The organism is Paludisphaera soli (assembly GCF_011064595.1).
GTDB classification, from domain to species: domain Bacteria; phylum Planctomycetota; class Planctomycetia; order Isosphaerales; family Isosphaeraceae; genus Paludisphaera; species Paludisphaera soli.
Genome location: NZ_JAALJI010000007.1, coordinates 1 through 115,343, shown reverse-complemented (window position 1 = coordinate 115,343; position 115,343 = coordinate 1). Strand labels below are relative to the sequence as shown.

The window sequence follows — 115,343 nt, the reverse complement described above, 5'->3', positions numbered from 1 at the left end:
GAAGACCGGCTTCGGGCCCTTGGCCTTGGACTCGATCAGGCGGACGAGTTCGTCCTGGCTGGTGACGCCGACGTTGAAGTCGCCGTCGGTCGCCAGGATCACGCGGTTGACGCCCTCGTTGATGAAATTCGACGCCGCCAGGTCGTAGGCGAGCTGAATGCCCGCCCCGCCGTTGGTCGAGCCGCCGGCGCGAAGCTCCTCGATCCGCGCCAGGATCTCGGCCTTGTTCAGACACGAGGTCGACGGCAGGACCAGGCCCGAAGACCCGGCGTAGACCACGATCGCCACCCGGTCGTTCTCGCCGAGCTCCTCCACCAGCTTCTGGAGCCCCCACTGCACCAGCGGCAGCTTGTTGGGCTGGTCCATCGAGCCGGAGACGTCGACCAGGAAGACGAGGTTGCTGGGCTTGCGGGCCTCCTGGACGATCGGCTTGCCGACGATCCCGATCCGGGCCAGCCGGTTGCCGGCGTTCCAGGGGCAGCGGGCCACTTCCACGCGGATCGCGAACGGGTCGGGGCTCGTCGCCGGCGGCGGCGGGTCCTGATACGGGAAGTAGTTGAGCATCTCCTCGATCCGGACCTCGTCCGGGGCCGGCAGCCGATTCTGCTGCATCAAGGAGCGCCGGACGATCGAGTAGGAAGCCGTGTCGACGTCGATCGAGAAGGTCGACACCGCCTCCTGGCCGACGAGGACGAACGGATTCTCCGCGACCGCCGCGACGGGCTCGGCGGCGGGCGGCTGTCGCTGCAGAACCTCGGCCTCCTCGGCCAGCCTCGCCTCGACCTGCTGGAGGGCGGGGACGGCGTCCTTCCGCTTGCCGGGCGACTGATCGAACTCGGCCTCCTTCAGCTCGACCGCGAAATTCGTCGGGGCCGGTGAAGCCGCGACGGTGTGTCCGGCCGGCTCGCTCGGCTCGCCGCCCCGGGCCAGCTCCAGGCCCAGCGCCTCCTGCTTGGCCAGCTTCTCGGCGGCCCCGAATCGGCTTTCGATCACGGGCCGATCGCTCAGGTCGGCAGTTATGGTCGGTTCTCCCCGGGCTGGCTGGCTCGGCTGGGCTTGGCCCCGTTGCTGATCGCCAACCTGGCCCTGCTGCCCCTGTCCCAGCATCATCTCACGACGGACGCCCTCGACCTGGATCGGCTGATTTTGCCGGGCGAGGCTTCCCGCCATGCCGCCCTGGAAATTCACAGCCGCGCCCGCCGACGTCGTCGGGGCTGACTGCGGGCCGTTCGCCGCAAGTCCCGGAGGGGCGGCCGCGGGAGCGGGCCCGTCCGAGAACGAGTCGAAATCACGGATGGTCGACGGGGCCTCCCGCCTGGCCACCGCCGCCAGGTCCGCAAGCTCGCGACCGGCCGAGCGAGGCGCGGCGTCCCTCTTGAGCCCACGTCCCCGGCCGTAGAAGGTCTCCGCGGGCTTCGCCGCCGGGGGGGCGGGCGACGCCGCGGCCAAGGAATCGAGCGGCATGGGCTCGGCGGCCGGCGGGGGCGGGATGAGCGATTCCTGGTGTGCGTAACGGCCCGACGCGGGCGCGGAGGCGTCGATCTCGCTCACGACCTTCGCCCGTTCGGCGGCCTCGCGACGCGACTGGACGGCCGGCAGGAGCGCCAGGGCGGTCCCGATCATCATCGTCGCGGCGATCGACGAGAGGATCGTCGGCGACCGCCACCAGGGCCGGGGCGTCGGGGAGGTCTCGGTCCCCACGAGCCGGGGCGAGGCCGGCTCGGCGGTGGGGTCGACGGTCGGGGCGAGGGCCGCGGTCTCGCGGGCCTGCTCCTCATGGAGTCGTTCGGTGAGCCAGCTCGCGGTGAGACGGATCTCGTCGACCTGCTTGCGGGCCTCGGGATGTTCGGCGAGCAGGCGCTCGATGTCTTGATTTTCGGCCCCGTCCAGCTCGCCGAGGGCGAAGGCGGTCAGCCGGGGGTCGTCGATGTCGAAGCTCATCTTCGGTTTCTCCTTTCCAAGCTCGCGGGTTCAGGCGCCGGCCTCGGCGGGCTGGCCGTCGAACAGGCGGCTCCGGAGGGTCTTGATCCCGGCGTGGATCAGGTAGCCGACGTTGGAGACGCTGTGGCCGCTGATCCGGCTGATCTCCTGGTAAGAGAAACCGTTCTGGAACTTGAGGCGGATGACCTCGCGCTGGTTGGGCGGCAGGGTGTCCAGCAATTCGAGCGCCCGGGTCCCCAGGTCGCGGCGTTCGGCGACGTCCTGCGGGCCCGGCGCGGGGCTGAGGCAGCGTTGGACTTGGTCGTCTTGCAATCGGGTCATGCGATGCTCCTTCCGCAGGACGTCCAGGGCGCGGTTCCGACAGACCGTGAACAGCCACTCGGCCAGATGGCCGTCGACGTCGGCGCGGTCCTGGGCGCAGAGGCGCAGGAAGACGTCCTGCACCACGTCGCGGGCCGCCTCGGCGTCGTTCAGGAGCCGACGCGCGTAGAGCGACAGGGGCCCCTCATAGCGGGAGACCGCGTCGCGCACCCACGCGTCGCCGTCGAGGTCGCGTTCACCTGCCATCGGCGTGCTCGATAAGGGACGTGTTCGCGTACATCCAGGACAACGGCCCGCGGCGGCGTCCCTTAGTCCTCGCCGCGGATTTTCCGCCGATCGCCCCCCGTCGCCCCACGCAAAGGGCGACGCCCCCAGGGGATCGATCGCGACGGCGGCCCCCGTCGCGACACTGGAAACTCGTAGGGCGGGCGCGTATCCTGGCGTTCCGACCGGAGCGGCTTCGAGTCTGTCGCCCGCCCCCGACCCCGTCAAGCGTCGGCACTTCGTGAGAGGCCCCGGATGCCCAGAGCCCGTCGACTCCCCGTCCGACTCGTCGCCCACGCCTCCCTGCTGCTCCTCGCGGCCGCCGGCCCCCATCGACTCCTCGGCGACGAGCCGACGCCGATCGGATTCGCCCCCGCCTCGCTGGCAGCCCACCGCGCGGCGGAGGCGAAGGCGATGGCCGTCCCCACGCCCAATCAGGCCCGCGCGTGGCTGCGCACGCTGACCGCCGAACCGCACCCGGCCGGCACCCCCGCCGACGAACGGACCGCCAAGTTCGTCCGCGACCGGCTCCAGGAATGGGGATGGGACGCCCAGATCGTCCCCTACGAGGTCCTCCTCAACCAGCCCTCCGCGCCGCCGACCCTGGCCCTGGACCGCCCCGAGCCGCTCGACCTGGACATCGAGGAAAAGCCGGTCGCCGACGACAAGGACTCGGCGAACTCCACGGCCTTCCCCGCCTTCCACGGCTACGGCGTCTCGGGCACGGCGTCCGGCCAGGTCGTCTACGCCAACTACGCCCGGCCCGAGGACTTCAAGGCGCTGGAGGGCCTGGGGATCGACGTCCGCGACAAGATCGTCCTCTGCCGCTACGGCGGCCTCTTCCGAGGCCTGAAGGTCCTCAACGCCCAGAGCCGGGGCGCGAAGGGGATCCTGATCTATTCCGACCCGGCCGACGACGGCTACGCCAAGGGGGACGTCTATCCCGACGGCCCCTACCGCCCCGAATCGGCCGTCCAGCGCGGCAGCGTGCAGTTCCTCTCCCTCGGCCCCGGCGACCCGTCCACGCCTCGCGGGCCTTCGATCGCCGGCGCCGAACGCCTGCCGATCGACGCCCGCTTCGGCTTCCCGCTCCAGATCGAGGATCAGGTCAAGCAATGGGAGGCGAAGACCGGACTCAAGCGGGCCGAGTACTTCGCCACGATCCCCTCGCTTCCGATCGGCTACGGCGCCGCGAACGAGATCCTGACGCGGCTGGCCGGCCCGGGCGCCCCCGCCGGCTGGCAGGGGGGGCTCCCCGTCTCGTACCACGTCGGGCCGGGGCCGACCGAGGCGACGATGACGGTCTCGACCGACTACAAGGTCCGCACGATCTGGAACGTCATCGCCCGGCTCCCCGGCGTGGTCGAGCCCGAGCGTTGGGTCATGCTGGGCAACCATCGCGACGCCTGGGTGTACGGGGCCGTCGATCCCGGCAGCGGCACCGCCGCGACCCTGGAGGTCTGCCGCGCCCTGGGGAAGGCCGTGAAAGACGGCTGGAAGCCCCGGCGGACACTCCTCTACGCGAGTTGGGACGCCGAGGAATACGGCCTCGTCGGTTCGACCGAGTGGGCCGAGCAGTTCGCCGGCGACGTCGACCGCAAGGCGGCCCTGATGCTCAACGTCGACTCCGCCGTCAGCGGCCCCGACCTGGACATGGGGGGCGTCCCCTCGCTCCGGGACCTCGTATTGGGCTCGGCGGCCGCCGTGACCGACCCGCGCTCCGGCCGCCCGCTCCGCGACATCTGGCTCGATTCCAAACGAGCCGGATGGGTCGCGACAAGCCCGCTGGTCCTGGCCGACCCGTTCTGGGCCCGCGACGGCAAGCCCTCCGCCGCGCGAGGCTTCATCCCCCAGATGGCACCGCTCGGCTCGGGCTCGGACTACACGGCGTTCCTGGACCACCTGGGCGTGCCGGCCGTCGACGTCGGCTTCGGGGGCCGTTACGGCGTCTACCACTCGATCTACGACGACTTCACCTGGATGGAGAAGTACGGCGACCCCGAGTTCCTCACCCACGCCACCGCCGCCAGGCTGTACGTCGCGATCCTGATGCGCGCCGCCGGGGCCGACGTCCTCCCCTTCCGCTTCACCCCCTACGCCGACGGCCTCCGCTCCTACGTCGACGACATCCGGCTGCTCCGCGCCCGACAGGTCCGCAAGGCCCCCGCGCCGGCGGCCGACGAGGGCTTCGAAGGCCTCGCCGCGCTGGCGGATTCGGTGCTCGCCTTCGAGGCCGAGGCGAAGCGGCTGGACGACGCGCTGGACGCCCTGGCCAGGCAGGACGGCGCGCGGCCCGAGAAGTTGGAGGCGCTCAACGAGGCGCTGACGCGGATCGAGCGCGCGTTCCTGATGACCGACGGACTCGCCGGCCGGCCCTGGTTCAAGCACGCCGTCTACGCCCCCGGCCTGACCACCGGCTACGCCTCGTGGCCCCTCCCCGCCGTCCGCGAGGCGATCGAGACCGGAAAGCCCGACCTCCTCAAGACGGCCGTCCCCGCCACCATCGAGGCCGTCTCCCGCGCCACCGCCGCCCTCCGCCAGGCCGCCGACATCGCCGCGCGGCCCTGAGCTTCAGGAGGCGGAGCCGACACCGACGCGAGCCAGTCTACGGTTTCCACCGTTGACAACTACGGCGAAAACCGTAGACTGGCTCGCGTCGGACGATTCGAAGCATCGCCACCCATCATGAAGGAAAGGAGTCCGCACCCATGGCGCGTCCCCGCGCGGAGCAGCCGACGCCCGGCGAGCTGGAGTTGCTCAAGGTGCTCTGGGACCTGGGCCGGCCGGCGACGGTCCGCGAGGTCCTGGAGGCGGCCAACTCCCAGCAGGAGAAGCCCCGAGCCTATACGTCGGTCATGAGCCTCCTGAACGTTATGACGGACAAGGGCCTGTTGAAACGATCGCCGCACGGGCGGGCGTTCGCCTACGAGCCCGAATCGCCCCGCGAGCAGACCTTGCGCTCGCTCCTGGGCGAGACCTTGCAACGCGCCTACGACGGCTCGGCGTTCCTGCTCGTCTCCCACTTGCTCGACCAGTCGTCCCCCTCGGTCGGCGAACTGGACGCGATCCGCGACCTCCTCGACCGTTACGAATCCCGCCCCCCCGCGCAGGATCCGAAAGGAGGCGAGGCATGCCCCCCGAAGCGTTCGAGGCGGCCCAAAGGCTGATCGGGGCCGCCCTGCTCCACAGCGTCTGGATCGGCCTCGCAGCCGCGTCCGTCGCGGCCCTGCTGTCGAGTCGTCTCGGGTCGCACCGCGCCCGCCACGTCCTCTTCCTCGCGAGCCTGGGCGTCGTGGCCATCGGCTCGCCGGCCGCGGCGATCGCGCAAATCATGCTGCGATCTCGATATGAAGTCCCGGCGATCCAGACGGCATCCGTCCGGCTGGCCATCGATCGGGACCACGAATCCTCGATGGCCCCGCCCTCACCCGCGATCGAAGCCCCCAGGTCCGATGCGACGGCCGGCTGGTCCGATCGGTTCCGAATCGCCCTCGATCGGGCGGCGACCGGAATCCAGGCCGCGTCCCCCTACGCGACCGCCCTCTGGGCGGCCGGCGTGGTCGCGGCGGGGGCGGCCTTGTCGATCGGAGCGCTCCGCCTGCGGCGGTTGCTCCAGGAGTCGAGGGGGGAGGCGCGACTCGACGGACGCGCACGCGCTCTCGCCCGGCGTCTCCGGCTGCGTCGCACGCCATCGGTGCGAGTCCATCCCAGGATGCCCGCCCCCTGCCTCGCGGGCGTCCTTCGGCCTGCGATCCTGATTCCCGATGCTTGGCTGAAAACCGCGACGACGCCGGAGATCGACGCCGTCCTCGCCCACGAACTGGCCCATGCGCGGCGGCTCGACCACGTCGCGAACCTGATGCAGCGGATGATCGAAGCCTGCTTCTTCTTCCATCCCTGCGTCCACTGGCTCTCCCGCTCCGCCCGTCGCGAGGCCGAGCCCTGCGCCGACGCCCTGGCTGCCCGCCTCACGGGCGACCCCCTGGCCCTGGCGAGGGCTCTGGAATCCGTGGCCCTCTTCCGTCCGACTTCTCGGCGGTCCCTCCGTCTGGGCCTGAACCTCCCCGTCGGCGGCGATCGCACCACCCTGCTTTCCCGTATTCAGGAGCTGCTCGGCATGAAGCCCAACCGCCCCCGCCTCTCGGCCTGGCCCTTCGCCGGCCTTCCCGCCGCGCTAATCCTCGCGGCCGTCGCGGCCTCCATCGGTTTCGCCCAGGAGCCGAAGCCGCCGGCGCCGGTCGACCCGCCCCGACCCGCGGCCCCGAAGCTCGACATCCCCGTGGAAGAGCTCCGCCGCCTCATGCGGGCCGATCCCGAGACGCTTTCCCGCGAGAACCTGCTAAAGCGGCTCCGGAACTCAGGGCGTGGCGGAACCGGGCTCAAGGATCTCTCACGCGAGGAGCTGATCAAGCAAGCCAAGGCCAAGATGATCTCGTACGAGGTCGTTTTCCTGGAGGTCGACGCCGACGCCTGGGAGCGCCTTGGCGAGGGTCGGCTTGATCAGGTCCCCCAGACCGAACGCGACGGAGCCTGGCTCGTGAAGGAAGCCGACCTGGCCGCGATCCTGGATGGTGTGGCGACGCAGGATCCGACGCGGACGCTTCGCGCCCCCAAGGTCACGTGCTTAGAAGAGTCGAAGGCGCACGTGAGCTCGGGCCGCAGGACGCCGCCGATCGCCGGATCGAGGGCCCCCGCTCTGGACCTGCTCAGCGCGTCTCGAGTCATAGTCGACTTCCACGAGGCCTTCGGCCCTAAGCAAGCCGACGGCGGCTTCCGCGGAGTACTGAACGGGACCACGGAGCTGGGGGTGAAAGGGCAACGGACGTCGAATGGACAACTCCTCGACGTCAGCGTAGTCAGTCGCCTGGGGACCGGCGTCGAGCCGAAGGAACCCATTGCCGGGGGCGAGCAACGACATGAGCCTTCCCTCTCGCGCGGGACGGTCGAGGTATCCCAGGAATTGAAGTGCCAGATCCCCGATGGATCCGGACTGGTCATCGACAGCGGTGTCTGCCTCGTACTGGGGAACAAGTCGGTTACGAACTCGACGCGAACCGTCCGCAACCTCGTCGCCGTCATGCCTCGGCATGTCCTCGAAGAAGCCGAAGAGATGGCCGCGACCGAGCGGCCCGAGCCCCGCCCCACTGTCGAGGCGAAGTCGAAGTAGCCGCAGGCTGCCCCCTCGATCGACCCCCGGCCTATCGCGTCGCCGGTCCTTTATGGTTGAATACGTCCTCCTCTCGACGGACGACGACGCGATGGCCGGGTAATCGAGCCGAGGGATATTGAATGGAAACCGTAACGACGACGCCCCCGCCCCCGGTGGTCCTCCCCCGGGTGCTGGGGCCGGTCGCCGCGCTCTGCGTCGTGGTGGGGTCGGTGATCGGGTCGGGGATCTTCCTGGTGCCGGCTCGGGTGGCGCATGAGCTGCCGTTCCTGAGCGGGATCCTCGGGGTCTGGATCGTGGCGGGGATCTTCACCACGGCCGGGGCCCTCACGCTGGCGGAGTTGGGGGCGATGATGCCCCAGGCCGGCGGGCCCTACGTCTATCTTCGCGAGGCCTACGGCCGGCTGCCGGCGTTCCTGTTCGGATGGTCGGAGCTGACGGTCTCGCGGGCGGGGTCGATGGCGACGCTCGCCGCGGCCTTCTCTCGCTACTTCGCGCAGATCTTCCCCGCACCCGAGGCGATCGGCGGGCCGACCTGGCAGGCGATCGCCGCGGTGTCGGCCATCGCGATCGTCACGGCGATCAACATGCTGGGCACGCGCGGCGGCGGCGGGTTGCAGGTCGTCGGGACCGGGCTCAAGGTGGGCGGCGTGCTCGCCCTGATCGCCCTGCCGTTCGCGGTCGGCGGCGGGAGCGCGGCGAACCTCGCGCCCTGGCTGCCGGAGCGGGCCGATTCAAGCCTCTTCTCGGGCGTGATGATCGCGATGGTCGGCGTCCTCTGGGCCTACGACGGCTGGATGAACGTCACCCCGCTCGCGGAGGAGATCCGCGACCCCGGCCGGAACATCCCCCGCGCCATGGTGCTCGGCATGTCGACGCTGGTCGCGATCTACATGGCGATGACCCTGGCCTACCACTATGTCCTGCCGATGGGGGAGGTCGCCGCCGCCAACGATCCGAACGGCATCGAGAACGCCGTGGCCGCCGTCTACTGCAAGTCCCTGCTGGGGCTCAACGGCGTGCTGGCGATCTCGGCCCTGGTGATGTGCTCGACGTTCATCTCGCTCAACGGCAACGCCCTGACCGGCCCCCGATCCTACTTCGCGATGGGACGCGACGGCATGCTGCCGGCGTGGTTCGACCGCGTCCACCCCCGGTTCCAGACGCCGGCCAACGCCATCTTCTCGCAGGCCGTGTGGGCGATCGGGCTGACGGTGCTGGGGACGGTCCTGATCCTGGTCCCCCCGCCGAAGTCGCAGACCTGGCTGCCGGACTTCGTCACCGCCGCCTGGACGACGCTCAACAAGAAGCACCTGTACGACATCCTTCTCGATTACGTCATCTTCGGCGCGACCGTCTTCTACATGCTGGCGATCACCAGCGTCTTCGTGCTGCGGCGGACCCGCCCGGAACTCCACCGGCCGTACAGGACCTGGGGCTACCCGATCACTCCCCTGGTGTTCGTGGCCGCCTCTCTGCTCCTGCTCGGCTCGATGCTCGCGAACGCCGAGACCCGGATGCAGGCCATCGGCGGCGGCGTCCTGATCCTGCTGGGCGTCCCGGCGTACTACCTCCTCCGCCGCAACCCGACCCCGGCCGAATCAGCCGACTGACGGTCGCTCCATCGCCCGGACGGCCTCCTCGATCGGCGCCCGGTCGAGCGACGGCAGGAGCGCTGCGAGCCGACTCGTGTCCATCGAGACGTCGGCCGGTCGCGGCTCGGCGAACACGGCGTCGGCCCGGCTGTTGGAGCGGACGAGCGACTCGTCCAGGCCCAGGCCCCTCGCGACACGCTTCATCATCTCGAATCGGCTGACGCGCTCCCGCCCCCCCAGATGCACGACGCCCCGGAAGTCCGAGACGACGAGCGCGACGATGGCCTTGGCGGCCGTCGCGTAGTCGAGGGGGGTGCGGAACTCGTCGTCGAAGAACGTCTGCACGGACCCCGCTCGCAAGTTCGCCACGGCCTTGTCGTAGAAGGTCTCGCGTCCGCAGCGGGTCGGGCCGTACATCAAGGCGACCCGAACGACGGCCGCGTCGGCGGCCTGCAGGGCCTCCAGCTCGGCCGCGCGCTTGGTCGCGCCGTAGGCCAGGATCGGGCGGGGCTCGTCGGCTTCCGACGCCCAGGGCTTCCCGCCGTCGAAGACCATGTCGGTCGAGGTGAAGACCAGCCGACGGCCCTTCGCTCGGCACCAGGCGGCGATCGACGACACGGCCTCGACGTTGATCCGACGCGCCCGTTCGGGTTCTCGGCGGCAGGTCTCGGCGTCGCTGATCGCGGCCAGGTGGAGCACGGCGTCGGCGTCGGCCCGGTCCAGCTCCCGGGCGATCGCGGCGGGATCCTCCAGGTCCACATCCCCGGCCCCGCCCCAGGCGACGACCTCCGATCCCGTCCGGGCCAGCGGCTCCCGCACGTAGGCGCCGAGCCTTCCCGTCGCGCCCGTCAACACGATCTGCATGATCGTCGCATCCTCCGAATGCCGGCCCCTTCCCGCGCGAAGCGTCGCAAGACAGGCTCAAGATCCTGCCGATCCTAGGCGACGGAGACCCTTCCGAACAGAGACGAGAAGAAGCGAATCCGCGCGAATCTCCCCTCCCCCGGGCCGACGCGCGACATGGGAGCGGCCGAGATGGACATCCGCAACGTAGCCCTGGACGACCTGATCCTGGACCCCAACCTCAACCTGCGCGACCGCCTCGACGACTTCACCGTCGAGCGCTACGCCGAGGCCTGGGACCGCCTGCCGCCGATCACCGTCTACGACGTCGACGAGCGCTGGCTGCTCGCCGACGGCTTCCACCGCCACGCCGCGGCGATCATGCTCGGCAAGCGGACCATACCCGCCGAGATCCGCCCGGGGTCGTTCAACGACGCGCTCGACTACGTCTCCAGCGTCAACCTGTTCCACGGCCTGCCGCTGTCTCGTACCGAACGTCGACGCGCGGTCGAGGTGAAGCTGAAGCTCCATCACGACTGGTCCGACCGCCGCACGGCCGAGGAGCTGGGCGTGTCCCGCGAGCTGGTCGCCAAGATCCGCAAGCAGCTCATAGACGGCCACCAGATCCCCAACAATCCGGGCCGGGTCGGGGCCGACGGCAAGCTCTACACCACGGCGGGGCTCCCCAAGGATCCGAACGAGAACCGACCCCGCGACAACGAGGGCGGCGGGGCCTCCCCCGAGGCGGCCGAGCGCGGCCGGCGGAACATGTCGGCCGCTACGGCCCCCTGGGACGACGCGGCCCCGGTCAAGGCCGGCGGCGCGCCCGCCGCGATCGCCGAGGAGGTCCACTTCGCCGGCGGCGTCGACCCCCGGATCATCGCGATGTCGGCCCCGATCGAGGTCGAGGCCCCGTCGATCAACGAGCTGCTCGAAGTCATGGCCAGGCAGATCGTCGACGTCGTCGGCTGGACCCAGGCCGAGGGCTTCGTCGACAACTACCGCGGCGCAAGCCCCAACGCACGCGGCGTCTTCCACGCCGCCGTCATCAAGCTCGCCGCCCGCGCCGATCAGCTTCGACGCGCCTGAGCGGGCCTCAGACGAACTCGCAGAGGACGCGATCGGCCAGAAATCGGCCCTCCCGGGTCAGCCGGATCCGTCGGCCGTCGTCCTCCAGCAGCCCCTCTCCGACGAATCGGCCGATGACCGGGCCGAACATCGCGTCGAGGTCGAAGCCCGTCCGCAGCCGGAAGTCGGCGCGGTCGAGGCCGACCTGCGTGCGGCGGAGCATGAGCATGGCCGTCTCGCGGGCCCGCTCCTCGGGTTCGAGATGCTCGCGAGGGCCGATCGCCGGCTCGTCGGCCTCGATCCGCCTGAGATACCCCTGCATGTCGCGGGTGTTCACGGTCCGCTCGCCGTCGACGTACTCGGCCGCTCCCAGGCCGAGGCCCCAGTAGGCGTCGTTCGCCCAGTAGACGAGGTTATGCCGCGACTCGTGGCCGGGCCGCGCGTAGTTGGAGATCTCGTACAGTTCGAGCCCCCGCGACGCCAGGCGATCCATCACCAGCTCGTACATCTCGCGCTCGACCTCCTCCACCACCGGTGCGACCTCCCCCTTCTGGAGCTGCTTCCAGAGGGCGGTCCCCTTCTCGTAGACGAGGCCGTAGCAGGAGAGGTGCGACGGCCCGAGCGCGAGCGTCGCCTCCAGGTCGGCCCGCCAGTCTTCGAGGGTGGAGCCGGGGACGCCGAAGATCAGGTCGAGCGACCATCGGGGGAAGCGATTCCGGACGATCTCGACCGCGCGGCCGACTTCCTCGGGCGCGTGGTTGCGCTCCAGCGCGGCCAGCAGCCGAGGCTGGAACGACTGGGCCCCGAGGCTGACGCGGTTCACGCCGGCCGAGGCCAGGACGTCGGCCTTGTCGGCGTCGAGCGTGCCGGGGTTGGCCTCGACGGTCCACTCGCCCCCCTCGGCCAGGGGGAGCCAGCGGCGGATCATGGTCGCCAGGCGTTCGAGCTGTCGGACATCGAGGCGAGTGGGGGTGCCGCCGCCGATGAAGATCGTGTCGACCTCGCGAGGCTCGACGAGCTTCCGGGCGGTCTCGCGCTCCAGGGCGTCGAGGTAGCGATCGGCCAGATGGTCCGCGCCGGCGAGCGACGCAAAGTCGCAGTAGCCGCACTTGTGCGCGCAGAAGGGGATGTGGACGTAGGCCGCCCGGGGACGGAGCCAGGGGGGCTCGTCGACGCGGGATCGGACGTCGCGAAGGTTGATATTCTCCACGGGTCCGCTCAGGGGATCGCTTCTAAGAAGCGGACCTCGGGGACCTCGGCCTTGACGGCCTTCTCCACGAGCATGGTGGTCGTGTGGACGGTCGAGACGCAGCCCTGGCACGCGCCAAGGAGCCGGATCTGGACGATGTCGTCGTCGTCGATACCGACGATCTCGACGTCGCCGCCGTCGGCCATCAGGTCGGGGCGGACTCGGTCTTCGACGACCTGACGGATGCGTTCGAGCCGTTCTTGGCGGACGTCGGGCGACGTCGTCCGCGACGGGACGGGTGGGTTCATCGACGGAACTCGCGCGGGACGAGGCGACGGAGGCCCGCGCCGGCTCGGCGCGATCCCCACTCGGAATCCTCCCCCGTCGCGTTCCGCCGTGACCCGAGGAGATCAGGATGGCCGGCCGCGACGGGGGAACACGCTGGAAGTGTATGTCCCGGATCGGTCGGCGGCGAGCCCTTGACGCTCAATAATCTCCGCCGTAGCCGCCGCCACCGCCCCCATAGCCGCCTCCCCCACCGCCGTAGCCGCCCCCGCCGCCGCGGTAGCCGCCGCCACCGCCGCCGCCTCCCCCTCCGCCCGGGGTGCGGGGGCGGGCTTCGTTGACGGTCAGGCGGCGGCCGTCATGGTCCTGGCCGTCCAGGCTCTCGATCGCGGCCGTCGCCTCGTCGTCGTTGGGCATCTCCACGAAGCCGAACCCGCGACTCCGGCCGGTCTCGCGATCGCTGAGCACCTGGGCCGAGGAAACCGCCCCGAACTGTTCGAACAGCTCCTGGAGGTGTTCGGACGTGGTCGTGTATTTCAGATTACCGACGTAAAGCCTTTTCGCCATCGCAATCGCCCGCTACAGGCTCTCCACCGATCGACCGAAACGTGCCAGTCGTCGCGACCCCGGGGCGTCCATCGCGAAGGAGGAGGCCGCCGGGCCGTCGCCACTCCAGTCTCGACGGCTGGCCTGTCGGCCGACCCCGGACCCGCGCCGCCTGCCCTGGAGCGTCTGGCAATGTATCCGGCCGGTTCAAACGGTTCAACAAAAAAAGAGTTCAAGAAGAGCCCGGGCCCCGGGAGCCCTGGGAACGGCGAATCTTCGCGCTTGCAAGTCTGCCCGTGGTGACGGACATTGAACCGCTCACGCTCGATCCCCACCCGATTTGAGGCGGACGGCTCATGCGACATCCCGCGACGAAGAACCTCCCCCGGCGTGCGGCGCTGGCGGGCCTGGCGATCCTGGCCGGCTGCTCCGCGGCCTTCGGCGGCGACCGACGGCTGACCCTCAAGCCCGAGGCCGGCCTCCCCCCCGAGACCCCCCTGGCGGTCCCCGCCCCCGACGACCTGGCGACGGGCCTCTACGAACTGAAGCCGTCGACGGGCGCGGCCATCCCCGGCGTCGTCACGGCCGAAGGGGGCAGGAAGACGCTCGTCTTGATCGCCCCCGGCGTCGAAGGGCCGCTCTCCTTCCTCGCGTCGAAAGCGACGGATTCCGCCCCGGCCGGCGCGGGCGTCCTGTTCAAGGCCGAAGGGCCGAACCTCAAGATCGAGGTCGACGGTGAGCTGCTCGGCGTCCATCGCGTCGACCGCGAGACCAAGCCGATCCTCTACCCGCTCCTCGGACCCGGCGGCGTGCCCATGACCCGCGCCTATCCGATGGAGACCGTCGCGGGCGAGACCGAGGACCACCCCCACCACGAGTCCTTCTGGTTCACCCACGGCATCGTGAACGGGGTCGACTTCTGGGCCCTCAAGAAGGCCTCGATCCGAGAAACGGCCCGCGAGGTCCTGGCGCAGGGGCCCGTGATGGGGCGGCTCAAGACCCGCGACGACTGGCTCGACCCCAAGGGGGCCAAGATCTGCGAGGACGAGCGTGTGCTGACCGTCTACGAGACCAAGGCGATCCGCATCCTCGACTTCGACCTGACCCTCAAGGCCACCGAAGGGCCAGTCGTGCTGGGCGAGACGAAGGAGGGGACTTTCGGCGTGCGCGTGGCCTCGTCGATGGACGTCGACAAGAAAAAAGGGGGCAAGATCCGCAACGCCGAAGGGATCGAAGATGGCGCGGCCTGGGGCAAGCCCTCGGCCTGGGTCGACTACTCGGGTCCGGTCGGGGGCGAGACCGTCGGCCTGGCGATCCTGAATCATCCCGGCAGTTTCCGGTACCCGACGACCTGGCACGTCCGCACTTACGGACTGTTCGCGGCGAACCCATTCGGCGGGCATGAATTCGGCGTTCCGGGTTACGGCGAGCATACCCTCGCGAAGGGCGAGTCGCTCCGCTTCGCCTACCGGGTGATCCTCCACGCGGGCGACGCCGATTCGGCCGACCTCCCGCGCCGCTTCGCCGTCTACGCCGAGCCGCCGGCGGCCTCCTGGGGCGAGGTCGACTGACCGTCCCGCCCCGGCCCCAAGCGTTCCAGCCGCCTCGTGGCGGTGATCACCCCCCGCAGAGGGACGTCATGAGGCTCGACCGGCAGGTCGTCGCGGATCTGTCGGTCGAACGCCAGGGCCCAGACCTCGACGTCCTCCCGGAGCTTCGGCAGGAGCCGGTCGTAATGCCCCGCTCCTCGGCCGACGCGGTTCCCGGAGGCGTCGAAGGCGACCCCCGGCGCGAGCGCCCAGTCGATCGCTCGCGGATCGACGATCGGGGCGTCCCAGTGCGGCTCGGGAATGTCCAGCATCCCGGGCCGCAGGTCGCTCGCGAGGTCCCGGATCTCGTGGAGCACCAGCCCGGCCCGACGATCCACGCGCGGGCAGGCCACGCGCTTGCCCATCGCCAGGGCGTCTTCCAGGAGCGGGGTCGTGTCGATCTCCTCGGGGAAGGCCCGGGTGTAGAGCAGCACCGTGCCGGCCGCGCGGTAGCCCGGCAGGTCGCGGAGCCGCGCGATCATCTGTGCCTCCTGCTCCCGGCGCGAGGCCGGGTCGAGGCTTAGGATCGAGGCGATCGTCTCGATCCGCAGGAGCTTCTTGGCGGGCGTCGTGGGCATGTCGATAAGGGGCCGGGACGAAAGAAGCCCGTGGCTCCCCATCGAGACGGGGGGACACGGGCCATACAACCTCCACCGCAATGCCGTTGGGGCGCTTTTGAGAACCCGCAGTTCAGGTGGGAGCCGCAGGCCTACGAGAAGACGAGCTTCAGGAGACCGATTTGGGATCCCTACGGGTTAAACGTTGGTTCGCCAAAAGGACCGCCCCGTGTCGAACATGGCAGAGGCTCGTCCGGCCGAAACCAGACGACCTCATGATAGCCGAGGCCCCCCGGAAATCAAGCAAATCCCGGCGGTGAGGCCTCCGCCCTACGACCCCCCGGATCAGCCCGGGCCGCGATGCTCGGAGGGCTCCCCGGCGCGGAGCTGGGCGATCTCGTCGCGGAGCCGGGCGGCCTCCTCGTAGCTCTCGCGGGAGACAGCGTCCCGGAGCTGGTCCTCCAGGCGTTCGAGCGGGTCGACGGGCCGCTCGCGGTGCAGGTCGGCCCGCCAGCGGAGGAGGAAGTTCAGCTCGGAGCATTCGGCCTCGCGCTCGCCCTGGCGGTATTCCACGAGGAACTCGCGGATCCTCCGGATGCCCTCGTCGACGCGGTCGAGGGCCGCCTTGGCATCGTCCCGGCCGATCTCCTTCAGCGCCAGCGCCCGGGTGAGCATCATCGTGACGTAGGGGCGGTACTGGTCGAACTCGATCTTGTCGCGATTGCGGGCGGCGTGCCGCGAGACGAAGGCGAAGAGGCGGAGGTTCCGCTCGGTGTCGCGGGCCACCATGTCGTAGAGCTGGAGGTGGAAGGCCGAGAGGTAGCGGTGGTAATACTGCAGCCCCTCGCGCATCAGGGCCGCGCATTCGGAAGCGTCGAGCGTGAAGTCCTCGCCCGACTCGACGGCCCGCCTCCGGCGCTCCTCGTGGAAGTCCAGGAGCGACTCGGCGTCGTGGGGGCGGCGTCCGTCGGGCCGGCCTTCGCACTCCATCTGGAGCACGCCCAGGTCGACGCGCATCTGGATTCGGTCGCGGCCGTCGTCGCCGGCGATCAGACGGACCTGGAGGTCGTCGGGCTGGAAGTCCCAGCCGGACAGCACTGCGCTGATGTCGAGACTCAAGAATCCTCCCCCCGCCCCGGACCCGGGCCTTCGGGCGTCGGCCTCGCGGCTCGCCTCCGCCGTCACTTTACTGCCGCCGCCGCCCGGCGGCAACCTCCGCGCAAGCGACCGCCCGAGGGGGTCGGCTGCGGGAGTCGACGCCCTCGGGCGGTCGCGGATGCGGCCGGGCCGCCCCGGAGCGGGGCGGCGCGACGATCACAACTCGTTGCTGTCGTGGATCATCGGCTCGAGTTCCTTGGTGTTCCGCTCGACGGCCAGGACGATCGTCCGCTCCTCGACGCCGTCGCCGCTGGACGCCACGGCCGGGATGATCTGGCGGGAGTCCGGCAGGCTGAAGCGGACCGTGAAGGTGCCGTCGGGCCGGAGCTGCACCGGCTCGCCCTGGAGCGTGACCTGGGCGTTGGGCTCGGTCGTCCCGTAGACGATCAGCTCGGCGTCGATCTCGAAGTGGAAGTTGCGGCCCAGGCCGGGGAGCGCCCCGAGCGACAGGTTCTGCATCGACACGCTGGAGAGCGGGCGGCGGAGCCGCTCGTCGAACAGGTCGTTGAGGTCGATCGAGGCCGGCTTGTTGGCGTTGATCGTCGAGGGGTTCTGGACCCGCTCGAACTGCTGCTGGACGTTGGCCCAGTTCTCCTCCAGGGCGTCCGTCACCCCGGCCTTCGGGGTGGTCACGTTGTTCGACCGCGCCAGGACGTAGAACTTGCCCCTACGGGAGAGGTAGCCGACGTCGATCCGATAGGTCCGGGGCGGCTTGGCGACGTCGATGTACCAGTTGTTCACCCCGCCGTGGATCGGGATGTCCCGGATCGGCCGCTCGGCGGCGTTGGTCGTGTCCTCGCTGGTGACGTCCATCAGGCGGAGGATGGGCCTGGCGCTGTGCCATTCCTGGCCGAGGGCGGCCTGGGCGCGGGCGAGGGTCGTCCGGCTCAACTCCCAGTGGGCGTGGAGCCAGTACGGGTCGCGGGCCAGGACGATGATCCGGTCCTTCTGCGAGGCGTGGTCCAGCGTGTGCGGGGCGGGGGCGGCGAGGGGGGCCGCGGGGGTCGCCAGCGGGCGTCGGGCGGCGGCGTCCGTCGGGGACGGGGACGAGGCGGGGGCGGGGCGCTTGACGTTCTTGAGGGCCCGGGGGGCGGGACGCTCCTTCTTGGCCCGCGGCGGCGTCGCCGGCCGGGTCGAGGAGAGGGCCCGGATCAACTGGTCCTTCCGCATCGCGTGCCATCCCGCGATGCCCCGCTCCTTGGCCATTTGGGAGAGATGCTTCTTGTTACAATCCTTCAGCGCGTCGACGGTCATGCGGAGCCACTCCAACACCGCAGTCGCGCCTCGGGGCCCGGCCGCGATGGATGACGGGTTGCGTGATTCTTCCGTGAGTGGACCGATCCGGAAAACTCCCTGTGTCCCGGACGAGGCTAGTCGACTGCAAGGCGGAACCGGCCGGGACGAGCATGGGCGGGAGGGGGCGAAGGGCAAAAAAAAACGGCCGTCGACCCGCCAGGGTCGAGACCGTTGTCCTCACCGAGAGCCGCCCCGTCCGATCCTCTGCCACGTCATCGCTGGACCCTCATCGGTATCCCGGGGATGGAGGGCGACGGGCGTCGCTCCGGCCATATCACTGCTCGCCGACATCGGGGATACCACATTGACACAAACCCTGTCAATTCCGATTTCGGCCCCGCGAACCGCCGCGACCGATCGGCGGATGAGGAACCCCTCGCGGTCTCATATTCTCATGGGTTCCGGCCGCCGCCGCGGCCGGGGCCCGGGGGACTTTGTGAAAAATTTCGCGAACCGGGTTCCTGGGCTGTTGACAGGGGGCCATTGAGACGGCTTAATGGTACGGGCGTGCGACGACCCGTCTCGAACGACCTCGGTCCATCCCCGCTTTCGCCCCTCCGGCCCCTTCGCGGACCGAGGTTCGGGGTGCGGACGTGGCCCGTCATCCGACGCCCGGCGTCGACGAGCTGGAGGGGGACCTTGGGCCGCGACCGGGATTCGCGATCGGGGACCTCCGCCGGCTTCGAATGGGGGTCGCGCGTCACCACGATCGGCCTGGAGTTCGCCCTCCCCGCCGTCCTCGGCCACGGCCTCGACCGCTGGCTGGAGACCGGGCCCTGGCTCGCCGCCGGGGGGGCCGTCCTCGGCTTCGCGATCGGCATGACTCACATCCTCCGGCTGCCCGGCGACATCGCTCGGGCCGAGGAGAGACGCCGCCCCCCGCGATCGGGCGGCGACCCGGATCGAGCCAACGGATAAGCCCCCGGTCGACGTCCCCCGACCGATCGTCCGCGGGCCGGACAAATAAGAAGAAGAGCGAAATCCCCCGACATGGCTGCACACGACCCCCTCGCCCACGTCGTCGACCATCCGACGCTGGAATTCCCCTGGTGGACGCCCCCCTCCTACCAGCTGGAGGTCCACCTGCCCGCCCCCCTGGGGTTCCAGATCACCCGGTTCATGGTGATGGAGCTGATCGCGGCGATCCTGGCCGTGTTGGTGCTGGTCCCGGTGGCCCGGCACGTCCGCCGGCAGCCGGTCAGCCGCGGGGGGTTCTTCAACGCATTCGAAGCGTTGCTCTTGTACATCCGGGACGACGTGGCGCGGCCGGCGATCGGCGGCCACGGGGCCGACCGGTTCCTGCCGTACCTGTGGACGGCGTTCTTCTTCGTCCTCTTCAACAACCTGCTGGGGATGATCCCGGGGTTCGCCTCGGCGACCGGGAACATCAACGTCACGGCGGTGCTGGCGGTCATGACCCTGGCGACGGTGGTCGCCGCGGGCGTCCGCGAGATGGGGGTGGCGGGCTACCTGACCGGCCTGGTCCCCCACATCGACGTCCCCAAGCCGCTCAACTACTTCCTCTGGCCCCTGATGTTCGCGATCGAGCTGGTGGGCCTCCTGATCAAGCACATCGTGCTGGCCGTGCGACTGTTCGCCAACATGTTCGCGGGCCACGTGGTGCTGGCGGTGATCCTGGGGTTCATCCTGATGGCGCACGGGTGGCTCTTCTACTTCGTCATGCCGGCCAGCATCCTGGGCGTGGTCGCCCTGAGCCTGCTGGAGCTGTTCGTGGCGTTCCTCCAGGCCTACATCTTCACGTTCCTCTCGGCGCTCTTCATCGGCTCGGCGGTGCACCCGCACTGACCGGAGGCCGGCGAAGGGTCCGCTCCGCGGCGCGTCGCGGCCGCCCGGCGAACGACCCGAGTTCGAACCGTCCGCGTGGCACGATCACGATGATGAAACACCGGCGAGGGGGAGGCGTGAGACGCCGGCCCTCGCCGGGGCGGGGCTTCGACAAGCCTCGCCGCACGCCCCTGCTCGTCGCAGTCGTCACCATTTAAGTTTCCCGAGGGTCCGATGAAACTGATCAAGACCGGTCTGTTCGCTTTCGCCATGCTGCTCATGAGCCAGGGGGCCTCGTTCGCCCAGGACGCCGTCGCGGTCCCGGTCGGCGGCGCCGCCGTCGTCGCCCCGGTCAGCCTCAACCCGATCGGCGCCGGCCTGATCATCATCGGCGCCGGCCTGGGCATCGGCCTGCTGGCCCGCGGTGCGGTCGAGAGCATGGCCCGCCAGCCCGAGATCGCCGGCAACATCCAGACGGCCATGATCATCGCCGCGGCCCTCATCGAAGGCGTCACGTTCTTCGCGCTGCTGCTCCAGCTGATCGTCTGATCGTCCCCGAACCGAACCGGCCGGGGGACGCCGGCGCGAGCCGTCGCGCCCCCCCGGCCCGGCGAGGCCCCCCGGCCCCGCCCTCCCGACGCCCTCACGATCCCGCCCCGCAAACGCGAGAACCATTCCCATGCTCCGCATCTCCAAGTCCGTCCTGGGGTCCGGACTCGTCGCGCTGGCCTCGGCCCTGTTCGCCCCGACCGCCGCCCCCGCGTTCGAGGAGCCGCCGGCCGCCCATGCGACGGCCCCCGCGGCGGCCTCGGCCGCGCCGCACGGCCCGGAGGCGGGCCCGGCGGACGCCCACGGCGAGCACGGCGGCAAGTCGAACCCGATGGAGATCCAGCCCGGCCTGGCCATCTGGACGCTGGTCGTCTTCCTCACCCTGCTGGCCGTCCTCGGCAAGTTCGCCTGGGGCCCGCTGGTCCAGGCCCTGCACCGCCGCGAAGAGCACCTCGAGCACTGCCTGCTCCAGTCGGAGAAGGCCCGCAACGACTCCGAGCTGCTCCTGGCCGAGCACCGAAAGCTGATGGCCGAGACCGACGACAAGGTCCGCGAACTCCTGTACAAGGCCCAGCGCGACGCCCAGACCCGGGCCGCCGAGCTGCTCCGCGTCGCCCAGGCCGACGCCGACGCCGCCCGCGACCGCGCCCAGCGCGACATCGCCACCGCCCGCGACCAGGCCCTGACCGAGATCTGGGCCCGGACCGCCGACGTGGCCGTGACGGTCGCCGGCCGCGTCCTGTCCAAGAACCTGGGCGAGGACGACCGTCGCCGCCTGCTCGACGAGGCCATCCGCGAGCTGCCCGAGGGCGCGAACGCCGGAGGCGCCCCGGCATGACCACCGACCAGGCCCCCAAGAGCGCCAGGAAGTCGACCGCCCGCCCCCTGGACAAAGGCGACGCCGAGGCCGCCCGCGCCTACGCCGGCGCCCTGATCGGCGCGGCCGGCACGTCCGGCGACGTCGACGCCGCCCTGGCCGACCTGGCGGCGATCCGGGACGAGGTGCTCGGCCCCAACCCCCGGTTCGCCGCGATCCTGGCCTCGTCGCAGGTCCCGCCCGCCGAGAAGGACCGGATCCTCCGGGACCTGCTCGAAGGCCGGGTCGCCGAGGTCGTGCTCAACTTCCTCCGCGTCCTCAACCGGCACGGCCGGCTCGGGCTGATCGCGGAAATCGCCGACGAGGTCCGCCGCCAGTGGGACCTCAAGAGCGGCCGGGTCGCCGTCCGCGTGCGGACCGCCGCCCCGCTCGACGAGGGGCAGCTGGAGGCCGTCCGGAAGAAGGTGGCCCGCCTCACGCCGGGGACCCCCGTCCTCCAGGTCGAGATCGACCCCGAACTCATCGGCGGCCTCGTCGTCCAGATCGGCGACGTGGTCCTCGACGCCTCGGTGCGCAACCGTCTTGAACAGATACGCCAGCGGCTGATCGAAGGAAAGACGCATGAAATTCAGAAGCGAAGAGATCAGTTCAGTCATTCAGCGTGAAGTCGAGCAGTTCGCGCCCGAGGTCACCCGCTCCGAGGTCGGCACGGTGCTCGAGGTCGGCGACGGCATCGCCCGGGTGCACGGCCTCTCGGGCGTCATGGCCGGCGAGATGGTCGCGTTCAAGAACGGCGCCAAGGGGATCGCGCTCAACCTGGAAGAGGCGTCGGTGGGCGTCATCGTCCTCGGCGAGTACACCCAGATCGAGGAGGGGGACGAGGTCGTCGCGACCGGCCAGCTCCTCCGCGTGCCGGTGGGCGACGCCCTGATCGGCCGCGTGGTGAACCCGCTCGGCGAGCCGCTCGACAACGCGGGCCCGATCGTCACCAGCCTGAGCCGCGCCATCGAGTCTCCGGCCGCCGGCATCGCCGAGCGTCAGCCGGTCGACGAGCCGCTTCAGACCGGCATCAAGGCCATCGACGCCATGATCCCGATCGGCCGCGGCCAGCGCCAGCTGATCATCGGCGACCGCAAGACGGGCAAGACGGCCATCGCGATCGACGCGATCCTCAACCAGAAGGGGACCGGCGTCATCTGCGTGTACGTGGCGATCGCGCAGAAGGAGTCGACGACGGCCGGCCTGGTCGACATCCTCCGCCGCCACGGCGCGATGGACTACACGATCGTCGTGGCGTCGGGCGCCAGCGACCCGGCCCCGCTCCAGTACATCGCCCCGTACGCCGGCTGCGCCATGGCCGAGTACTTCATGTACGAGCAGGGCAAGCCGACCCTCTGCATCTACGACGACCTCTCGAAGCAGGCCGTGGCCTACCGCGAGGTCTCGCTGCTGCTCCGCCGCCCGGCGGGCCGCGAGGCCTACCCGGGCGACATCTTCTACGCCCACTCCCGCCTCCTGGAGCGTTCGGCCAAGCTGGCGAACCGCTACGTCATCGTCCCCGAGTCCACCAAGCCGGAGTCGGTGGGCGAAGAGTCGGGCGTCAACAAGAAAGTCTACGTCGGCGTCCCCGGCGCCGAGGAGGCGGCCCACGACCTCAAGGCCAACTACCCGCAGGGGCACAAGGTCGTCAAGACCCCGACCTCGGGGGGCTCGATGACGGCCCTGCCGATCATCGAGACGCTGGAAGGCGAGGTGTCGGCGTACATCCCGACGAACGTGATCTCGATCACGGACGGCCAGATCTACCTCCAGCCCGACCTCTTCTTCGCGGGCGTGCGGCCGGCCATCGACGTCGGCATCAGCGTCTCGCGGGTGGGCGGCAAGGCCCAGATCGGGGCCATCCGCAAGGTGGCCGGCGGCCTCCGGCTCGACCTGGCGGCCTTCCGCGAGCTGGAGGCGTTCGCCCAGCTCGGCACCGACCTGGACAAGGCGACCCAGGCCCAGCTCGACCGCGGCTACCGCATGGTCGAGCTGCTGAAGCAGCCCCAGTACCGGCCGCTCTCGGCGATCGACCAGGCGATGAGCATCTACGCCGGCTCGGCCGGGGCGCTGGACGACATCCCGGTCCGCGAGGTCCAGCGGTTCGAGCGCGAGTTCCTGGAGTTCGTCCACGCCTCGCGTCCCAAGCTGGTCGAGGACCTGACCCGCGAGCAGAAGCTGACCGACGCGATCCTGGCCGACCTCAAGGCGGCCCTCAAGGACTTCAAGGCCGGCTTCCGGCACGCCGGCCAGGCCGCCGCGCCGGCCGTCGCCGCGGCCAAGTCCTGACCGAGACGTCCCGAGCGATCGAGCCCTTGAACGGGCGAACCCCCGACGCCGCCCGCCGCGGCGTCGGGGGCGTCCCGAGCGAATCCCGAGAGACCCAAGATGGCCAAGGCCCGCGCGATCATCAAACGCCGCAAGGCGGTCGACAACATTCGGAAGATCACCCGGACGATGGAGCTGATCGCCACGGCCCGGTTCCGCAAGGCGATGGACCGCGCGGTCGAGGCCGAGGCGTACACCAAGAAGATCGCCGAGATGGCCGCCGACCTCGGCGAATCGTCGCCGTCCACCCCCCACCCCCTGTTCGAGAAGCGGGAGCCGGTCAAGAACTCGCTGCTGCTGGTCCTCTCCAGCAACCGCGGGCTGGCCGGCGGCTACAACGGCAACGTCCTGCGGGCCGCGATGCGGGACTACCAGGACCTGCAGGCCGAAGGCTCGACGGTCGACGTCGAGATCTCCGGCAAGCGCGGCCAGAACTTCTGGAAGTACCGCAAGCTGCCGATCAGCGTCGGCTACCTCCAGTTCGAGGACAAGCCGGCGTTCGCCGAGGTCGAGAAGCTGGCCGAGCGCTACCTGGCGATGTTCCTGGAAGGGAAGATCGACCGGATGGACGTCGCCTACACCCGGTTCGTCAACACCTCGCGGCAGGAGGCCGTGGTGCGGACCCTGCTGCCGATCCAGGTCGACGCGGCCGACGCCGACGCGAAGCCGGCGGACGCCGCCCCGGCGGCCGGCGGCCCGGCCCGCCAGCGGACGCCCTACGAGTTCCTGCCGGACGCCGAGGGGATCCTCCAGGAGATGGTCCCCGTCTCGTTCAAGGTCCGGCTGTTCAAGTGCTTCCTCGACGCGGCCGTCAGCGAGCAGATCGCCCGGATGGTGGCCATGAAGGGCGCCTCGCAGAACGCCGACGAGCTCTCGAAGACCCTGACCCGGCAGTACAACCGGGCCCGCCAGTCGCAGATCACCGGCGACCTGGCCGACATCGTCGGGGCCGCGACCGCCCTGAAATGACCCCGAAACACGCAGAAGATCCACGCCTCCCCGGCGCATGAAGACGAGGAATCCCGCAAGATGGCGACTGCTACGAGGACCGGACGAATCGCCCAGGTGATCGGCTCGACCTTCGACGCCGAGTTCGACGAGGGCGACCTGCCGAACATCTACAACGCCCTGACGGTCGACTCGGACCAGAAGGGGGCCCCGATCCACCTCACCGGCGAGGTGCAGCAGCACCTCGGCGGCAACCGGGTCCGCTGCGTGGCCCTGGGCTCGACCGACGGCCTGGTCCGCGGCATGACCGTCGTCGACACCGGCTCGCCGGTGAGCGTGCCGGTCGGCAAGGAGGCCCTGGGCCGGGTCTTCAACCTGCTGGGCCAGCCGATCGACGGCCGCGGCCCGGTGCACTCGACCGAGAGCTGGCCGATCCACCGCGACCCCCCCTCGTTCGACGACCTCTCGCCCAAGACCGAGCTGTTCGAGACCGGCATCAAGGTCATCGACCTGCTGACGCCGTTCGTCCGCGGCGGCAAGATCGGCCTCTTCGGCGGCGCCGGCCTGGGCAAGACGGTCATCCTCCAGGAGATGATCTCGCGCATCGCGTCGGTCCACAGCGGCTACTCCGTGTTCGCCGGCGTCGGCGAGCGGACCCGCGAGGGGAACGACCTCTGGCTGGAAATGCAGGAGACCAAGGTCGGCAGCACCGGCAAGTCGGTCATCGACTCGACGGTCATGTGCTTCGGCCAGATGAACGAGCCCCCGGGCGCCCGCCTCCGCGTCGCCCTGACGGCCCTCACGATGGCCGAGTGGTTCCGCGACGCCACCGGGGCCGACACCCTGCTGTTCATCGACAACATCTTCCGGTTCAGCCAGGCCGGCTCCGAGGTCTCCGCGCTCCTCGGCCGGATGCCGTCGAACGTGGGCTACCAGCCGACCCTCGCCACCGAGATGGGCGCCCTCCAGGAGCGCATCACCTCCACCAAGAAGGGCGCCATCACGTCGGTGCAGGCCGTCTACGTCCCGGCCGACGACATGACCGACCCGGCCCCGGCGACCACCTTCGGCTTCCTCGACGCCTTCATCGTGCTCTCGCGGTCGATCTCCGAGAAGGGGATCTACCCGGCCATCGACCCGCTCGGCTCCAACTCCCGCATCCTCGACCCGCAGTACGTCGGCCAGGAGCACTACGACGTCTCGCAGCGGGTCCTGAAGATCCTCCAGCGGTACAAGGAGCTTCGCGACATCATCGCCATCCTCGGCGTCGACGAGCTGTCCGAGGACGACAAGCTGATCGTCCACCGCGCCCGCCGGATCGAGCGGTTCCTCTCGCAGCCGTTCTTCGTGGCCGAGGTCTTCCTCAACAAGCCGGGCGAGTACACCAAGCTGCCGGACACGATCCGCTCCTTCAAGGAGATCTGCGACGGCAAGTGGGACCACCTGCCGGAGTCGGCGTTCATGTACGTCGGGTCCATCGAGCAGGCCGAGGAACAGGCCAAGAAGATGGGCGCGATCTGACCGACCCGGACGACACCGAGCCCATCCCGACAGGGGAGCCTGCGAATCATCATGGCCAGCCAGACCGAAACCGCCGTCGCGGACGGGCCGGGACTCACCTCCCGGCCCCTCCAGTGCCAGGTGGTCACCCCCGAGAAGACCGTCTTCGCCAAGACCGTGGACTTCGTCGCCCTGCCGCTGTTCGACGGCGAGCTGGGCGTCCTCCCCGGCCGCGCCCCCCTGCTGGGCCGGCTGGGATACGGCGAGTTGAGAATCAAGGTCGGCGGCGCGTCGGAGTCGTACTTCGTCGACGGCGGCTTCGCCCAGGTCCGCGACAACGTCGTCACCGTCCTGACCAACCGGGCCCTGCCCGCCGCCAAGATCGAGACCAACGGCACCGCCGAACGGCTCGACGAGATCCTCAAGCGCCCCGCCGTCACCGACGCCGAGATCGCCGAGAAGGCCAAGGCCGTCGCCCAGCTCCGCGCCATGCTCCACATCAGCAACAAGCGCTGACGCCCCTCCCGACAACCCCCCCTCCTCCCACCAAATCGGGGCCGGACGAACGCCTGGTCGGTTCGTCCGGCCTCGATTTTGCCTTTCTACCTTCCTTGCCCATCCCGTCCTCAACTCCCCGACCGGGCGTCCTGACGGACGCGAGGGCCCGCCCAGGAGACAGCTCCGTGAACGAGCACTTGAACGAGAACGACAACGGCGACGAACTGGAACCGGACCACGTGCACGACGACGCCTGCGGCTGCGGCCACGATCACGACGACGACGACATGGTCGAGATCGTCTACATGGCCAGGGAAGACGTCCTCGAGAAGCTGGGCATCTCCCCGGACGAGTTCGCCGAGGCCCTCGACCAGGCGATCGACGGCCTGGAAGCCCTCGCCATGCGGGACGACGTGACCGACGAGGAAATCCCCGCCATGGAGGACCTCGCGCTCCAGATCAAGGGCCAGGAGTACCGCCTCGGCGACCTCGCCGAGATCTCCTTCGAGGGCGACCTCGACGAGGAGATGGACGACCTAGAAGACGAGGAGATCGAGGAGGAAGAGGAAGTCGAGGGCGGGCAGGCCTGACCTGAGCCCCCTCGGGATTGGGTTCGTCCGCGCCGGGCGAACCCAATCCGATCGTTTCGCAACTCCTGCTCTGCAAGATCGTTAACGCCAAATCCCGGCACCGGGAATTGGCTTCGTTCGGCGCGCTTCGCGTCGTCGGTCCCACGCCGATCAGCGCCCGCCGCCGTGTTTCCCCGGGACGAGCCCCCTTCGTAACGGTCCGCTCCTGGTGCGCCGTCATGCGAACGCCCTCGGCCCTGGGCGCATCCGACACCTTCCAGGAGCGGAGACCGGGTGGCCACGGACTCGAAGGGCCTCGTGGATCGGCGTCGGGCCGATCCTGAGGCTTCGCCGCGATCTCGAGCTGGCCCATCGAGACGCTGGCATCGCCCAGGTCGTCCCAGGGTTTGGGTTCGATCGCGCCGCCCCGAAAACGAACCCATCGGATGCAAACCTTTTCGCCACATCCACTTCATCCATCCCAGGGTCACCGGAAATTGGCTTCGTTCGGCGCGATTCGCGGGAATTCGCGGTCGCGATCCACGCGTCGAGTTCGTGGTCCGGACCGTTCGCCGCCGTCGCCGGCCCGACTCGGGGCGCAGCGGCCCTTCCTGATAGTGGCCCACGATCGCCGGTTGAAGCGGAGGGATCTCGCCCTTCGAGAAATTTCCGGACGATGAACCGAGCGGGGGCCTTCTGCGACTCCTTGATCGAGGTTGTTCAAGGGGGGCGAGGCATGGATCACGACTCGGACGAGATCGATCGGGAACTTCTGGTGATCCGCTGCCGTCGCGGGGAGCGGGCCGCGTTCGAGGAGCTGATCCGGGCCTGGGAGCGCAGGCTCTTCGTGTTCATCCGGAAGCTCGTGTCGGACGAGGAGGAGGCCTGGCAGATCCTCCAGGAGGTCTGGCTGCAGGTCCTTCGCGGGATCGCGGGCCTCCGCGACCCTCGCCGGCTGCCGGTCTGGCTTTATCAGGTCGCTCGGAACACGGTGATGTCGCACTACCGCCGGGAATACGCCCGGGCCGGGCGGCTCGACGTCGACGTGCCGGGCGAGCCGGACTCGGGGGGCGGGTTCGACGACGCCGAGCTGGTCCATCACGGCCTGACAAGGCTGGCCCTGCCCGATCGCGAGGTCCTGACCCTGTACTTCCTGAACGACCTCAGCATCGCCGAGACGGCCGAGGTGCTCGGGATCCCCCCGGGCACGGTCAAGTCCCGGCTGTATCGGGCCAAGCGGGCGCTTCGCGACGCGATCGGCCCCGAAGGAGGTTCGCATGACTGAGCGGAAGACCGAGCGGCCCGAAGGGTTTGTGGACCTCGAATTGCGGGATCCCGAGCTGCGCCAGCGTTTCGATTCCCTCCTCGGCGCCCAGCTGGGGGCGACCTGGCCGTTGGGGAGGACCGCCCGATACGTGCTGATCGCGACGGCGGGGCTGGCGGGGTTCGTCGTGGCGGGTTCGCTGGCCCTGACGGAGCCGGCGACCACGCCGACGGCGGTCCGGGGCCTGCTGGGTATGTTCGCGCTGTTCGGGCTGGGCTGGGCGGCCTTCGCCGTCTGGGCGCTGGCCCGACGTCGGGGGGGGTTCTCGACCGAGCGTCTGGTCGCCTCGCGGATCGCGATGGGGTTCACGCTCGCGGCGCTGCTCGGGCTGGGCCTGGCGGCGACGACCCTGGGCAAGGGGGCGGAGTCGGGCCCGATGCTCGCCGCGGCGCTCGGGTTCCTCATCCTGGCGGCGGTCGGATCGACGCACGCCCGGATCGAGGAGGCGGAGCTGGCGATCCGGGAGCAACTCCTCCGGCTGGAATCCCGTATAATCAAGGCGGAGGGGGCGGGACGTGCCCAGGCCCCCGGCCCAGGTTCCTGAAGACGGCGGCGGGCCCGCCCGAATGCGGCCCCCGGTCGCGAAGGATGACGACCCGAATGAACCGACTTCGCGAACGACTCTCGGGCCTGGCGGACGCCCGTCGACACGTCCACCTGACCCGACGGGTCGCCGGCGACTGGGACGTCACGGGGCTCGTCCTGGCCGTGGGCCGTCGCCTCGTCCTGCTCCACCAGACGCGGGACTTCCAGCTCGACGGGTACGTCCTGCTGCCCCTCCGCGACATCGCCCGGGTCCGCTGCACGGCCGTCGACCGCTTCGCCGAGAAGGTGCTGGCCGGCGAAGGCCTGATGGAGAACGTCGGCGCGGACTGGGACGTCCCGCTCGACGACCCCTCGCGGGCCCTGGCCGCCCTGAAGCGCCGTGGGGACTACATCGTGATCGAGTGCGAGAGCCGGTTCGCCCCCGAGGACGACGACTTCCTGATCGGCCCGGTCGTGGGCCTGACCGACCACGAAGTCGCCATGCGGATCTTCGCCCCCGACGGCCGCTGGGAGCGCGACCGCTCCTACGTCATGCTGGACACGATCACCCAGATCCAGTTCGACACGCCGTACATCAACGCCTTCCGCAAGTACCTGGCCTCGCCGCCGCTGCCGCGTCAGCGCGACTAGGTCACCCGCCGGGCCGGCCGAAGAAGCCGGGGCGCGACGCCAGCCGCCGCTCCTCCCAGCCCTCGCCGGTCCAGGCGTGGTGGATCACGTCCACGTCGGGGCCGTCCAGGAGGATCTCCAGGTAGCCGGGTGGATTCTTCCCGGTCGCGTCGTGCATCAACGGGGCGCCGGCGTTCAGACAGAGTTCCTCGGGGACGGCGGGCGGAGTGAACGCCCAGGCGTGGTGGACGTGGCCGCAGCAGTAGAGGTGCGGGCCGAGCGTCGCCAGCCAGTCGGCGAGCCGGGGGGCTTCGTCCAGGCGCTTCCAGAAGAGGTCGTCGCGGAGGCCGGACGGGGCGTCGGTCGGGTAGTGGCAGGCGACGATCAGACGGTCGATCGACCCGCGATGCTCCTCCCACAAGACGCGGGCGGCGTCGAGCTGCGCCTCGGGCAGATAGCCTCGCGCGTGGAGCGCGGCGCGGGTGGGGTCGAGCCCGAGGATCGCCGTGCGGTCGGCGATGAAGCGGATCCAGGGGAACTCGGGCGCGCCCATGTAGCGGCCGAACGCGCGCTCGAAGTGTTTCTCGCGGAAGGCGATCCGGGTGTAGCGGTCGTGATTGCCGGGGAGGACCGTCGCGCGTTCGGGGTCGCGCAGCAAGGGCGCGAGGGCGTCGTGGGCCTGGCGGAACTCGGCGGTCAGGGCGGTGGTCGTCAGGTCGCCGGTGATGAGGACGTGGTCGGGTTCGGCCGCCTCGATCCGCTCGACGACGTGCGCCAGCCGCTCCAGCCGGAAACGACGCGCCCGGCCCGCCAGCAGCGAGGCCATGCCGACGGCCCGCTTGTTCAGCAGCCGCAGGGGGTTGAACTCGTGCTTCCAGACGTGCACGTCGGAGACGTGGATCAGGCGGAGGGGGGGCAAGGCGGTGGGGCCTCGAAGCGGGGCGACGGTTGCTCAAAGGGCCTCGGGCGTCAACCGTCCCAGCCGACCCAGCCGACGAGGACATCGTACGCCGTGTGGGCGCCGACCGCGATGCCGAACCCTCGGAGGATGAAGACCCAGGCGAAGAAGACGCCGGCCATCCACCGGAAGATGAAGGCGAACCAGGTGAAGGCCTCGCCCGGGTTGCCCGCGTGGTGGGCCAGCGAGAACAGCAGCGCCGAGCCCGTCACCGCCAGGGCGCTGGAGAGGACCTGGGGGGTCTGGAGCATCCGCAGGGCATAGAAGAGGACGGGGACGAGCAGGAGCCGGAAGAGGGCCTCCTCGTAGACCCCGGCGCCCAGATAGCCGATCAGTTGCACGGCGGTCCCGTCGGGCGGCCCCGGGACCTGGAGGAGCAAGGAGGATGGCGGCGGGGTGCGTTCCATCAGGTCGAAGCCCAGGTCCACCAGGCGGCTGACCCCCACCAGGGCGACCGCCAGGACGAGGCTCTCGACGACCATTCCGGCGACCACCATCGGCGAGAACTTCCAGCCCTTGGGCTGGCAGGCCTGCCAGGCGAGGAGGACCAGGAAGAGCGAGAGCGGCAGCAGCCAGTGGTCGGTGAGTCCGGCCGCCGCCAGGCTCTGGCGGATCCAGGCGTCGGCCCCGGTGCGGAGCGAAGTGGCCGACGCACCGCCGAGCCAGACCACGCCGAACTCATACGCGAGCACGACGGGGGCGACCAAAACGAGCGAGGGGAGCGGCTTGCGGGTGGCGGCCCAGTAACCCGGGGTATCCTCGACGGGCTCGACGAAGACGAGTCGGCGCATCTTCCGGCCGCGGTCGACCCGGGGCCTCGGCTCGGCGTCCGCGAAGTCTTTGATGGACTTCATAGGCGTCCCCCCTCGTTCAACGCCCGGCCCGGCCGGCCGCATTCGGTCGGGGCGCGAGAGCCTGCTTTCGTGCGGAACAGTCGTAGCATTCGAACTCGTCGAACCCGACGAAATCGGCGTCCGACTTGTTGGCGTCGGGGCGGGCCGCTACGATGACTTTACCATACGGACGAGGCGTCAGCCCGACGGCTCAGGGGGCCGGCCCGAAAACCTCCGCTTCCCGAACCCCGCCCCCCGCTCGAAGCTCGACCGCGACGCGAACGGCCGCCGACGACGGGACGCCCCGTCCGTCGAGCGTGCGTCGGACGCCCGACGCGGCCCGCGAGGCCGCGACGCAGCGGCCCCGGATCGCCCGTCGCGTAGGTAACCAGGGAGAAGACGGCGTGATCGTGCGACGGTGCATCCGGCTCGGCCTCGGACTTTCGATTCTGCTGACGACGGCGGCCGGGTGCTCGGACGCGGATCTCACCGGCCCGATCGTCTACGAGGAGCAGCCGGCGATGTCCCGCGAGGTCGAGGGCAAGGCCCACCTCGCCGGCAAGCCGAGGATCCAGGAGAAGGCCCGCAAGACCCTCGCGCGGCTGTACGGCCCCTCGCCGAAGGAGATCCACGTCCCCGAGGGGGCGCCGCTTTCCAAGGACGAGCAAGGCCGCCTCGGCGTCCTGCTGGCGAACCACGTCCAGACGGCCCAGGGGCCCGAGAAGCTGCCGCACGCCGGCGGCTACGGCCTCTACCGTCGCCATTGCCTGCACTGCCACGGCGTCTCCGGCGCGGGCGACGGGCCGACGGCCCCATTCCTCTTCCCCCTCCCCCGCGACTTCCGCCGCGGCCTGTTCAAGTTCACCTCCACCCCCAACGGCGCGCGTCCGGAGCGCGACGACCTGCGGCGGACGATCCGCGACGGCCTCCACGGCACGTCGATGCCGGCGTTCGAGGCGCTCCTCACGAAGAAGGAGATCGAGCAGGTCGTCGATTACGTGACCTTCCTGAGCCTCCGGGGCGAGACCGAGCTGGCCCTGATCGAGGAAGGCTTCATCGCCGACGACGAGGACGAGGACGCCCTGGAGGACGACATCGTCGACGAGTTGGTGCAGTCGGTCTTCGGCAAGTGGGAGGACGCGGCCGACACCGTCGTCGACCCGCCCGTGCCGCGCACGCCGCCGTCGCCCGAGAGCGTGGCCCGGGGGCGGGAGCTGTTCCTGGGCCGGACCAAGGAGAAGCTGGAGTGCGCCGGCTGCCACGGGGCCAAGGGCCTGGGCGACGGCCCGAGCTTCGTCGACGTGGACGTGTTCAATCGGGTCGTCTTCGGCGGCGACCCGAGCAAGATGCCCGAGCGGGTGGCGAAGCTCGACGAGAAGGCCCGGGAGCTGTGGAAGCAGAAGCTCGACGAGTGGGGCAACCCGCTCCGCCCGGCGAACCTGTCGCGGGCGGTGTACAAGGGGGGCCGGCGGCCGATCGACCTGTACTGGCGGATCGCCAAGGGGATCACCGGGGCCCAGATGCCCGCCCACTACCCGGGGATCGACCACGCCCAGATCTGGGACCTCGTGAACTTCGTGCTCGCCCTGCCGTATCAGCCCGAGCTGCTGGACGACGCGCCGGCCCCCGCCGCCGCCGAGGGGGTGGCCGCCGACGCCCCGGCGGTCCGGCGATGATGAGTTGACCCGACCCCGGCGTCCCAGCCCGACGCCCCGTCTCGATTGACGTTCGAGTCTCCGGCCCGCCCGCGCCCGCCTCGCGACCCGCGGCGGCCGGGGACGCCCGACCGTGGGAGCCCCCTTTTTTGCGATACTGGAGCCTGATCTTCGCGCTCGCGGCCGTCTTCAGCGTCGGCGCGTTCGCCTACGCGCCGTTCTCGGCCGACTGGTGGCTCCCGAACCCCGCCGGGGAGCCCTACCACTCGGTCTCGACGTTCGGCCGCGAGATCGACGCGCTGTTCCTCATCATCCTGGTCCTCACCGGCGCGGTGTTCATCGGGACCCAGGCGGCCCTGGTCTGGGCCCAGTTCCGCTACGCCGACCGGATCGGCGAGGACGGCCTGCCGGTCCGCCCGGCGCAGTACTTCCACGGCAGCCAGCGGCTGGAGGTGATCTGGACCGTCATCCCGGCCGGGATCCTCGTCTTCCTGGCCCTCTACCAGATGGACACCTGGGCGAAGATCAAGTTCCGGTCGGCCTCGCCGAGGACCCCGGTCCTGGCCGAGGTGACCGGCCGGCAGTTCCAGTGGGCGATGAAGTACCCCGGGCCCGACGGCCGGCTGGGGACGCCCGACGACCTCTTCACGGTGAACGACCTCCACCTGGTCAAGGACCAGACGGCGCTCATCCACCTGAAGTCGGCCGACGTGATCCATTCGTTCTTCCTCCCCCAGATGCGGATCAAGCAGGACGCCGTCCCCGGCATGGCGATCCCCGTCTGGTTCGACTGCGACCGCGCGGGGCGGTTCGAGCTGGCCTGCGCCGAGCTCTGCGGCTGGGGCCATTACAAGATGCGGGGCGACGTGGTGGTGCACGAGACCGAGGCCGAGTTCCAGGCCTGGCAGGCGGCCAAGCTCGCCGAGCAGGGCCGGAGCCAGATCGCCGGGGCGGACGAACCGGAAGGGGACGACCGATGAGCGCGGGTCCGAACGCGACCGAGCCGAATCCGCACGACCACATCCCCGCGGCGGCCTCCAACTTCCTGACGCGGTACGTCTTCTCGACCGACCACAAGGTCATCGGCGTGCAATTCCTGTTCTCCAGCCTGTTCTTCTTCGCCGTCGGCGGCCTGATGGCGATGGTGATCCGCTGGCAGCTCGCCTGGCCGTGGAAGCCGGTGCCCATCCTCTCGCAGTGGCTCTGGTCGAGCCCCGGCCTCGGCGGCCAGATGCCGCCGGAGTTCTACAACAAGCTGTTCACGATGCACGCGACGATCATGATCTTCTTCGTGATCATCCCGCTGTTGACCGGCGCGTTCGGCAACTTCCTGATCCCGCTGATGATCGGCGCGCGGGACATGGCGTTCCCGAAGCTGAACATGTTCTCGTACTGGATTATGTGGCCCGGCTTCGTCCTGATCACGCTCTCGTTCTTCGTCGAAGGCGGCGCGGCCGAGGCCGGATGGACGAGCTACCCGCCGCTGGCGACCGCCGCGCGATCGACGCCGGGGTCGCTCAACGGCCAGACCTACTGGCTGCTGGCGTTGCTCTGCGCCGGGATCTCGTCGCTGACCGGCTCGATCAACTACATCACGACGATCGTGATGCTGCGGTCGCCGGGGATGAAGATGTTCCGGATGCCGATGACGGTCTGGGCCCTGTTCATCACGGCCCTGCTCCAGGCGTTCGCGCTGCCGGTGCTGACCTCGGCGCTCCTGATGCAGACGCTCGACCGGCTGGCGGGGACGAACTTCTTCACGCCGGTCGGCGGGGCGGTCGCCAACGCGCCCGCGGCGGTGGGCGGCGGGGCGCCCTTGCTCTGGCAGCACCTGTTCTGGTTTTACTCGCACCCGGCGGTCTACATCATGATCCTGCCGGGGATGGGGATCGCCTCGGACGTGATCTCGACCTTCTCGCGCAAGCCGCTGTTCGGCTACAAGCCGATGGTGATCGCGATGGGGGCGATCGCCGGCCTGGGCTTCATCGTCTGGGGCCACCACATGTTCCAGTCGGGCATGAACCCGGCGCTGGGCGCCACGTTCATGCTGTCGACGATGATGATCGCGCTGCCGTCGGCCATCAAGGTCTTCAACTGGATCGGCACGATGTGGGGGGGGCGGATCCAGTACACGTCGGCGATGCTCAACGCGATGGCGTTCGTCTCGATGTTCATCATCGGCGGGCTGTCGGGGATCTTCATGGCGGCGACGCCGGTGGACATCCACATCCACGACACGTATTTCATCGTCGGCCACATCCACTACGTCCTGTTCGGCGGCAGCACGTTCGCGGTCTTCGCGGGGATCTACTACTGGTTCCCCAAGCTCTTCGGCCGGATGATGAGCGAGCGGTTGGGGCTGATCCACTTCTTCCTGACGTTCCTGTTCTTCAACGGCACCTTCTTCTTCATGCACATCGTCGGCTGGCACGGCCACATGCGGCGGATCGCGGACCCGACGGTTTACGAGTTCTTGAGGACGCCGGGCGTGGTCGGGATGAACCAGTTCATGACGATCTGCGCCTTCGGCCTGGGGGCGTCGCAGCTGATCTTCGCCTGGAACTTCTTCTACAGCCTCGTCGCGGGCCCGGTCGCCGGGCCGAACCCGTGGAAGGCGAATTCGCTGGAATGGGCCACCGCGTCGCCGCCCCCCTACTATAATTTCGAGACGCTGCCGCGGGTGTATCACCCCCCCTACGAGTTCAGCGTGCCGGGGGGCGAGGACGACTTCCTCCCCCAGACCACCCCCCTGCCCGACAACATCACCCTGGACCCGGTCATGGCGTGACGCGCGTCGCGTCCGCCTTCGCCCCGTTCCGTCCGGCCCGCTCCTCTTCCGGGAGTCCCAACCGGGGCGACGCCCGAGGTCGCCCCGACTCGATGCCATGACGAACACCAGCCCGAATCCGGAATCCGCCCGCTCGCCGAGCTACCGCCCCGCCCCGCACTGGGCGGCCGTGCTGGCGGCGGTCTTCACGCTGCCGCTCTTGTACGTGGGCGGCACGGTGACCACCTACCGCGTCGGCATGGCCGTCCCCGATTGGCCGCAGACGTTCGGCGTGAACATGTTCCTCTACAACTTCTGGAACGCCCCGTTCGGCGTCCAGGTCGAGCATACCCACCGGCTCTACGGGGCCGCGGTGGGCCTGGCGACGCTCCTGCTGTGCGCCTGGCTCTTCGCCCGCGAGAGGCGGGGATGGGTCAAAGCTCTCGCCGCGACCGCGCTGGCGATCGTGATCGTCCAGGGGCTCCTGGGCGGGTTCCGCGTCACGCAGAATTCGACCTCGCTGGCCGCGCTGCACGGCTGCCTGGGCCAGGTCTTCTTCGCCCTGACCGTCGCCCTGGCGACCATGACCGGCCGCGACTGGCTGAGCGACGCCGAGCCGACCCCGGACGCGAAGGGGGTGCGGCGGCTCTCGCTGATCGTCCTGGCCCTGATCGTCGCCCAGATCGCCCTCGGCGCGTGGGTGCGGCACTTCAGCGGCCTGGCCGCGGCCGTCTTCCACGGGGTCGTCGGCACGGCGATCCTGGGGGTGGCGGCGCACCTGTTCGTGAACGTGAAGCGCCACGAGCCGCCGAAGCCCTCGCTGCGGTCGGCGACGCGGACGGTCGAGGTCCTGGCGGGGCTGCAGATCCTGCTGGGCTTCGCCTCGTTCTACGCCCTCTGGCCGTTCGACGGCATGCCGCGCGTGGTGGCCTTCTACTCGGCCGTCGTCCGGACCGTCCACCAGACCAACGGCGCGGTGCTGCTGGCCGCGTCGGTCGTCGCGGCCCTGCGGGCGTTCCGCCACCTCGGCCCGTCGCCGGCCCCGTCGCCGAGCCTTGCCGCATCCCCGTCTTCGTCCCCGTCCGTCCCGGTCGATCTGGAGGTCGTCGCTTGAAATCCGCCTCGCTGGGCGAGTCCGCCCTCGCCGCCCCCGCCGACGTCGTCGCCCTGGACGAGGTCGGCGGCAAGACGTCGGCGTACATCTCCCTGACCAAGCCGCGCATCGTGCTGATGGTGCTGATCACGGTGGGCGTGGGCTTCCTGCTCGGCGCCCGCGGCAGCGCGCATCCGGCGACGCTGGCGGCGGCCCTGATCGGCTCGGCGATGGTGGCCGGCGGGGCGAGCGCCCTGAACATGTACCTGGAGCGCGACCGCGACGCCCTCATGAGGCGGACGAAGCGGAGGGCGCTGCCGACCGGCCGCCTCACGCCGATGGAGGCGGCGGGCTTCGGCGTGGCCCTCGGGCTGGGCGGGACGCTCGTCCTGCTGCTCGGCGCGGGCTCGACCGCCGCCGGCGTGGCCCTGGCGACGTTCCTGCTCTACGTCTTCGTCTACACGCCGATGAAGCCGCTGACGACCCTGAACACGGCCGTCGGCGCCGTCCCCGGCGCCCTGCCGCCGGTGATCGGCTGGACGGCGGCGACCGGCACGCTGAGCGTCGAGGCCTGGACCCTCTTCCTCATCGTCTTCCTCTGGCAGTTCCCGCACTTCCTGGCGATCGCCTGGATCCACCGCGACGACTACGCCCGGGGCGGCATGAAGATGCTCCCCGAGGTCGACCCGGACGGCTCCATGACCGGCCGCCAGGCCGCCCTGCACGCCCTGGCGCTGGTGCCGGCCGGGCTGCTGCCGACCGTCGTCGGCCTGGCCGGGCCGTGGTACTTCGTCGCCGCGCTGGGGCTCGGCCTGTTTTACCTGGCCGCGGCCGTCCGGTTCTGGGCCGACGTCAACGACGCGACCGCCCGCCGGCTGCTCCGGACGTCCATCCTCTACCTGCCGGCCGTCCTGCTGCTGCTCGTGCTCAACCCCCTGCCCGCCTGACCGCGACCCGAGGTTCCCTCCACGATGGCCCCAGCGGACGCCCCGACGCACCCCGCCGCCCCGACCCACCCCGGGGATCGAGCCCACGGACACCCCGCCGCCGACGCGTCCCCCGCGCCGGCGACGCCGGGCAAGGTCGCCATGTGGCTCTTCCTGGCGACCGAGATCATGTTCTTCACGGGCCTGATCGGCTCGTACATCGTCTGCCGGGGGGGGAGCCCGCCCACGGCGTACAGCAACCTCTACCCGCCGACCACCCCGCTGGACCGCCTGGGCGACTCCAAGGGGGTGGTCCTCGGCGCCCCGGGGGCCGACCCCGCGAGGGCCGCCGAGGCCATCGCCGCGGCCACCGGCAAGGGGGAGGCCGCGATCGCCCGGGTCCTCGCCGCCGCCCCCCACGGCGTCGTCAACGGGCTGACGGAGGAGGGCGCGACGAAGCTCGCCGAGGGGCTCAATCGACTGGGGGCGAAGGCCGAGGTCGTCTCGCTCAAGACGTCGAGCTGGCCGAGGCCCTACGACCCGGCGACCAACCCGCTGAGCATCGACCTGACGACGGTGAACACGTTCATCCTCATCTGCTCGTCGGCCACGATGGTCCTGGCGGTCTCGGCCATCCAGCGCGGGCGGAAGGCCAAATGCTCGCTCTATCTGCTCGCCACGGTTGTGCTCGGGGGCGTCTTCCTCGGCGTGCAGGTGTTCGAGTACCACGAGCTGCTGGAGGGGCGGATCTACCCGCCGGGGATCAGCCCGACCGGGCACTTCCGGCCCGGCGTGAGCCTGTTCGCCTCCTGCTTCTTCACCGTGACGGGCTTCCACGGCCTGCACGTCGCGGCCGGGGTCGTCACGCTCCTCCTGGTCTTCCTGGCGTCGCTCACCGGGCGGTTCTCGTCGCGGAACTTCGCGGCCGTCGAGTACGCCGGCCTGTACTGGCACTTCGTCGACGTCGTCTGGATCCTGCTGTTCACGATCGTGTATCTCGTCTGAACCACCCGAGCCGCGCCGAACGAAGCCGGAGCCGAAGGGGACCGAACCATGACCGAAACCGCCGAGCCGACCCTGCCGGTCGCCCCTCCGACCCCGGCGATGGCCGAGGCCGCCGCCCAGGCCGAGGCCCACGCCCCCTACCTGAAGGTGCTGTTCGGGCTGATGGTGCTGACGATCCTGGAGTACGGCTACGCCCGCTTCTTCAAGGACGCGACCGGCCCGCTGGTCTTCGGGCTCGTCCTGATGGCGGCGGTCAAGGCGTCGCTGGTGGGCTGGTACTTCATGCACCTGAAGTTCGAGCGCCTCTGGGTGTTCCTGGTGCTGCTGCCGGCCTGCCTGCTGGCCCTGATCCTGACCGCGCTGCTGTTCCCGGACTTCGTGATGCGGCAGGAGCCGCTCGACGAGCCCGTCCGCCAGGCCCCTCGGGCACCCGCGCCGGCGACGGCCTGAGCCGTCCCGAGAGCCTTCGACCCCGACCTCGACATCAACCCCGGAGGATGCGGGACGTCCCGCCCTCCGCCCCCCTCGATCCTCGACGATCGCCCCGCGTCGCGGGCCTCCCCGCGGCCGACGGGCGCCAGGTGGTGCATCGTGGAATCGGCCTATCGACGCGGCGTTACGATCGTCGGCCTCGCATTCGTCCTGTCCGGGGCCCTCTGCTTCGCCCTCGTCCGCGCCGGCGACGGGCCCCGGCCGGCGGGCCAGGACCTGGGCGACGCGGCCACTCGGCTCGGCTCGTTCCGGCTCGTCGAGCGTTCGGGACGGGCCGTGACCGAGGCGGACTTCGCCGACAAGGTCGGCGTGGCCTCGTTCATCTTCACCCGCTGCAAGCTCTCGTGCCCGCGCATCACCAGCATAATGAAGAGCCTGCAGGAGCAGCTGGCGGGCGACGACGTGCAGCTCGTCAGCCTGTCGGTCGACCCCGAGTACGACACGCCCGAAGTCCTGGGCGAATACGCCCGGCGTTTCGAGGCCGATCCCGAACGCTGGTGGTTCCTGACCGGCGATCGCGACCCGATCCTGAAGATGATCAACGAGAAGTTCCTGCTCACCGCCAAGGTCAACGACGCGCCGGCACCCGACGGCAGCGACGAGGCCGTCATCCACAGCGACCGCCTGGCTCTCATCGACCGGGGCCGGGTCGTCGGCCTGTTCGACACCCACGACCCCCAGGCGCTGGACGACCTGGTGGCGAAGGCCCGCCGGCTGGCCTCGCCGCGGTGGGTGCGGACGCTCCCCGCGGTCAACGCGACGCTCAACGGCCTCTGCACGATCCTGCTGCTCGTCGGCTGGCTGGCCATCGTCCGAGCCCCCGACGCGGCCCTCGCGGCGAGCGAGGCCTCGGCCGACGGGTCGACGGCGGGCTCGCGCCTGGGGGCGTTGCTCCGCAGCCCGGCCACGCGCGGCCACCTGCTGGCGATGGGCCTGGCGCTGCTGACGTCGGCCGTCTTCCTGGGCTGCTACCTGCTCTACCACTTCTTCGCCGGCAGCGTGAAGTTCCCCGGCCACGGCTGGATCCGCTGGCTCTACCTGACGATCCTGACCTCGCACACGATCCTGGCGACCCTTTTCGTCGTCCCCCTCGTGCTGCTCACCGTCCTCCGCGCCCTCAAGGGGGAGTACGCCCGCCACGTCCGGATCGCTCGCGTGGCCTTCCCGATCTGGCTGTACGTCTCGATCACCGGCGTCGTGATCTACCTGATGCTGTATCAGCTCCCGCTGGCGAGCCCCGGCTCGGCGGTCGGCGTCTAATCGCGGCTCACGCGTATCGGGCTCGCCGAATCCGCCGGGAGCCCTTTAAATCCATCCACCCATCCACGCGCAACTGGGATCACTGATGATTTCCGGAAACACGGGCGGACGGAACCGACCCTTTTGACGCCGTTTTCGTAACATGGTCCTAAGTTCTTGGGCCGTCCCGCGTCGTTCCGGCGAGTGTTGGCCGCGTCGAGCGGCCTGGCGGCCCGACCTCCTCCACTGAATCGACCTCCATGCGTCTCCCCCTTGGCCTGCAAGGACGTTCGAGACGGGCTGCCGGGCGCAGGGCGGGGACGCCCCGGCTGGAGTGCGTCGAGCGCCGGATCCTGCCGGCGACGTTCCTGGTGGAGACGACGGCCGACGACGGGCCGGGCTCGCTGCGGTGGGCGCTCTCGCAGGCGGACGCCGACGAGGACGCGGGGCCCAGCCTGATCCGTTTCGCCATCCCCGGCGAAGGTTTGCGGACGATCCGGCTGGAGTCGCCGCTGGCCCCGATCACCCGCCCGGTGCTCATCGAGGGGCGGTCGCAGCCCGGGTACCAGGGCTCCCCCTTGATTCGCCTGGACGGCTCGCACGCGGGGGCGGGGGCGGGCCCGGTGGACGGCCTGGTCGTGGCGGGGGGCCGCAGCGTGGTCGCGGGGCTTGTGATCACCGGCTTCTCGGGGGCCGGGATCGTGCTGACGGGGGGCGGCGGGGACTTCGTGGAGTCGAGCTACGTGGGGCTCGTCCCCGGCGAGGCGACGGCGTCGGGCAACGGCGTGGGGGTGCTGGTGGTCGGCTCGTCGTTCCACACGATCGGCGGGCCGGGCGCGCAGGGGAACGTGATCTCGGGCAATCGCGGGGCCGGCGTCCGGGTGCAGGCGGTCGAGGCGGGGGACGCGGCGAACGTGTCGATACTCGGCAACCGGATCGGGACCGACGGCCTGGGCGGCTCGGCGATCGGCAACGGGTCGGACGGCGTGACGTTCGTCGGGGCGACGGCCGGGCGGATCGCCGGGAACCTGATCTCGGGCAACCTCGGCAACGGCGTCGCGCTGACGGGCCGGTCGAACGGGACCTTCGTCCTCGGCAACGTCTTGGGCCTGACCGCCGACGCGACGGCCGTGCTCGGGAACTTCCGCGACGGCGTCCTGGTCGACGATTCGGGCGACGTCCGGATCGGCGGGCTGACGCCGGGCGAGGGGAACCAGATCGGCGGCAACCGCGGCAGCGGCGTGAACGCCCGGAACGACGCCGGCGGGTTGAAGATCCAGGGCAACCTGATCGGCTCGGACGCGACGGGGACGCGGCGACTCGGCAACCTGCAGGACGGCGTCACGCTGCGTTCGAGCGGCGCGACGGTCGGCGGGGCCGACTCCGGCGCGGGGAATTTGATCGCCTACAACGGCGGGGGGACGACCGGCGCGGGGGTGCAGCTCGTCGGGCTGGCCCGCCACAACGCGATCCTGTCGAACCGGATCTTCGGCAACTCCGGCCTGGGGATCAACCTGGGGAACGGGCCGACCCCCAACCATACCCCGGGCGAGTCCGCCGGCCCGAACGACTGGATCAACTACCCGCTGCTGACCTCGGCCTCCACCGACGGCGTGCGCACCGGGGGCGCGGGCATCCTGATCGGCGAGGCGTCCAAGTCCTACACGATCCAGTTCTTCTGGAGTCGGGAGGTCGACCGCTCGGGCTTCGGCGAGGGCGAACGCCTGCTGGGCTCGATCGCGGCGACCGCCGACGCGAGCGGGCGGGCGAGCTTCACGGCCCCGTTCGTCGGCTCGGCGGAGGGGGGCTTCCTCTCGGCGACGGCCACCGACGCGGCGGGGAACACGTCGGAGTTCTCGCAGTCGATCCTGGTCCGGCCCCAGACGGACCTGAGCGTCGCGATGGTCGCCTCGCCGAGCCACGCCCCGCAAGGCTCGCCCGTGACCTTCACGGCCACGGTGACGAACCGGGGCCACCTCGTCGCCAACGGCGTGAACCTGACGGCCCGGTTCCCCGCGTCGTCCATGATCCTGTCGGCCCAGTCGAGCCAGGGGGTCGTCCTGACGGGCTCGGCATCCGGCCCGGACTCGAACGTCGGGCTGTCGATCGGGTCGCTGGCCCCCGGCGCCACGGCCGTGCTGACCGTCGTCGTGCAGGCCCCGCCCTCGTTCGCCGGCGACCTGACGGGCACGGCGACGGCGACGATGAGCGAGGCCGACTCCCGCCCCGGCGACGAATCGGCGTCCGCCTCCGCCCGCCTGACCGTCGTCGCCGACCTGGCGCTCGCCCTGACCGCGGGCCCGACCTCGGCGTCGCGGGGCGATTCGATGACCTACGTCCTGACCGCCTCGAACGCCGGGCCGGGGACGGCCGCGGATGCGGTCCTGACCCTGCCGATCGGCGATGGGGCGACGTTCCTGGGGGCTTCCGGGTCGCAGGGGACGGGGAGCTTCGCGGCCGGCCGGCTGGTGGTGAGCCTGGGTGCGCTCGCCCCCGGCGGCGTCGCGACGATCTCGGTCGAGCTGCGGGCCGACGCCCAGGGCCTCTACACGACGACGGCCTCGCTCGCGAGCTCCGCGTTCGATCCCGACCTCGGCGACCTGTCGGCGACACTCTCGACCCTCGTCGCCGGCCGGGCCGACCTGAAGCTCGCGATGCAGGCCCCGGCCGCCGCGGCCGACGGCGCGGAGGCGACCTACGTCGTGATGGTGACGAACTCCGGCCCGGACGACGCCCGCAACGTGGTCGTCCTGGACCTGATCCCCTCGCAGTCGACGCTGGTCTCGGCCGCGATCGACGGCGGCTCGGCGTCGTTCGCGAACGGCGTGGTCACCGGCCGGCTCGACCGGCTGGCGAGCGGCGCGACGGCCGCGCTCCGGATCGTCGTCCGGCCCTCGGCGGCTCTGGGGAGCGTCCTGACGAACGCGGCCCGGGTCTCCAGCGACGATTTCGACGCCGACCTGCGCGACAACTCCGCCTGGCGCGAGACCGTCGTCCGCCCGGCGAGCGACCTCGGCGTGACGATCGAGCCGCCCTCGGCCGCGATCCTCCGGGGGCGGTCCGCGAGCTTCCGGGTCCGCGTCGCCAACGCCGGGCCGACGGCCGAGCCGAACGCCCTGCTGACCGTGGCCCCGCCCGCCGGCGCGACCGCCTCGGCCGCCCCGGGCTGGCGAGGCCCCGCGCCGACCACAGCCGACGGCCTGCTGACGTTTCGACTCGGGTCGCTAGCCGTCGGCGCGTCGGTCGAGGTCGAAATCGTCCTGACGCCGGGCGCGTCGCTCGTCGGCCCGATCGAACTCGCCGCGACCGTCCGGGGCGACAACGCGGATCCCGGCCCGTCGGACGACGCGGCGGTCGCGATCGCCACCGTCGAACCCGCAGCCGACCTGGCGGTCTACGTCGCCCCGCCGCGCTTCGCGTACGAGCGGACCGCGTTTTCGTACACGCTCACGGCGGCCAACCTCTCCCCCTGGGCGACCGGCGGGGTCCGGCTCGCGGCTCCGCTCCCCGCCGGGGTCGAGTTCGTCTCGGCCGTCGCGAGCCGGGGGCCGACCCCGGTCCTCGGCGCGGGGGGCGTCGTCGCCTTTTTCGGCGAACTCGCCGGATCCTCGACCGCCACGATGACGATCACGGTGCGGCCGACCACGACGGCCGGGGCCGTCCTGCTGCTCTCGGGGGCGGCGACGAGCGACCTCCCCGACCCGCGCACCGGCAACGACGTCGGCCGCTACGCGGTGACCGTCGCGCCGGCCGTCGACCTCTCGTTGCGGCTCCGCCCCTTGCAACCGGCCGTCGAGCTGGGAGGCGAAGTGACCTGGGTCGCCGAGGTCTGGAACGCCAGCCTGACCACGGCCACCGGCGTCGTGCTGGACATCCCCTACCCCGCCGGCGGAACCTATGTCGGTGCGGCGACCACTCAGGGGAGCATCCAGGCGTCCGCCGATCGCATCGCGGTCGCGTTGGGTACGCTCGCGCCGAGGGGCTCGGCGACTTTCGCGTTCGTGCTCCGTCCCCGGACCTTCGGCGACGCGACGCTGACCGCCATCGTCGCCGCCGACCAGTTCGACTCCAACCCCGACGACGCCCGGGCGACCGCCCGCGTCACGATCGTCGAGCCCCCCGGGACGTTCCGGTTCGCCTCGGCCGAGGTCGTGGCGGCCGAGGATGCGGGGGTCGCCCACGTCGCCGTCGAGCGGGTGGGCGGGGCGCGGGGGACCGTGACCGTCGCCTACCGTACGACCTCGGGCGACGCCAGCCCGGGGATCGACTACCGGCCGGTCTCTGGCGTGCTCACCTTCCAGCCGGGCCAGACGATCGCCTCCATCCCGGTCCCGGTCCTCCCCTACGCCCACAACCGGGGGGACAAGTCCGTCGGGATCGTCCTCGAGTCTCCGACGGCCGGGGCGACGCTGGCGGGCCCGACGTCGGCCCGGATCGTGATCCGCGACCTCGATTCCGACCTCACGCCCCCGAGCGTCGACCGGATCCGGCTCCTGGGCGATCCCTCGTCGATCGTCGGCCTGGCGATCGCCTTCAACGAGCCCCTGAAGCCCGAGGCGGCGCTCGACGGCGCGGCCTACACCCTGTACGACCTCGGCCCCGGCGGCGTCTTCGGCGACGGCGACGACGCCCCGATCGCCTACAAGGCCCCCGGCTACGACCCGGCCACGCGGAACGTCTACTTCACCCCGACCGTCCCGCTGGCCCCGGGCCGGCATTACGCGATCGTCGTCCGGGGCGCGGGGCGATCGGCGGTGACCGACGCGGCCGGAAACGCCCTGGGCGGGGGCGTCGACTTCGTGGGCCTCTTCGCGCGGGGGGCCACGCTCAAGTACACGGATTCGAACGGCGACGCGGTATCGCTCCAGGCGCAGAACGGCGGCTATCTGGACCTGGTCCGCTCGGCGGCCGGCGAGGCCAAGCTGCTCACGCTCCAGGGTGCCGTGCGAGGCCGGACGACGCTCTCGGGGACCGTCACGAAGCCGAGGGTCGGCGGCGACGGCGTCACGGCCATCGACGCCATCGAGGGCCTGGGCTCGTTCGGGGACGTCCGCGTCAGCATGAAAAGCCCGCCGTTCCTCACCCGCGGACTGCCGGTGGCCGTCCCTCGCAACGTCCGCCCGACCCTCGCGCCCCAGTTCCGCCGCCGATGACGAAGGTTCGGGAGGAGGCCTTGCCGCGACGGCCAAACGCCCTTTACCTTGACAGGGATCGGATCGCGTCGGCCGTCCGAACCTTCCCGCTCGAACGAGGAGCCCGCCCCTTGCGATGCCTGCGACGAGCCTTCGGAATCGGGACGATGGCGATCGTGGTCCTGGCCTCGGCCCCTGCCGCGTCGCGGGCCTGCCCGAACTGCAAGGAAGCGTTGTCCGCCCAGCCTGGCGAGGCGACGAGGATGGCCGACGGGTTCAACTGGAGCATCCTGGTGATGCTCGGCGTCCCCGCCGGCCTGCTGAGCGTCGGCGGCCTCGCCGTGCGACGGGCCGTCCGCAGCGGCGTCCTGCCCGAGTTCTGACGTCCGCCCTCGATCAGGCCGAGGCTGGTCGCAGCCGCCCCGCCGGCGTGTTCGCAGCCAGGTCGTCCACCATCTCGTGCACGGCCTCTTCGATCGCGCGACGCCAGTCGACCCCGGCGTCGCCCCGATGGGCGACCTTGTTGTAGGCGAACGTGATCCCCCGCGAATTGTTCACGAGCGCCCCCTGGCCGTCGGGCGCGAACCCCGCCGCGATGTCCTTCGCCGTCCCCCCCTGGGCGCCGTAGCCCGGGACCAGGAACAGCACGCCCGGCAGCTCCTCGCGAAGCTGGGCCAACTCGTTCGGATACGTCGCCCCGACGACCGCGCCGACGAGGTTGTACCCCTCCTCGCCCTGCTTCCCCTTCCCCCAGGTCTGCAGCCGACGCGCGACGTGGCGATAGATCGGCAGGCCGTCGCACACCAGGTCCTGGAATTCCCGGGCCGACGCGTTGCTCGTCCGCACCAGGACGAACACCCCCTTGTGCTCGCGGGCGGCGATCTTCACGAACGGGTCGATCCCATCGCTTCCCAGGTACGGGTTGATCGTCATCGCATCGACGTCCCAGGAGGGCTCGAAGGCCCCCCCGACCGGCGTCTTGCCCAGGTACGCGCGAGCGTAGGCCTCGGCGGTGGAGCCGATGTCGTTCCGCTTGCCGTCGAAGATCACCAGCACGTCGCGCTTCCGGGCGTGCTCGATGGTCGCATGCAGCGCGGCCACCCCTTCGGGGCCGTAGGCCTCATAGAAGGCCGACTGGAACTTCACCAGCGGCACGAGCGGAGCGACGACCTCCAGCACCTCGCAGCCGAACTCCCGAAGCGCATCCGCCACGCCGGCCCGCGTCCCGGGAAACCGCTCCAGGAAGCCCGGCGGCAGTTCCTCCGGCCTGGGATCGATCCCCACGATCACCGGATTGCCCTTACGCCTCACGGCTTGCACCACTCGATCGGCGAATTCCACGCTTCGTCCCCCCCTCCGCGATTGACAGCAGCTCCCGATACCCTACAATAAAACCCGTCGAGCGAAAACAGGCCGCGGGCGACCAAAGCCGTTTTCCCACACGACGATCGGGGCGTAGCGCAGCTTGGCTAGCGCGCTAGCTTGGGGTGCTAGAGGTCAGGGGTTCAAATCCCCTCGCCCCGACTCTGACGAAAATGAAGACCCGGTTTGGACTTACAACGAGTAGTCCAAGCCGGGTCTTCTCGTTTTCAGGAAGGAAGCTGCTATGTATTTGCGCGCCTCCTGCGCGCAAGGTCCGCTTGCGTCCCACTTGCGACGAGTCGTCGTCCAGGAGGATTCCGGGCCGGCCCGGGCTGGTCGCTACCGGACTCGTGGTAGGTTCGACCGCGACGAGGCGACGTTGACCGAGCGGCTAGGGATCCCGGGTTGGAACCCGGACTACGGGGGTTCGATCCCCCCACGTCGCGCTCGACTCCCCCTTCGGGAGGCGGCTCAGGAACCGGAGGAACCCGACGATGTCTTCAATCCGCTGACCCAGCCCAAGAAGTCCGTATCTCTATGTCCTCGTCTCCGAGGACCTAACCCCCGGCCCAACAAGCGGTCCACGCGGGCCTCAAGGCCGCCCGGTCCGGGCTCGTCCCGGCCGACGGCGAGCACCCCACCTGGTGCTCCTGACGACGCCCGACGCGGCGTCCCTGACCAGCCCTTCGCCCCGGCCCCGCCGGCGGCGGGGGCCTGCTCGCGCGGCTTTCGTCGCTCTACGGCGAGCACGTCGAGCCCCGGCTCCAGCACGGGGCTGAGTAGGCCGACGCAAACCCAGCTAGGCCATGGGTGGGGCGGCTCTCGGCCGCCTCGGGGCCTACGGGCTCTGGAAGGCGACCCGACCCCGGGGAAGACGAGGAGGAGGGGGTCGACTCGTCCGGGCGGCGACTCAGGCGACCCCCACGCTCAGGACGTCGTTCCGCGAGCTCGCATGATCTCGCCACTTCTTCGCCTGCGACGACACCCGCGACGTCACGGGGGATTTCGCCGCGGACGTCCATCCTTGCCCGGCGCCCAGGATGGGCGGCGGGTCGAGGCGACGATCCTGGAGATCCAGGACGGCGCGGAAAGCCGTCGGCGAGGATCTCTCGAGCGGTTTCGCGACGTCCTCCACGTCCGCCTGTGCCGCGACGGCCTGATCTCCGACGATGTGAAGTCGCGGCTCGCAGCCCTGGATGCGGAGGGCGGCCCGCCGGGGGGCGAGCCTCCGCCCGGGGTCATGTCCCAAGCCTCGCCGGACGTCCCGACCCGCCACTGGCTCGCGGACCATGAGGTCCAGGTCGACGAGGAACCGAGGCTACGAGGCGAGCGGAGGCGTCGAGCACAGCCCGAGTTGGAACGCCGCTCGAGGGCTCTGCATCCTCGCCGGGTCCATGGACCGGGGCCGCGCCGCCGCCCTGGACGCCGTCGAGGCGTTGGCGATGGAGGTCTTCGGGCGGGCGGGCGGGCGAGGGAGCATCCTCGGACGACGTCCGGAAGGCTTGCCTGGACCTGGGTTTCGCGATCGACCGCGGCCGGGGGCGGATCTATGAGAACGCCGTCGCCTCGGCGGTCCTGGCCGACCTGGCCCGGTACATCGAACCGGCCGAGCCCCTGATCCGCGACGCCTGCCATCGGGCCGTGACGAGCATACCCGATCTCCCCTCCCCCGAGGCGGATCGCGTACGGTTTCGCGCCCTCGAGGTGCTGACCGCCGTGGCCGAGGAGGCCCGAGTCGGGTCCGCCTGCTCTCCGAACCCTCGTCGGGCGGCGCGGCCCCGACGTCCGACGACATCGAGCGGGCCGGGGCGCACGGCCGGGCCGCCTTCTGGATCGCGTTCCACCTGCATTGCGAGCTGAAGAAGGACGGCGAACCCGGGCGACGTCCGCCCGAAACGCCCGCTTCCTCCCCGAGGGGGCGAGGCTGCTCGACGCCCTGCAGGAGACGCCTTGCTCCGGCGTGGTCCACTACCTTTTTTCAAAGCCTGGAACACGTGCTCGCCGCCGACCCTCGAGGCGTGTTCCTCCGCATCGCCCGGGCGGTCGAGGCCGGCGGGCATGAATTCGAGTCGATGGGTCCGCGTTCGAGATGCGGCTCGTGCCTCGCCGATCATCGGGACGTCCTGCGCGAGAATCCTGCCTGAATGCAAGCCCTCGTTCGGGTCCTCGACGCCTTCGTCCGCGCGAGGTGGCCGTCGCCCTTCGAGATCGCCTTCCTCTAGGACGTCGTCCGATGAAAGACGACGGCGTTTGCCGTCTGCGGGCTCAGGCTCGATAATCGCATCCTGCCTCGCGACGCCCCTCGAGCGTCGCGCGGCTTGAACGGCCCGCGACCTGCATCGCGATCTCCCGATGGGGGCGAAGACGCATGGGACGCCTCGATCGGACCGCGCTGGGGCTCGAGGACGGCGTCCTCCTGGAAACCGCCGGGTACGGCGGGAGGATCGCGATATGCGTCCTGCTGGAGCGGCAGGGTAAGTCCGAATACTGCGACCGGGTCGTCGCGAGGGTGCGCGACGAACGGGTCGCGACGGACGGGGTCTGGTGGGCGCCGGCGACGGCCGTGCGGACGAGGCGACGCTCGGCCGCCGGCCGGATCGGGCGGTTCTTCGCGAAGCTCGCGGGGGGGGCCTTCGGATGCGTCCTGGATCATGCCGGACGGGGAGGCCGCCGAACGCTGCGGGGGCAGGCGGTCGCTGCCCCCGGATTCGCTCCCCGCCCCAAGGTTCAGCTGGTACGTTGGTCGCGTCGGCCTTCATCAAGCGCGGCACATCCACGGTTGCCGCCGGTGCTGGAGCGATCTCTTCCGCGGAAGCCGCCTCGACCTCCTCGGAGGTAGGAGCGGCACCGGGGTCACGTACTCGCCGGCGGCCCCCGAAGGCCGAGAGATCAGGGCAAAGGATTGATCGAACCGTTCGAGAAATCCCGGACCGCGCGGGCCGCCGCATCCTGGGCGTCGCTTTCGGCCTCTCGGCGAAGTGCCGCCGCCGATCGCCTCAGCCTCGCGCCGGCGTCGCCCCCCCTCCCCCGGGGGCCGAGCAGGAATCTCTCCGAGGCCTCCGTCTCGGCCTCGGCCATCGCCTCGATCCGAGCCTTCCCCCAGCCCAAGCCGAGGTCGGCCGACTTCTGGTACCAGGCTCGTGCTTCCGCCATGTCGCGGCTCCCGCCGAGGCCACGTTCGTGGTACATGCCGAGCCAATAAGCCCCGTACGGATCGTCTCGTCGGGCGGCCTTCGTGAGCCATTCCTCGGCCTTGGAGGGATCGCGGTCGACCCCCGAGCCGTCGATGTAGGCGTGGCCCAGGTGCGCCATGGCGAACGGATTCCCCTCCTCGGCGGCCTTGCGGATCAGGCCGATCCCCTTCTCCGGGTCGCGCGGCACCCCGAATCCTGCCAGGTGGCAGATACCCAGGCGGGCCGACGACTCGACGTCCCCGGCGTCGGCCGCCTTGCGATACCAGGCGACCGCTCGCGGGAGGTCCATCGACACGCCGACGCCGTCCTCGTAGCAGGCGCCCAGGTGCCGCATGGCGAAGGGAGCCCCCGCTTCTGCGGCCACCTTCAACAGATCGACGCCTCTGCCGGCGTTCCGCTCCATACCGATCCCGAGGAGGTGGCACCAGCCGAGGTTCGCGGTCCCCAGTTCGCAGCCGAGGTCGTGGGACCTGGCCAGCCACATCTGGGCCGTCGGGTCGTCCTGCGTCACGCCTCGACCGTAGTTGTAGCAGACGAAGAGTTCATTCATCGCTCGGGAGTCGCCGCGCGCCGACGCGTCGCGGAGCAGCTCGAAAGCCCGCACGTCGGATTTCGCCACGCCAGAGCCCTCCTGGAAGCACCAGGCCAGGCGGATCATCGCCAGGGCGTGCCCGCGTCGAGACGCTTCGTCGAACCACTTCGCCGCCTCTTCCGGGGCCTCGTCGACGGCCGCCCCGAGCAGCAGGCATTGGCCGTAGAGGAACTGGGCGTCCGGATCGCCTTGCGCCGCGGCCTCGCGCCAAGCCTTGATGTGGCGAGGAGCCAGCTCGCGGCTGAGCCGGCTCGTCCCGAGCCCCTTGCGTTGGATCGAGCTGAATCGTCGGATGACCGGGTCCAGGTCGGCCGCCTCCTCCGCGGCCGACGCTCGCGTGAAGGGCGCGGAGGCCGCAATCAATCCCGAAGCGAAGATGACGACCAAACTCGCCGCTCGACTGCAGATCAATGGAAGACTCCTGGACGAACTCGTCCGACGGGATCCGACGGGCCATGGTGGAGGAGTCGCGCGATCCGCCGAAACGGGGGGTGTCGCACGACCTCGAGGAACTCGCGTCCTCGAGAGTCGAATCACCGAGTGGTCCCGCCCGCGACAAGAAATCCCGCCGACTTCCGCGTCCAGCCGTTCGTCGGCCTCTGGATGCGCCGTGATCACGGCGAGGCCGTCTGCCAGTGCGACGCAGTAACCCGCCCACGGAAGTGGACCGGCTAAGCGAGAGTTTTCCGAGGGCATGCCAGCTCGCGGGGTCCGAACGTCCCGCTGGTCGGACCGACATGCCGTCGCCGTTTCGCGGTCCGGTGACCATGCTTCCCATCGTCGACATGGGACACGGCGAGTCGTCGGCCTCGACTATTTGGGGCGGTCGCGGGAGGCACGAGTCCAGCACTCCCATGCTCACGGCGACGCATGCCATGCATGTTTGGCGACACCCGAGAGGGCCGCCCCCACTAGCCGCGTCCCTTGCGGGGAAAAAGCAAGCGTGGTGATCGGATCCCCCTTGGTCCTTCGGAGGGCGAGCACCTCCATGCCCGTCTGCAAGTCCCAGAGTCTGACATCGCCCCCGGAGCCGGCGGTGGCGACCCGCTGGGCGTCGGGCGCGAAAGCGACCGCGCCGACTCCGCCCGTATGGGCCGGCAGCGAGAGGATCTGCCGTTCCGTGCCCACCTCGCGGACGATCAAGGTCCCGTCGCGGTGCCCCAACGCGATCAACTCGCCGTCATTGGAGACGGCGTAGCTGTTCACCGCCTTCGGGTGGAGCCGCCGATCGGCCGCTTCCAGGTTGCCAAAGCGATAGATGAGCCGGCCTTCCGCGGAGAGGTCGAACAACCTCAACTCGAACGGGGAGTGCCACTCGCCGCCCTCGAGGTAAATCGAGCGACTGCCCAAAGACAGGAGGAGACGACTGCCGCCGCGGAGAAGGCGGACCCGGGGATTGAGACTCCTGCCCACCGCGAACCGGCCGCGCCGCGGGGGGGCCGCCGATTCCGGCCCCCACACTGCCCACTGCACAACTTCACCCGCACTTCCCGGGTTCCCGAGCTCCGCCTTGTCCTGTTCGTCCTGGAGGTCCGTCTGCCCCGGCAGCGTGTCTTTGGGGGCCACACCCTCCCGAAGCTGGGGCCCCGTGGGCATGTCCGCATACCCGCCGTGCACGACGCCGTTAATGAATCCGACCTGCTCGTCCTTCGTCGCCTTGGGAGGCGCGTCGACGTGCCTGTACTCCTCGAACTGGTCCTCCGGACCAGCCGCGAAATCCGCGGGATCGGCGGGATTGACGACCGCGGCCGATGCGAAAAGCGAGCCGTCCGGCAGCGCGTCGAGCCACATCACCGGGCCGTCGTGAATCCTGCGGGGGACCGGCTCGCGGCCGTCCTTGCGAATGGAGACGCCCCCGTCCATCTTGCCCAGGAGCACGAGCCCGGGTCGGGGAACCAGCCAACCGGACACCCCCTCCTCGTCTTCGAAGCGGATGGATTGCTCGACGCCGTCGTCCAAGCCGTACCTTCGCAGGAGGAATCCGCGGGGGGCGGACTCCCTTTCCAGCCAGGAGCGTCCATCGGGGCTGAAGGCGGATTGGTCCGCGTTCCTCGCCATCAGGTTATTACCGCTCGGCATCTGAACCTCGACGCTCGACGGCTCCCCTCGCCCATCGATGCGGAAGAGCTGCATCGTCTCCCCACAGATCGCGAGCCACCGCCCGTCGGGGCTGAACCTCATCGGCCCCCGGAATCCGTCGAGGTTTTCGGGCCATGTGTCGGCCCGAGGGGGCGTTTCGCCCACGGGCGAGTCGGATAGTCGCCAAAGGGTCTGGATCACCCGGCCACTCGGCAGTTCCCTCACCGTGACCGAACAGGGGCCGTCGGGCATGGCGTAGCGCGAGCCGTCGGGTGAGAACACGATCCCCCTGTAGTCCCCTCGGAAAGCGGACCGATCCGGCGCGTGGCTCAGACGGACACTGGAAGAATCAAGATCCCAGAATCGGACCTCCGCTTCGCTCCATTGAGCCAGCAGGTCGGACCGTGGACCGAATCGCCACAAGTACCCGGGGCCTTTCAACACCGCGAGCTCGCGCCCCGTCGCCAACTCGGTCACGTCTACGCCATTCGCGGCCCGGGGGAGGAGGAGAAGCCGATCGTCCGGGCTGAGCAGCCCCTGGTTCAGCCGCTCGGGCTGCGGGGCGGGCCGGCCGGTGGTCGCATCGAAGATGCCCAGCCGTCCCGCCCCGTTCGCTTGGGCATCGCCCCGCCGGGCGTCCTCGATCGGCCCGTCGCCATCCCCGAATTCGAGGGCGGAGGGAGGCCGGCACAGGACCAGCGAGCCGTCCCTTGAGAAGCGTAGGGGGGCGTTGGCGTCCGGGGGGATTGTACGGGGAGGCTCCCCCGTGCTTCCGGGCCTCTTGGGCCACCGGAGAGGCAGCGACCAGACGGCTTCGGGTTGGTCGATCCGCCAGACCCGGAGGTTCGTCGCCTCGTGCTCGTCCAGCGTCACCGTCGCGTGCTGACTAAGGTCCGGGGACAGGGCGAGGTCCAGGATCGGCCCGACGCCGACGGGCCGGCCCCTCCACTCCTCCGACGAGAAGAGGATCCGGCCGGACGCGAGGTCGAGCACCCATGCCCATCGATGCATCTCGTCCAGGACGCCGACTCGCGAGCCGTCCGCCGAGAACACCAGCCGATCCGGCTTCCCCCGCGCCTTGACCTGAGGCAGCAGGGAGCCGGACACCAGGTCCCAGACGTACAGCACGCCCGCCTCGTCGGCCGCGGCGATCCGCCGGCCCTGCCCGTCGATCGCGAGGGCCGCGAGCGGCGATCCCAAGGAGAGGCGGTGGATCTCGCTCCCGTCGGCCGAACGGCGAACAGCTATGGAGTTCGCGCCGGCCGGGACCACGTACCGGTCGCCTCGCCCGATGAACTCGAAGTACGGCGCGGCGGCTGGATCGGTCGTCACCACGAGCCCGGGAGACGAACGGCAGAGCAGGTCCAGATGCCGCCATTCCCACCCCCTGAATTCGGCCGAGACCTGTCCGAGCCGCCGCCGAGCGGCTCGGAGGTCGCCGGCCTCCCAGCTCTCGTGCGCCTGCCGGATCCGGCCCAGCTCGAACATGCGACGTGAGCGACGCGCCTGCTCCCGGGCGACCGCATCGGCGGCGACGGAACGGATCGCCAGGAGCGCGGAGGCGGCCAGCGGGTTGCGTCGGGTCCACATCCAGGCCCGCCGCGCCGGGCCGGCTCGGCGGGCGAGGACCGGGCGGCCGTCGAGGAATCGACGCAGGTCGTCGGCGAGCGCCTCGGCCGATGGGTAGCGTCGCGGCGGCTCCTTCTCCAGGCACTTCAGGCAGATCGTCTCCAGGTCGCGCGGCACGCCGGACTGGAGCCGCGAGGGGGGGACGGGCTCGCGGTCGCAGATCATCCGCAGCGTCCCGCCGACCGTCGCGGCCTGGAACGGGGGCCGGCCGGCGAGCATCTCGTAGAGGATGGCGCCCAGGGCGTACACGTCCGCCCCGGGCCCGACCTGCCCGTTGCGGCCGCCGGCCTGCTCGGGGGACATGTAGCAGGGCGTGCCCAGCATCGCCCCATCGCCGGTCCGGCCCGACTCTCCGCCCAGACGCTTGGCCAGGCCGAAGTCGGCGACCTTGGGCTCCCCCTCGGGCGTCATCAGGACGTTGGCCGGCTTGAGGTCCCGATGCACGACGCCGGCCCGGTGCGCCGCGGCCACCGCGCGGGAGATCGCCAACGCCAGCCCGGCCGCCTCGGCCGCGGGGATGGGAGCCCCCCCGAGGTGCTCCTTGAGGTCGCCGCCGCCGACGTACTCCAGCGCGATGTAGGGCAGGCCGTCAGCCTCGCCGATCTCGAAGACCTGGACGATCCCCGGGTTTCCGATCCGGGCCACGGCCAGGGCCTCGGCGCGGAAGCGGTCGAGCTCGCCGGGGCCGGCGTGGGGGCCGGCCAGGACCATCTTGAGGGCCACGATGCGGTCCAGGTCGACCTGTCGCGCCTCGTAGACGACCCCCATGGCCCCCCGGCCCAGCTCGGAGAGGACCTCGTATCCGGGCACCTCCGGGAGACGAGGGGTGGCGCCACGCAGGATGGTGCCGACCGGCAAGCCCAGCGGGCCGTATCGGGCCTCGTATTCCGCGGCATCGACCGGGCGGCCCGCGTCCCGGCGGAGCCGGACCTCGGTCTCCAGGATCGCGGCCAGGCGATCCGGGGCGTCGGCCAGCGCGGGGAAGCGGGCGAGGTAGCCGTCCAGGCCGGCGTCCAGACCGGCGGCCAGCCGCAGTTCCAGCTCGCTGTGCACCAACTCCAGCAGCAGGGCCAGCCGGTCGGAGCCTTCGACGCTCCCGAGATAGTCTTCGATGCGGGGGTCGCGGGCGGCTCGATGCTCCCTCTCGAACGCGTAGACGGTCGCGCCGATGGCGTCGTTCCGCGTCGTCCACGACCCCGTCGCCTCGCCACTGGACATGGCTCGTCCTCGAATGAATTCGCTCGGCTGGTTGCGTCTCCCGGACCCGACCCGGCAGCTCGCCCCATCCCTCCAGAGGTCCTATCACCGTCCTCCCTCGATCTACGCCAAGTCGAAGAAAGACTCCGCGCCGATCCCGGCCCGAACGGCGGAAGAGGAGCCAGGACCGGCCCCGATGGGTCGAGGGGGGCCGGCCGCGTTCCCGTCCATCTCCCCTGGCGCGGTCGGCCCCCCTCGACCCATCGGACGCGACGCGGGAGGCGGACCCCTCGAATCGGTCGGGAGTCCATCCTCAGGCGAGGCGAGGCGAGGCGAGGCGGGCGATCATCGGGAAGGTTCCCGAGCAACCTGGCTGGCCCCCATTCGGAGCTCGCGGGCCCTGCCGGGGTCGCGCGGGACCCCAGCACCTTCATCGTAGCAGTCGGCCAGGTTCTCCATGGCCATCGTTTCGCCCAGGTCGGCGGCCTTTTGGAACCAGCGCACCGCTTCTTCCCGGTCCCGCTCGACGCCGCGACCGTCGAAGTAATGTGAGCCGACATTGTTCATCGCCTCCTTCAAGCCGAGTTCGGCCGCCTTGAGGAACCACGAGAAGGCCTCCTCGAAGTCGACCGTACCGCCGTGCCCCTCCTCATGGTAGATGCCGATCGTCATGCAAGCCTTGTCGTGCCGCGCCTCGGCCGCACGGGTGAGCCAGAGGAGGCCCTCCGGAGCCGACTTGGGGGTGCCCAGCCCGAATACCAAGGCGGTCCCGAGCCAGTACATGGCGTCGGCGTCCCCCGCCTTCGCAGCCTTGCGGTACCAGCGCACCGCCTCGGGCTCGTCCTTGTCGACGCCGGAGCCCAGCCTGAGCAGGTCGCCGAGATAGGTCATGGCCCTCACGTCGCCCCCTTCGGCCGCTTTGCCCATCCACTCCGCGGCCCGGGCCGCATCGGCCCCTACCCCGATCCCCTTGGAGTATGCCGAGGCCAGTTCGCGCATGCCCGGGAGGCTCCCGGCCTCGGCCGCCCGGCTGAGCCAGCGGAACGCCGCCGCCGGGTCGCTCCCGGCCCCGTAGCCGTCGCGGAGGCAGGCCCCGAGCAGGGCCATCGCATCAGGGTGCCCGGCCTCGGCCGCCCGCCGCGCCCATGCGACCCCCTCGGCCTCTTCCTTCAAGACGCCGTCGCCGAAAAGCAAGGCGATGGCCATCTGATGCGCGCAGTCGCGGTCTCCGGCCTCCCAGCCGCGGCGCAACCAGCGGGCCGCGGCCTCGGAATCGCGAGGCATGCCCCGCCCGCGGCGGCACGCGCCCGACAAGCTGAGCATCGCCCCGGTGTGGCCCGCCTCGGCCGCCTCGCGGAACTTCGAGGCCGCGGCCGAGGGGTCCTCGGCGACGCCGAAGCCCTCGTCCAGGCACTTGCCGTACAGGAAGAGGCCGTTGATGAGCCCGGCCTCGGCGGCCCGCCGGAAAGCGTCCGCCGCAGCTCGCGGGTCCTTCTCCACGCCCCGTCCCTGAGCCAGCAACGAGCCCAACTCCGCCAGGGCGGCGATCGAGCCGAGGTCGGCCGCCTTTCGGAACAGCGCGACCGCGCGCCCGGGATCGGACCGGAGGCCGACTCCCTCGTTGTAAAATCGTCAGAGCAGTACGACGGCCGGGGCGAAGTCGCGCCCCGCAGCCTTCCGGCACCACGACACGGCCTCCACCGGGTCGGCCTCCACGCCGGCCCCGTCGTAATAGCAGTACGCGAGCAGGAACGCACCCGCGTCGTCACCCGCCTCGGCCGCCTTGCGGTACCACGCCGCGGCGGACGCGTCATCCTTCGTCACGCCCGCCCCGAGTTCCAGGCAGCGCCCGTAGAGGCCCTGGGCGGCCGGATCGCCCGCCTCGGCGGCCCGCTTCCATTCGGCGGCGCGGGCGGGGCCCATCCGCTTGATATAGTCGCCCGAGCCGTTGCCTCGCTGGATCGCGGCGACCAGCCCCCGGTGATCGTCCGCGACCTGGTCCATCCCGGACGCCTCGGCCGCCCCAAAGGCGATCAGGCCCAGGGCGACGTTCAGGACTTGCAAGGCGTTCGCATGTCTCGTCTTCATGGTGGGTCCTTTCGAGTTCGATTCGTGGACGTTCGACCTTGCAAGGCGGGCCGACCCACGCGGCCGGCCCACCGCCTTCTTCATTCCGATTCCGCCCTACGAATCCAGGTCGCGGCCATGTCGAGGTCGACGTGGGTGCCGATCCCGAGGTGATGGCAGTCGCTCAGATTCCGCATGGCCCGTCGGTCGTCGGCCTCGGCCGCCCGGCTCAGCCATTTGAAGGCCAGGCCGTGGTCATCGGCCGTGCCGATGCCCTTCCGGTAATACACCCCTAGGCTGTTCATCCCGTCCGGAGATCCGGCATCGGCCGCCCGCTTCGTCCAGCGGTAGGCCAGGCGCTCGTCCCGGGCCACCCCCGCGCCGTTCAGGTAGCAGCCGCCGAGGTTGTTCATGCCGGTGGGGTTGCCGAGTTCGACGGCCTGAAGGTACAGCTCGAATGCCTTCCGCTCGTCTCGCGGCACGCCCCGGCCCACCGCGTGACAGTTCCCGAGGTTGACCATGGCGCCGCTGTATCCGAGCGCGACCGCCTTGCGGTACCATGACACGGCCTCGTCGTGGTCGACCTGGACGTGGCGCCCTTCCTCGTACATCAACCCGCGGGTCTTCATCGCCACGGCGTTCCCCGCCTCGGACGCCCTCCTGTACCACTCCACGGCCTTGGCCGGCTCGGCGGGCACCGCCTCCCCCGCGCCGAGAAGGTAGAGGTCGCCCAGCATGCTCATCGCCAGCGAGCTGCCCGACTCGATCGCCCTGGTGTACCACGCGAGGCCCCCCGGCACGTCAGGGGCGCCCCCCGTCGCGTCGCCGGTGAAGTGTAGGATCCCGTAGGTCACCATCCCCGAGGGACACCCGAGCTCCGCGGCTCGCTTGATCCACGAACGGCCCTTCTCGGGATCCTTCTCGATCCCTTTGCCCTGGCCGTACGCCGCGGCCAGGTAGAACATGGCTTCCGGCAGCCCCGCCTCGGCCGCCTTCCGGAGGCGTTCCGCCCCCGCGGGGGGATCGGGCTCGACCCCGAGCCCCTCATGAAGGCAGCGGCCGAGCAGGAACGACGCGGTCGGGTCGTCCCGCTCGGCCGCCGACCTCCAGGCGGGCAGCCTCGTCGCGGCCAGCTTCCTCAGGAACTCGTCGTTCGAGGCGGCCCACATCTCCGTGTGCTTGTCCAGCTCGGACAGGTCGGCCGCGAGCCGGGCTCGTTCGGCCTCGTCTCCTCGCCCGACGACGGCCCGCGGGGCGGGCTCCTGCACGAGGGCGCCTGCCCCCGTCAGGCCCCCGTCGAGCAGCGCCACGACCGCCGCCATGATTCGGATTCTGCGTCGCATGGTTCGCTCCAATCGGGACTGAAAGGTCGTCCGATGGAGCAATCACCGAGAGGGGCCGGGACGCGACAAGAAATCCGGGTTCTCGACCCGTCGCGATCGATCAGCGCGGGCCCAACGTCTCGTCGGCGACCCGCTTCATCTCGAGCAGGTCCGCGTCCCCGGGCCTGGACCGGAGGAGGGCCTCGGCGTGGAGCCGCGCCGCGAACAGGTCCTTGCCGCCCGCGGCGCGTCCAAGCTCCTGCAAGTGCCAGGACTCCACGTGATCAGGGTCGACGCGGAACTCGGCCGGGAAGCGAGCCTTGAGTTCGTCCCACTCCCGGACGAGTTCATCGGGGCCGAGCCGCACCTGGCTCGCCCCCCCCTCGCCGACGCGAAACCCGGCCAGAACGGCGACCAGCCGTCGCAGCTCCGGAGCGGGGAGCGACTCGGGCACCAGGAGGTCCACGACCGACACCCCGACGGGGCTGGCCCCGGACGACGGGGCGGATTCGCCGCCGGTGACGTACAACACCTCGCCGTTCGGGTGATAGGAGACGTCTCGGGCGGGCCGGGGCCCCCAGAGCGGGGGACTCACCAGGTTGCCGTCGGCGACTTCGTACTCGAGGATCTTGCCGTCCCGGCCGGCCGTGGCGAGCCTCCGGCCGTCCGGAGAAAGGGCGGGCGGATAGGCGGCGCGGCCGATGGCGAGGGGAGGGCCGATCGGACGCCCCGTGCCGGCGTCGAGGACGTGCGCGAGGAGATCCAGGGTCGCCACCACCGCTCGGGAGCCGTCCCGGCTGAACGCCCCCGAGACGACCAGCTGCGGGGTGCTCCAGAACCCGTCGTCCCCGGAAATCGCGGCCCCGCTCGCCACGTCCCAGAGGCGAACCGCGGCGTCCCCCGCGGTGAGGGCGCGGCCCCCGTCGGGGCTCAGGGCGGCCGCCGTCACCCCCCCCGGGTGGTTGCAGGAAGTCGACCACGTCGCCGCCCCGTCCCAGGTGCGGATCGCTCCGTCGCCGCAGACGGCGACCACGACGCCCCCGGCTCGCACGGCGAGCGCTTCCACCGCCGAGGGGAGCGCCGGGGCCTCGGAAACCGGACGGCAGGACGGCACCTCCCACAGCCGGACGCCCGTCCCGCGAACTCCGGCGGCGAGCCGGCCGTCCGGGGCGAAGGCGGCGAGCGGGGGGCCGGCCCCGCTCCCCAGCTCGATCGGCGGCGAGACGGGCTCGCCCGCCTCGCCGTCCCAGAGGGTGGCCATGCTGGCGGACTTGCCGTCCGGGCCCTCGCGCCTGGTGTTGGTCGTCATCCAGTATCGCCCGCCGGGGTCGACGACGAACTGGTCGGCGAAGAACAGCCTGTTGGGCACGCGACGGTCCCGGGTCGGGGGGGCGACGAAGTCCCAGACGCGCACCAGGCCGTTGTTGTGGGTGACCGCCAGCCGCCCCATGTCCGGGCTGAAGTGCCACCCGGACACGTCGGACAGGATGGGCATGCGACTCTCGCCGGTCTGGCCGTCCCACACGACCAGCCTCAAGGATTCGATGGTGGTCGCCACGGTCCGCCCGTCGGGGGCGAACGACGAGGCGAGGACCCGTCCCGGGAACGTCCTCCCGCCGAGCTTCCGCCCAGTTCGGAGGTCCCAGACGCCGGCTTCCCTGTCCGAGGTCAGCAGCAGCCATCGCCCGTCGGGGCTGACCGCCTGGGGATCGGCCCGGCTCGGGGCCTCCTCCAGGGGAGGGCCGCCGGGCTTGCCGGCCGCGAGGTCCCAGGCCCTGAACTCGTCGGAGACGCCGGGGAACGGAGCCAGGATCGCCGTGTAGGCGTCCTCGCCGTCGACGTCGACGGCGACGGCCCTCAGGGTCGGCCAGACGCCCAGCCCCTCGACGGCCCGGTCGGTCATGGGCCGGCCGGTCTCGGCGTCCCAGACCTGCGCCTGCTTGTTCCCGGCGATCCCCTGACGATGAATTTCCCGTCGGGGGTGAAGCCGCCGCCGACCCGCGAGCCGTGCTCCAGCGGCGGGTACCTCAGGCGGCCGGTGCCCGCGTCGCTCACGCGGACGAGGCGGTCGATCCCGGCCGAGACGAGCCAACGGCCGTCGGGGGAGAAGCCCAGGGTCCCGACCGGGCCGGCGTGCGCCGGGGGCCGGCAGACGACCTTTCCGGTCTCGGCGTCCCAGACGGTAACCTCGCCGCCGAGGGCGGCGGTGGCGATCCGCCGTCCGTCGGGGCTGCACGCGTCCCTGGTGAGGCCGGGACGGCCGATCGTCGGCCCGACGGGGAGGCCGGCGGTCGCGTCCCGGAACCGCAGCTCGCCCGCCCCAATTGACCTGGTCAACAGCCGGTTCCCTCCCGGAAGGAACCCGGCCGACACGCCCTCGACGTCCGCAGGGAAGGGGAAGAACAGGAGGGCGGGCCGGACGTGGGTGGCCCACCGGGCCATCGCCATCCGGCGTCGGGCCGTGTCCTCGTCGTCCGACCGGCCGAGCGACTCGGCGAACCAGACCAGGGCGGAGAATCCGTCCCCCTCGTCGGCCTCACGGGCCCCGCGCGCGGTGGCGAGCGAGTTGGAGTACCGCCGGGCCTCGGATTCTTTCGTCTCGGCGACGGCCTTCTGGGCGTCCGCCTCGACCAGGGCGGCGGCGCGTGCCCGATCGGTCTGGCTGAGTTGGGCCACCGTCGTCGCCAGGCTCCGGTTCGCTCGCGCCAGGTCGGCGGCCTGGGCGGCCGTCCGGAGATAGAGAGAGATGCTGACCGTCGTGCCGGCGACGAGCGTCATGACCGTCGCCCCGGCCAGGCCGGCGACGACGGGTTTGCGCCCGGCCCACTTCCAGGCCCGCTCGGCCGCGCCTACCCGCCTGGCCCGGATCGGCCGGCCGTCGAGCCAGCGAAGCAGGTCGTCGGCCAGGTCGGCGGCCGAGGGATAGCGACGACGGGGCTCCTTCTCCAGGCACCTCAGGCAGATCGTCTCCAGGTCGCGCGGGCAGTCGGCCCGGAGGGCGCGCAGGGGCGCGACCGGCTGGCTGCGGACCCGTTCGAGGGTCGCCAGGACGGAGCCGCGGGGAAAGGGAGGCCGGCCGGTCAGGCAGGCGTAGAGCACGGCCCCGAGCCCGTAGACGTCGACGGCCGGCGTGGGCTTCTCGCCCGTCAGCGCCGCCTGCTCGGGGCTCATGTACTCGGGCGTCCCCACCACGGTGCCCATGTGGGTCCGGCCGTCGGTCAGGTCGACGGGGCGCGCCAGGCCGAAGTCGGCCACCTTCGGCTCCCCCGAGGGGGCGATCAAGAGGTTGTCCGGCTTCAGGTCACGGTGAACGATGCCGCGGCCGTGGACCGCGTGGACGGCGCGGGCGGCCAGCTCGACGAGGGCCGCGGCCCGGCGTGGCTCCAGCACGCCCCGCTCGATCAGGACCTTCTGGAGGCTGGGGCCGTCGACCAACTCCATGGCGATGTAGAGGTCGCCGTCGGCCTCGCCGGCCTCGTAGACCTGAACGACGTTCGGGTGGTTCAACGCGGCCACGGCCTCCGCCTCGCGGCGGAACCGGGCGCGGTAGTCGTCGCCGACGCTCTCCACCGCGAGCCGATCGCCGCGGATGACCTTCAGGGCGACCTCGCGGCCGAGGGCCACCTGCCTCGCGCGGTAGACGACCCCCATCCCGCCCCGCGCGATCTCGTCGCGGATCGCGAAGCCGGGCACCGACGGCGGGGCGGCCCCAGCACGCCGCGAGATCGCGCGTACCGGCAGCCCGAGCGGCCCGTATCTCGCGTCGTATGCGGGCAGGTCGATCAAGTCTCCGGCACGGGCCCGAAGCCTCAGCTCGGTCTCCAGCAGCGGCTCGAGCGCCGCCGGGCTCGCGGCCAGGACGGGGAAGCGGTCGAGATGCTCCGCCAAGCGAGCCGGCTCGCCGGCGGCCAGGCGGAGTTCCAGATCGCTGTGGACCAGCTCCAAGAGCAGCCGCGTCCGCGGCTCTCCTTCGCCGACGAGGTAATCCTCGATCCGCGGCGCCGAGGAGCCGCGGAAGGCGAGTTCGAAGGCGTACACGACGTCGTCTCGCCCGGCCTCGCCCCCCGAGGGGGGGGCGTCGGCCCCGTCGCCGACCACCAATCGGCACCTCCTCCCCGGCACCGCCGGCCCGCGGCCGGGGCTCACTCGGCCCCGACCAGCGCCTCCAGCCGCCCGCGGAACCGCTCCAGCGTGCGCTGCACGGTCCGGGTGGAGAGGCCCACCCGCCGCGCGACCGTCTCGGCGTCCGCGCCGCCGAGGAACGCGTCGATCATCGCCCTCTGGTCCGGGTCGCACCCCGAGAGGGCCTTCTCGAGCAGCTCGTCCATCGCCGCCTCGTCCTCCGGGCCGGGCCCGCGGTCGGCGGCCTGCCAGTCCTCGAAGGCGACGTCGCGCGAGGCGTCGCGGCGGAGGCGGCGCTGGTCGCGGTTGCGGTTCAAGCACTTTCGGAAGGCGATGTGGGACAGCAGGCCGTAGACCATGCCCCAGTCGCGCAGCTGATATTCACCGCGGCCGCGCCGCTTGAAGAACGACTCGAAGGCCGATTGCGCCACGCTCTCCGGGTCCACCTTCGCCCCGAGGCGTCGATCCAGCTTGCGCGCCGCCAGGGCGACCAGCCGGTCCACGAACCGCTCGTAGATGGCGCGTGCCGCGTCCTGGTCGCCCGCGTCCAGGGCGTCCAGGACGATCTGAAAGGAGGGGTCGGGGTCGGACATGCGAGGGCGATAAGTCCGGGGTGCGTCGGGCGTCAGGTCGGATGTTATCATCGTCGGCGTCCCAGGTTCAATCGAAATCGTCGCAGGGCTCCGGCCGTGGGCCGGAGGGGAGCGAATCGGGCCGGCGGGCCCGACCGATCCGTCCAGCCAGGCCCGGCTTGATCCGCCGGACGGCGGCCTCGGGATGGCCCGGCGGCCGGCACCCGCCGGGGTGCGACGGACGTCGGGATCGATCGGGGAGGGTGGGATCGCGGCCCGGGGATCAGGGGGACGCGGGCCGCCCCTCGTCCTGCGCCGCGCCGTCGCGGCGGGGCGAATCGCCGGCGCCCTCGAGCCGGCGGATGGCCTGGATCGCCGATCGCGCCTCCGGGCCCCCCGGGGCCGCGAGCGTCGAGGCCTTGCGGTATTCGGCGAGCGCGTCGCCGGGCCGGCCCTGGGCCTCGTGCAAAGCGCCGAGCCTCGCGTGCGCCGTGAGGGCCAGCTGGCGGGGGAGGTTCCCCGCGATGGCCGTTTGGTAGTGCGAGACGGCCTCGGCATCCCGCCCTATTCGGGCCTGGAGGGCTTCGGCGAGGTGATAGTGGATGATCCCCGGGGCCCCCTCCGCCGCTACGGCGTCTTCGAGGAGCTTGGTCCCCTCATCGGGCCTGCCGGCGGCCGAGAAGACTTGGCCGACGATGCTGTACGACATCCTCGGGTCCACCTTGAGGCGTATCGATTCCTTCAGGCTCGCCACCATCTCATCGATCCTCGGCCGTGAGATGGGAGGCTGCGCCAGGATCGCCGTGGCCAACCCGCAGTGGGCGGTCGCGTTGGCGGGATCCAGCCGGAGGATCTCCCGGAACTGTTCCTCGGCAAGATCGGGCTTCACCTGGCCCATGAGATTGGCCGCCAGATGGGACCGCAGCTCGACGTCGTTGGGCGTCCGGGCGACCCCCTCGCGGAGTAGGCGTTACGCCTCGACGGGCTTCCCCGCCAGGAACAAGTCATGCGCCCGGACGAGGCTCGCCTGCTTGCCCGCGCCGGGGCCCGGAGCGGCTCCAGGGACCGCAGGCGGGGGGCCGCGGCCGGGGACGGTCCCTTCTCCCGGCAAGGTTGCTTGGCCTCGTAGTGTTCGAGGCACTCCCGGAGGTGGAGGGCGTACGCCAGGGCGTCCGGCGCGCCGGCCAGGGCCCGCTTCTGATATTCCACGGCGTGCGCGAAGTCGCCGCACTCCGCATAAGCAGCCGCCAGGACCATGAGGTTCCCAGGATCCTCCGGCTTTCCGAGCTGACGGACTCGAAGGGCGTCTCGATAGGCGAGCGGGCCGTTTCGGACGCGAGGATCGGGGCAGGTCGAGCGGAGCCGGGAACGTGTCCAAGACGCGGGCTCATTATCGGGGTCGAGTTCGATCGCCCGGTCCAGGTCGGCCAGGGCCAGTTCGTGGCGACCCAGGAGGTTTCGGATGATCGCCCGGAGTTGGTAGGCCAAGGACCGGGAGGGATCGAGTCGGACGGCTTCGTCGGCGTCGTCGAGGGCGGCCGTCAGGTTCCCCGTCAGCGAGAGGATTTCCGCACGTTCCATAAGTGCGGGCACCAGGCTCGGCACTAACTGAAGCGAGCGGTTCAGGTCGGCGATCGCCAGGTCGTAGCGATCCTGTCGTCGCCTCGACTTCGCTCGGCGGACGAAGGCCTCTCCATTCGACGGATCGAGCTCGATGACCCGGCTCAAGTCGGCGACGGCTAGGTCTTGCAAGCCCTGGCTCGACCTGACGTCTCCCCGGACCAGGTAGGGCGGCCACCAGGCCGGGGCGAGCCCGATGGCTCGATCCAGAAGAGCCAGTGCGTGATCGTTGCGGCCCTGATTCGACCAGGCGATCGCATCCTGATAAGCCTGCTCTGCGGTCTGCCCCTCCACGCGAGCCGCCAGCAGCAGGATGAGCGCCCCGATGAACGGAGCCGCTCGACGGCGGCGGGCCTCCACGTCCGGCCCCGCATCTCGGACCGGATGCGACCGGGGATGATCCGGCGACGACTTCGAAGTCTCGGGGAGTCGAGTCGGAGTTCGAGCTTTCATGAGGAGCGTCTCCAGACTTTTCGGGCCGATGAAACGGAAACCGAGCAAACACGGCCGAATGCCTGCATGTGTGGATCCCAGCGTCATTCCTGATTTCATCCCATTTTGCGGGCTTGGCCGCTTCCCCGGGCCAGTTCGATGTCGGCCGTTCGCCAGGTGACGGGGAACCCTCCCTGAGCTCAATCACCGCCTGCCGGTCCGGGCGACACGGATTATCGAGACGATCTCGAAGACGCCCACGTTGGATCCAGGATGATTGATCGAACTGGGCGGCCCTCCTTCCTACTTCAACCGCCGGCGCGTGACGGGCTCGAAGACGAAGGACGGCGGGACCGTGCTGCGAGCCAGAACCTCGGCCGGCCGAGCGCCGCGGTTCGAGTTCGGTCCGCCTCGGCGAGCCGACGCGGTCGGGTCGTCCCGCTCCGACGCCCGCCGGGCGGTCTCCGGAGTCGCCGCTCACCCGACCGACCTCAGCCCTGGGCCCTTGGCGACTTCGGACCAGGCGGAAATCCCGGGCCCCGTGTCGTCGTCGGCGCCGTTCGGTGATCTCCCCTGTGGCCGGCTCACCCGCCTTGCCACACGCTTCACGCCCGATGCATGAGCCGGCGTCCCTCGTCGCGGCAAGGCTGGGCGAGAAAGCTCGATCGGCCCGGCCCGCTGCGGAGCCCACTTGAGACCCGAAACCACGCGAGCAGAGAACGACACAATGCCAAGATCTCCTCGTCGCACCCGGCCCTTCTTCGAATCCCTCGAAGGTCGGCAGCTCATGACGACCGGCGTCGCGTCAACGCCCACGCCGGCCCCCGCGGCCGTGGCGACCGGCCGGCAGGCCGCCAACGTCGACCCCGACGACCCGGACGACACCATCCGCGAGCGCGTCACGGACTTCGGCCTCATCACCGCCGGGCGGACGCCGACCGCCGTGACCGACGCCTTGGGGCTCCTCGACGCCCCGAGAGCCGGCATGTCCCGGGGCGAGTTCATCCGCCTGAACGCCCAGGACGTCGACCTGTATCGGTTCCAGGTCGAGGACGGCGCCAGGCTCCGCTTCCGCGTCGAGACCTGGGCAACTTCGACCCCGTTCCCCAAGCAGAAGCCGATCAAGGGCTCGGCCTCCGTGGCCTTGAAGCTCTTCGACGCCGACGGCGTGCAAATGCCGGCCATGAACCTGACCGGCCCCGCGCAGGTCTCCACCCCGCTCTCCGGCTCCCAGAAAGCAGGACGCGCGACCTGGCAGTTGGACTACACCTTCTTCAAGGCCGGCACCTACTACCTCGGCATCTCGCATTCGAGCAGCCGGAAGTACGATCCTGCGGGGGGCGGCGGCGACAACCCGTCCCGATCCCACGCCTCGTTCGGGCCTTATAAGCTCGACGTGGACTACCTCGAGACCGACCTCCCCGACCTGTCCGCCCGCGAGCTGTGGTGGGACGGGGACGTGCTCCGCCTCCGCTACGACGTGACGCAGGAGGCGGTGCCGTCTCGTCTCTGGCCGGGCGAATGGCGCCACGGCGTCGCCCTGAGATGGCTGGGCGCCGACGGCCGGGACCTCGGCACCGCCGCGGCCGACGGCCTGGAGAGCTACAACTCCCGATCGGCCATCCCGAGTTCGACGCGTCAATTCAACCTCCACTTAACCCCCCGCGAACTCGGCGAGCCCCCGGCCGGGGCCACGCACCTCGCGATGATCCTCAACTCGGACGGCTCGGTGCCGGAGACGGACTCGGGGAACAATACGAAGGTGGTGTCGCTGGATCCGTCGCGGCGGCTGGTGGACATCCGCGTCGTCCGCGCCGACGCGATCGACGATGACAGCCTCGTGCTGCACTACGAGGTGTCGGGCGATCGGCTGAGGTCCGGCCCACTCGTCGGCCTCTATCGCGGCGCCGGCCCCTCCTTCGACGGGGACGCCGAGCTGATCGCGACGATCCCCCTGCCCTCCCGCGACCGCGACGGCGAGGAGACGGGCGTCGTGGGGTCGCATGCGGTCGACGTCGTCTTCCCGGCGCGCTTCGGCGGGACGGTCGCCCGTCCCTACCTGTTCGTCGTGATCGACCCGTCCGAGGAGCCCCCGACCCCCGCGACCTCTTTGTCCGTCGGGTCGGAGATCGAAACCGACGAGTCGAACAACGCGACGCGGCTCGGGGTAGTCACGCTCGACCAGCTCCGCCAGGTCATGGCGTCCGCCTCCGACGCGACCCTGCGCAAATATCTGGAGCCGCTCAATCGCACCCTCGGCGAGTTCGGCATCGTCACCCACAAGCGGCAGGCCGCCTTCCTGGCCCAGGTCCGGCTGGAGACCAAGAGCCTGGAGGCGATGACTGAGGATCTCGACTACAAGGCGAAGCGCCTCACGGAGGTCTGGCCGAAGCGTTTCCCGACGCTCGCGTCGACTCAGGGCTTCGCCCACAACCCCCCCGCGCTGGCCGAGGAGGTCTACGGGGGTCGATACGGCAACGACGCTGCCGGCGACGGATGGAGATATATCGGCCGAGGATTCATCCACCTCACCTTCAAGAGCAACTACCGAGCGGCCTCGATCGGCCTCTACGAGGACGAGCGGCTGGTCTGGGACCCCTGGAAGGTCGCCCGGGACCCGATCGCCGCGGCTCGCGTAGGGGGCTGGTTCTGGGACCATCACGGCCTGAACGCGCACGCCGACCGCTACTCCGAATCCCAGAAGTCGGGAGCGGGGACGGCGAGATCGGTCAGCGACGGCATCTCCAAGGTGGTGAACACGTATGACAAGGATTCGTTCGACGTCCGGCTCGGGTACTTCGAGAAGGCTCTGGACGTCCTCCGTCCCGCCGATCCGGGGCCGACCGCTCGGACCGTCCCGGGGGTGCCGGCGGGGGCCGGCGAGGCACCGCCCCTCGTCCCCGTGACCTCGGGGCCTGCCCCGTCGGCGGCATCGGTCGCCCTAGCCGATCGCCAGCCTCGGGCCCTGGAGGTGGCCGTGACCGGCGAGCAGGGCGTCACGACGGTGCGCGTCGACGCGGCCCGTGGGGGCTCAGGACCGCTCCCGGACGACTCGTCCACGGACTCGGCTCGGACCCGAACGACGCCCACCTCGCCCTTCCTGGCCGCCCCCTCGGCTCCCACGCGCCTGCGAGCGGACGACGTCCGCACGACGATGGTCGACCTCATATGGGACGACCGGTCGGGCGACGTGACGGGCTTCCGCGTCGCGGTGCGCCGCGACGGCGAGGACTGGCGCCACGTCGGGACGACCGTCGCCGGCGACGCCGACTTCCGCGTCGCGGGCCTGGAGCCCGGCACCCGCTACTGGTTCAAGGTCCGAGCCGCCAACGGCGAGGCCTATTCGGACTACACGAACGAGATCATGGTCGTGACCGACCTCGAACCGCCCGTGGGGCCGACGCCCCATCCGGGCCCGGCCGAGGCGTCGACCCCGCGACCGGAGCCGTCCTCGGCGCAGGCCCCTCTGACGGAGCCGGTACGCCACGCGGGACCGATTGCGGCGCCGGCTGGCCTCCGCGCGGACACCATCTGGGCGACGAAGGTCGACCTGAAGTGGGACCACGACTCGACGGGCGGGAGCGGCTACCGAGTCGAGATCAGCCTGGACGGGGTGCACTTCGCCGAATCTCGGTCCGGCCAGGCGGACAAGGCGAGCTTCCGCTGGACCGAACTGAAGCCGCGTACCCGCTACTGGTTCCGGGTCGCCGCCCTCGATGCGAAAGGAGCCTCCCGGTATTCGACTGTGATCGAGGTCCGGACCCGTTCCTAGTGGTGCGATCGCCACGACTGAAGCCCGGCCCGCTCGCGCCGCCTCGGCTGAATCAGGCGTAACCGCCCGAGGCGTCGAGCATACGTCCGATGGTGAATCGCTGCAGCGTCGCTCCATCCGGCGATCCTCCGCTCCGATCTCGTCGACACGAAGCCTGATGTCGATGTAAAGAACTCTTGAAAAATCATTAGGAGGTGATCAGCTTACCGGCGCGACTCGACATCCTGCTTGGCCTGATTTCGCTTCTCGGTCATGCCCCATCGGGGTCTATCACCGCTCCCGGCCAGCTCAGGGGGGCCGAAAACCGCTCCCTCGAACTGAGAACGCCGGGACGGTCTGAGGCCATGGCCAACGGGATCGCAGTCCTCGCCAGCGACCGCGGCACCCTGCCGGAGACGCTCGACGACGGCGGGTTCCTCCCCACGCCCCCCGAGGGCTTCACGGGCGGCCTCGCGACGCCGGCCGACCGCGAGGTCGCCCCCTGGGTGGCGACGATCGAACGGCTCTGGGACGACCCCGCGTGGGAGGCCCGCCATCGCGAACTCGTCCTGATGGAGGCCGGTCGGTGGGCCCCGGACGCGGTCGCTGGGCGGTACCAGTACTTCTTCGGATCGATCGCGCGTCCGGACTGACCTCTGGCGGCCGGGCCGCTCGACGGGCCGAGGGCCACCGCGAGAGGGCTCGCCCGGGTCCGTTCCGCCCGACCCTCCGATCAGGAGCCCGGAGTCGAGGGCCTACGCTCGACGTCGCGGGTGAAAGTCGTCGAAACCGATTCCGGGCTGCGGCCTTACGGCACCGCAAGAGCTCCTTTCGATCCGGCCCGCGAAGCCTGCACCCGACGTCGCCGAGCGTGCGTTGGGCTCGTATCCGGACGATCCGACAGATCGTCCCGCGCCTGAGATCGGGGAGGTCGGTCGAGAGGCCGGGGAGCCCTTCCCGCCCCGAACGTCCGAGTCGCTCCTCCCTTCCCATCTCCGCTTAATCCGCGGCGGAACCGCGTCATCAAGGATCGGGAGCGTTAGCCCCTCGACTCGCTTCGCGAGGACCCTCGCGATCCGAACGCCGCGACGTCGGGGCGGGCGTGACGCGCAGGCAGCCCCGCCTCCGCTCGATGCGCCCTTCGCGTGAATCTCGTGAGACCGGGACGGGCACCGTGCATCGAGGCTCCGCCTTCCTCTTACCCCGTCGAAATCGCCGAGAAACCGGGCGTCCCCCGCCGCCGCGGCTGCGTCTCGGATCGCGGAACGAGCGGGCCGAACCCTCGTCGCGGCCTTCCTCGACGCCTGGGGACCGTGCGTCCGGGGGCCGCACGGCACGTCGTGCGGCCCCAAGCCCGGCGCGCGGACGCCGCCGTCGTCTCGGGCGGTCGGAGCCGGTCGGACTTCGCCACGCCCCCTGCCCGCGGGCCGGCCGGCGAGCTTGCCGCCGCCCGGTCGGCCCCTCCCCCTCCCCCCTGTCGCCAGTGTCGCCCGGCGTGGCCCCGCGACGTCCGCATCCCCGAGCCGCTCGGGCCAGGCATCGCCGGCCGGCCCCTCGGCCTCGGAGAGTCTGCGCGCGTCACCGACCGACCCGCACGAGCCCGGATGCTCGCCGGGCCGCCGGCCCGCGACCGACCCGGGCCGCCCTCCAGGAGCCGCCCCATGTCGAATCGCCTCGAAATCCTCGCGTCCGCCCCCGCCACCCGCTGCTCTGCCGGGGGAATGCGAAGCTGGGGCGGGAGCTGATCTGGACCTTCTCGACCCCCGCGGTCGCCTCCTGCCCCGGGTCCACCCCGGCGTGCCGGGCGTCCTGCTACGCGCGCTCGGGACGCTTCGCCTTCCCGTCCGTGAAGTCTCGCCACGCCCGGAACGTGGCCCGGGCCGAGGGCCCCGGCTTCGTCGCCGACCTGGCCGGCCAGGTCCGTCGCGACTTCATCCGAGTCGTCCGCGTGCACGGCTCGGGCGACTTCCACTCCGCGGGCTACGTCGGCCTCTGGGCCGAGGCCGCCCGGCTCTGCCGCTCGACCATTTTCTTCGCCTACACGCGGTCCTGGAGGGTGCCCGAGATCTGAAGGGCGTTGGCGGACTTCGCCGGCCTGCCCAATGTGCAGCTGTGGTATTCCGGCGACCGCGACTCCGGGCCTCCGCCCTGCGACCCGGGCGTCCGGACGGCCTGGATGATCGGGCCGGGCGAGCCGCCCGGCTCGGTGCCGGCGTCGGCCGACCTGGCCTTCCGCGTCCGCCGGTCGGGGCCGCTCAAGCGGGCCAACGGCGTGCTCGTCTGCCCGTACGAGCAGGCCGTCCCGAGGTCCTGCCAGCCGATCACCTGCGAGCGCGGCCGCATCTGCTTCGACAGGCCGTCGCGCCCGCCGGCCCGGCCCTGACCCGGCGGGGCCGTCCGTCCTCGACCCGCTGGGCGTCGGCCCACGGCGGCCGGATCCATCCCAGCCCGACCGTCCCCTCGAGTTCGACCGCCGGACGTCGACGACGCCGACCATCGAGCTGGGGGGACGGCGGGCTCGAGGGCCCTGCCCTAGGGTCGGTTCTTTTTAGCTCCCGCGAGCTGAAGGGCGGATCCCTCTCGACCACGTCGGAAGCCCTGATCGATCTCGCGAGCCGGCCTCGCCCACGCCGGGGCCGTCCGGGCGGAGCATTCGAACGATTCGCCCGTCGATCCTCCGATCTCGGCGACGCCGGACGTCGTTCGTCGAGCCGCCGTCGCCGGCCCCGCACGTCGTCGCCGACGAGTCCCGGGGGGCGGGGATCGGGGGGCCGCAGCCGCCGGGCGGGGTGCGGATCCATCGCGTCCCCCCCGCGAATGCGGATGACGACCTCGCTGGGATTTGTTGCAAAAGCGCGGTCGGCCCGGTCCGCCGGAGGTGGACCTCGGCGGCCGTGCTCGTAGTCGGGCGATGGGAGGGGCCGCATGGGTCATGCCGTCGCGCCGCCGCGATCGTGAATCGCCGGCCGGCGCTCCCCGACCGTCCCGCATGCCGAGGTTGCGCCCCGGTCTCGGGACGGCGACCCGGCGACCGCGCGCCGGGGCGTGGCCGCGGCCGGCGGCCCGGCACGGATTCGGCGCCCGCCGTCGACGAGCGCCCTCGACGCCTCAAGGGGGCGTCGGAGGGGCCGAGACGATCGTCAGGTCCTCCCCACGCTCCTCCGCGTCTTCGCCTCCGGGCCCCTGACGAGGGGAGGCGACCGATGATCGATCGGCCTGCTCGCCGACGCTCGGCCTCGAGCACGGCCTCCGCTGCAGGCGACTCCATGCCGACGTCGAATTCGACGCGATCCGGGCGTCTTCGTCCGGGGGCCGCCTCGGGCGGGAAGGCCGCTCGCCGGCGTCGCGGGGACTGTGCGTGGGGGGGCGGGCCGGGGAGGCGACGAGTCCCGGTCGCCGCGTCCGCCGCGTCGCACGCCTCCAGCCGGCCCGCCCCCGCGAGGTGCGTAAGCCGAGCTCCTCTCGGCATCGCCCCCATGCGGGCCGGACGACGTCCTCGCGGAGCCGCGCCGGCCCGGCCGAGCCCCGGGCTCGCCTCGTTCCGGGGCCGGTCGCAGGGCCGCCGTCGCCGCCTCGCCGCGCGCCCTACTCCGGGGCGTCTTCCCGGACTCCGCGAGGGAGGCCGCGGTCGAGGTCGAGCCGAACCCGACCGGGCCGCTCGGAGGTCGTCGAGCGCCTCGCGACGTCCTCGAAGGATCCCGCCATATCGCCAGGGCGGGTGTGGCCGGGGGGCTCCCGCACCTTGGGCTCCCCCCGGCGGCCCTCGCGACCGGACCGGGTGATCACCATCGATCATCCGGGCCGCCCTCGGTGGACTTCGACGGCCGGGGCCCGCCCTGCAAGGAGACGCGGCGAGGCGGCGTCGGACGTCCGCGCGTAATCGCAGGGCGGCCCGATCGAGATGAATCCCGAGATTCAGATCGGGGGCCCACGGGCGTCACGCCCGCGACGAGTCGCGGTCCGAGCCGTGGGGGGGCGAGCGGCCGTCCATCGCAACCTCCATCGGATCGACGCGGGAGGCCGCCGAGGTCGAAGCGGACGAGGGCGAGGATCGGCTCGCGGTCGCCGACCCGCATCGGCGTGGTGGTCGATCGGCCCGGGGCCGGGACACGAGTCGGCTCGGGACCGGACTCAAGGAGGCGGACGCGACGAGACGAGCCGGGGTGGGCTCGGCGGTCTGCAGGAGACGGCCGGGGATCTGGAAGGGGCCCGCCCGCATCTCGGACGCGGGGCGGCGGGAGCCGTCGGCCGGGACGCCGCGCGTCCGGAGTCCGACCGCCGCCGAGCCCGAACCCGCGCCGACTTCCCGGCGGCCGGCGCGCGGGCCTCGCCGGCCGCCCCCAGGCCCGACGCGGCGACGACCCGGGCGGGGAGGTCGGCGGGGTAGGCGACGCCCGGCGAGCCCGGCTCGGGGGCGGGCGGTGGGGGCGGCGGCTCCGGCGGGCCTCCCGGCGGGTTCACGCGGGGGTCGGGCCCGATCGGGGAGCCCGAGTCGCGCCGCCCGAGGACCTGCTCGACCGCCTCAGTGAGGGCTTCCAGGGCGGACACGCGGTCCGAGCCCACGGACAAGCAAACGTCCGCCGGAGAGCCGCCGAGCTTCCGGTTCCTCGCGGAGAACTTGACGAGGCCCGCCGCCATGCAGGACGGGGAGATCGCGACGTCCTCGGCCGCGCCCGACTCCTCGAACTCCAGGGCGAGGGCGAAAAGGTCCTCCAGGCCCAGGGGCTCGCCCATGGCCCGCGGCGGCGGGACGGCCCGGCCGGGTCGGCGGGGGTTGCGGTGGTAGGCCACGGTCGGTCGACCGCTGCGTCCCGGGGACGTGGGGGCCGCCATGATCCACCGCCGCTCGCACGCCTCCTCGAGGGCCCGCTCGACCGACTCGGGGGTCGCCAGGCCGGACCACTTCCTGCGTGCGAGGTCCCGGGCCTTGAAGGGGGACGGCAGCTCGTCGATCCGGCCGGCCAGGACGGCCCCGGGGGAGAAGGCGGAGCGGGCCTTGCAGCCGTAGACGCGGCGGGCGTGGGCCTCGAGGTGCCCGCACCAGCCGATCGCGGCCCGGACCGCCTCGGCGGAGACCGGGGCGAGCGTCGACTTCGCGTCCCATGAGCAGAGCTGATGGAGCAGGCCCAACGCCGGCGCCAGCTTCTTGTATTTCGCGAGGTGCGACGCCATGGCCGCGTCGCCCGTCCAGTCGGCGAGTCGGGCCGAGAGGGCGTCAAACCAGCCGTCGAAGATCGGCTGGGCCTCGGCGGAGAGGCGGAGGAACGGGGGGTCGTCCGGCCTGGAGGGGTCGACCTCGGCGCCGCGGGCGGCGAAGTCGGCCTCGGCTAGGCGGCGGAAGACGTCGTCGACGGCGAGCTTGAGGGCCCGGTCGGGACGACGGTCGACCGGCCGATAAGGCGCGGGGTCGGGCCAGGCCGCGAGGGAGAAGCGGGCGATCAGCCCGTCGCCCCGGCCCCCCGTCGAGGCCTCGGCGACCAGGCGGGCGATCGCGTCCGGCTGGGTCGTCCCGAAGAGGGCGATCGTCGGGTTGCGGAAGGCCACGGTCCCCCGCCCGATCCGGTCGACCGTCGCGAGCCCGGAGCCGTTCCAGGCGGAGAGGAAGAACCCGCGGTCGCCCTCCCGCCCCTTGCGGTCGAGGCCCTGCGCCCACCCCGAGATCTCGTCGCGGAGGCAGGTCAGGCCCCGGGGGTTGTCCCTGAGCAGCTCGCCCAGCTTCTCGACTGTCGCGTCCACCACGACGAAACGGCGGGCCCTGGGCGTCGGCCGGGCCCCGAGGGCAGCGATCCGCTCGGCGATGGTCCTCCGCTCCTCGGCGGCGGCCGCCCCCTTCCTCGCGAGCCGGGCCAGCTCCTTGCGGAGCCAGCCCAGCTCGGCCTCGGCCGCGAGGGCCTCCGCGGCGTCCCGGGAGCAGGCCGCCTCGTGGGCCTCCCCCGCCTCGGACTCGAGCCTGCGGAGGGCGGCCGTCCCCTCGTCCGCCAGCGGGGACTTCATCGTGCCGGGGGCCCCGACGATGCCCCCCTAGAGGTTCGCGGTCGGCGTGAAGTCGTCGAAGCGCCTCGGCCGGACGGCCAGCCCGCGCCCGATCACCCCGCTGAGCGCGACCAACATCGGGACGGCCACGTACTCGGCCGGCGCCGAGGCCCGGTCGGCCACGTCCCGGACGCGAGACCTCAGGGGCTCGGGGAGCAGGCGGTAGTCGAACGACGGCACGGCCTCGAGGCCGGCGTCGAACCCGATCGGGTCGGGCCAGTTCGCGGGGTCGCTCGGGTCTCGGGCGTCGGACCGGGGGGCCGACGCGGGATCGGAGGGGGGCGGGGCGGGCGGGGACGTCGAAGGGTCGGCGTGGCTCGGCGCCGTCGGCGCGGGGTCCTGGGGGGCGGAAACGGATGGGCCGCTCGGGGCGGCGACGATAGACTCGGTCACGGCGACTCTCTCCCTCTTCCCATCGGGGCTCCATCCCTATCGGGGTCCAACTGTTCACGGCCCCCGCACGGCGATTCGCGTCGTCGCCGTCTCCATCGGGGGACGCCCAGGCTATCCCGGGCTCCCGATCCGGACGGAGGCCGACCGCGCCGCATTCTTCGGCGACCGCGACGGCGACGCGAGCCGGTCGATGCCGGACGGGGCCCTGCACGCTTCCGAGGGGGCGTACCGGAGGAGGCCCAACGAGGATCACGTCCGCGCCCCGCCGTCCGGGATGCGTCGTCGAGGACCGTCGGCCGGAAGGAGGCCGAGGCCGCGGGCGGCCCGAGAGTCCGCGTCGGAAGGACCCGAGCAGGGGCCGACGGGTTTCGTCAGTTCCGGCAGCGACGTCAGTGAGGTGCTAAGGCGGGATCGAAGAGCGCCGAGGGGGGCTTGCAGGATCGAGATCGACGGGGGGATCCGTTCGCCGTGCAACCGTACTCCCCCTCCCCCTCCCGGGCGTTCGGAAGCCGGGGTAATCACTCTTAAAGTGAGTATACTGTACATATATATAGTATTCTCGTACTCCAAGACGTCCATCCGAGGGACGGTAGCCCGAGAGAGGGCGGCCGCCTCGTGATCCCTTCGACGACGGGTCGATCCTTACCTTCCCACTGACGTCGCTGCCGGAACTGACGAAACCCGGCGGCCGACCGGAACTCACTTCCCCTTCGCGGGGCGGACGGTTCCCGGCGGGGCGGCCTCGACCGGCGACCTCCGAGGGCCGACCTCATCACGGCCGACGAAACAAGCCGCCCCCCCTCCCGGGAAGGCGGGATCCAGGCCCGGGAGGAGGTCCGCGCCGAGGGGTGGAGCCGTCTTCGGACGCGGCGGGCCCGAATCGCCAGGAGCGGGGCTTCAACCCTGGGCGGAGTACGGCGCGCCGTGGAGGCCAGGATCCCCGTTCGTGCTCCCGGGTCGGGAATGCCCCCGGGGGCGGCGCGCCCGCGCACGACGGGCGATACAGACGACGGCACCCCCCCTCCGGAGCGGTCGGCGTCGCTTTCCTCGATGCGCAGGACTGCGAGGAAGGGTCGCCCGATCTCCGGTTGCACGGGGACGCAGGACCATCGGCGGCCGACCGTTGGAGCCGGCTCGGCGCGGATGGGCCGTCGATCGAGTGCGGGCGCTCGCGGGACGGCCTCCGCGGGAACCCGTCGATGGCGGGGGCGGGCGTATTCCTCGAAGCCTTCCGAGTCGAGGCTTCGCCGCTCGCGTCGTCCGCCTCGGGCCCTCGCCGACCGTGCGCCGGAACCGCCCCGGGCGGCGGACGCCGCGAATGAGGACGAGCCGGCCGCCGCGATCGGCCCTCGCCTCGCGACGGAGAACCACCGTCCCGGCGCGACGGGGCGTCGTGGAAACACTCCGTTCTCCCGTCCGACCGGCCTCCGCCGAGGGTGGCGTCGTTTGATCCACGGAGATGCGGCCGACCCGCATGTCGGCTGGGGGCCGCCCCTCGGGACGTCGCCCGGGGCCCCGACGTGGACGGCCGCAACGTCCCGCTCCCGCCCGGGCACCGGATGGCCACCCCAGCGTCGTGAATCTCGGGATTCAATCGAGACGGTCGGCCCGACCTCCCGGGACCGTCGGCCGCGCGGCCGACGGTCGGGAGCAAGTGCGGTGATTCGGCGAGGCCGTCCCGGCGGTCCGCAGTACCATCGATCTTGTCTTCGGCGTCCCCCCGCGGCCCCGCCGGGCATCGGCCCGGCGGGGCTTTCTCATCCGCCCCGCACCGTTCGCACGGAAGACGGACCCGCCCCGCATCGGGGGGAGCCGCCGGCCCATCTAGCAGGGCGTCGTCCCATCCCCCTCGAGGGCGACGTTTCGGGCCCACCCGCAGCCCGCCCCGACCCATCGGAGTCCTGCCTCCTGCATCAGCGAGGTTGCGATCCTCCCGTCCCGTCCAGGCCGGAAGCCGGTCGGACGCCCCGAGGGGTGGTATGCGTGGGGGCTGGGCGGCGGGACGATCGGCCGGCCGCGCCTGGCTGGGCTGATCCAGTGGACGAGGGCTGGTTCGGGATCCTCAGGCCGGAGGGCCTCGGCAGTCGGTGCCGCACTCTCAGAGGCCCGCCGCGCGGCGGGACGACCGGGGCCGAGTGGCCCCGAACGGGCGGCGTCGGCGGGCCCAAAGGGCGAGGGGCTCGAATCCTCGACGGGCGGGGCGACCCGTCTCGGGGCGGGCCCCGCCCGAGCCCGGCCCGATCACGGGTGGGTCTGATTCACCGCAGCGCCCATTGAGCCTCATTCGGTGAATCAAGACGACATCCCCTTATTATGAAGGGACTTGCGCCGTTTCACTCGCCCGGATCGATTCGGTGAATCGGCGGGTTTCGGTGAACCGACCAGCAGCGGAGGCCGGCCCATCGCCGGGGGGGGCAGGGCCAAGCTCCGGGGGGCCGACCCACCCCCCCGAGGGGTGGATTCACCGAATGGCCCGTATGCACGGAACTCGCAATCCCTCCGTGAATGACACTTAACCATCATCTATACAAGGAGATCCGAAACACATTCACGAAATGGAGGCGTGTCGGAGGTTGCGGTGAATCGGCCCTCCGAGAGTGGGTCGGCCACGTCCTGATCGCCCGCGTCGGCGGGCCCCTTCCCTCCCACGGGCCCGCACGCCGGTTGGAGCGGATCCGCCGGGCCCTCCCCGGGCCGGTACGTCCGGGCTGGGACGCTGGGTGCCGGAGCGGCAGTCGGGGCGGGACGGCACCGCCCTTTCGCGAACACGTCTCGACCGGGCATGGACCGGGAGGGGAGCCGACCCGATCCCAGAGTCGTCGCCCGCTCAGGCCGAGACGAGGGCCCATCCCCGCCATGCCGATCCCGCGAGATGGGACGGGAGCGGTCGCGACCCGGCTTCCCGATCGCCCCGCATCGAGTTCTCCCCCCGCCGGCCGGCGCGTTATGAGTCTCTGCGCCCGAGGAACAAAGCGGCCGACGGTGCCCGCCGCGGGGCGGACGGCTTCATCGAGCTGCGAGCGCCGGATCGCATCGAGGGTCGCCCGACCAGCCGAATGGACGTGGCCGCGGGCATCGGCGGCCGAGCTGCCGGGCAGGCTCGATGAGGAGGAGCCGTCTTCCCGGGACTGTCACCCGCAGGACGGCCGTCTCGCGGGCCGGTCGAAGGAGGGGCCGTGCGGAGTCTTCAAGCCCTCCAAGTCGCGGCTTCGTCGCCCGCCCCTCGCCCCCGACACCCGACCCCGGAGACCGCCGTGGCAGCGGCTCGGCCCACCGATGTTGGTCGATGCCTGCTCCGCGGAGGATCCGGCCCGCCGCGCGGGTCTCGCCCGCCGCAGTCCTCGGCCCTGGGGTGAATCGCGGGATTCAACTCGGGCCGCGAGAGGGCCCCATTACTGAACCGCCGCCGGGATGGCATGTGCGACGGCCGGAAGCCTCCGGGACCCGGCCATGGCCGCCCGCCGTCCCTCGGGATCACGGACGCCGGGCGGGGCAGAGACGATGGGCCTCCGCCGTCGTCGCATCCTCGCCCGGGAAGTCGGGGGTCGGACGCGGGCGGCGGCCCAGATGGGTCGCGGGAGTCCCGGAGGCCTCGAGCCCCGGCGGATCCCCGGCCTTCGATTGATCGACCCCGGGACGTCGCGTCGCACCCGCATGCGGCGACTGCCGGCCTCGAACACCGCCCGGATCGGCTTCTCGCCGAACGGCGGCGTATCGTCGGATTGCGGAACCCGGGTCGGCATCCGTCTCGAAGGGGGAGGGCCGGCGTCACTACATCCGCGTCGTCGCGGTGCGAGCGATTCTCTTTCCACCCGTACGATCGGACCATGGCGGGGTCACTACCGCACCGCCCTCACGGGTCTCGAGAGGACCAGGTCCCTGCTCCCGCTTTCTGACTCCAACCGGCAAGGTCCACCAGGATGTACATCGTCTGGCGTAATCGGCCCGTGCGAAGCGACGCCCGGGCCGCGTTCCTCAAAGAGCCCGAATGGATGCACGGCATGGATATGGAAGAGCCCTGGAGGCCGCTGTCCTGCGAGCATCGCGGCCCGGATCGGATCGCCCTCACGCCGCTGGTCGTGCATTCGAAGCGGACGGACGGCGGGCCGCGGCAGGAGGTCGCGGCGCGGCTGCCGACCATCCGATCCTGCTGCGTCGCCGACCGCTTCGCGCGGGCCGCCTGGTGGTACGAGGTCGACCGGACCTTCGGCTCCTGGCGTGAGGGGGGCTACGGCCGGCCGCGGGACCACGTGCGGCGGTTCGAGGGCGAGCTGCGAAAGGCGCTCCTGGCGGGCGTCCCGGCGGCGACCAGGGCCGGCGTCCGCGACTTCGCGGCGTATCGGCTGCTCAAGGAACGGGAGCACGAGGAACGCGAGCGTGCGGCGGCTGCGGCCTGGGCCGCCGCGGAAGCGACCCGGCTCGCCGAAGAGATACGGCGTGAGGAAGAACGATTCCAGGCCGAGCAGGAGCGGCTCAACGCCGAGTTTTGGCGGCTCCGTGCCGAGTATGAGCGGCTCCGGGCCGAGGAGGAACGGGCCCGGGGCGGACGGACGGCGGGCGCGACCGTCTCGCCCGAGTGCCTCGACGTCCTGGGCCTGCCCCGCAACGCATCTCTTGAGGACGTGAAGCGGCGGCACCGGGAGCTGGCCAAGGAACACCACCCGGACCGCGGCGGCGACCCGGAGGAGTTCCGGCGTTTCCAGGAGGCCTACGAGGCCGCGATGAGACCGCGGGGCCGGCCGTGAACGACCTTCACGCCCGCTGCACGCCTTCGAGGCGGTGGCGCGAACAGCCTCTCGACATACAGGCCGCACTACCGACTCCGGCGTCGCCGAAGGGACCTTCGGGCGGTCGCCGTCGCAGCGAGGGCAGGAGACCCGTCGGAGCCGCCCAGGAGTCGGGACGTCGCCGTCGCCACGCCGTCGAGCTGACGCGGCGGGGAGTCGCCCACCGTCATCGACCGCATCCCGTGCGTCGGGCGGTCGGCCCCCAGTCCGGAGGCGTCTCGCAGGCCGTCGGTCCCGGCACCCTTCTCGACGGTGCGGGTGGGTGGCCCGTCCGAAAGCGAATGAACCTTCATCGGGACGCGGACGGCCGAGGACTCGCGCCGTACCGCCCAACGGGCCGGGGGCGAGGGCAATGCGAGTGGCACGGCGCTCGCATCCCGCTCGCTCCGGGAAACCTCTCTAGGTTCTGTCCGACGGCTCGAGGAGGCGGAAGCAACGGCGGATCATGGCCAGCTTCACCATCGCCAGGAAGTTGACCGCGAGCTTCTCGAACCGGGTCGCCAGCCGCCTGTCCTCCTTCAGCCAGAGGATGCACCGCTCGACGATGTTGCGCCGGCGGTAGGCCTCGGCGTCGAACTTCGGGTTCCTCCGCTGATCCTTGCGGGTCGGGATCACCGCCCTGATCCCCCGCCGTCCCAAGTAGCGGCGGATCCGCCGATAGCTGTAGCCCTTGTCGCCCGCCAGGCGTCGAGGCCTGCGACGCGGTCGGCCCCGGCCGGGCCGCTTGATCCGCACGGCGTCACGCGGCCGATCTGGTCAGCGAGTGGCCCTTCGAGAAGTAGAACTTCAGGGCCCCCCCGCGGGCTTCGACGTCGACGACGCCCGACAGGAGGATCTCCGGGCGGATCACCAGCTCGACCCCGGCGACGAACAGGCTCGACTGCGGGCCGGCGGCGGACGAAGGGGCGAGGCCGCCGAACTGGAGCCTGGGCCGCCGGTCGCGGAAGGCCTCGATGACCTCGACGTTCACACGGATGTGGTGGGGGACGTCGCTCTCGGAGGCGGTTTCCGCGATCGCGGCCATTCCGCTTTCCAGGATCGAAGAATCCCCCATGCCGTCCGCGATGAAACGCCGCAGGACGTCCGCCGCGGCGTCGTAATAAACCTCCTGATAACGGCTGGGATACTTCTGCTGCAGCGTGATCGCCTGCCGGCCCGAGGCGTTGGCGGACAGGTAGCGCATGAACGCGTTGAGAGAAAACCACGGCTCTTCGAGCCCCTCGTCCGGCAAGTCCTGGGATGCCATTGGACGCCCTCTCTGCTTGCGCGACGATTCGATCAGGAAACCCCTTCGCGAAGGGTGGCGAGCATGCAAATCCGCCGCCGTCCGCCCATGCTGCGGGGGAACCCTTGCACAGCGGAGGGACGCCGTGCCCCATCAACGCCGGAAAGCTCCCCGCGTGGCCTCCCTGGCGCGGTACGGCGGCTACGTCGAACGAGCCCTTGCACGCCCAATCGGGTCGGGTCGCCGGCTACCTGACCGGCCGCCTCGTCCACCCCGCCGCCCGGGACCTTACCGACCGCCGCACCGGATTCGATGCCGCCGGCCGGGGCCGGCGCGATGAGCGGCCGACGGCGACCGGGAAGTGATGCTCGCTCGTCAGTCGCGGCGGCTTTCCTTAGAATCACGGGTCCAGCGTCCGTCCCTCGGTCAACCAGGCGCCCGTTCGAGGAATCGTCCAATGTCCGATCCGGTCATCCGCGACGTCCTGGCCCGATCCCTCGCCTGGTCGGAGGCGCATCTCAACCTCGACGAAGCCGTCGGCGACTTGCCGGAGCCGCTGCGCGGCATCCGACCGGAAAGGCTGCCGCATTCGCCCTGGGAGCTGCTGGAGCACATCCGGATCGTCCAGCGGGACATCCTGGACTTCTCCCTCGACGGGACGTACCGCGAGAGGGGATGGCCGCAGGACTACTGGCCGAGTTCCCCCGCGCCGCCCGACGCCGAGGCCTGGGATCGATCGATCGCGGCCTTGATCGAGGATCGCGAGAAGCTCCAGGCACTGGTCCAGGACGCGAAGGTCGAGCTCGCCGCCGTCGTGCCGCACGGTTCCGATCAGACGTACATCCGCGAGGTGCTGCTCGTCCTGGACCACACGGCCTACCATGTCGGCCAGTTGGTCGTCGTGCGGAAGCTGTTGGGGGCTTGGGTCTCCGCCTGAGAGGAGGACCAGGCCGATGTGGAGCCGACCTCGTCGGATGGGGCCGCGAGGCGTCCCCGGCGACGATCGCCCCTCGAGGATCGCGTAGAACGACGCTTCTCGCTCTCCAACGGCATGATCTTGATGCTCGGCCTCGGCGTTGGCCTGGGTCTGATGAAGGCGTCCGGGCTCGAAAGGGATCTCGACAGGGTTTGGCGGTCGATCTCGACCCATAAACCGGGATGGACGGTTAGGGGCGGCTTCGGCTCCGTCGAAAGTGATGCGGTTTTCCTCGGGCACGTCGCACCGCTCTGGCTTCGGACTTCCTCACGCCGAACTCAGGGAGGGGGCGATTGCAGCCCGGCCTGGAGTCGGTGGAAGTTCGCGAGGCCGGGCTGGCCGCTCCGGTCGTAGTAGGCGGCCAGGACGCGATGGGTCGAGGCGTGATCAGGCCGATCGCGAAGGACGTTGCGGGCCCAGCGGATCCCCTCCTCCTCGTGATCGTGCTCGATCATCCAGCGGGCGATTTGTCCCTGGATCTCTCGGTTCTTCGGATCGCGGACCAGGGATCGACGCAGTTCCGACAGGCGTCGCTCGTCGTCGCGGAGCCGCGCCGCCGCGTCGTGCTCGGCCCTGGCCTCCCCGGGGTGCCCGAGCCGGTCTAGGCAGAGGCCGCGACGATGGCGGATCTCGACGTCATGCGGATTCGCGAGGACGGCCCGGTCCAGCATGGCCAGCGCGCCGGCGAAGTCGCCCAGGCGCAGGGAGACGCCCGCCCGCGCGGACAGGGTCGAGGCGTCGGCGGGGTCGAGCGCCGAGGCCCGATCGAGGCGGCGGATCGCCTCGGCCTGGTCTCCGCGATCCAGGGCGTTGAGGCCGGCTCCCCGGTGCCCGGCCGGGTCGTCCGGCCGTCGCGCGATGTAAGCCTCGTAGTCCTCCTCGGCCTCGTCGGGTCGCCCGGCCAGGCGAAGGGCGTCGGCCAGCCCGAGCCGCGCGCGGTCGAGCGTGGGGTCGCGCTCCAGGGCGGCGCTGAAGTCGCGCACCCGCGCGAGCTGGTCCCCGTCGAGCCGCGAGGCGATCTCGGTCCGCCAAAGGTAGGGCGTCGCATCGCGCGGCGCGTCGCGGATCCATCGCTCGAGGACCTCGGCGGCGGCCCGGAGGTCGAAGGTCTCCAGGTAGACGCGGGCCAGGGCCTCGGCCGCCTCGGGGTCTGGCGCGTCGGAGCCGGCGAGGACCTGTCGGAGGACCGGCTCGGCCTCGGCGTGGCGGCCGGCCCGGGCGCGTAGGATGGCGTCGAGGCGATCCACCGGGCCGGCGGGGTGGCCCAGGGCGCGGGCGCGGTGGAGGCGAGCAATAGCCTCCTGGGGCCGGCCCAGGGCGACCGCGACGCGCGCCAGCAGGAAGTGGGGCTCGGCGGCCCGCGGCCGGGCGGCGATCCAGCGTTCCAGGGCCGCCTCCGCCTCGGAGAACCGGGCGTCGGCCGTCGCGCGTCTCGCGGCGTCGGCCGAGTTCATGACCCGCAACTCGCCCCGGATCATCACGCCCGCCGCCACGATCCCGACCGCGAGGACGGCGGCCGCGGCCGTTTTACGCGACCGCCTCGAAGCGACGCCCCCGCGGGCCGGGCTCGGATGGCTTCCCACGATGACCTCCGGTGGCGGATCCGACGTCGCCGTTCCGGCCGGGGCCGAGCGCCTCGGCCCCGCATTCGTGTAATTAACATTCCGGTGATTGATGGAGTCAATGGCCTTCCGTATGATTTGCCGCACGGATTCCGCCCGGGGCCGGATCGCGGCCTCCGATCGCCCTGGGGGCTCGGACCGCGCTGGCCTGGGGCCGCGCGAGCGATCCGCAGACGGAGGACCTTGCGATGGAAACGGCCGGTTCGAATCGCCCAGCCGGATCGGACGAGGTGATCGCGGAGGATGTCTCCGCGGCCGCGCGAGCCGAGGCACCAGTCGTCGGCTCCCGGCTCTGGCCCTTGACGCTCCTGGCCGCCCTGTCGGCCGGGCTCGGGGCCTGGCTCGCGGGCGAGTCGGGTGCCCTCCGGATTCGGCCCGCCGAAGTACGGGTGCAGGTCGTCGGGGGGGAGATGGTCGGGTCGACGCCCCGGAGCCGGACGCGTGCCGTGCTCCAGAGCGACTCGGCGGCCCTCGGCGTCTTCGGGGGCCTGCTGGGGGCGGGCCTGGGGTTGGCCGGCGGGCGGTCCCGTCGTCCGGGCCGCTGGACCTGGAGGGCCGCGGCCGTCGGGTTGCTCGTCGGCGGGCTCGCGGGCGCGGGGCCTCCCTGGGTCGTGATCCCGCTCGCGAGTCGCAACGAGGACCTCGGGGGTTCCGACCTCGGCCGCTCGATCGTCGTTCATGGCGCGCTCTGGATCGCGTCGGGGGCCACGGCCGGGCTGGCCTTGGGGCTGGGGGCGTGCGGACGATCGCGCCGCCTCGCCGTCGACGCCGCGATCGGGGGCGCCCTGGGGGCGGCGGCCGGGGTCGTTATCTACGACCTCGTCGGCGGACTGGCCTTCCCGCTCTCCGGCTCCGGACGGCCGATTGCGACGACGCCGGCGGCCCGCCTGCTCGCCTTCCTGCTCGTCGCCCTCGGGGCCGCCGCCGGGGCCTCGGCCCTTGTCTCGTCCGGCCGGCGGGATCGACCGGTCGGCGGCGGGGCGTGAGCTCGTCCCCGAGCCTTCCGCGCCGTCCGCCGCCGAGCGGGCGCCCCGCCGTGCGTCATTCCACCAGGTTCGGGGCCACCTTCGCCGGATCCCGCTTCTTTTTCTTGAATGCGTCGAGCATTTGCGACTTCATCGCCTCCATCCCCGGCCGGGGTTTGGACAGGGCGATGTTGTCATGTAGGTTCTCCGGCTCCTCGGAGCCGCAACCTTGCGCAAGGGACGCGAGGACGATCGTGACGATCGCGATGCGGGTGCGTCTGGCCACTGTTCAATGCCCTCGGTGGACCTCGAAACCACGCCGCTCGGGCCCGGCCACGCCAAGCCCCCTTCGGCCGCTCAATAGGAGTCCGAGCTGACGACCTCGCCGCCGGCCCTCGTGCCGAGGCCCCACCACGTCGGGAGGTCGACCGAATTCTTGACGAATTTCACGGACCCGTCGGCGAACCCGACGTTCACCCCCCCGGGATGGTTGCTCGTCGCCGAGATCGCCGCGGCGACCCCTCCCCAACTGGCGTCGGAGATGCCGAACTTCGGGACCCCGATGCAGGAAACGCCGTTCGGCGGCATGACGTGCGCGTAGCCGGTGTTCGCCATCGTGTGCCCCTGGTTCAGCAACCATTGGGACCCGAACGCGACGTTCGTGACCGGCAGCGTCCCCCCCGGGATGGTCCGGCAGGCGTCGACGAATTGACGGGCCTGGGCCGCATTGTTGGCGTCGATCGTGATGTCGACGGCGGTCTGGAAGATCCCCCGCTTCTGGTTGGGCCCGCCTGCCGCGGCGCTGGGGTTGGGCGGGTCGAAGATGTTGGCGCCGAACCCGAGCAGATGCTCGCTGAACAGGGCGGTGTTCGAGGTCCCGTCGGTGATCGACGCCAGCCGGACGGGGCCGGGGTTTGACGGGGCGGCGGTGCCGCCGACGAACGGGATCCAGAAGGTGTAGATCTGATTGCCCCGGTTGGGGACGATGGTGCCGTCGCACGCCCGCACCGAGGCCGGGCCGCCCCAGTTGCCCGCGTAGCTGCACATCCCCCAGAAGCCCGAAAGCGAGGGGCTCGTCGGCACGATGCTGTCCGAGGGGCAGATCAGGCTGGCGATCGTCGTCAGGCCGACGGTCGTGTTGTTGAGCGAGCCGGCGGGGGGATCGCCCCCGAACCAGATCTCCATCATCGGCATGCTGAAGTTCAGGGCGTTGTACATCGGCTGCTGTTCGAGGTCCGGCAGGATCGCGGCCGTCCAGGGGGCCGTCCAGCCCCAGGTCTCCGAGTTGTCGACCTGGTACGCCGGCATCACGTCGTTCCTGGAGACGTAGTTGTGGACGGCGAGGCCGATCTGCTTCAGGTTGTTGACGCACTGGGCGCGGCGGGCGGCCTCTCGCGCCGACTGCACCGCGGGCAGGAGCAGGGCGATCAGGACCGCGATGATGGCGATCACGACCAGCAACTCGATGAGCGTGAAGCCGCCTTGACGGCGTTCGGGCCGGGACATGGAGACTCTCCTTCCGATGGATCGTCGAGTGATGCACGACCGCCCGCGTGCGATACGCGGAGGGACTCGCCGATGAGAAAGGCTCGGATGAGGGTCTAGTCTGCCCGGCGAAATGTTGCTTTGCAACCAAAAACGGATCCGCCGGTGTGATCGCGGCCCGATGATCCGGTCGATGCGTTCCGCCCCGCTTGCTCGGCCTTCAACCACCCCCAGACCCAGAGGCGTCGGAGGCCTTCGATAGCGTGGGTCCTTGCACCGCCGGGCCCGAGCGCCTTCGGCGGGCGGAGTCCTGCGGCCCGCCGCGACCGCGGGCGACCTGCAGCCGGTGCGCGCCCTTACGCCGATTTATTGTGGACATCTGGACACGGCGGGGTTCCGAAGTCATGCTTTCGGCGTGATGGTCGTGATCCCACCCGACGAGGACCGCCCGATGCCTGACCTGCTCGACGGCGAGACCCTGGAGATGAAGGGCTCGGGAGCGAAGCCGTACGTCCTCAAGAACACGGGGGGCGTCTACTCGTGCTCTTGTCCAGCCTGGAGGAACCAGTCGATCGCGATCGAGTCGCGCACCTGCAAGCACCTGAGGAAGCTTCGCGGGGACGCGGCCGAGCAGGCCCGCGTCGGGGCCCTTGTCGCGCCCCGCCAGACGACGCAGGGCGAGGCGGCCGAGGCCAGACTCGGGCCGCCGCTCCTGCTGGCCGAGTCGTGGGACAACGCCCAAGACCTCGCCGGCTGGTGGATGAGCGAGAAGCTCGACGGAGTCCGGGCCTACTGGGACGGGACCCGGCTGATCTCTCGCCTCGGCAACGCGTTCCGCGCGCCCGGCTGGTTCCTCGAAGGGTTCCCGGATACGCCGCTCGACGGCGAGCTGTGGATCACGCGGAGGCAGTTCCAGCGGACGGTGAGCATCGTCCGCCGGCAAGACGAGAGCGACCACTGGAAGGAGGTCTCCTACGTCGCCTTCGACGCGCCCGCGTTCGACGGGCCGTTCGAGGCGAGGCTCGCCTTCGTTCGGGAGCACGTCGATCGCCGCCCCCCGCCCTATCTGCGCGCCCATGAGCATTTCGCCTGCGAGGGGGTCGAGCACCTCCGCGCCGAGCTGGCCCGGGTCGAGGGGCTCGGGGGCGAGGGACTCATGCTGCGGAGTCCGGCGTCAGCCTACGAGGTCGGGCGATCCGTCACCCTGCTGAAGGTCAAGAGCTTCCGCGACGCCGAGGCACGCGTGGTCGGACACCAGCCCGGTGCCGGCCGTCACAAGGGCCGGCTCGGCGCCCTGCTCGTGGAACTCGCGGACGGCACGAAATTCTCGGTGGGCACCGGCTTCTCCGACGCGCAACGCGAGCGGCCGCCGGGGATCGGCTCCTTGATCTCCTTCCGCTATCAGGAGCTGACGGAGGGCGGGGTCCCGCGCTTCCCTTCCTACCTGGGAGTGCGTCATGACGTCGCCGGGCCCTCGGAATCTCTGGAGAGCGTCGCCGCGCCCAATTCCTCAGGCCGCCGCCGGTACGAGCTGATCGAATGCGGTTCGGCCAAGTTCTGGGAGGTCGAGCGCGACGGCTGCGAGGTCGTCGTCCGCTACGGGCGGATCGGGACGGCCGGCCAATCGAAGCCCAAGTCGTTCTCCGACGAGGCGTCGGCGATCCGGCACGTCGAGGGGCTCGTCGAAGAGAAGATGGGCAAGGGCTATGCGGAAGTTTGAACGCCCCGCGCTTGCGCAGTCCTTCGCCTTTCAGACCTGCACCGATGGGTATTCGACGCGAGTGGAGGATTTTCCGACTCGTCGGGTGATAGATGCAGATGGCCGCCGTCCACAAGGTACGGCGTCGCATTCAGGAGAAACGCGTGCGCCTCCAGAGGATCGTCCCGCCGACAGCGAGGAAGACCAGCGAGAGCGCCGAGAGGACGGCCAGCCAGCGCAAGTCCATGGCGATCGCCGGCGTCGAGGCGTTCAGGCCGAGCCAGACGAAGATCCCCAGCGCCCCGGCCACGATGAGGAACTCCCACCAGGGACGACGCCCCGAGGCGGCTTCGGGAATCCCTTCCCCGCCCACCGCGGCGGCGACCTCGACGGGGTCCAGGCCGTAGCGCCGGCACTCGCGTTCCACCGCCAGCCGCCACGAGGATCGTTCGGAGGCCGGCGCTTCGGCCAGGCCGATGGCGACGGCCCCGACGATCATGACCAGCGAGCCGCCGACGACCAGCAGGCGAGCCTCGGCGCTCAGGTCGGCCAGCTCGCCGAAGACGAGGGCCCCCCACGCCAGCCCCCAAAGTTGGTTCGTATTGGAAAGCGGGATGCCCCGACTGATGCCGATGTACTTGGCCGCGTACTGCTGGAAGAGGTCCCCCAGCACCCAGCAGAATCCGCCCAGGAACAACCAGAAGAGCGACGGCAGCGCCCTGGCCAGCTCGGCCTGGAGACCGGCCGGTCCCCCCTGGTAGATCAGGGCGAGCGCCAGGGTCGTCCCCAGCTCGCCGACCGTGAACACGGTGACGAACGAGAGCGGGTTCATGCCGCTGATGTACGCCTTGCGGTAGGGGATGTACATGGTCCCCCACATCACCCCCGCGCCCAGCGCGGCGAGGACCCCACGCGTCCGGCCGCCGTCGGCGACGGGTCCGCCGGGGTGCTGCGTGGCATACGCTAGCAGGCACGCGCCGACGACGATCGCGGCGGCTCCGCCGAGGACCTTCGCCCAGTCCCTCGGCGCCGCCCCTCGCAATTCGTTGAACAGCAGCCAACCCCACAAGAGGCCGATCAGGCTGTTGGTGTTCCAGAGCGGGAAGGCGACGGAGAGCCCGACGTCGCGGATCGCGAAGACTGTCAGAGTGTTGGCCACAGCCCAGAGCATCCCCGCCAGGATCGCCCAGACGATGAGGTGCGGCCTGGCCTTCAGGTCGCTCGCCAGCGAGTGCGTCCCCCGCAGCGCGACGGGGACCGTCCAGCGGGCGACGAACACGCCGGCGACCATCCCCAGCGAGACGATGAACGGCGTGAGGCCCGCGGCGACGAGCTTCGTCGGCGCCTCGGCCGCCCCCAGCCACGCCCCCGCGGCCAGCCCGCTGACCACGCCCACGCCGTGCAACGACCGCGGGGCGCACGCCGCGGATTCGGCTTCCGAGGACCGGATTGTCATGATCTCACTTCAACATGGAGAGGAGCGCCAGCCCGCCGGCCAGCACGACGACCGGGATCCAGAAATGCACGTCACCGAGGATCGCCGTCGGCGAGAATCCCGTCGACGGCCGCTTGGGATCGACCTCGCTCATAAGACCTCCAGTTCCGCGAGCCTCACCAGGCCAGCTGAGGCGGGAAGTACTCGGCGATCAGCTCCTGATAGAACGGCGTCAGCGCCTCGACGTCGGGCTTGGCGTGGCCCTTGGAGTACAGGTCGTATGGGTTGAACTTGCGGACCCACTCCAGCATCCGCCGGTCCTTCTCGTTCGTCAGGTGCGTGTACGCCCCGGCGCGGTGCCAGGCGTAGAACGAGTGGTACCGGATCATCGCCAGGCCCTCCTCGGGGAGGTAGTCCTTCACGACGTTGTACAGGTACTCGTCGTGGCCCCACGACAGATGGACCTTGTCCAGGCCACAGCCTTCCTCGTAGATCCCGCAGGGGGTCTGATATTCGGGGACGTTCGAGTCCGGGTTGTCGGCGAAGAACTCGGGGAAGACGATCTCCTCGGAGTAGGCGCAGCCGACGGGGAACGTGTCGCCGACGACCGCCCACTGAGGCTCGCCGAACAGGCAAAGGATCTTCCCCAGGTCGTGGACGAGCCCGGTGAGGACGAACCATCGGGGGTGGCCGTCGGCGCGGATGGCCTCGGCCGTCTGCATCAGGTGCTCGATCTGGGACAGGTCCGTATCCGGGTCGCTGTCGTCGACCAGCGTGTTGAGGAATTCCATCGCCTCCCAGACGCCCATCGACTTCCGCCGGCGGGGCAGATACTCACGCTTCTTGCCGAGCACGAAGTCGAGCGTCTGGTTGGCGTGCTGGAGCTTGTAGAACTCCCGGACGCCGGCCCGGACGTTCTTGCGGTAGTCGCGGAACTCGGACTCCTTCTTGCCATCGCGGGCGATCGGAGCCTCGGCCTCGTCGGCGACGTGCGCCGATTCCCAGTCGTCCAGGTCTGCCAGAGGACTCTGCTTCTGCACGTCTGCGATCGATTTGGCCATGTCGGGACGACTCCTGGAACGCCGGAGGTTCATCGACGGACGGACGATTGGACATGAGGGTTTCGCACGGCCCTGATCGACCCATTGTAGGATCGCCCCGAGGATCGCGTCACCTTGAAACGGCTCTCGTTTCGCGGGGTCGGACGCGGCCGGTTCGGCGGAGAAGAGCCAACCATGGTCGGCGAGCCATTCGTCGAGGCCGCCGGGCTGATGCCGTTTACCGGATTGTCCTGGGGCACGCTCGACAAGGGATCGCCTGCGAGGCTTCCGAGTCGCTCCGCTCCATGTGGAGCCCTCGCGGCTCGGCGCTCTTTCGCCCTTCGGGTGTCCGCGCTCTTCGGCCGGACTTCCCCACGAATGGCGAGCGCCCAGGTAAGAACGTAAGCTCGACCGGAGGAGGCCTCCGAGGGCGAACACCCGAAGGACGTTCGCGCGCGAGTTTAAGGTCGAGGAGGCCCGCCGAATCGACGAGCAGGGCAAGAGTCTGGCCGAGGTCGCGGGAGATGGGCCTGGGCGAGAGCATGCTCCGCGGCTGGCGGTAGGCCCTGGCCGCCGAGGGCGGCCGGGCCTACCCGGGCAAGGGCTGCCAGCCCGCCCTGGAGGAGCGGCGGCGGCGGCTCCGCGCCGAGGTCAAGCGGCTCCAGATGGAGCGCGACATCCTGAATAAAAGCGACGGCCTTCTTAGCCAGGGAGTCGTCGTGAGGTACGACTTCGTCGAACGCCACCGGGGGCGATGACCGGTCCGGATGATGTGGCGGGTCCAGTGCGTCTCGCCCGGCGGTTACTACGGCTTGCGGGGGAGGCCTGCGAGCGGGAGGGCCCTTCGGATCGGGGTCCTGGCCGCTGCCGCCCGTGAAGCCCACTGGGCGAGGAAGGGCCGCTACGGCAGCCCGCGGGTCCACGCCGAGCTCACGGCGAGGGGCGTGCCCTGCTGCGTGGACACGGTGGCGAAGCTGATGCGTCGCCATGGGATCGCCGCGAAGGTCGGGCGGAGGTTCCGCCTCATGACCGACTCGGGCGACGGACGCCCCGTCGCCGAGAACCTCCTGGGCCGCAGGTTCGAGCCGGGCGAGGCGGATCGGGCCTGGACGGCCGCCGTCACCTACGTGCCGACCCGCGAGGGCTGGCTGGACCTGGCCGCGGTCGAGGACCTGCACCCGCGACGAATCGTGGGCTGGTCAATGTCCGGGCGGAACGACGGCCGCCTGGTCGTCGACGCCCTGGAGATGGCAGCCTCCCGCCGGCTCCCCGAGTCGGGCCTGCTGGCCCACTCGAACCGCGGGAGCACCTACGCCGGCGAGGGCTTGGACGCCGAGGCGATCGACGTCTTCCTCGCCGAGCCCCCCCCACCGACTCGCCCCCACTTCCACGCGGCCTGGATCGGGGACGAGGCGGGGGTCCACGCCGCGGGGACGCTGGAGGGCCCGGAGAACGTCTCGTTCATCCGGCCGCCGGCCCGCTCGCCCTGGCTGGACCCGATCGAGAAACTCTCCGCGGCGACCGGTCGCGCTTCTGGTATGACCACAGCTCGCGACATCGCCCCGGGGGCCGTTTTACGCCGTTCAGGATTCGGGCCGAGGCGGCTCCGATCGGGAGTCGTCGCCGGACCCATCCCGCTCGGTGGCTCGCGAGAGCCTGTCCAGGAGCGACAGGCCCAGGGCGGGGTCGCTCATGGCGACGAACGCCGCCCGGCCGACGAGCACCTGGGGCGGCTCGGCCTCCGGCGTCGCCCTGCCGGACTCGAGATTATGGATCGCCGCGCGGAGGTTTCGCTTGAACTCCCGGGTGGCGCGAGGGGGCCGGTCGCCGTTGACGACGAGGCCCGTGATCGCCTGCCGCCCGCCCCGCCGCCGGATCGCGGTCTTCCCGTCGTGGACCGCGAACCCTTCGGCCTCCACGATCCGACGCACCGAGCCGAGCAGCTTGCCGATCGCCGGCGGACCGCCGAAATCCGAAGGTCGGCTGAAGGTGAGGTCGTCGGCGTAGCGCGTGTAGCGCCAGCCCTGGCGGCGGGCGAGGCCTGAGAGACGCCGGTCGAGCCGCAAGCAGAGCGCGTTGGTGAGCGCCGGGCTCGTCGGCGCCCCCTGGGGGAGGCACCTCGGGCCTAGGGCCACGTAGTAGGTCGCGCCCTCGTTTTGGACGATCTCGCGGGGCGATTCGGTGCAGATGAGGGCCAGCAGCGTCGCGACGTGCTCGCGGTAGCCGGCCTTGCGGAAGAGTCCCTTGACGCGACGCAGGGTGACCGTCGGGAAGAAGTCTTTCAGGTCGATCCGCACGGCGACCTTGGGGTCGTGGTGGGCGGAGGCGTTGGAGAGGATCGACCGGCCGGCGACGAAGCCGTGGACCGCGCCGTGGACCGGCAGCTTCTCGGCGACGTTCCGGAGGATCCAGTGCTGGGCCCGCTTCAGGCGCGGCATCGGGGCCCAGATGGCGCGCTCGGAACCGTCGCGTTTGGGGATGGTGAAGCGCCGGTAGTGGATCCGCGTGGCGGCCTCGCGGTGGAAGGCGAGCCAGCGGAGCTGGGGGATCGTCAGGCCCAGGGCGTCGGCGAGCTGGCGGGGCGAGTCCAGCGGGGGCAGCTCGTTCTCGGCGGCCCGCTCCTCGGCGTTCGGGAGGTCCCATTTGTCGGGGCCGGGCTCGTCATTCCAGTAGACGCCGTCACCGAGGTGGACGATGTGCTCGGCGCGGTAGGCGGCCCACGCCTCGCGCCTCAGGCGGGCTCGCTCCTGCGCCTCGGCCTTCAGCGACTTCTTGTAGTCGGCCAGCTCGCGTTCCGACAGGCCGTCGGTCTCTCGGCGGGCGACGAGGAAGCCGCGTTCGGCGAGCTGGGCGTCGATGTAGGGCTGGATCCCGCCGGCCTGGATGATCGCGCGCCAAAGATCGGAGGGGTCGGTCTGCCGCTGGATGGCCATGGGCGATGATTATCCTGCGAAGGCGTCGAGGAATCCGCGGGCGGTGAGGTCGGCGACGCGGTCGAGGTAGGCGGCCCTCGCCTCGTCGACGGAGTCGAAGGCGAGCGTCTGGAGCCGCGAGGGCCCGTCGGCGCGTCCCCAGCGGACCTTCAGCCGACGGCGATCGAGGGTGACCTGATAGACGTCCTCGCCCGAGTCGTCGCGCCGGCTGAAGGCGCGGGTCTCGGCCGTGATCGTCTCGGCCGGGGCGCGCCCCGAGGCGCGGTCGGACTCGCGGGCGGCGTAGGCGAGCCTCAGGGCGACGAGGTGGACGCACGGCCCCGCCTTCAGCCCCTGCTTGCGGTGGAAGGCGCAGGTGCAGTCCGCTCTCGTGACTTGCCCCTCGTCGGCCAGGAGCATCTGCGGACGGTATTCCCGCTTGTCCTCCTCGACCGTCACCCGTCCCGTCAGCTCCAGGCCGGCGCCCGGGACGCGGTTCTCACCGACGATCGCCACCGCGCCCCGGCGCACGAGGAGGTCGTGAGCCTGGCGCTCTCGGGGGTCGCGGTACTCGAGCCGCACGAGGTCGAGGGGCGCGTCGGTCAGGGGGCGGAGGCGGTACACGTCGGCCGCGATGTCGTACATGATCCGCCCCTGCTGGCAGCCGAGCTGGAGCGCCTCCGTCAGCGCGGGCCACGAGAGCTTCGTCGCCTTCGCCAGCTCCCCCGCCCCGGCCGACCAGCGGCCTTCCAGGTGGTTCAGCACGGCGTCGAGCGACTTGCCGCCGGGGTCGGCCTTCCGGGGCAGGAGCAGGTCGAAATTCAGGGCCTGCGACCAGTTCGCCGCGGTGAACCCGGTGAGCCCGATCGTGAGCGTCATCCCCCGGCCGCGGAGGACCCAGAAGCTGGGCAGGCCGCTCCCCAGGAGATGGACGTCGACCTCCTCAACGAACGGCAGGAACCTCTGGAGCAGCATCAGGCGGCGACGGCCCCACACGCGGGCGACCTTCGCCGACTTCCCCTTGTAGGCCCCGGCCGTCGTCGGGACGACCTCGTTCCACGGTTCCAGCACGAGCAGCGGCGGCCGGCCCGGCATCAGCTCGACCCGGAGTCCCCGGCGCCGGCCCTTCTCGTCGGCGTGGAGCCGCAGGTGCCTCAGGGCGTTGTACAGGTCGATCGGCCTCAGGGAGAACGAGTCCCTCGGCAGGGCGGCGGACGACTGGACCTGGAGGAACCCGCGGAGCCAGGAGTCGGGGACGCGGATCGTCTTCTCAAGGACCTCGCCGGCAGTTTTCGTCGCGAGGCCCACGCCCTCACGGCCGATGGTCAGGCGGGTCTCCCGGTAAGAGCGCATCTGCTGGAGGCCCCGGTACAGCGACGGGCTGAAGTCGACGTTCGTGGTGCCGTAAGTCGGCTCGGCCTCCGAGGCGAAGCACTCGCGGTCGACGCCGAGCTTGGCGTAAGCCCCCTCGTCCTTGCTGAAGACCTCGAAGAGGACCTGGTCGGGGTGGACCGTCACCACCGGGTCGAGGATCACGAACGCCAGCGGGTCGTTCCGCAGGAGCCACGAGAAATACTCGCGCTGCGCCTGCCAGGCGTCGAGCCCGGACGAGTCGCGCCTCATCCTCGTGTAGGCTAGGTAGGCGGTGCGATCCTTGGGCCGATACCGCATGTCGCTCGCGACGACCGCGTGGAGGGCCGACATGGCCTCGCGGAAGCGGATCGGGTCCCGGATCACGCCGTCGAACCGCGCCGGGTCGCGGAGGACGTTGGCGGCGAGCGCGAGCCGGGCCGAGCCCTCGGAGCTGATCAGGCGGCTGGCCCCCTCGTAGGCGAGGTGGACCTCCGTCCGCTCGGGGGCGGGGGTCTCGTCGGGCGGGACTTCGGGAGTCGGGGTCTCGTCGCTCATCCGCGCCCCCTGGGGGTTCTGGGCCTGGGCCGCCTGGGCTCCCTCGCGCGCTTCGACCGTCGCAGCCCCCGCCAGGCGGCCTTGCGGAGGGCCTCGTCCTCGCGTTCGTCGAGGCCGACCTTGCGGAGCGCCTCGTCGGCGGGGTCGGTCGCTACGGCCGCGATGGCCTCGATCGCCCCGAGCCGCGCGGCCTCGGAGAGCGAGCGGTCCCCCGCCACGGCGGCGAGGCCCTCCACGTCGCCGGCCCTGATCAGGTACGGCAGCGCCACGCCCTGATAGTGGCTCTGCCGGGCCGCGTCCCGGAGCAGGCCGGAGAGTCGAGGAGACTCGTCGCGCGCCAGCCGGCCGAAGGCCGAGCGGTCGGCGAGCAGCCGCTCCGCCAGCGCGACGACCCGCTCGGGGGCGTCCGCGGCGACCGCCTGGGCCGCCAGGGCGCGGAATTCGGGGTCCAGCGTCTCGGCCGCACCCGCCAGGGCGGCGACGTCGGACCGGCTCGCGGGCGAAGACGCCAGCGCCTCGACCGCCGACCGCCGCACGTCGGCCGCGTCTCGATCGGCGCCCGCGACCTTCGTCATGGCCGCGAGGGTCTCGCCCCCGACGCCCAGCCGGCCGGCCGACCAGGCGAGGTAACCGAGGCATTCGACGACCGGCCGATCTGGCGAATCCTCGTCGGGATCGACCCGGGCCGGGGAGGTCCGCCGCCGTTCGAGCCAGGTCGTCCACCAGCGCGACAGGGCCGAGGCCACCGATGCCGAAGCCCCCTCGGACGCCGCCCCGGCCCTTCCCAGGACGTGGGCCGCGAGGCCCGCGACGACCGGATCGGCGCTTTCGATCACGCGCCTCGCCTCGTCGACCGGGAGATCGTCCCTCGTGAGCACCGCCCGCCTCAGGGCCTTGCGGACGTCGTCATCCCGGCAGAAGGGGAGGATGGCGAAGATCCTCGACGGCGAGGAACGTTCGCAGACGCGCCTCAGCGCCTCCTCGTACTCGTCGACGTACTCGGGGTAGGGATTCTGGAGCAGGGCCTCGTCGGGCTCCAGGGCGTCGGCCCCCCAAAGCTTGCGGGCCGCGGCGTAGGCGGCCTCCTCGACCGAGGAGGGCGATTCCTCGCGGATGAGCCGCAGCAACAGGTCGCGGGTGGCCGGGTCGTCGTTGAAGGCGAGCTGCTCGACGGCCACCTCCTGGAACGGCGCCGAGTGGTCGGCGGCGCGGCTGCGGAGGACCGCCCAAGCCGAAGGAGTGTCGAGCCAGCGGAGCCCCTTGTGCGCCTGGCAGGCCACGCCGCCGCTCCCCCGCGCGAGCCGCTCCAGCAGGCGCCAGGCCTCGTCGGACCGCCTGGATCGCCCGAGGTGGCCGATCGCCTCCGCCGCGGCCTCGTTGAGGGCGTGGGCGTCGTCGGAGGCGAGCTTGATGAGGAGTTCCGCGGCCCGCTCGTCGGCCAGCTCGCCGAGCGCCAGGACCGCCCGGCGGCGGAGGGGCAGCTCCGCGACGTACTCCACGCTCGCCAGGAGCACCGAGAGCCCCTCCGGCCGGCCTACCCGGGCCAGGCCCTCGGCCGCGAGGAGCTGCGCCACGGGGTCCTTGGACGCCAACGCCTTCACCAGGGCGGTCGGGTCGCCGGATCGCCTGCGGAGCCGCCAGCCGATCGCCTCGATCGCCCCCCGCCGGAGCGTCTCGTCGGGGTGGGCGACCAGGCCGGCGAGGACGGGGTCGACCTCGTTCGACCTCGACCACCGGGCCGCCCGGAGGAGAGCGAGGGCGCCTTTCTCCCCCGGGGCCGCGACCCGGGCGAGGAGCCGGGCCAGGATCTCGTCACGCCTCGGGCGCTGCTTCGCCTCCCACTCGCGATCGGGGGACTCGTCCTCGGGGTCCTCGATCCTCTGGTCGTGGCCGCTCGCCGCCAGGAGCGCCTGCTGGATCGCCGGGCCGCGTTTTCGGTCCTTGTCCCAGAGCGCGAAGAGGCGGTCGGCGATCTCGGGGAGGGCGAATCCGCCCGCGGCCCGGATCAGCTCGTCGGCCGGCGCGGTCCCCGACGGGTCGTCCTCCACGCGGTCGAGGAAGGCCCCCGCGGCGCGGGGGTCGCCCAGCGTGACGAGGGCGTTCATGGAGCGGCGGGCGATTTCCGGACAGGGCGCCGCCTTCATCAGGTCGACCAGGGCTTCGAACGCGGAGGGGTCCTTCTTGGCGGCCAGGGCCATCGCGGCTGCTTCGCGGACGGTCTCGTGGCGGGACGAGAGAGCGGCCCGGAGGGCCTTTCGCGCCTCCTCGCCCTTGTCGTACTCGTCGAGCAGCCACGACACGGCGGCCTTACGGAGCGGCTCGTAGGCGCCCTCGATCGCCCGGCTCGCGACCGGCGCGATCCCTTCGCGCCCCATGAGGAGCCGGGCCGCCTCGATCGCCAGGTCGTCCCTGCGCGAGAGCATCGCCGCGTCGAGGACGCGGCGCCCCTCGGCCGTGGCCCCGCCCGAGGCGAGGATCTCCAGGGCCTTCACGCCGAGGTCCAGGTGGCCGGTCCCCAGCGCCTCGGCCGCCAGGGCCGCGGGCTCGACGCCCAGATGCGGCAACGCCTCGAAGGCCGCCAGGCGGATCGCCGCGTTCGGGTCGCCGAGGGCCTGCACCAGCACCGGGCGCACCGGCTCGGCGGCCGCGGGGTCGGCCTTGGCCAGGGCCGCGAGCCGGCCTAGCGCCGCCTGCCTGACTCGCAGCACGGCGGGGTCGGGGCCCTTCCGGCGCGACCCGCCCTGCTCGCGGACGAGCCCCACGTAGGCGCCGAAGGCCAGCTCGCGGAGGCTCTCCGGGGTGTGCTCGGATTTGCGGGCGAGTCGCGCCTTCGCGGCCTTGCGCAGGGCGGCGATCTCGGCGGCGTAACGCGTCGCGTGGATCGACCAGGCCTGGTCCCATCCGTCCTGCTCGTCGTCCTCGAGGCGGCGGAGCAGCTCCGAGGAGCGGGCGCGGAGCCGGGGGGGGGCGTGGAAGAGCAGCTCGGCGAGGTCATCCAGGACGGCCCCGGGGATCGTCCAGGCGGGCTTCTCGCCGCGGTCGTTGATCAACCTCAGGAGGAAGGCGGCGAACTCCGCCGGGTCGGCCATCGACTCCAGGGCCTCGGCCGCGACGAGCCGCGTGCGGGCCTCCCGGCTGGCGAGGGCCGCCAGCCCGGGCGCCAGGCCCTCGCGGGGCGCCTTCCACTCCATCAGCAGGAGCAGCAGGAGCGCCCGGGCCCGCACCGTGTCGTCCTTGTCGTCGAGCGAGGCGACGAGATGCCCGTCGCCGGCCGCCGTGCCCGACAGGGCGAGGGCGGCCGCGATCTTCTCGTCCGGCCCGAGCGACTTCGCGGAGTCGGAGAGGACGAGGGGCCCGGCCGAGGCGTCGCCGAGATAGGCCAGCCCCAACGCCGCGAGGTCGCGGACCGCCGGGTCGTGGTGCCTCATCGCATCGCGGAGCGCGGCGGGCCGGTCCGGCGGGGCGACCGAGGCCAGCGCCCGCGCGGCGGCCCGGCGGATCGGCTCGTGCGGGCCGTCGATCAGGGGGATGAGGACCGTGAGGGCGGAGGCGTCCTCGAGCCTGCCGAGGCCGAGCAGCGCCGACTCCGCCTGGGCCAGCCACTCCTTCTTCCCCTCCGCTTCGGGGGGCTCGGGTTCCGTCGCGATCGCGAGCAACGGCTCCAGGGCGGCTGGGTCGCCGTGGCGGGCCAGGGCGCAGGCCGCGCGGAGGCGGACGTCGGCGTGGGCGTTCCCGACCGCCGCTTTCAGGATCGGGAGGGAATCGGCCTCGACGAGGGCCTCAAGCGCGGCGAGGCGGACGTCCTCCTCCTCGTCGTCGAGGGCGCGGGCGAGGAGCTTCTGGGCCGCGGCCGTGTGCTTCTTGACGAGCCCCTCGACGGCCGCCTTGCGCAGGTCGGGGTATCGCGAGCCTAGCGCCGCGTCGAGCGTCTCCAGGCCCTTGGCCTTCTTGGCCGCGAAGGCGTACGCCTCGGCCCGCAGCGTGGGGTCGGGGTCGTTGAGGAACTCGTAGACCACCTCCCAACCGCCCGGTTCGCCGACGCTCGCCATGGCCTCGGTCATCGCCTCGCGGCGGACGTCGGCGTGCCGGCTCCTCATGGCGAACCTCAGGGTCGACGCGCCTCCCCCGCCGAACTTGAGGTTGAGGGCGGCCTTGAACGCCTCGGCGCGGACCTTCGCGATCGAGTCGTTCAGGGCGTCGGCCAGCATCGTCGAGACGCGACCCTCCGGCCCGGGGGACCGGGCCTTGCGCGCCTCGGCGACAAGCAGCTGCAAGCCCCGCTGGCGGACGTTCTCCGACGGGGCGGACAGCCCCGCCTCGGCCGCCTTCAGCGGCTCGCCTTCGAAGAGACGCGCCAGGGCCGTGAACGCCGCATCCCGGACGATCAGCTCCGGGTCGTACAGAAGCGACCTCAGCCGCTCGGCGGCGCGGGGGTCGTCCAGGGCGGCCATCGCGCGGCAGACCTCGACGCGGGCGTCCTTGTCCTCCTCGCGACTCAGCTGCAGCAGGAGGCCGAAGGCCCTCGGGTCGCCCAGGACGGCCAGCCCGCGGGCGCCCCGCAGGCTCGTGTCGAGGGGGCGCGCGGCCGCGGCCTGGAGCAGCGGCGACAGGTCCTCGGCCGAGAGCGCCGCGGCCTTCTCCGTCGGCTCCCCACGGCCCTTCTTCGCGGGCTCGACGGGCGCCGGCGCCTCGGCGCGGCCTTCGAGGTCGGCGAGCTGACGTTCCAGCTCGGGGTCGCGCGATCGCAGGGCCCGGAGCAGGTTCGGACGGGTGCCGAGCGACAGGAGGAAGGCGACCCGACGGACGTCGGCGTCGGGGTCCTCGGTCCGGCGGCGGAGGGCGGACTGCGCGGCGGGGTCGCCCAGCAACTTGCGGGCGGACAGCCGGAGGAGCGCCGCCCCCCTCACGTCGGCGTGTCGCGCCGCGAGGGCGACCAGGTCCGCCTCGGGCGAGTCGGCCGGATAGGCCGATTCGAGGGCGACGAGCGCGGCCTGCCGCACCTCCGGGGTCTTGGCCGCGAGGGAGCTCGTCAGGCGGCTCAGCGCCTCTTCGTCCCCGGTTGCGAGCCTCCCCAACGCCTCGACGGCGAGCGTGCCGATCTCGGGCTTCTCGGCCTTGAGGGCCAGGTCCAGGATGCGCAGGTCGGCCTCGCCCTCGCGTCGCCTCAGGCCCTCGAACGCGGCCGAGCGGACGGCGGCCTCCGCGTGCGAGAGCAGCCCTTCCAGGAGCGTCGAAGCCCGTGCCTCGTCCGACTCGCCGAGGAGCCGCGCGGCGAGGAGGCGTAGCCCGTGATCGGGATCGCGCGTGGCCTGCTCGGCCAGCAGCGGGAGCGACTCCGCGTCGTCGAATTCGGCGAGCCGGCGGATGGCGGCCTCGCGGGCGCGAGGGTCGTCCCCCGCGAGATCGGCCGTCGTCCACGCCATCGCGTCGCGGCCGCGGAGCAGGAGCGCCGCCGGCTTCCCCGTCGCGTCGATCGCGAGCGTGCGGAGCGTGTCGTCCACGCCCCCGACGACCAGATGGTCGCGCCCATGCCGCTTGACCAGGGCGAGAGCGACGACGCCCACCACGCCGTCCTTGTGCGTCGTCGGCTTGACCCCGCCCGTTCGGGGCCACGACTTGACCGCGCCGTCGAGGCCGCCGGAGAGGAGCCGGTCCTCCGGCCCCCAGATCAGGGCCGTCACGCGGTCGGCGTGGTTGTTGCTCCGCCCCTTGTCTTCAGGCTCCAGCCTCCCCCGGGCGTGCGTCGTGAGGAGCTTCCTATCCGCGCCGGCCGAGAAGAAGCGGAGGTCCTCGCGTTCGAAGAGGATCGCCGTGACCTCCCCCTCGTGCAGCCGTGCGGAGTCCCCCGCGACGAACTCGGGCGACGTCTCGGACTCGAAGATCGAGACGAGGCCGCCGCTCGTTCCGACCGCCATCCATCGGCCCGCCGGGTCGCTCGCCACGGCCGAGCCCGGCTCGGGCAGATCGATCGACTGCCGGAGCTTGCCGTCCTTCCGCGCGAGGACCTTGACCTCCCGGCCCACCAGGACCCCGAGCCGATCGTCGGACAGGAGGACGAGGGCCTTCGGCTCGCCGTCGAACTTCGGCCCGACCGGCTTCGGCGCCCCTTCGAGCGGCGCCCGGTACACCTGGCCGTCGGTCCCGGCGACCCAGACCGCGTCGCCATCGGCGACGATCGCGAGCCCCCCGGGGAGGTCCTCCCGCGCCGATCGGGGGCGGTCGTCCCCCAGGTGCACCCAGTGCAGCCCCGTCGGCCGGCCCTGGGGATGGCCCGCGACGAGGGCGATCGTCGACCCGAGGCCGGCGATCGCCTTGAGTCGGCCTCGGAAAGGGATGGTGTAGTCGATCGTCGCGCTCACGGGGACTCCCCCTCGATCTCCCGGCGGAGTTCGGGCCAGGCGTGGCGGATCCGGGTGACGGCCACCAGGCAGGCGGACCGCTCGCTCCTCCCCCGCGACGGCAGGAATTCCTCCATCAGCGGCAGGGCGCCCCTGGCGAACGCGACGTCCTCGACGGCCAGGTCGCGCATGACCTCCATCAGGGCGAGCTTCGCCTGGCCCGCGGGCAAGGGCCTGAGCTTTTCCGCGCCCCCGGCCGCATCCCCCTTCTCGGGCCTCGGCGGGGGGAGTTCGAACAGCGAGCGCCGGAGCATGAGCCACATCCCCTTCGGCTCGGCCGGGAGGCGGTCGGGGCGGGCCGGGGCGCCCGTGCCTCGGGCCTCGGCGGCGGCCGTCGCGGCCTTCCTCGCCCCCGCGCCGATCGTCGGCGCCGGCGGCGGCGCGGGCTTCCATCCGGCCGTGGTCCCCCGGTCGCGGTAGAGCGACCACAGGGCCCGGATCGCGAACGCGCGCATCCGCCGGTCGGGGCTCTCAGTCAGGCGGAACAGCTCCTCCGGGGCCCTCAGCCTCGGGGAGCGGCCGACGAGCTGCATGCCCAGCTCCCGCGTCGAGGCGTCGGCCGACTCGCAGAAGGCGTACGCGGCCTCGGGGCTCAGGCCCTCGGGGTCGATCCGGAACCGGCGATTCTCGGGCGATCCGTCGGCGAGCAGGGCGTCGGCGACGAACCGGCGGACGTCCGCGTGGGGGCTCTCGGCCAGCCTCACCAGGGCCTCGGACGGCGGGGCCCAGCGGGCGAACTCCCACCGCGCCAGCTCCAGGGCGAAGTCGCGGAGCGGCCTGCGGGTCTCGTAAAAGAGCGGCTCGACCCGCGCGAACGCGAGGAATTCGGCGGGGATCTCCGCGCCCGGGTCGACGGGCCTCTCCGTCTTCGCCAGGGCGACGTCGGGGTGATGCCTGAGCAGGTACTCGATCGCGAAACGGGCCTTGGGGGCGTCGGCCGGCCCGGGTGCCGTGGCCATCTCCCAGAGTCGCTCGCAGCCGGCGAGGGTGGCGTCGGCCGAAACCTCCTGGACGCCCGCGGCGAGCATCTTCAGGAAGGCCGTCTCGGAGATGATCTTGATGTTCGCGCCCGAGGCGTTGAGCGACTCGGCCTTGGTCTGCTTGTCCCCCTTCTTGCCGTGGCCGTAGAGGGGGGAGCCGTCGTCGCCGATCACCAGATAATGGAGCTTCGCCGTGACGCCCCCGGAAACCGTCCCGCCCGACGCCTTCACCTGGTCCTCGGCGTCCTTCCGCTTGAGGGTCGCCATCTTGCCGGTGAACAGGAACGACGCCCCCTTGAGGTCGACCGGGCCGGCGGCCGGGGCCGGGCCGCCGGCGGCCTCGCGGGTGGCGAAGTCCGCCGGGACGTAGCCCTTGGACAGCACGCCCACCGCGAACTCGTGGTAGCCCGCCTCGGATCGGGCCACCAGCGTCATGAGCCAGTCGAACCCGATGTCGGCCGGCGGGACCTTGCGGACGTCGGCCAGCCAGACCAGCACGCGGTCGGCGAGCCGTTGGTCGAACGCGAGGTTGCGAGCCCAGTCCGGCCCGGTCCGGCGGAACTCCTCGATCCAGGGATGGGCCGCGAAGTCGGGCTCATAGGCCAGCGCCTTGAGGAAGTCGATCCCGACGGACGGGGCCTTGAGCTTCCCCTGGTCGACCCACCGGGCGGCCTGCACTCGGGTCGTCGGGTCGACCAGGAGTCGGCGGAGGAAGTCGGGGGGCATGGCGTCGAGGTCGAACCTCGCCAGCTCGCCCAGGGCGAAGGGGGCCACCATTTGCGAGGCGTCGTCGTCCACCCCCTTGAGCGCGCCGATCAGGTCGCGGAAGAACGCGGCCCCCAGCTTCTCGGTCGGATGGATCCTCGCCAGCGAGCCCTTGAGGAACTCGAAGGCCTCGGGATTCTCGGTGAAGAGGTGGGCCCGGAACCAGTCGGGCGTCAGCTCCTTCGCGCCGAAGTGTTTGCGGATGACGTCGGCGGCGAGCTTCGAGCCGTGCTCGGTGTTCAGGAGCCGGCCCCAGGCCTCCAGCCCGACCTCGCCCCGCGGGTCGCGGTCGCCGAGCAGGTCGGCGGCGAGCCTCCTCACGGCCGCATGGTCGTTGTCCGCCAGGCGGATCAGCTCGTCGACCGGCAGGTCGCGGGCGTGCGTCCGGGCGTAGCCGGCGGCGTAGGCGCGGGCCTCGTCCGACGGCGAGTCGAACAACGTCAGGACGGCTTCGTGGAGGCCGAGCGCGCGGAACGCCGACTGCTCGAACCTGGGGACGTTCGACAGGACCCAGACGACGAACGCGTCGACCGGCCCGCTCCGCACGCCCACCAGCCGGGCGACCCACGACGGCTCGACCTCGCGCAGCGAGGCCCGGAAGTCGGCCTTCAGGGCCTCGGCCGCGAACTTCCTGACGCGGTCGCTGCGGGCCCGTTCCAGGAGCCCGAACAGGGGCCTCGGGGTGCGCCTCCAGAGGTCGGGGTAGGCGCGATGCTTCAGGAGGTCGCCCGAGTGCACGGCCGGCGAGCGGCGGAAGCCGTCGCGGCCGTAGCCGCCGGCCTCGTGGAAGAAGATGTGGTTGGCGATCCAGGTCTGCGGCCATCGCGCGTCCTCGCCGTAGCGGGCGAGCAGGTCGCACGCGAGGTCGGCGTACGAGGAGGGGAGGCGCTCGGCCGCCCGGCGGAGGGCCCTCCAGCCGCGGCGTCGGAGATAGGCCAGGGTGCCCCGGCCGACCTCGCCCCCCTCCCCCGCCTGGAGTTCGTCGAACCGAGCCGCGAGCGCGGCGAAGACCTCGGCGTCGCCGCGGGCCTCGGCCTCCTTGAAGATCCGCTTGATCGCCTTCCACGCCCCGTATCGCGCCGGGATCTCGGCGACGATCCGCAGAAACCACGACCGGGCGACGGGCCCGCCGTCGGCCCAGAGTTCCTCCAGGACGGCATGCAGCTTCAGGCGGTCCGGCGGCGGCACCTCGGCGTCCGGAGACTCCAGGGCCCGGAGCCTGGACCGCCGTTCGCTCGCCTGCTCCTCCGGCGGCTTCCGCCGGAACTCTCGCGAGCGGACCTCGGCCAGGTACGAGGCGAAGGTCGGCGCCCCGTCGCGGAGGGGCGTCTCGGGCTCCGGGTCGGACTGGCGGGCGAGGTCGACGACGAGGGCGACCGTCTCCGGGTCCCTCGCTTCCCAGGCGCGTCGGACGTCCTCCAGGCGGATCGGCGCGTCCACGGAAAGGCCTCCGCTCGCGGGGTTGATCGTCGGTTTATTCGGTACGAAAGGGCGGGCGACCCGGAGATCATCCGGGCCGCCCGCCCCCGCCTGGTCGGTCCGTCTACCACAAGACCTGGGACATCGAAGGCTCTCTGACTCGCCGGTGGGAGTACCCCTCCCGGCGGGGCGGAACCCCGTCCGGCGGGGTTGTCCCAGACCCGCCCCGCCGGGAGGGGTACTCCCACCGAGAAGCGAGTCTGAAACAGCCTTCGTTGTGACGGATGTTCGGCGAAAAACTCGGGCGGCGCAACGCCGCCCCGGTGCAGGGCACCGAGCTAGAAGAGACCTTCCAGGACTTCTCGGCGTCTCCAGGATCTTTTCTAGTAGACCGGCGATAGCCATGCAAGGGACCCGTCGATTTCACATCGCGATACGGATCCCAGGCGTCGATTCCGGTCATCTTGCGCGAGGTTCGGGACGTAGGCATCGAGCGATGCTCCGCGTCGGCCCGGAAGGGGCCCTCGCCGCTTCGGCCCGCTCGGACTTCCCGCAGGTGGTCATCGCGGCCGACGGCGGGAGCCTCCGAATCCCGCCCCGCGCGTGGGCCGGAGGCGCGACGGTCGGCTCCGACGCCTCTCGATCCGATTCGATCCGTGAGGCTTGGAAGCGACGGCCGTCGGCAATCGAGGCATGCGGATTCCGGGCGCCTGGATCACGCCAGACACGCACGCAAGATCTTTTCACAAGGATTTTGGAGCCGAGGCGTATTCGGTCGCCCGGTGCCGCTCTCGCCCCTCCCTGTCTAAGAATCCGTGTGAGATGTAGGTTGCACGGCCCGGATTTCGCAGGCTAGGTTGGTCATGAGGTGCAAGAGCTGCTCCACCGACCTGACCGACGAGCAGTCGGAGCTTGTGCGGCCGCTGCTGGCCAAAGCCAAGCCGGGCGGCCGCCCGCAGTCGGTCGACCTGCGCGAGGTCCTGGACGGCGTGCTGTAGGTCGTCCGCGGGGGCGTCCCCTGGCGGATGTTCCCCAACAACCTGCCCCCCTGGGGCACGGTCCACTACTACCGCCGCCGGCGTCTCGACGGCACCTGGGCCAGGGTGCTGGAGGTGCTGCGGACCCGCCTGCGGCACGCCGACGGCCGCAGGAAGAGCCCGTAGGCGGCCATTGTTGACGTCCAGACGATCCGCACGGCCGAGGAGGGCGCGTGGGGCTGCGACGCGAGCAGGCGGACGCCCGGACGCAAGCGGCACATCGTCGTCGACAAGCTGGGCTTCCTCCTGGCGGTCGTGGTCCGCTCAGCGGGCGTCCAGCACCGCGACGGCCTGAAGCTGGTGCTGGTCCGCCTGGAGGGCCGGTGCCCCAGGCTGCGGCTGATCTGGGCCGACGCCGCCTACGAGGCGGCCGTCGGCTGGGCCCAGCTGTTCGCCGGCCGGATCCTGGAGCTTATCCGGAAGCCGGAGGATCAGAAGAGCTCCGTCGTTCTGCCCAGGCGTTGGGTCGTCTAGCGGACCTTCGCCTGGCTGATGAACAGCCGCCGGCTGGCCCGCGACTACGAACGCTTGGTCGAGTCGAGCGAAGCGATGGTGAAAATATCGAGGAACCATCTGATGCGCAAGCGAACCAGGCCCGCTTAACCCTCTTCTCGCACGCCTTGTTAGTACGACCGACGGGTGGATTCACCACGAGGACGTCCTCCGCCTCGATCGCGCCGTAGAACGCCTGACGGAGACGCCCGGCGGCCTCGATCCTCGCGGCAGCTCCTCTTCGAGTCGCCGCTGAAACAGGACGCCGGGATGGGTCCTGGGCGGGTGCTTCGCGACGTCGACGAACGGTGGAACTCCGAGACGTGGACCCCGTCCAAGGGCTCGGCTCCGAAGTCTGACGGACCCCTCATCCTCGTCGATCGCGACGGTGACCCCGCCCCAGGGCCGTGCAACCCGCTCGTGGTCGACGACGAACCCCTCGGCCCGCGGCCGAGCCGCCGCCTCAAGACGGCCGTCGCGGCTGTACGCGCAGGCCGGCTCGCCCCCCCTCCCCACCAGCCTCGGCTCCTCACCGTCTCCGGCGGTCGGGCTCGGGATTGCTTTCGGCCGGGGGCGCGAGATGATGCTGCCGGGGCCCTCCAAGGCCGGCGCGAGACCACGAGCACCGCTGCACGAGATTCCTGGAGCCGCCCGTCGTCCCGTCGTCCTGAGTCGCGGTCGATCCTCCCGGGGGCGTCCATGAAGGTCCTCGCGTCGCTGTCGCTGATCGTGCTCCTCGCGGCCGCTTCCGCCCAGGCCCCGCGCCCCGCGACGCCCGGCCGGGACCCGAAGAAGATCCAGGTGTTGATCCTCGCCGGCTACGACATGCACGACTGGCGCGCCGTCACCGAGGAGCTCCGCGCCACGCTCGAGGCGACCGGCCGGTTCGAGGTCCGGGCGAACGAGGAGCCCGTCGGCTGCACCGAGAGGACCTTCGACGGCTACGACGCGGTCGTCCTGAACTTCACCAACCACGCGGGCGTCTTCGGCCCTCCTTGGCCCGAGGAGACGCGACGCGCCCTGCTCTCGGTGCTCGATCGGGGCAAGGGCGTCGTCGCCTTCCACGCGGCGCTCAGCGCCCACGCCGACTGGCCCGAGTACGAGGTCATGATCGGGGGGGCGTGGCGTGGGGGGGCGAAGCACTCGCCCTACCACGGCTTCCGGGTCGACCTGGAGGCGCCGGATCACCCGATCCTGGAGGGGCTCCCCGCCTCGTTCGTCACGCACGACGAGCTGAATCAGGGCCTGGCGATGCAGCCGGGGATCACGGTGCTCGCCACGGCGTACGACGACCCGGAGAACCGCGGGCCGGGCCCGCAAGGAGTCCGCGGGTCGGGCGAGGACGAGCCGGTGATGTGGACGCTCCCGTACCGCAAGGGCAGGGTCTTCACCACGGCCCTGGGACATGACCTGCGCTCGGTCCGCGCCCCCGGGTTCGTGGCCACGTTCCGGCGCGGGGTCGAGTGGGCCGCGACCGGGGAGGTCACGATCGCGCCGCCCCCGGGGCTTGGGGACGAGGATTGAGTCCGCCCCGTTCCACGAGCCGATCGCTGCGCATCGCCGATTCGTTCATCCGGGAGCCGGAGCGGAGGGCGGCATGCTCCTCCCAATCGCCGTGATCGGCCAGCCCCGGCGACGCGCCCGGGCCTGATCGCCTTCCACGTCTCGCGACCCCGGCCGCCCTCGGCCCGAGACCTCGGGACGTCGGCCTCCGGCGTGCCGAACGCCGGGCCGGGCGTGTGATCCAGGGGACGTTCCCGTTCGAGCGACCGCGCCGGTGGATGAGGCGCCGTCGTCTTCCTCCCGGACCCGGAGCGTCCGCCGGCCCGTCGAGCGTGGCCGGGACGTCCGCTCGAGGAAGGACGCGATGACCCGACTTCGCGTCGTTGCCTTCCGACAGGCGGTCCGATCGGGCTGAATCACGAGATTCAAGTCGCGGCCCGCTGAGGTCGCGCCCGCCACGGATCGCGGACGGCGATGCGACCGGTTGTGAGCCGCGGCCTCGCGGTCTCGGAGGCCGCGACGCCCCCGAAAGAGAGACGCCGGGGAGGGCTCAGTTGCGGCCCACGCCCATCGCGGCGAGTCCGGCGAGTCGACGGTCGAGCGGGTCGATGTCGAAGTGAACGAGGGCCCGGGTCAGCCCGACGTCGCACCCCTCCCACACCGGCACGACGATGCGGCGGCCGACTTCCGGCAGGTCGGCCCGCAGCCTGCAGTCGAGGCCGGCCTCGGCGAGGGGCCGAGAAGCCGGCTCGACGACGACGTCCGCGAGGTGCCGGCTCGCCCGAAGGTCGGCCGCGACGTCGAGGGCCGCGAGGCGGGCGGGAGATGGTCATTCGGGCTGCATGCGAATGACTCCGATTCGTAGAAGGGGGAAAGGCGGGCCCGCAAGAGCGTCGAGCGTGGGCCCAGGGTCAAGTGGGTCGGCCGGGCCTCCCGGAGGCCCCGGCCGGCCACATCTCGGCGGCCTGCGAGGGATGGCCGCGTGGGACGTCGAAGACGGATTCGCGGCGTCGCACCGAAGGCGGTCAGCCCCCGGTCGCGGACGGCGAGGTCGAAGGCTCTTCGGCCGCCTCCTCGCGACCCTGCGGCCCCGGGGCCCCGGCGGTCGGCTCGTGCGGGGTCGACTCCGGCGGGACGGCGGGGAGGACCAAGGTCCAGTACGCCGGGGCCCTGCCCCTGCACCGGACCTCGGCCCCGGCCCACTGTCCCCCGAGCATCGGGACGCCGTCCCTCGCTCGATACAGGGGGTTGATGGACCTGTAGTCCGTCCGCCCGTCCAGCCTCACGCCGATCGGTTCGCCGAGGTGCCCGGCCTCGCCGGCGGCCTCCACGATGGCCGTCTGCGTGGCCTCGCGGCCGGGCGACGCCGCCAGGAACTTCGCCAGCCAGCGGGCGTGCCCGGGGCCCACGGAGGCGGGGCGGCCCTTCGGCCGCACGCCGTCGAAGGCGGCCTCGGCGTCGTCCCGATCGACCGGGCCGTCGAGCTGGATGATCGAGAGCCGCGCGACCGCCCGGAGCTCCGCCGGCGTGTAATGCGTCCCGGGCCGGACGGCGGTCGCCGGGTCCAGCGGCGCGAAGCGGTAGCCGAAGGGGGCGATCTTCGGGCCCTCGTTGCACTTGACGTGGACCACGACCCCGGAGCCCTCGGCCCCGGGGGTCAGCGCGAGCAGGAAGACGCGCCGGGCCAAGGCGGACCAGGCCGTCGAGCCGCGGAGCAGGCCCGCGAGGCCGCGACGATCCTTGGCCTTCGCCAGGTGGGCGACGCCGATCACGGCCGTCCCGTGCCTCCGCGCCGTGGCCAGGAAGGGCGCGACCGCGGCGGTCACGTGGTCGGCGTCGTTCGACGACGCCCCGTTGGGGAGGTAGTTCGGCAGCGGGTCGACCACCAGGACGTCGGGCCTGGTCCGCGTCAGCAGGGAGTCCCAGTAGTCGCGGTCGGCGATCGTGACCGGGACCGCGACGGCGTCGCCGGCCTCGTCGAGGGTCGTCACCGAGGCGTCGGCGAAGCCGATCATCGCCATGTCCGCGCCGTAGGCCCGGAGCCGGGGGCGGAGGGAGGTCTTGACCTGGTCCTCGCCGCTGACGATCAAGATCCGCAGGGGCCGCTCGACCTGAATCTCGTCGCTCACGCTCCGGCCCGCCGATGCGTCGGCCGCGATCCGGAGTGCGAGCTGCGACTTGCCGGCCCCGCCGTCGGCCGCGAGGATCGTCAACTGGCCGGGCGTCGCGAGCCGGTCGATCACCGGCTCGGCTTCTGAGCCCTCGTCCTCGGCGTCGCCCCATCGAAGGCCGAGCTCGGCGTCCGAGAGCTCGGCCATGGACCTCCTCCGCACGCCGTCGGGAGATGCGCCGGGGCCGCCCCGACGCCGGGCCGCCGGCCTGCTTCCCTCGGCCTCCGCCTCGCGAGGGCCCGCGCGGCGGCTCGCCAGTCGTCGTCGGGCGGGGGCGCGGCGTCCGGAGGAGGAGCCTCGGCGCCGGAGGGTGAATCATCGCGGGATGGGGGCGGGCCGTCGGGGTCGTTCGTGTTAGGCTGTCTCAAGCCGTGCTCCTCATCGGCCCCGACGGTCGCCACAACCGTCGGGGCCTTCTCGCTCTCGATGTCTTCGGCGACGACGCCGTCGCCCGGCTTCACGCTTCATCCCCAGCGGGGCCGGGCGGCCGCGACGGGATCCAGAGGCCCTGCGGCGAGCGGGCCCGATCTCGTCGCCGGCCGGCGACGAACATCCGCCGGAGACGCTCCCGCTTCGTACGCTTCGAGCCGACGGCCTCCTCGGCGTCCTCGACCTTGTGGTCGAGCTCCGCCTCCGACCACGGGGCTCGGCGTAGTCCTCGCTGTACTCCCGGAGCAGCTCCTTCGCCTCCTCGTCCTCGAAGCCGGCCTCGAGGATCTGGCACCGCGCGGCGAAGGTCCGGCCATGCCCCCCGCTCCCCGAGATGGCCGGGCCGATCCGTTCGAAGTCCTCCCGGAGCTTTTCGACCCGGCAGTCGAACCAGGCCTCCGCCTCCTCGTCGTCGAGCTCGTCGGGATCGGCGGGGGTGGCGGCACGACCCCGGCGGAGCGCGGCGGCCTCCTCGGCGAGCTCCAGGGCGATCCGTCCCAGGACGCCGAGGGCGTGGTCGGGCATCGGGGCGGCGACGAGGGACCGGTCGAGCCAGACCCGCGACACGCCGTCGGTCTCGCTGGGAGGCACCATGGCCGACGAGGCCTTCCTCGCCCCGCCGTCCTTGTAGCCCCCGAAGCTCAGGTCGAGGCCGGGGTAGCCCTCGAGCGCGTGCCGGGCGAGGCGGCGATGGAAGGCCCTCCCGAACTCGTCGGGGACCGTGGCCAGCAGGTGGAGGCCCCGCCGCGACTCCCAGGTCGGGGTCGGCCCCATCCCGGCGGTGAGCCGGTCCAATCCGTCGATCGCCTCGACGCGGGAGGGCTCCTAGGGATCGTCCTTGAGGGCGTCGGCCTCGAGGTGGACGAGCCAGCCGCCGCCGGGGGCCATGCCCGGGCCGGTCACGATCATCGGGTTGAGCAGGGCCCGCCCTCCGAAGGCCGTCCGGACGTCGCCCTCCGTACGCATCGCCGCCTCGAGGTGCCAGGACCGGCGGCAAGGCGTCCGGCCGTCGTAGTGAGCGGCCCAGGCCGCCGCCAGGGTGAATCCCGCCCCGACCAGCCGGAGCGCCTCCTCAAGCACGTGCGGCGCCCGGCGGAGGGCCCGCTCTCGACGGGCCGCCGCCCAGGCTTCCCTGGACGCCCCGTCGCCGTCGGCGGGAGGGGCCGGCCAGACGATCAGCCGGCCGCGACGCGTCGGCCGGAGCCAAGGGGGGGGCTCGAGGCCGGCGGACGGGGCGTCAGCCATCGGTGCGGCCCTCCGAGCGGGGGGCCGGGCGTCCCGGGACGTGAGACGTCCGGGTCGAAGCCGAGGCCGGCCTACGCAGGCCGCAGCGGGGTTCGGGCGGGTCGAGGCGAGGCCATTCGTCGGGATGCGGGCCGGGAGTCGGCCGGTGGGGCTTCGGCATGTCGTGAATCTCGCGGTCGGGGTGACGAGTCGGAGGACGTCCTCCGCCGGCGACGGTGATACCAGCCCGAGACGAAATGCACGGAGGGGGTTTTCTCAAGAGTCGTTCGTTCGCGTGCGGAACGATGCGAGGGCGAAGGGTGCGACGAGCCGGACCTACGGCGGTGCGGGCGCGCCCCGCACGGGCCCTGGCCAGGCTTGCGGGGGGCCGAGTTCACGGCACGCCCATCGAGCGGCATTTGGTGAATTCGACCCGGAGATCCATACACGAAAACGACTTGCGACTGTTTCACGGGCCCGATCGCATTCCGTGAACGAGGCGGGAATCCGTGAATGAGCCGGCGCGAGGGCCTCGTCCGATCCGCGGCGTGGAGCGGGGCCGGCCCAGAGTTCGAGCGTGGCGGACGTCGCCGACCCATCGAATCAATTCACGGAATGCACCCGGATTCACCAAATTGGGTCGGCATCGTGAATGAGCCGTAAGTCACTTCTATAACGAGAGATGTGAATCGAATTCACGAATAGGCGGAGACTCAGGGCGCTGTGATCCACCCCCGTGATTCTGGGCCGGTTCCACCTCGTAGGATCCGGCCCGGTGGGCTCCTTCACGCCTATCTGAGCTTTTCCCGACCTCTCGGCCATCCGAAGCTCACCGCGGGTCGGCCGACGCCCGGCCGGCTGGACCGGCCGCAGGCCTTGCCGATGGGCCGGCAGGCCTCAACCGGTGGAGCGTCCGCTCCGCTCGCGACCCGGTCGGCCGCCGGCCGGGAATTCCTACGCGATCGACGGCCTGGCGACCGGAGGGTGTTCGTCCTTCCATTGGGTGCGCATGCGCGGAGGACGTCGCCGCGGCCCTTCCCCGCGTGGCCATTCGGAGCACGATCGACCGCGGTCCCGCCGCCCGCCTCTTGTGGCCTGAGGGCGGCGGCGGGTCATGGACGCTCTCGCCAGGCGTCCAAGGGGAACGGAAGCCTCGGGGCCGCGCAACCCGAGGCCTCGAGCACGACTCGATCGCGTTTCAAATCCCGCCGAAGGCGGAGGAGGATCCTCCATCGAAGACCGTGGAACGGCCCAACCCCGAGCGGTCCGCCGCTGGTCGGTCACGGCAGGTCGACGAGGTTTGGGCCGGGACCTCGAGTCGCGAGGATGGCCCGCAAGTGAATCGTCGTTTTCGTCGAGCCGGAGATGTCGCCCCTGCAGAGGTCGACGGTGGTCTTGTGCAGGCGTTCCGCGACGGGGAAGGTCGACGAGTTCGTTCTTGCCGTTCGAGGACCGCGCGGCTCGGGCGGATGTCGGTAGCCGTCGCGGCTCCTCGACGCACGCGACGGCGTAGACCCACGCCTCGGCGAGGAGTAAGCCTCCCTTCCCGCAGCTTCGGGGGCGGACGATCGTGCGTCGCTGCGGCCAAGAAGTGGTCGCGCCTGAATCACAAGATTCATCGCCCCATGGCGAGTCGGCCTCAGACGGCCGGCGGCGTTTCGGGTGCCGAGGTGGAACCGCATGGCGGAGCGCGACGATTGGAAGAACTCCCGTGGACTACGAATCGTCCTTCGAGGTCCGTCCGATCGCACGGCGACGGGCTCGGATGAGCGGCCGGCCCCTGGGCAGCTCAGGGCGCGCCGAGACCCGTGGCCGGATCCATGGCGGGGCCGCCCTCCGAGCGGATGGTTTGTCGTCGGAGGAGAGGCGGATTCGTCGAGCGTCTGCGGCTCCTCCTACGGCCGTGATCTCGCCGCGGACGACGAAGCGAGGCCGGGAGCGGTCTCGTCGCGGGGGCGGATCGGGCCCGACGGGGCGGTCGATCACCCGACCGGCTCAGGTGAGAGCCCGCCTATCGAAGCGTCGGGTTCGTCGCGTCCGGCACCCGCCCGCCTGTGGCCATGGCCCGAGGAACGTGGTCGACGCGTGCGGCGTGCAAGGGTTCCCGGCCGCGACGAGCGTCCCGAGACAGTCGAGGCTCGCCACATCCTGGTGCGGCCGGGGTGCCGACGCATGGGATGGAAGCTTGGGTCGACCGCCCCGGCCGCGATCGCCGGCCCGGAGCAGCTCTCGGCCCACTCGACCTGCCGGACTCCCACGACCTCCGCGACCTCGCCCGATCCATCCGCACGATCGCCCCAGCTCCTCCTGGCCCCGGGTCGTATTGGTGGGGAAGCCTGGACGGTCGGCGGTTCGGGCTCTCGGACCGGGCGACGCCCTCCGGCTCCACTGCCCTCGCGAGCTCGCGCCGGTCCCGGGGCCGCAGGGGGAGACTCGTCGCAGATCTGGAAGCTGACGGCCTGGTCGCGGGTTCGAGCTACAGGGACCAGGAACGTGGTCTCCTCGACGTCCTCCGACGTCCTCCGGTGCCTCCTTCGTGAGCGTCGACGACGCGAGGTCTGCATCCCGCCGGAGGCGAACGCCGAGTTCGTGGCGGCGATGGAGGACGTCCTGGACGTCTATAACCGCCCCTGCGACGAGAGACGCCCGCTGGTCTGCCTCGACGAGGCGAGCAAGCAGCTCGTCGGCGAGACCGCCACGCCGATCCCCGCGGCCTCGGGATGGCCCGAGCGGGTCGACCACGAGTACGTCCGCAACGGGACGACCAGCCTGTTCATGGTCGCCGAGCCCCTGCTGGGCTGGCGGGCGGTCAAGGTCATGGGACGTCGGACGGCGAAGGACTTCGCCGAGGTGGTCTGCTGGCTGGTGGAGGACGTCCACGAGGAGGCCGAGAAAGTCGTGCTGGTGATGGACAACCTCAACACCCACAAGGTCGCCAGCCTCTACGAGGCGTTCCCGCCCGCGCGGGCCCGACGGATCGTCCGGAAGCTGGAGGTCCACCACACGCCGAAGCACGGCTCGTGGCTGAACGTCGCCGAGATCGAGCTGTCGGCCCTCTCCCGCCAGTGCCTCGAC

The 115,343-nt window shown here is 71.5% G+C and carries 81 protein-coding genes, 2 tRNA genes and 4 pseudogenes (1 of these 87 running past the window's edge); 47 read left to right on the top strand and 40 right to left on the bottom strand.

The annotated features are described in order from the left end of the window. Window positions 1-1,941 carry the 5' portion of a YfbK domain-containing protein gene (locus G6O68_RS11470; RefSeq protein WP_165247780.1) on the bottom strand. Its footprint begins 681 nt before the window's first position, so 1,941 of the gene's 2,622 nt are visible here — the first part of the coding sequence; the start codon lies at window positions 1,939-1,941; the stop codon falls past the left edge of the window. A 30-nt stretch (window positions 1,942-1,971) separates the two neighbouring features. Then, the gene (locus G6O68_RS11465) at window positions 1,972-2,508 is read right to left on the bottom strand and encodes an RNA polymerase sigma factor (protein ID WP_165247778.1); all 537 of its coding nucleotides are present in this window, start codon (window positions 2,506-2,508) and stop codon (window positions 1,972-1,974) included. A gap of 273 nt (window positions 2,509-2,781) precedes the next feature. Between G6O68_RS11465 and G6O68_RS11460 the strand changes: the two genes are divergently transcribed. The 4 genes from G6O68_RS11460 to G6O68_RS11445 all read left to right on the top strand — a co-directional run bounded on the left by G6O68_RS11460 (window position 2,782) and on the right by G6O68_RS11445 (window position 9,306). Continuing rightward, window positions 2,782-5,094, top strand: a complete 2,313-nt coding sequence (locus tag G6O68_RS11460) for a M28 family metallopeptidase (protein WP_165247776.1) — start codon at window positions 2,782-2,784, stop codon at window positions 5,092-5,094. A gap of 140 nt (window positions 5,095-5,234) precedes the next feature. Beyond that, a complete protein-coding gene (locus tag G6O68_RS11455; RefSeq protein WP_165247774.1) occupies window positions 5,235-5,693 on the top strand; it encodes a BlaI/MecI/CopY family transcriptional regulator in 459 nt (152 codons plus the stop codon). Then, entirely contained in the window at window positions 5,657-7,693 is a 2,037-nt protein-coding gene (locus tag G6O68_RS11450; RefSeq protein ID WP_165247772.1) for a M56 family metallopeptidase, read from the top strand. The genes G6O68_RS11455 and G6O68_RS11450 overlap by 37 nt, the downstream gene beginning before the upstream one ends. A gap of 122 nt (window positions 7,694-7,815) precedes the next feature. Further along, a complete protein-coding gene (locus G6O68_RS11445) occupies window positions 7,816-9,306 on the top strand; it encodes an APC family permease (protein WP_165247770.1) in 1,491 nt (496 codons plus the stop codon). On the opposite strand, the gene G6O68_RS11440 is transcribed toward G6O68_RS11445, so the two are convergent. Beyond that, window positions 9,295-10,152 (bottom strand): SDR family oxidoreductase, encoded by an 858-nt coding sequence (locus G6O68_RS11440; protein ID WP_165247768.1) that lies wholly within the window; start codon window positions 10,150-10,152, stop codon window positions 9,295-9,297. The two genes, G6O68_RS11445 and G6O68_RS11440, sit on opposite strands and share 12 nt — an antisense overlap. 171 nt (window positions 10,153-10,323) lie before the next feature. On the opposite strand from G6O68_RS11440, the gene G6O68_RS11435 reads away from it, so the two are divergent. Beyond that, window positions 10,324-11,220, top strand: a complete 897-nt coding sequence (locus G6O68_RS11435) for a ParB/RepB/Spo0J family partition protein (RefSeq protein ID WP_165247766.1) — start codon at window positions 10,324-10,326, stop codon at window positions 11,218-11,220. A 7-nt stretch (window positions 11,221-11,227) separates the two neighbouring features. Here the strand turns inward: G6O68_RS11435 and hemW are convergent, their stop codons facing one another. From hemW to G6O68_RS11420, 3 genes are all read right to left on the bottom strand, one after another. Further along, the gene (gene hemW, locus G6O68_RS11430; protein WP_240911128.1) at window positions 11,228-12,409 is read right to left on the bottom strand and encodes a radical SAM family heme chaperone HemW; all 1,182 of its coding nucleotides are present in this window, start codon (window positions 12,407-12,409) and stop codon (window positions 11,228-11,230) included. Between the two features lie 8 nt (window positions 12,410-12,417). After that, entirely contained in the window at window positions 12,418-12,696 is a 279-nt protein-coding gene (locus G6O68_RS11425; protein ID WP_165247764.1) for a NifU family protein, read from the bottom strand. A 178-nt stretch (window positions 12,697-12,874) separates the two neighbouring features. Then, window positions 12,875-13,240, bottom strand: coding sequence for an RNA recognition motif domain-containing protein (locus G6O68_RS11420; RefSeq protein WP_165247762.1), 366 nt, complete (start codon window positions 13,238-13,240; stop codon window positions 12,875-12,877). Window positions 13,241-13,575: 335 nt separating this feature from the next. Between G6O68_RS11420 and G6O68_RS11415 the strand changes: the two genes are divergently transcribed. Continuing rightward, window positions 13,576-14,790: a DUF6807 domain-containing protein gene (locus G6O68_RS11415; protein ID WP_165247760.1), complete on the top strand. Its 1,215-nt coding sequence runs from the start codon at window positions 13,576-13,578 to the stop codon at window positions 14,788-14,790. Here G6O68_RS11415 and G6O68_RS11410 read toward each other — a convergent pair. The 3 genes from G6O68_RS11410 to G6O68_RS11400 form a co-directional block, all read right to left on the bottom strand. Next, complete coding sequence (locus G6O68_RS11410; RefSeq protein ID WP_165247758.1) at window positions 14,748-15,386, bottom strand: 5-formyltetrahydrofolate cyclo-ligase; 639 nt, start codon at window positions 15,384-15,386, stop codon at window positions 14,748-14,750. The genes G6O68_RS11415 and G6O68_RS11410 overlap by 43 nt on opposite strands. Before the next feature lie 324 nt (window positions 15,387-15,710). Then, a complete protein-coding gene (locus tag G6O68_RS11405) occupies window positions 15,711-16,484 on the bottom strand; it encodes a UvrB/UvrC motif-containing protein (protein ID WP_165247756.1) in 774 nt (257 codons plus the stop codon). Window positions 16,485-16,679: 195 nt separating this feature from the next. Next, entirely contained in the window at window positions 16,680-17,777 is a 1,098-nt protein-coding gene (locus G6O68_RS11400; RefSeq protein WP_165247754.1) for a DUF4912 domain-containing protein, read from the bottom strand. 681 nt (window positions 17,778-18,458) lie between these two features. Between G6O68_RS11400 and G6O68_RS11395 the strand changes: the two genes are divergently transcribed. The 13 genes from G6O68_RS11395 to G6O68_RS11335 all read left to right on the top strand — a co-directional run bounded on the left by G6O68_RS11395 (window position 18,459) and on the right by G6O68_RS11335 (window position 29,352). After that, a complete protein-coding gene (locus G6O68_RS11395) occupies window positions 18,459-18,737 on the top strand; it encodes an AtpZ/AtpI family protein (protein WP_165247752.1) in 279 nt (92 codons plus the stop codon). Between the two features lie 72 nt (window positions 18,738-18,809). Further along, on the top strand, window positions 18,810-19,625 hold the full coding sequence (gene atpB, locus G6O68_RS11390) for a F0F1 ATP synthase subunit A (RefSeq protein ID WP_165247750.1): 816 nt from the start codon (window positions 18,810-18,812) through the stop codon (window positions 19,623-19,625). A 213-nt stretch (window positions 19,626-19,838) separates the two neighbouring features. Continuing rightward, entirely contained in the window at window positions 19,839-20,153 is a 315-nt protein-coding gene (gene atpE / locus G6O68_RS11385) for an ATP synthase F0 subunit C (RefSeq protein ID WP_165247748.1), read from the top strand. Between the two features lie 130 nt (window positions 20,154-20,283). Continuing rightward, on the top strand, window positions 20,284-20,991 hold the full coding sequence (gene atpF, locus G6O68_RS11380; protein ID WP_165247746.1) for a F0F1 ATP synthase subunit B: 708 nt from the start codon (window positions 20,284-20,286) through the stop codon (window positions 20,989-20,991). Next, the gene (gene atpH, locus G6O68_RS11375) at window positions 20,988-21,635 is read left to right on the top strand and encodes an ATP synthase F1 subunit delta (RefSeq protein WP_165247744.1); all 648 of its coding nucleotides are present in this window, start codon (window positions 20,988-20,990) and stop codon (window positions 21,633-21,635) included. Before atpF ends, atpH begins: the two co-directional genes overlap by 4 nt. After that, window positions 21,592-23,298 carry a F0F1 ATP synthase subunit alpha gene (gene atpA / locus G6O68_RS11370; RefSeq protein ID WP_165247741.1) on the top strand — a complete coding sequence of 569 codons (1,707 nt, stop codon included), beginning with the start codon at window positions 21,592-21,594 and terminating at the stop codon, window positions 23,296-23,298. Before atpH ends, atpA begins: the two co-directional genes overlap by 44 nt. 99 nt (window positions 23,299-23,397) lie before the next feature. After that, the gene (gene atpG / locus G6O68_RS11365; protein WP_165247739.1) at window positions 23,398-24,306 is read left to right on the top strand and encodes an ATP synthase F1 subunit gamma; all 909 of its coding nucleotides are present in this window, start codon (window positions 23,398-23,400) and stop codon (window positions 24,304-24,306) included. A 60-nt stretch (window positions 24,307-24,366) separates the two neighbouring features. Further along, entirely contained in the window at window positions 24,367-25,806 is a 1,440-nt protein-coding gene (gene atpD, locus G6O68_RS11360; protein WP_165247737.1) for a F0F1 ATP synthase subunit beta, read from the top strand. A 51-nt stretch (window positions 25,807-25,857) separates the two neighbouring features. Continuing rightward, window positions 25,858-26,301: an ATP synthase F1 subunit epsilon gene (atpC, locus tag G6O68_RS11355; protein WP_165247735.1), complete on the top strand. Its 444-nt coding sequence runs from the start codon at window positions 25,858-25,860 to the stop codon at window positions 26,299-26,301. 167 nt (window positions 26,302-26,468) lie between these two features. Beyond that, a complete protein-coding gene (locus G6O68_RS11350) occupies window positions 26,469-26,873 on the top strand; it encodes a hypothetical protein (RefSeq protein WP_165247733.1) in 405 nt (134 codons plus the stop codon). Between the two features lie 715 nt (window positions 26,874-27,588). Continuing rightward, window positions 27,589-28,137, top strand: a complete 549-nt coding sequence (locus G6O68_RS11345) for an RNA polymerase sigma factor (protein WP_165247731.1) — start codon at window positions 27,589-27,591, stop codon at window positions 28,135-28,137. Continuing rightward, window positions 28,130-28,720 (top strand): hypothetical protein, encoded by a 591-nt coding sequence (locus tag G6O68_RS11340; protein WP_165247729.1) that lies wholly within the window; start codon window positions 28,130-28,132, stop codon window positions 28,718-28,720. The genes G6O68_RS11345 and G6O68_RS11340 overlap by 8 nt, the downstream gene beginning before the upstream one ends. Before the next feature lie 56 nt (window positions 28,721-28,776). Then, window positions 28,777-29,352 carry a hypothetical protein gene (locus G6O68_RS11335; protein WP_165247727.1) on the top strand — a complete coding sequence of 192 codons (576 nt, stop codon included), beginning with the start codon at window positions 28,777-28,779 and terminating at the stop codon, window positions 29,350-29,352. A 1-nt stretch (window position 29,353) separates the two neighbouring features. Here the strand turns inward: G6O68_RS11335 and G6O68_RS11330 are convergent, their stop codons facing one another. Both G6O68_RS11330 and G6O68_RS11325 read right to left on the bottom strand, forming a co-directional pair. Continuing rightward, window positions 29,354-30,250, bottom strand: a complete 897-nt coding sequence (locus G6O68_RS11330; RefSeq protein ID WP_165247725.1) for a metallophosphoesterase family protein — start codon at window positions 30,248-30,250, stop codon at window positions 29,354-29,356. Window positions 30,251-30,300: 50 nt separating this feature from the next. Further along, complete coding sequence (locus tag G6O68_RS11325; RefSeq protein WP_165247723.1) at window positions 30,301-31,143, bottom strand: CPBP family intramembrane glutamic endopeptidase; 843 nt, start codon at window positions 31,141-31,143, stop codon at window positions 30,301-30,303. A 383-nt stretch (window positions 31,144-31,526) separates the two neighbouring features. Here G6O68_RS11325 and G6O68_RS11320 point away from each other — a divergent pair, with 383 nt between their 5' ends. The 10 genes from G6O68_RS11320 to G6O68_RS11275 all read left to right on the top strand — a co-directional run bounded on the left by G6O68_RS11320 (window position 31,527) and on the right by G6O68_RS11275 (window position 45,814). Then, complete coding sequence (locus G6O68_RS11320) at window positions 31,527-32,798, top strand: cytochrome c (RefSeq protein ID WP_240911127.1); 1,272 nt, start codon at window positions 31,527-31,529, stop codon at window positions 32,796-32,798. Window positions 32,799-32,926: 128 nt separating this feature from the next. Then, entirely contained in the window at window positions 32,927-33,757 is an 831-nt protein-coding gene (locus tag G6O68_RS11315) for a cytochrome c oxidase subunit II (RefSeq protein WP_165247721.1), read from the top strand. Continuing rightward, window positions 33,754-35,565, top strand: coding sequence for a cytochrome c oxidase subunit I (locus G6O68_RS11310; protein WP_165247719.1), 1,812 nt, complete (start codon window positions 33,754-33,756; stop codon window positions 35,563-35,565). Before G6O68_RS11315 ends, G6O68_RS11310 begins: the two co-directional genes overlap by 4 nt. A 97-nt stretch (window positions 35,566-35,662) precedes the next feature. Next, on the top strand, window positions 35,663-36,658 hold the full coding sequence (locus tag G6O68_RS11305) for a COX15/CtaA family protein (protein WP_165247717.1): 996 nt from the start codon (window positions 35,663-35,665) through the stop codon (window positions 36,656-36,658). After that, window positions 36,655-37,584: a heme o synthase gene (gene cyoE, locus G6O68_RS11300; protein WP_240911126.1), complete on the top strand. Its 930-nt coding sequence runs from the start codon at window positions 36,655-36,657 to the stop codon at window positions 37,582-37,584. The genes G6O68_RS11305 and cyoE overlap by 4 nt, the downstream gene beginning before the upstream one ends. 24 nt (window positions 37,585-37,608) lie before the next feature. Beyond that, entirely contained in the window at window positions 37,609-38,568 is a 960-nt protein-coding gene (locus G6O68_RS11295) for a cytochrome c oxidase subunit 3 (RefSeq protein WP_165247715.1), read from the top strand. A 48-nt stretch (window positions 38,569-38,616) separates the two neighbouring features. Next, window positions 38,617-39,018: a cytochrome C oxidase subunit IV family protein gene (locus G6O68_RS11290; protein ID WP_165247713.1), complete on the top strand. Its 402-nt coding sequence runs from the start codon at window positions 38,617-38,619 to the stop codon at window positions 39,016-39,018. A gap of 141 nt (window positions 39,019-39,159) precedes the next feature. Then, the gene (locus G6O68_RS11285) at window positions 39,160-40,320 is read left to right on the top strand and encodes a DUF420 domain-containing protein (protein WP_165247711.1); all 1,161 of its coding nucleotides are present in this window, start codon (window positions 39,160-39,162) and stop codon (window positions 40,318-40,320) included. Window positions 40,321-40,559: 239 nt separating this feature from the next. Next, window positions 40,560-45,452 (top strand): Calx-beta domain-containing protein, encoded by a 4,893-nt coding sequence (locus G6O68_RS11280; RefSeq protein WP_165247709.1) that lies wholly within the window; start codon window positions 40,560-40,562, stop codon window positions 45,450-45,452. Window positions 45,453-45,598: 146 nt separating this feature from the next. Beyond that, window positions 45,599-45,814, top strand: coding sequence for a hypothetical protein (locus tag G6O68_RS11275; RefSeq protein WP_165247707.1), 216 nt, complete (start codon window positions 45,599-45,601; stop codon window positions 45,812-45,814). Window positions 45,815-45,827: 13 nt separating this feature from the next. Here G6O68_RS11275 and pyrF read toward each other — a convergent pair whose 3' ends face one another. Beyond that, a complete protein-coding gene (gene pyrF / locus G6O68_RS11270) occupies window positions 45,828-46,772 on the bottom strand; it encodes an orotidine-5'-phosphate decarboxylase (protein WP_165247705.1) in 945 nt (314 codons plus the stop codon). 108 nt (window positions 46,773-46,880) lie between these two features. On the opposite strand from pyrF, the gene G6O68_RS11265 reads away from it, so the two are divergent. Further along, window positions 46,881-46,955 (top strand) — tRNA-Pro (locus G6O68_RS11265). Window positions 46,956-47,166: 211 nt separating this feature from the next. Beyond that, window positions 47,167-47,239: transfer RNA gene (locus G6O68_RS11260), tRNA-Ser, on the top strand. A gap of 2,443 nt (window positions 47,240-49,682) precedes the next feature. On the opposite strand, the gene G6O68_RS11255 is transcribed toward G6O68_RS11260, so the two are convergent. The 11 genes and pseudogenes from G6O68_RS11255 to G6O68_RS11205 form a co-directional block, all read right to left on the bottom strand. Next, complete coding sequence (locus G6O68_RS11255) at window positions 49,683-50,990, bottom strand: tetratricopeptide repeat protein (protein ID WP_165247703.1); 1,308 nt, start codon at window positions 50,988-50,990, stop codon at window positions 49,683-49,685. A gap of 447 nt (window positions 50,991-51,437) precedes the next feature. After that, complete coding sequence (locus G6O68_RS11250) at window positions 51,438-55,505, bottom strand: WD40 repeat domain-containing serine/threonine protein kinase (protein ID WP_165247701.1); 4,068 nt, start codon at window positions 55,503-55,505, stop codon at window positions 51,438-51,440. 324 nt (window positions 55,506-55,829) lie between these two features. Next, window positions 55,830-55,943 (bottom strand): SEL1-like repeat protein, encoded by a 114-nt coding sequence (locus G6O68_RS33565; RefSeq protein WP_390625368.1) that lies wholly within the window; start codon window positions 55,941-55,943, stop codon window positions 55,830-55,832. Between the two features lie 24 nt (window positions 55,944-55,967). Then, window positions 55,968-57,101, bottom strand: a pseudogene (locus G6O68_RS11245) (tetratricopeptide repeat protein); the annotation flags it as partial. Between the two features lie 15 nt (window positions 57,102-57,116). After that, window positions 57,117-57,572, bottom strand: a complete 456-nt coding sequence (locus tag G6O68_RS33425) for a tetratricopeptide repeat protein (protein WP_165247697.1) — start codon at window positions 57,570-57,572, stop codon at window positions 57,117-57,119. An 80-nt stretch (window positions 57,573-57,652) separates the two neighbouring features. After that, window positions 57,653-58,894, bottom strand: coding sequence for a tetratricopeptide repeat protein (locus tag G6O68_RS11230; RefSeq protein WP_165247695.1), 1,242 nt, complete (start codon window positions 58,892-58,894; stop codon window positions 57,653-57,655). A gap of 100 nt (window positions 58,895-58,994) precedes the next feature. Then, complete coding sequence (locus tag G6O68_RS11225; protein ID WP_165247693.1) at window positions 58,995-60,776, bottom strand: WD40 repeat domain-containing protein; 1,782 nt, start codon at window positions 60,774-60,776, stop codon at window positions 58,995-58,997. Further along, window positions 60,773-62,971, bottom strand: a complete 2,199-nt coding sequence (locus tag G6O68_RS11220; protein ID WP_240911149.1) for a WD40 repeat domain-containing serine/threonine protein kinase — start codon at window positions 62,969-62,971, stop codon at window positions 60,773-60,775. The genes G6O68_RS11225 and G6O68_RS11220 overlap by 4 nt, the downstream gene beginning before the upstream one ends. A gap of 44 nt (window positions 62,972-63,015) precedes the next feature. Continuing rightward, a complete protein-coding gene (locus tag G6O68_RS11215) occupies window positions 63,016-63,639 on the bottom strand; it encodes an RNA polymerase sigma factor (RefSeq protein ID WP_165247689.1) in 624 nt (207 codons plus the stop codon). Between the two features lie 211 nt (window positions 63,640-63,850). Further along, on the bottom strand, window positions 63,851-64,465 hold the full coding sequence (locus G6O68_RS11210; protein ID WP_165247687.1) for a tetratricopeptide repeat protein: 615 nt from the start codon (window positions 64,463-64,465) through the stop codon (window positions 63,851-63,853). Beyond that, window positions 64,453-65,640 carry a tetratricopeptide repeat protein gene (locus G6O68_RS11205; protein ID WP_165247685.1) on the bottom strand — a complete coding sequence of 396 codons (1,188 nt, stop codon included), beginning with the start codon at window positions 65,638-65,640 and terminating at the stop codon, window positions 64,453-64,455. Before G6O68_RS11205 ends, G6O68_RS11210 begins: the two co-directional genes overlap by 13 nt. Window positions 65,641-66,406: 766 nt before the next feature. Between G6O68_RS11205 and G6O68_RS11200 the strand changes: the two genes are divergently transcribed. The 4 genes from G6O68_RS11200 (at window position 66,407) to G6O68_RS11185 (ending at window position 71,753) form a co-directional block, all read left to right on the top strand. Continuing rightward, window positions 66,407-69,391, top strand: a complete 2,985-nt coding sequence (locus tag G6O68_RS11200; RefSeq protein WP_165247683.1) for a fibronectin type III domain-containing protein — start codon at window positions 66,407-66,409, stop codon at window positions 69,389-69,391. Between the two features lie 344 nt (window positions 69,392-69,735). Continuing rightward, window positions 69,736-70,023, top strand: coding sequence for a glycosyltransferase (locus tag G6O68_RS11195; RefSeq protein ID WP_165247681.1), 288 nt, complete (start codon window positions 69,736-69,738; stop codon window positions 70,021-70,023). Window positions 70,024-70,502: 479 nt separating this feature from the next. Next, window positions 70,503-71,441 (top strand): GP88 family protein, encoded by a 939-nt coding sequence (locus G6O68_RS32750; RefSeq protein ID WP_240911148.1) that lies wholly within the window; start codon window positions 70,503-70,505, stop codon window positions 71,439-71,441. A gap of 6 nt (window positions 71,442-71,447) precedes the next feature. Then, window positions 71,448-71,753 carry a hypothetical protein gene (locus tag G6O68_RS11185; protein WP_165247677.1) on the top strand — a complete coding sequence of 102 codons (306 nt, stop codon included), beginning with the start codon at window positions 71,448-71,450 and terminating at the stop codon, window positions 71,751-71,753. A gap of 1,748 nt (window positions 71,754-73,501) precedes the next feature. On the opposite strand, the gene G6O68_RS11180 is transcribed toward G6O68_RS11185, so the two are convergent. Then, a complete protein-coding gene (locus G6O68_RS11180; protein WP_261345596.1) occupies window positions 73,502-75,385 on the bottom strand; it encodes a YfjI family protein in 1,884 nt (627 codons plus the stop codon). Between the two features lie 6 nt (window positions 75,386-75,391). Continuing rightward, window positions 75,392-75,796, bottom strand: a complete 405-nt coding sequence (locus G6O68_RS11175; RefSeq protein ID WP_165247673.1) for a hypothetical protein — start codon at window positions 75,794-75,796, stop codon at window positions 75,392-75,394. A gap of 4,001 nt (window positions 75,797-79,797) precedes the next feature. Here G6O68_RS11175 and G6O68_RS11170 point away from each other — a divergent pair. Then, window positions 79,798-80,541, top strand: a complete 744-nt coding sequence (locus tag G6O68_RS11170) for a J domain-containing protein (protein ID WP_165247671.1) — start codon at window positions 79,798-79,800, stop codon at window positions 80,539-80,541. A 441-nt stretch (window positions 80,542-80,982) separates the two neighbouring features. Here G6O68_RS11170 and G6O68_RS11165 read toward each other — a convergent pair. Both G6O68_RS11165 and G6O68_RS11160 read right to left on the bottom strand, forming a co-directional pair. Next, window positions 80,983-81,336: pseudogene (locus G6O68_RS11165) on the bottom strand (transposase); the annotation flags it as partial. Beyond that, window positions 81,323-81,829: a hypothetical protein gene (locus G6O68_RS11160; protein ID WP_165247667.1), complete on the bottom strand. Its 507-nt coding sequence runs from the start codon at window positions 81,827-81,829 to the stop codon at window positions 81,323-81,325. The gene G6O68_RS11160 and the pseudogene G6O68_RS11165, both read right to left, overlap by 14 nt. Window positions 81,830-82,026: 197 nt before the next feature. On the opposite strand from G6O68_RS11160, the gene G6O68_RS11155 reads away from it, so the two are divergent. Then, entirely contained in the window at window positions 82,027-82,173 is a 147-nt protein-coding gene (locus G6O68_RS11155; protein ID WP_165247665.1) for a hypothetical protein, read from the top strand. Window positions 82,174-82,265: 92 nt separating this feature from the next. Continuing rightward, on the top strand, window positions 82,266-82,745 hold the full coding sequence (locus tag G6O68_RS11150; RefSeq protein ID WP_165247663.1) for a DinB family protein: 480 nt from the start codon (window positions 82,266-82,268) through the stop codon (window positions 82,743-82,745). A 317-nt stretch (window positions 82,746-83,062) separates the two neighbouring features. On the opposite strand, the gene G6O68_RS11145 is transcribed toward G6O68_RS11150, so the two are convergent. Beyond that, on the bottom strand, window positions 83,063-84,367 hold the full coding sequence (locus G6O68_RS11145; RefSeq protein WP_165247661.1) for a tetratricopeptide repeat protein: 1,305 nt from the start codon (window positions 84,365-84,367) through the stop codon (window positions 83,063-83,065). 269 nt (window positions 84,368-84,636) lie between these two features. Between G6O68_RS11145 and G6O68_RS11140 the strand changes: the two genes are divergently transcribed. Beyond that, the gene (locus tag G6O68_RS11140; RefSeq protein ID WP_165247659.1) at window positions 84,637-85,392 is read left to right on the top strand and encodes a hypothetical protein; all 756 of its coding nucleotides are present in this window, start codon (window positions 84,637-84,639) and stop codon (window positions 85,390-85,392) included. Window positions 85,393-85,447: 55 nt separating this feature from the next. Here G6O68_RS11140 and G6O68_RS11135 read toward each other — a convergent pair whose 3' ends face one another. Together G6O68_RS11135 and G6O68_RS11130 are read right to left on the bottom strand one after the other, a co-directional pair. Further along, window positions 85,448-85,657 carry a hypothetical protein gene (locus G6O68_RS11135; RefSeq protein WP_165247657.1) on the bottom strand — a complete coding sequence of 70 codons (210 nt, stop codon included), beginning with the start codon at window positions 85,655-85,657 and terminating at the stop codon, window positions 85,448-85,450. 71 nt (window positions 85,658-85,728) lie between these two features. Beyond that, window positions 85,729-86,877 carry a DUF1559 domain-containing protein gene (locus G6O68_RS11130; RefSeq protein WP_165247655.1) on the bottom strand — a complete coding sequence of 383 codons (1,149 nt, stop codon included), beginning with the start codon at window positions 86,875-86,877 and terminating at the stop codon, window positions 85,729-85,731. A gap of 430 nt (window positions 86,878-87,307) precedes the next feature. Between G6O68_RS11130 and G6O68_RS11125 the strand changes: the two are divergent. Then, window positions 87,308-88,324: pseudogene (locus G6O68_RS11125) on the top strand (DNA ligase); the annotation flags it as partial. Then, window positions 88,307-88,576 carry a WGR domain-containing protein gene (locus G6O68_RS33560; protein ID WP_390625367.1) on the top strand — a complete coding sequence of 90 codons (270 nt, stop codon included), beginning with the start codon at window positions 88,307-88,309 and terminating at the stop codon, window positions 88,574-88,576. The pseudogene G6O68_RS11125 and the gene G6O68_RS33560, both read left to right, overlap by 18 nt. A gap of 130 nt (window positions 88,577-88,706) precedes the next feature. Here the strand turns inward: G6O68_RS33560 and G6O68_RS11120 are convergent, their stop codons facing one another. The 3 genes from G6O68_RS11120 to G6O68_RS11110 are packed head-to-tail and all read right to left on the bottom strand — an operon-like array spanning window position 88,707 to window position 91,051. After that, entirely contained in the window at window positions 88,707-90,011 is a 1,305-nt protein-coding gene (locus G6O68_RS11120) for a GRP family sugar transporter (protein ID WP_165247651.1), read from the bottom strand. A 4-nt stretch (window positions 90,012-90,015) separates the two neighbouring features. Next, a complete protein-coding gene (locus G6O68_RS33245; RefSeq protein ID WP_165247649.1) occupies window positions 90,016-90,144 on the bottom strand; it encodes a translocated intimin receptor Tir in 129 nt (42 codons plus the stop codon). Between the two features lie 22 nt (window positions 90,145-90,166). Then, window positions 90,167-91,051 (bottom strand): inositol oxygenase family protein, encoded by an 885-nt coding sequence (locus G6O68_RS11110; RefSeq protein WP_165247647.1) that lies wholly within the window; start codon window positions 91,049-91,051, stop codon window positions 90,167-90,169. 463 nt (window positions 91,052-91,514) lie between these two features. Between G6O68_RS11110 and G6O68_RS33810 the strand changes: the two are divergent. Next, window positions 91,515-92,352: pseudogene (locus G6O68_RS33810) on the top strand (IS3 family transposase); the annotation flags it as partial. Window positions 92,353-92,613: 261 nt separating this feature from the next. Here G6O68_RS33810 and G6O68_RS11100 read toward each other — a convergent pair. The 4 genes from G6O68_RS11100 to G6O68_RS11085 are packed head-to-tail and all read right to left on the bottom strand — an operon-like array spanning window position 92,614 to window position 105,433. Continuing rightward, window positions 92,614-93,963 (bottom strand): reverse transcriptase family protein, encoded by a 1,350-nt coding sequence (locus G6O68_RS11100; RefSeq protein WP_165247645.1) that lies wholly within the window; start codon window positions 93,961-93,963, stop codon window positions 92,614-92,616. Window positions 93,964-93,972: 9 nt separating this feature from the next. Continuing rightward, window positions 93,973-95,850 (bottom strand): SWIM zinc finger family protein, encoded by a 1,878-nt coding sequence (locus tag G6O68_RS11095; protein ID WP_165247643.1) that lies wholly within the window; start codon window positions 95,848-95,850, stop codon window positions 93,973-93,975. After that, a complete protein-coding gene (locus G6O68_RS11090) occupies window positions 95,847-102,209 on the bottom strand; it encodes a HEAT repeat domain-containing protein (protein WP_165247641.1) in 6,363 nt (2,120 codons plus the stop codon). The genes G6O68_RS11095 and G6O68_RS11090 overlap by 4 nt, the downstream gene beginning before the upstream one ends. Next, window positions 102,206-105,433: a BRCT domain-containing protein gene (locus G6O68_RS11085; RefSeq protein WP_240911125.1), complete on the bottom strand. Its 3,228-nt coding sequence runs from the start codon at window positions 105,431-105,433 to the stop codon at window positions 102,206-102,208. The genes G6O68_RS11090 and G6O68_RS11085 overlap by 4 nt, the downstream gene beginning before the upstream one ends. Window positions 105,434-106,275: 842 nt before the next feature. Between G6O68_RS11085 and G6O68_RS33240 the strand changes: the two genes are divergently transcribed. The 4 genes from G6O68_RS33240 (at window position 106,276) to G6O68_RS11060 (ending at window position 108,465) form a co-directional block, all read left to right on the top strand. Beyond that, window positions 106,276-106,410 (top strand): transposase, encoded by a 135-nt coding sequence (locus tag G6O68_RS33240; protein WP_165247637.1) that lies wholly within the window; start codon window positions 106,276-106,278, stop codon window positions 106,408-106,410. A 27-nt stretch (window positions 106,411-106,437) separates the two neighbouring features. Beyond that, complete coding sequence (locus tag G6O68_RS11075; protein ID WP_165247635.1) at window positions 106,438-106,575, top strand: hypothetical protein; 138 nt, start codon at window positions 106,438-106,440, stop codon at window positions 106,573-106,575. Window positions 106,576-106,581: 6 nt separating this feature from the next. Further along, the gene (locus G6O68_RS11070) at window positions 106,582-106,923 is read left to right on the top strand and encodes a transposase (protein ID WP_165248087.1); all 342 of its coding nucleotides are present in this window, start codon (window positions 106,582-106,584) and stop codon (window positions 106,921-106,923) included. Window positions 106,924-107,640: 717 nt separating this feature from the next. Continuing rightward, entirely contained in the window at window positions 107,641-108,465 is an 825-nt protein-coding gene (locus tag G6O68_RS11060; RefSeq protein WP_165247631.1) for a ThuA domain-containing protein, read from the top strand. 1,004 nt (window positions 108,466-109,469) lie between these two features. Here G6O68_RS11060 and G6O68_RS11055 read toward each other — a convergent pair. The 3 genes from G6O68_RS11055 to G6O68_RS11045 all read right to left on the bottom strand — a co-directional run bounded on the left by G6O68_RS11055 (window position 109,470) and on the right by G6O68_RS11045 (window position 112,289). Next, on the bottom strand, window positions 109,470-110,762 hold the full coding sequence (locus tag G6O68_RS11055) for an AAA family ATPase (RefSeq protein WP_165247629.1): 1,293 nt from the start codon (window positions 110,760-110,762) through the stop codon (window positions 109,470-109,472). Between the two features lie 231 nt (window positions 110,763-110,993). Then, window positions 110,994-111,839 (bottom strand): hypothetical protein, encoded by an 846-nt coding sequence (locus G6O68_RS11050; RefSeq protein ID WP_165247627.1) that lies wholly within the window; start codon window positions 111,837-111,839, stop codon window positions 110,994-110,996. Between the two features lie 30 nt (window positions 111,840-111,869). After that, window positions 111,870-112,289 carry a hypothetical protein gene (locus G6O68_RS11045; protein WP_165247625.1) on the bottom strand — a complete coding sequence of 140 codons (420 nt, stop codon included), beginning with the start codon at window positions 112,287-112,289 and terminating at the stop codon, window positions 111,870-111,872. Between the two features lie 2,472 nt (window positions 112,290-114,761). Between G6O68_RS11045 and G6O68_RS11040 the strand changes: the two genes are divergently transcribed. After that, window positions 114,762-115,343: IS630 family transposase (locus G6O68_RS11040; RefSeq protein ID WP_165247623.1), on the top strand; the 582-nt coding region annotated here is incomplete at its 3' end.

Bases quoted from the DNA above. Each gene is read 5' to 3' on its own strand.
- G6O68_RS11465 (WP_165247778.1), bottom strand. From the start codon at position 2,508: ATGGCAGGTGAACGCGACCTCGACGGCGACGCGTGGGTGCGCGACGCG.
- G6O68_RS11460 (WP_165247776.1), top strand. From the start codon at position 2,782: ATGCCCAGAGCCCGTCGACTCCCCGTCCGACTCGTCGCCCACGCCTCC.
- G6O68_RS11455 (WP_165247774.1), top strand. From the start codon at position 5,235: ATGGCGCGTCCCCGCGCGGAGCAGCCGACGCCCGGCGAGCTGGAGTTG.
- G6O68_RS11450 (WP_165247772.1), top strand. From the start codon at position 5,657: ATGCCCCCCGAAGCGTTCGAGGCGGCCCAAAGGCTGATCGGGGCCGCC.
- G6O68_RS11445 (WP_165247770.1), top strand. From the start codon at position 7,816: ATGGAAACCGTAACGACGACGCCCCCGCCCCCGGTGGTCCTCCCCCGG.
- G6O68_RS11440 (WP_165247768.1), bottom strand. From the start codon at position 10,152: ATGCAGATCGTGTTGACGGGCGCGACGGGAAGGCTCGGCGCCTACGTG.
- G6O68_RS11435 (WP_165247766.1), top strand. From the start codon at position 10,324: ATGGACATCCGCAACGTAGCCCTGGACGACCTGATCCTGGACCCCAAC.
- G6O68_RS11425 (WP_165247764.1), bottom strand. From the start codon at position 12,696: ATGAACCCACCCGTCCCGTCGCGGACGACGTCGCCCGACGTCCGCCAA.
- G6O68_RS11420 (WP_165247762.1), bottom strand. From the start codon at position 13,240: ATGGCGAAAAGGCTTTACGTCGGTAATCTGAAATACACGACCACGTCC.
- G6O68_RS11415 (WP_165247760.1), top strand. From the start codon at position 13,576: ATGCGACATCCCGCGACGAAGAACCTCCCCCGGCGTGCGGCGCTGGCG.
- G6O68_RS11410 (WP_165247758.1), bottom strand. From the start codon at position 15,386: ATGCCCACGACGCCCGCCAAGAAGCTCCTGCGGATCGAGACGATCGCC.
- G6O68_RS11400 (WP_165247754.1), bottom strand. From the start codon at position 17,777: ATGACCGTCGACGCGCTGAAGGATTGTAACAAGAAGCATCTCTCCCAA.
- atpB (WP_165247750.1), top strand. From the start codon at position 18,810: ATGGCTGCACACGACCCCCTCGCCCACGTCGTCGACCATCCGACGCTG.
- atpE (WP_165247748.1), top strand. From the start codon at position 19,839: ATGAAACTGATCAAGACCGGTCTGTTCGCTTTCGCCATGCTGCTCATG.
- atpF (WP_165247746.1), top strand. From the start codon at position 20,284: ATGCTCCGCATCTCCAAGTCCGTCCTGGGGTCCGGACTCGTCGCGCTG.
- atpH (WP_165247744.1), top strand. From the start codon at position 20,988: ATGACCACCGACCAGGCCCCCAAGAGCGCCAGGAAGTCGACCGCCCGC.
- atpA (WP_165247741.1), top strand. From the start codon at position 21,592: ATGAAATTCAGAAGCGAAGAGATCAGTTCAGTCATTCAGCGTGAAGTC.
- atpG (WP_165247739.1), top strand. From the start codon at position 23,398: ATGGCCAAGGCCCGCGCGATCATCAAACGCCGCAAGGCGGTCGACAAC.
- atpD (WP_165247737.1), top strand. From the start codon at position 24,367: ATGGCGACTGCTACGAGGACCGGACGAATCGCCCAGGTGATCGGCTCG.
- atpC (WP_165247735.1), top strand. From the start codon at position 25,858: ATGGCCAGCCAGACCGAAACCGCCGTCGCGGACGGGCCGGGACTCACC.
- G6O68_RS11345 (WP_165247731.1), top strand. From the start codon at position 27,589: ATGGATCACGACTCGGACGAGATCGATCGGGAACTTCTGGTGATCCGC.
- G6O68_RS11340 (WP_165247729.1), top strand. From the start codon at position 28,130: ATGACTGAGCGGAAGACCGAGCGGCCCGAAGGGTTTGTGGACCTCGAA.
- G6O68_RS11335 (WP_165247727.1), top strand. From the start codon at position 28,777: ATGAACCGACTTCGCGAACGACTCTCGGGCCTGGCGGACGCCCGTCGA.
- G6O68_RS11325 (WP_165247723.1), bottom strand. From the start codon at position 31,143: ATGAAGTCCATCAAAGACTTCGCGGACGCCGAGCCGAGGCCCCGGGTC.
- G6O68_RS11310 (WP_165247719.1), top strand. From the start codon at position 33,754: ATGAGCGCGGGTCCGAACGCGACCGAGCCGAATCCGCACGACCACATC.
- G6O68_RS11305 (WP_165247717.1), top strand. From the start codon at position 35,663: ATGACGAACACCAGCCCGAATCCGGAATCCGCCCGCTCGCCGAGCTAC.
- G6O68_RS11295 (WP_165247715.1), top strand. From the start codon at position 37,609: ATGGCCCCAGCGGACGCCCCGACGCACCCCGCCGCCCCGACCCACCCC.
- G6O68_RS11290 (WP_165247713.1), top strand. From the start codon at position 38,617: ATGACCGAAACCGCCGAGCCGACCCTGCCGGTCGCCCCTCCGACCCCG.
- G6O68_RS11280 (WP_165247709.1), top strand. From the start codon at position 40,560: ATGCGTCTCCCCCTTGGCCTGCAAGGACGTTCGAGACGGGCTGCCGGG.
- G6O68_RS11275 (WP_165247707.1), top strand. From the start codon at position 45,599: ATGGCGATCGTGGTCCTGGCCTCGGCCCCTGCCGCGTCGCGGGCCTGC.
- G6O68_RS11250 (WP_165247701.1), bottom strand. From the start codon at position 55,505: ATGTCCAGTGGCGAGGCGACGGGGTCGTGGACGACGCGGAACGACGCC.
- G6O68_RS33565 (WP_390625368.1), bottom strand. From the start codon at position 55,943: ATGGAGAACCTGGCCGACTGCTACGATGAAGGTGCTGGGGTCCCGCGC.
- G6O68_RS33425 (WP_165247697.1), bottom strand. From the start codon at position 57,572: ATGAAGACGAGACATGCGAACGCCTTGCAAGTCCTGAACGTCGCCCTG.
- G6O68_RS11230 (WP_165247695.1), bottom strand. From the start codon at position 58,894: ATGCGACGCAGAATCCGAATCATGGCGGCGGTCGTGGCGCTGCTCGAC.
- G6O68_RS11225 (WP_165247693.1), bottom strand. From the start codon at position 60,776: ATGACCGACCGGGCCGTCGAGGGGCTGGGCGTCTGGCCGACCCTGAGG.
- G6O68_RS11215 (WP_165247689.1), bottom strand. From the start codon at position 63,639: ATGATAACATCCGACCTGACGCCCGACGCACCCCGGACTTATCGCCCT.
- G6O68_RS11210 (WP_165247687.1), bottom strand. From the start codon at position 64,465: ATGGGCCAGGTGAAGCCCGATCTTGCCGAGGAACAGTTCCGGGAGATC.
- G6O68_RS11205 (WP_165247685.1), bottom strand. From the start codon at position 65,640: ATGAAAGCTCGAACTCCGACTCGACTCCCCGAGACTTCGAAGTCGTCG.
- G6O68_RS11200 (WP_165247683.1), top strand. From the start codon at position 66,407: ATGACGACCGGCGTCGCGTCAACGCCCACGCCGGCCCCCGCGGCCGTG.
- G6O68_RS11195 (WP_165247681.1), top strand. From the start codon at position 69,736: ATGGCCAACGGGATCGCAGTCCTCGCCAGCGACCGCGGCACCCTGCCG.
- G6O68_RS32750 (WP_240911148.1), top strand. From the start codon at position 70,503: ATGCGCCCTTCGCGTGAATCTCGTGAGACCGGGACGGGCACCGTGCAT.
- G6O68_RS11170 (WP_165247671.1), top strand. From the start codon at position 79,798: ATGGATATGGAAGAGCCCTGGAGGCCGCTGTCCTGCGAGCATCGCGGC.
- G6O68_RS11160 (WP_165247667.1), bottom strand. From the start codon at position 81,829: ATGGCATCCCAGGACTTGCCGGACGAGGGGCTCGAAGAGCCGTGGTTT.
- G6O68_RS11150 (WP_165247663.1), top strand. From the start codon at position 82,266: ATGTCCGATCCGGTCATCCGCGACGTCCTGGCCCGATCCCTCGCCTGG.
- G6O68_RS11130 (WP_165247655.1), bottom strand. From the start codon at position 86,877: ATGTCCCGGCCCGAACGCCGTCAAGGCGGCTTCACGCTCATCGAGTTG.
- G6O68_RS11120 (WP_165247651.1), bottom strand. From the start codon at position 90,011: ATGACAATCCGGTCCTCGGAAGCCGAATCCGCGGCGTGCGCCCCGCGG.
- G6O68_RS33245 (WP_165247649.1), bottom strand. From the start codon at position 90,144: ATGAGCGAGGTCGATCCCAAGCGGCCGTCGACGGGATTCTCGCCGACG.
- G6O68_RS11110 (WP_165247647.1), bottom strand. From the start codon at position 91,051: ATGGCCAAATCGATCGCAGACGTGCAGAAGCAGAGTCCTCTGGCAGAC.
- G6O68_RS11100 (WP_165247645.1), bottom strand. From the start codon at position 93,963: ATGGCCATCCAGCGGCAGACCGACCCCTCCGATCTTTGGCGCGCGATC.
- G6O68_RS11095 (WP_165247643.1), bottom strand. From the start codon at position 95,850: ATGAGCGACGAGACCCCGACTCCCGAAGTCCCGCCCGACGAGACCCCC.
- G6O68_RS33240 (WP_165247637.1), top strand. From the start codon at position 106,276: ATGAGGTGCAAGAGCTGCTCCACCGACCTGACCGACGAGCAGTCGGAG.
- G6O68_RS11075 (WP_165247635.1), top strand. From the start codon at position 106,438: ATGTTCCCCAACAACCTGCCCCCCTGGGGCACGGTCCACTACTACCGC.
- G6O68_RS11060 (WP_165247631.1), top strand. From the start codon at position 107,641: ATGAAGGTCCTCGCGTCGCTGTCGCTGATCGTGCTCCTCGCGGCCGCT.
- G6O68_RS11055 (WP_165247629.1), bottom strand. From the start codon at position 110,762: ATGGCCGAGCTCTCGGACGCCGAGCTCGGCCTTCGATGGGGCGACGCC.
- G6O68_RS11045 (WP_165247625.1), bottom strand. From the start codon at position 112,289: ATGGCTGACGCCCCGTCCGCCGGCCTCGAGCCCCCCCCTTGGCTCCGG.